Origin of the sequence: Massilia rhizosphaerae, assembly GCF_016093545.1 — a bacterium.
In the GTDB taxonomy this organism is placed as follows: Bacteria; Pseudomonadota; Gammaproteobacteria; order Burkholderiales; family Burkholderiaceae_D; genus Telluria; species Telluria rhizosphaerae.
Genome location: NZ_JADKYX010000018.1, coordinates 1 through 115,343, shown reverse-complemented (window position 1 = coordinate 115,343; position 115,343 = coordinate 1). Strand labels below are relative to the sequence as shown.

61 protein-coding genes and 1 pseudogene (1 of these 62 running past the window's edge) are annotated in these 115,343 nt (G+C 67.6%); 43 read left to right on the top strand and 19 right to left on the bottom strand.

Annotated features, from left to right (window positions below; genetic code table 11):
- Positions 1–98, top strand: partial view of a glycosyltransferase gene (locus ISF28_RS22910; protein WP_198119487.1) — the final stretch only. Its footprint begins 1,255 nt before the window's first position; only the last 98 of its 1,353 coding nucleotides appear in the window; its start codon lies off the left edge, out of view; it ends in the stop codon at positions 96–98.
- Between the two features lie 58 nt (positions 99–156).
- On the opposite strand, the gene ISF28_RS22905 is transcribed toward ISF28_RS22910, so the two are convergent.
- A complete protein-coding gene (locus ISF28_RS22905) occupies positions 157–660 on the bottom strand; it encodes a hypothetical protein (RefSeq protein WP_198119486.1) in 504 nt (167 codons plus the stop codon).
- 321 nt (positions 661–981) lie between these two features.
- On the opposite strand from ISF28_RS22905, the gene ISF28_RS22900 reads away from it, so the two are divergent.
- Entirely contained in the window at positions 982–1,434 is a 453-nt protein-coding gene (locus tag ISF28_RS22900; protein ID WP_198119485.1) for a DUF4426 domain-containing protein, read from the top strand.
- 48 nt (positions 1,435–1,482) lie between these two features.
- Positions 1,483–2,004, top strand: a complete 522-nt coding sequence (locus ISF28_RS22895; RefSeq protein WP_198119484.1) for a DUF421 domain-containing protein — start codon at positions 1,483–1,485, stop codon at positions 2,002–2,004.
- 12 nt (positions 2,005–2,016) lie between these two features.
- On the opposite strand, the gene ISF28_RS22890 is transcribed toward ISF28_RS22895, so the two are convergent.
- Together ISF28_RS22890 and cuyB are read right to left on the bottom strand one after the other, a co-directional pair.
- On the bottom strand, positions 2,017–3,273 hold the full coding sequence (locus tag ISF28_RS22890; RefSeq protein ID WP_198119483.1) for a DUF2254 domain-containing protein: 1,257 nt from the start codon (positions 3,271–3,273) through the stop codon (positions 2,017–2,019).
- Positions 3,274–3,398: 125 nt separating this feature from the next.
- Positions 3,399–4,844 (bottom strand): cysteate racemase, encoded by a 1,446-nt coding sequence (gene cuyB, locus ISF28_RS22885; protein ID WP_198119482.1) that lies wholly within the window; start codon positions 4,842–4,844, stop codon positions 3,399–3,401.
- 114 nt (positions 4,845–4,958) lie between these two features.
- On the opposite strand from cuyB, the gene ISF28_RS22880 reads away from it, so the two are divergent.
- A complete protein-coding gene (locus ISF28_RS22880; protein WP_198119481.1) occupies positions 4,959–5,846 on the top strand; it encodes a LysR family transcriptional regulator in 888 nt (295 codons plus the stop codon).
- Between the two features lie 60 nt (positions 5,847–5,906).
- Here the strand turns inward: ISF28_RS22880 and ISF28_RS22875 are convergent, their stop codons facing one another.
- The 5 genes from ISF28_RS22875 to ISF28_RS22855 are packed head-to-tail and all read right to left on the bottom strand — an operon-like array spanning position 5,907 to position 12,064.
- Positions 5,907–6,164 (bottom strand): PAAR domain-containing protein, encoded by a 258-nt coding sequence (locus ISF28_RS22875; protein ID WP_198119480.1) that lies wholly within the window; start codon positions 6,162–6,164, stop codon positions 5,907–5,909.
- Between the two features lie 20 nt (positions 6,165–6,184).
- Positions 6,185–7,864, bottom strand: coding sequence for a phospholipase effector Tle1 domain-containing protein (locus tag ISF28_RS22870; protein ID WP_198119479.1), 1,680 nt, complete (start codon positions 7,862–7,864; stop codon positions 6,185–6,187).
- Positions 7,861–8,496: a DUF3304 domain-containing protein gene (locus ISF28_RS22865; RefSeq protein ID WP_198119478.1), complete on the bottom strand. Its 636-nt coding sequence runs from the start codon at positions 8,494–8,496 to the stop codon at positions 7,861–7,863. Before ISF28_RS22865 ends, ISF28_RS22870 begins: the two co-directional genes overlap by 4 nt.
- Positions 8,493–9,395: a DUF4123 domain-containing protein gene (locus ISF28_RS22860; RefSeq protein WP_198119477.1), complete on the bottom strand. Its 903-nt coding sequence runs from the start codon at positions 9,393–9,395 to the stop codon at positions 8,493–8,495. The genes ISF28_RS22865 and ISF28_RS22860 overlap by 4 nt, the downstream gene beginning before the upstream one ends.
- Positions 9,392–12,064: a type VI secretion system Vgr family protein gene (locus tag ISF28_RS22855; protein ID WP_198119476.1), complete on the bottom strand. Its 2,673-nt coding sequence runs from the start codon at positions 12,062–12,064 to the stop codon at positions 9,392–9,394. The genes ISF28_RS22860 and ISF28_RS22855 overlap by 4 nt, the downstream gene beginning before the upstream one ends.
- A 551-nt stretch (positions 12,065–12,615) precedes the next feature.
- Between ISF28_RS22855 and ISF28_RS22850 the strand changes: the two genes are divergently transcribed.
- The 7 genes from ISF28_RS22850 to ISF28_RS22820 all read left to right on the top strand — a co-directional run bounded on the left by ISF28_RS22850 (position 12,616) and on the right by ISF28_RS22820 (position 19,198).
- Entirely contained in the window at positions 12,616–13,347 is a 732-nt protein-coding gene (locus ISF28_RS22850) for a helix-turn-helix transcriptional regulator (RefSeq protein WP_198119475.1), read from the top strand.
- A 196-nt stretch (positions 13,348–13,543) separates the two neighbouring features.
- Positions 13,544–14,050 carry a UpxY family transcription antiterminator gene (locus ISF28_RS22845; RefSeq protein WP_198119474.1) on the top strand — a complete coding sequence of 169 codons (507 nt, stop codon included), beginning with the start codon at positions 13,544–13,546 and terminating at the stop codon, positions 14,048–14,050.
- A gap of 197 nt (positions 14,051–14,247) precedes the next feature.
- Complete coding sequence (locus ISF28_RS22840; RefSeq protein ID WP_198119473.1) at positions 14,248–15,579, top strand: DUF1302 family protein; 1,332 nt, start codon at positions 14,248–14,250, stop codon at positions 15,577–15,579.
- Positions 15,580–15,604: 25 nt separating this feature from the next.
- Complete coding sequence (locus tag ISF28_RS22835; protein ID WP_198119472.1) at positions 15,605–15,844, top strand: acyl carrier protein; 240 nt, start codon at positions 15,605–15,607, stop codon at positions 15,842–15,844.
- Positions 15,831–17,075, top strand: coding sequence for a beta-ketoacyl synthase N-terminal-like domain-containing protein (locus tag ISF28_RS22830; RefSeq protein ID WP_198119471.1), 1,245 nt, complete (start codon positions 15,831–15,833; stop codon positions 17,073–17,075). Before ISF28_RS22835 ends, ISF28_RS22830 begins: the two co-directional genes overlap by 14 nt.
- A gap of 23 nt (positions 17,076–17,098) precedes the next feature.
- Entirely contained in the window at positions 17,099–18,232 is a 1,134-nt protein-coding gene (gene fabD, locus ISF28_RS22825) for an ACP S-malonyltransferase (protein ID WP_198119470.1), read from the top strand.
- A 24-nt stretch (positions 18,233–18,256) separates the two neighbouring features.
- The gene (locus ISF28_RS22820; RefSeq protein ID WP_198119469.1) at positions 18,257–19,198 is read left to right on the top strand and encodes an acyltransferase domain-containing protein; all 942 of its coding nucleotides are present in this window, start codon (positions 18,257–18,259) and stop codon (positions 19,196–19,198) included.
- A gap of 5 nt (positions 19,199–19,203) precedes the next feature.
- Here the strand turns inward: ISF28_RS22820 and ISF28_RS22815 are convergent, their stop codons facing one another.
- Positions 19,204–19,998, bottom strand: a complete 795-nt coding sequence (locus tag ISF28_RS22815) for a 4'-phosphopantetheinyl transferase family protein (protein ID WP_198119468.1) — start codon at positions 19,996–19,998, stop codon at positions 19,204–19,206.
- A gap of 259 nt (positions 19,999–20,257) precedes the next feature.
- Between ISF28_RS22815 and ISF28_RS22810 the strand changes: the two genes are divergently transcribed.
- The 20 genes from ISF28_RS22810 to ISF28_RS22715 all read left to right on the top strand — a co-directional run bounded on the left by ISF28_RS22810 (position 20,258) and on the right by ISF28_RS22715 (position 84,832).
- Positions 20,258–26,647 carry a thioester reductase domain-containing protein gene (locus ISF28_RS22810; RefSeq protein ID WP_198119467.1) on the top strand — a complete coding sequence of 2,130 codons (6,390 nt, stop codon included), beginning with the start codon at positions 20,258–20,260 and terminating at the stop codon, positions 26,645–26,647.
- Positions 26,637–27,590: an NAD-dependent epimerase/dehydratase family protein gene (locus ISF28_RS22805; protein ID WP_198119466.1), complete on the top strand. Its 954-nt coding sequence runs from the start codon at positions 26,637–26,639 to the stop codon at positions 27,588–27,590. The genes ISF28_RS22810 and ISF28_RS22805 overlap by 11 nt, the downstream gene beginning before the upstream one ends.
- Before the next feature lie 19 nt (positions 27,591–27,609).
- Entirely contained in the window at positions 27,610–28,914 is a 1,305-nt protein-coding gene (locus tag ISF28_RS22800) for an FAD-dependent oxidoreductase (protein ID WP_198119465.1), read from the top strand.
- 134 nt (positions 28,915–29,048) lie between these two features.
- The gene (locus ISF28_RS22795; RefSeq protein ID WP_198119464.1) at positions 29,049–29,750 is read left to right on the top strand and encodes an SRPBCC family protein; all 702 of its coding nucleotides are present in this window, start codon (positions 29,049–29,051) and stop codon (positions 29,748–29,750) included.
- A gap of 30 nt (positions 29,751–29,780) precedes the next feature.
- A complete protein-coding gene (locus ISF28_RS22790; protein ID WP_198119463.1) occupies positions 29,781–30,512 on the top strand; it encodes an SRPBCC family protein in 732 nt (243 codons plus the stop codon).
- 18 nt (positions 30,513–30,530) lie between these two features.
- Complete coding sequence (locus ISF28_RS22785) at positions 30,531–41,531, top strand: SDR family NAD(P)-dependent oxidoreductase (RefSeq protein WP_198119462.1); 11,001 nt, start codon at positions 30,531–30,533, stop codon at positions 41,529–41,531.
- Between the two features lie 47 nt (positions 41,532–41,578).
- Positions 41,579–42,244 (top strand): DUF2306 domain-containing protein, encoded by a 666-nt coding sequence (locus ISF28_RS22780; protein ID WP_198119461.1) that lies wholly within the window; start codon positions 41,579–41,581, stop codon positions 42,242–42,244.
- Between the two features lie 33 nt (positions 42,245–42,277).
- Positions 42,278–43,531: a hypothetical protein gene (locus ISF28_RS22775; protein ID WP_198119460.1), complete on the top strand. Its 1,254-nt coding sequence runs from the start codon at positions 42,278–42,280 to the stop codon at positions 43,529–43,531.
- A 9-nt stretch (positions 43,532–43,540) separates the two neighbouring features.
- Positions 43,541–52,045, top strand: a complete 8,505-nt coding sequence (locus tag ISF28_RS22770) for a beta-ketoacyl synthase N-terminal-like domain-containing protein (RefSeq protein ID WP_198119459.1) — start codon at positions 43,541–43,543, stop codon at positions 52,043–52,045.
- Between the two features lie 186 nt (positions 52,046–52,231).
- Entirely contained in the window at positions 52,232–61,033 is an 8,802-nt protein-coding gene (locus tag ISF28_RS22765) for a beta-ketoacyl synthase N-terminal-like domain-containing protein (RefSeq protein WP_198119458.1), read from the top strand.
- Positions 61,034–61,066: 33 nt separating this feature from the next.
- Positions 61,067–74,458 (top strand): SDR family NAD(P)-dependent oxidoreductase, encoded by a 13,392-nt coding sequence (locus tag ISF28_RS22760; protein WP_198119457.1) that lies wholly within the window; start codon positions 61,067–61,069, stop codon positions 74,456–74,458.
- An 8-nt stretch (positions 74,459–74,466) separates the two neighbouring features.
- Positions 74,467–77,034 (top strand): efflux RND transporter permease subunit, encoded by a 2,568-nt coding sequence (locus ISF28_RS22755; protein ID WP_198119456.1) that lies wholly within the window; start codon positions 74,467–74,469, stop codon positions 77,032–77,034.
- A gap of 17 nt (positions 77,035–77,051) precedes the next feature.
- Positions 77,052–77,942 carry an outer membrane lipoprotein-sorting protein gene (locus ISF28_RS22750; RefSeq protein ID WP_198119455.1) on the top strand — a complete coding sequence of 297 codons (891 nt, stop codon included), beginning with the start codon at positions 77,052–77,054 and terminating at the stop codon, positions 77,940–77,942.
- 16 nt (positions 77,943–77,958) lie between these two features.
- Positions 77,959–79,317, top strand: coding sequence for a type I polyketide synthase (locus tag ISF28_RS22745; protein WP_198119454.1), 1,359 nt, complete (start codon positions 77,959–77,961; stop codon positions 79,315–79,317).
- 29 nt (positions 79,318–79,346) lie between these two features.
- Entirely contained in the window at positions 79,347–80,603 is a 1,257-nt protein-coding gene (locus tag ISF28_RS22740) for a hypothetical protein (protein WP_198119453.1), read from the top strand.
- A 22-nt stretch (positions 80,604–80,625) separates the two neighbouring features.
- Complete coding sequence (locus ISF28_RS22735; RefSeq protein ID WP_198119452.1) at positions 80,626–81,636, top strand: hypothetical protein; 1,011 nt, start codon at positions 80,626–80,628, stop codon at positions 81,634–81,636.
- Positions 81,637–81,678: 42 nt separating this feature from the next.
- Positions 81,679–82,941, top strand: a complete 1,263-nt coding sequence (locus ISF28_RS22730) for a hydroxymethylglutaryl-CoA synthase family protein (RefSeq protein ID WP_198119451.1) — start codon at positions 81,679–81,681, stop codon at positions 82,939–82,941.
- Positions 82,929–83,720 (top strand): enoyl-CoA hydratase/isomerase, encoded by a 792-nt coding sequence (locus ISF28_RS22725; RefSeq protein ID WP_198119450.1) that lies wholly within the window; start codon positions 82,929–82,931, stop codon positions 83,718–83,720. Before ISF28_RS22730 ends, ISF28_RS22725 begins: the two co-directional genes overlap by 13 nt.
- Positions 83,717–84,472 (top strand): polyketide synthase, encoded by a 756-nt coding sequence (locus tag ISF28_RS22720; protein ID WP_370663487.1) that lies wholly within the window; start codon positions 83,717–83,719, stop codon positions 84,470–84,472. The genes ISF28_RS22725 and ISF28_RS22720 overlap by 4 nt, the downstream gene beginning before the upstream one ends.
- Positions 84,473–84,538: 66 nt before the next feature.
- Positions 84,539–84,832: a hypothetical protein gene (locus ISF28_RS22715; RefSeq protein ID WP_198119448.1), complete on the top strand. Its 294-nt coding sequence runs from the start codon at positions 84,539–84,541 to the stop codon at positions 84,830–84,832.
- Positions 84,833–84,877: 45 nt separating this feature from the next.
- On the opposite strand, the gene ISF28_RS22710 is transcribed toward ISF28_RS22715, so the two are convergent.
- Complete coding sequence (locus ISF28_RS22710; RefSeq protein ID WP_198119447.1) at positions 84,878–85,435, bottom strand: porin family protein; 558 nt, start codon at positions 85,433–85,435, stop codon at positions 84,878–84,880.
- A 206-nt stretch (positions 85,436–85,641) separates the two neighbouring features.
- Between ISF28_RS22710 and ISF28_RS22705 the strand changes: the two genes are divergently transcribed.
- From ISF28_RS22705 to ISF28_RS22690, 4 genes are all read left to right on the top strand, one after another.
- Positions 85,642–86,595, top strand: coding sequence for an IS1595 family transposase (locus ISF28_RS22705; protein ID WP_198119446.1), 954 nt, complete (start codon positions 85,642–85,644; stop codon positions 86,593–86,595).
- Between the two features lie 340 nt (positions 86,596–86,935).
- The gene (gene ggpS, locus ISF28_RS22700; protein ID WP_198119445.1) at positions 86,936–89,203 is read left to right on the top strand and encodes a glucosylglycerol-phosphate synthase; all 2,268 of its coding nucleotides are present in this window, start codon (positions 86,936–86,938) and stop codon (positions 89,201–89,203) included.
- Entirely contained in the window at positions 89,200–90,294 is a 1,095-nt protein-coding gene (locus ISF28_RS22695; RefSeq protein ID WP_198119444.1) for a mechanosensitive ion channel family protein, read from the top strand. The genes ggpS and ISF28_RS22695 overlap by 4 nt, the downstream gene beginning before the upstream one ends.
- A gap of 199 nt (positions 90,295–90,493) precedes the next feature.
- Positions 90,494–91,948: a TIGR00341 family protein gene (locus ISF28_RS22690; protein WP_198119443.1), complete on the top strand. Its 1,455-nt coding sequence runs from the start codon at positions 90,494–90,496 to the stop codon at positions 91,946–91,948.
- Positions 91,949–92,006: 58 nt separating this feature from the next.
- On the opposite strand, the gene ISF28_RS22685 is transcribed toward ISF28_RS22690, so the two are convergent.
- From ISF28_RS22685 to ISF28_RS22670, 4 genes are all read right to left on the bottom strand, one after another.
- Positions 92,007–92,612 carry an NF038129 family PEP-CTERM protein gene (locus ISF28_RS22685; protein ID WP_198119442.1) on the bottom strand — a complete coding sequence of 202 codons (606 nt, stop codon included), beginning with the start codon at positions 92,610–92,612 and terminating at the stop codon, positions 92,007–92,009.
- A gap of 11 nt (positions 92,613–92,623) precedes the next feature.
- On the bottom strand, positions 92,624–97,123 hold the full coding sequence (locus ISF28_RS22680; RefSeq protein WP_198119441.1) for a discoidin domain-containing protein: 4,500 nt from the start codon (positions 97,121–97,123) through the stop codon (positions 92,624–92,626).
- A 374-nt stretch (positions 97,124–97,497) separates the two neighbouring features.
- Positions 97,498–98,103 carry an NF038129 family PEP-CTERM protein gene (locus ISF28_RS22675; protein WP_198119440.1) on the bottom strand — a complete coding sequence of 202 codons (606 nt, stop codon included), beginning with the start codon at positions 98,101–98,103 and terminating at the stop codon, positions 97,498–97,500.
- A gap of 11 nt (positions 98,104–98,114) precedes the next feature.
- Entirely contained in the window at positions 98,115–101,831 is a 3,717-nt protein-coding gene (locus ISF28_RS22670; RefSeq protein WP_198119439.1) for a discoidin domain-containing protein, read from the bottom strand.
- A 377-nt stretch (positions 101,832–102,208) separates the two neighbouring features.
- On the opposite strand from ISF28_RS22670, the gene ISF28_RS22665 reads away from it, so the two are divergent.
- A complete protein-coding gene (locus tag ISF28_RS22665) occupies positions 102,209–103,873 on the top strand; it encodes a glycoside hydrolase family 43 protein (RefSeq protein ID WP_198119438.1) in 1,665 nt (554 codons plus the stop codon).
- A gap of 89 nt (positions 103,874–103,962) precedes the next feature.
- On the opposite strand, the gene ISF28_RS22660 is transcribed toward ISF28_RS22665, so the two are convergent.
- The 3 genes from ISF28_RS22660 to ISF28_RS22650 all read right to left on the bottom strand — a co-directional run bounded on the left by ISF28_RS22660 (position 103,963) and on the right by ISF28_RS22650 (position 105,279).
- Positions 103,963–104,418, bottom strand: coding sequence for a T6SS effector amidase Tae4 family protein (locus tag ISF28_RS22660; protein WP_198119437.1), 456 nt, complete (start codon positions 104,416–104,418; stop codon positions 103,963–103,965).
- 16 nt (positions 104,419–104,434) lie between these two features.
- Positions 104,435–104,713 carry a Rap1a/Tai family immunity protein gene (locus tag ISF28_RS31270; protein WP_370663488.1) on the bottom strand — a complete coding sequence of 93 codons (279 nt, stop codon included), beginning with the start codon at positions 104,711–104,713 and terminating at the stop codon, positions 104,435–104,437.
- Positions 104,714–104,787: 74 nt separating this feature from the next.
- A complete protein-coding gene (locus ISF28_RS22650; protein ID WP_198119435.1) occupies positions 104,788–105,279 on the bottom strand; it encodes an Hcp family type VI secretion system effector in 492 nt (163 codons plus the stop codon).
- A gap of 235 nt (positions 105,280–105,514) precedes the next feature.
- On the opposite strand from ISF28_RS22650, the gene ISF28_RS22645 reads away from it, so the two are divergent.
- The 6 genes from ISF28_RS22645 to ISF28_RS22620 all read left to right on the top strand — a co-directional run bounded on the left by ISF28_RS22645 (position 105,515) and on the right by ISF28_RS22620 (position 113,257).
- Positions 105,515–107,692: a galactocerebrosidase gene (locus ISF28_RS22645; protein WP_198119434.1), complete on the top strand. Its 2,178-nt coding sequence runs from the start codon at positions 105,515–105,517 to the stop codon at positions 107,690–107,692.
- 301 nt (positions 107,693–107,993) lie between these two features.
- Positions 107,994–109,610, top strand: coding sequence for a methyl-accepting chemotaxis protein (locus ISF28_RS31080; RefSeq protein WP_198119433.1), 1,617 nt, complete (start codon positions 107,994–107,996; stop codon positions 109,608–109,610).
- A gap of 105 nt (positions 109,611–109,715) precedes the next feature.
- Complete coding sequence (locus ISF28_RS22635; RefSeq protein ID WP_229519300.1) at positions 109,716–110,126, top strand: hypothetical protein; 411 nt, start codon at positions 109,716–109,718, stop codon at positions 110,124–110,126.
- Positions 110,127–110,138: 12 nt separating this feature from the next.
- Positions 110,139–111,233 (top strand): hypothetical protein, encoded by a 1,095-nt coding sequence (locus tag ISF28_RS22630; protein WP_198119432.1) that lies wholly within the window; start codon positions 110,139–110,141, stop codon positions 111,231–111,233.
- Between the two features lie 107 nt (positions 111,234–111,340).
- Positions 111,341–112,783, top strand: a complete 1,443-nt coding sequence (locus tag ISF28_RS22625; RefSeq protein WP_198119431.1) for a DUF3943 domain-containing protein — start codon at positions 111,341–111,343, stop codon at positions 112,781–112,783.
- A gap of 72 nt (positions 112,784–112,855) precedes the next feature.
- Complete coding sequence (locus ISF28_RS22620) at positions 112,856–113,257, top strand: VOC family protein (RefSeq protein WP_198119430.1); 402 nt, start codon at positions 112,856–112,858, stop codon at positions 113,255–113,257.
- 211 nt (positions 113,258–113,468) lie between these two features.
- Here ISF28_RS22620 and ISF28_RS22615 read toward each other — a convergent pair whose 3' ends face one another.
- Positions 113,469–114,002 (bottom strand): outer membrane beta-barrel protein, encoded by a 534-nt coding sequence (locus ISF28_RS22615; protein WP_198119429.1) that lies wholly within the window; start codon positions 114,000–114,002, stop codon positions 113,469–113,471.
- A gap of 477 nt (positions 114,003–114,479) precedes the next feature.
- On the opposite strand from ISF28_RS22615, the gene ISF28_RS22610 reads away from it, so the two are divergent.
- Complete coding sequence (locus ISF28_RS22610; RefSeq protein WP_198119428.1) at positions 114,480–115,055, top strand: hypothetical protein; 576 nt, start codon at positions 114,480–114,482, stop codon at positions 115,053–115,055.
- Between the two features lie 168 nt (positions 115,056–115,223).
- Here the strand turns inward: ISF28_RS22610 and ISF28_RS22605 are convergent.
- Positions 115,224–115,343 (bottom strand): annotated as a pseudogene (locus ISF28_RS22605) (IS5/IS1182 family transposase); the annotation flags it as partial.

Sequence of the window (115,343 nt, the reverse complement as noted above, 5' to 3'; positions counted from 1 at the left end):
CTCGCTCCGAGAACGTAGAAATACCGACGAGCGGCCAATCCGCGTTGGCGGTGGCGCGGTCGCTCCAACCCGGCGCCGGAGCTTGTCTCTACCGTTGATCGGTTCGAGCGGCCTGATGATGTTCGACGGGGCCGATCGGCCGGCCAATGGATGAAATTACGATTCGCTCGATTCCGCGTTTGGGCGCGCATCTTGACTCTGGAAATAGCCGCGCCACAGGGCGGCGATGGCGCGCTCGAGTTCGGTTCCAAACTGGCGGTCCAGGCCGCGCAACTCCGGTTCCCGCAGCAGGGATTGCAGCGCGGGGGGATAGGCGAGCGCCTGCCACAGCCCAAGCGTGAGTGCATACGTATGCAGCAGCAGCGTCTCGCCGGTGCCAGCGGGCGACAGGCCGGTATGGGCTTCCAGGCGCGCGCCCGCGGTCCCGATGCCGCCAGCCAGGATGCGCTTGAAGCGCCGCATGGGCTCCACGGGTAGATTCTGTTCGAGGATCGCGTTGGTCAGGGCCGCGAGCGGGAGCAGGTCGCCGCTGTCCGCGACGAGCCGGCCGAACCCCGCCGCGAACACGTCGGCGACGCCGGCGCCGCCACGGGGCAGGCCGTCGAGCAGCGGGCCGAGCGCGTGGAATAACTGCGTGAACGCGTCTTCGAGCAGGGCCACGAAGATCTCTTCCTTCGGCCCGCGTTGTTGATCAGCACGTCGATCGCGATGCCCGCCTGGTCCAGCCGGTGGCGCTGCGCCAGCAGATGCGCGAAATCCACGCCGAAGCCGCTCGACGCGCCCGTCACCAGCGCCCATTGCCCCTGCAGGTCTTGCATGTCTTCCTCCGTGTCGAATTTGAATGACCGATGATCATTCGTCAATGCGGATGCGTCGGACCGGCCTCGCGCCGCCGGCCGGGGGCAGGCGTGCGGCCGCGATGGCGGTTCCGCGGTACCATGGGGTGGTCGTGCCCAACCGGGTCATCGCCAGGAGCAGATCATGGGTATGCTCGCTGCCAGGTTCGCAGCCACGTGCGTCGCCGTCTCGCTGTCGGCGATCCCCGGCCTCGCACGGTCGCAGGCGTTCGAGGCGCACGCCGGTCCGTACACGCTCCGGGCCAGCACCGTCGGGTCCGAATCCATCTCGAAGGAAACGGCCGCCATCCACGGCATCGAGCGCTCGCCGTCGCGCGCCATCGTGAACGCGACGCTCATGCGCGACGGGAAAACCGTGCCGGCGCATATGGAAGTCGAGGCGCGCAACCTGGCGGGCATGCGCCGGCCCATCGACATGCGCGAGACCGAGAACAATGGCTATGTCTCGTACACGGGCACCTACGACATCGCGCGCGGGGAGGTGCTCGACTTTACCGTGAAGGCCCGGCCCGCGAGCGGCGCGCCGGCGCTCACGCTGCACTTCCGGGACCGCATGTGGGACGGCAAGCCGAAGTGACGCCGGCCCGTCTGTGCGCGCCGGCACCGTAGCCGGCGGGGAGGAAACATGTTTTTCGACGGATGGGACAGCATCGTTCGCGTCGCCGTGGTCGGCGTGCTCGCGTACGCCGGCCTCGTCGTGATGCTGCGGATGAGCGGCAACCGGACGCTGTCGAAGATGAATGCATTCGACCTCGTCGTCACGGTGGCGTTCGGCTCCACGCTGTCGACGATCCTCGTCAACCGGAACGTCAGCCTGGCGACCGGCCTGGCGGCGATCGCGCTGCTGGTGGCGCTGCAATTCGTGATCACGTGGACGGCCGTGCGCTGGCGCTTCGTCGGCGAGGCGATCAAGACGGCGCCCACGCTGGTCGTGCGGGACGGCCGCTTTCTCGACGACGCGATGACGCGGGTCCGCGTGACGGCCTCGGACGTCCGCAGCGCCGTGCGCAAGCATGGGATCGGCGCGATGGAACAGGTGGCCGCCGTCGTGCTGGAAAGCGATGGCAGCCTCTCGGTGATTTCGGTGCAACAGGTGGGCAGTCAGTCGGCGTGCACGGGCGTACGCGGCGCGGCGGGCTCCCGCTAGGTTGGCAGCCCGTCAGGCGCCGGGCCCGCTCCAGTATGCGGCGTGGCGCGCACGCACCCGCTCGATGTCGTCCGGGAAATCCAGCGCCCGCTCGGTGCGGCGCAACGCCAGGTCCGCGTGGCGCCGCGCGTCCGCGCGCAGCGGCGGATGCTCGCGACCGAGCTCGCCGAGGTGGCGCTGCAGGCGCAGCGCCACTTCCACGATGCCGGCGCCGTCGCGGGCGATGGCGTTGAAGGCATCGTCGAACAGGTCGTCCAGCGCCAGCGCGGCGACGGCCACGCGGTCGCACGTCGGCGGATCGGCCGCTTCCCCGCGCGCCAGGTCGGCGAACAGGCGGTGGAGCGATCCCAGCACGCCGATCGCGGTGCCCGGGTCGTTGATCCCGGGCGAGAGCGCGCGCCCGGCGATTTCCGCCAGCACGACCATGCCGAAGCGGGGATCGTCGTCGAACTGGCGCTGGTTGCCGATCGCGAACGCCTTGGCGAACGCCGCGCGCGCGCACGGCTCGTCGCGGGCATCCGCGCGGTGCAGGTGGCAGAGCGCACGCGCGGGGCTCACGTAGGTGCCGGGCAGCACGGCCACGGTGACGCGCACCGCGTGTTCGGCCGCCAGGCGCTGCAGACGCGCCATGTCGATGTGCTGGACGTAGCCGGTGCGGTCCCCATGCACCGCGACGCCCGCGGCACAAGGCTCGGGCGCCACCCCGCCCAGCCACGGCTGGCGCTGGCGGCGCGCCAGCGCCGCGGAGGTCGCCCGCTCCACCTTGTCGACGATCGCGCCGATGCGGCCCAGCCGGGCGATCCGGTCGACCCAGCGCACGAAGGTCAGGACCACGATCACGAGGACCACCACCGTCAGCACGAACAGCGTGAACCGGCCGGCCCGTCCGTAATAGCCGTTCATCGCGGCGCTGATGCCCACGACACTGAAGATGAAGGCGCCGACGAACGTCGACAGCGCGTTCTGGGACACGTCGTCGGCGACGATCAGCGGAAAGGCCCGCGCCGTGGCCACCTGGCCGGCCGACGCGTAGGCGGACACCATCGAGGCCACCGCGAACGTGGCGACCGCCAGCATGCCCGCCGCGATGATCTTCAGGAGTTCGATGACCGAGGCCTGGGTCACCTCGGGCACGGAGCCGTCGACGACCATGCGGTCGGCCAGATGGGCCAGCAGCACACCGGCGACCGACAGCGCGCACGCGATCAGCGGCTTGATCCACAGTCGTTCGCGCAGGCGGCTGAGCAGGAAGCGGAGTCGTTCTCGCATGGTGCGACGCAGTCGATGAGGCGCGGTGCGCCGGTCCCCGCAGCTTGGCGCGTGGCGCGGCGCCCGTCGGTTCGCTTCCGTACGCTGTGCGACCGATCGCGGCGCGCATCGCGCGCCGGCAATCGTCACGGGCGCGTCGCGAACCCCGCGCGCTCGATGCAGCGGCGGGCCAGCACGAGCGTCGGATCGACGAGGGCCACGCACAGGCCGCCGGCGTCGAACCCGGCCTGCTGCGGCAGGATCAGCGGCAGTTCCGTGCAGCCGAGGATGACGACCGTGGCGCCCCGCCGCGCCAGTTCGCCGATGGCCGCCGCCAGGTCGTCCCGGCAGGCGCCCGTCGTGTGGCCGGCTTTCACGCCGTGCTCGCCGTAGATGGCGCGCATCACGCGCTGCTGCCCGGCGTCGGACGGCACGATCAGGTCGAACGGCGCGCCGCTGGCTGCCGTGTGATACACGCCGCTCGCGATGGTGCCGCTGGTCGCGAGCACCCCCACGCGGCGGCAATCCGGATGCCGCCGCGCGATGTGGGCGACGGTTTCGTCCAGCATGTGCACGACGGGGACGGCGAGCCGCGGCTGGATGCGCGGCAGGTAGGCGTGCGCCGTATTGCAGGGCAGGGCGATCAAGGTGGCGCCGTTCGATTCCAGGCGGCGGCACGCGGCGTACAGCGCCAGCAGCGGGTCCGCGGCGCCGCCGACGAGGTGGGCCGTGCGGTCGGGAATGCACGGGTTGTGGTCGACGACGATCGGGACGTGATCCTGGTCGCGCCGCGCGCGGGTGTGCGCGACGACCTTGCCGAGGAAGTCGACGGTGGCGGCGGGCCCGATGCCGCCGACGACGCCCAGCCGCGCCGCCCGGCCGCCATGCGCGGCGGTGCCGTGCGTGCGCGCGGCGTAATCGATGTACACCTGCAGCGTGTCCACCACCGCGAAGCCGGATTGCCGCAAGGCGCCGGCCGCCAGCGCGAATTCGCCGGCGCCGGCCAGGATCACGTCGGCGCCGCGCGCCACGAGGTCGGCGCAGGCCACGCGCAGCAGCTCGACGGCGCCGGCGCCGAGTCCCCGGCACTGCAGCCCGGCGGCGCCGTACAGCGCGGGCATCACGCATCCGGCCTGGATGGCGGCGCCGGGATACAGGATCGTGAAGCCGTCGGGCGCGAGCGCCGCGTCGAACAGGCCAGCGCGCCGCACGTGGTCACTGGCGAGCACGCCGATGCGCGTGCCGGGACCGTAGCTTTCGTTGCAGTGCGCGCGCAGCGCGTCCATCAGGACGATGAACGGGCGCTCGGTCTCGGCCTGCAGTTCGGGCAGGAAGGTCTGGCTGATGAAGCAGGGCAGCAGGATGGCCGCGGCGCCGCGCCGGCACAGCTGCTGCGCCATGTCGTGCACGTACAGCTTGCGTTGGTCCGGTTCCGCGTGGATGTTTCGGTCGTGCGGCGCCTGTTCGAACAGTACCGTCCGCGCCCGCGCGGGACCGCTGCCGAGCCGCCGCGCCAGGCCGGCCCGCAGGTCCGCGCCCTCGATGCGGCCGAGGCCACCGATGATGCCGAGGGGGCCGGTCGTTGCATGCATTGTCGTTCCTTGTGATTTTGTTTGTAGAATCTCGAGCTTGGGGGGCCGGCGGCGGCGCCGCATGACGATTGCGACTGGCGCCATGCCCGCGCGGACTGGATGATGGAGGACATTGTGGACATCAGGTGGATCGAGGACTTTCTGAGCCTGGCGCAGACGCGCAGCTTTTCGCGCTCGGCGGAAGAGCGCGGGATCACGCAATCGGCGCTCAGCAAGCGGATCCGGGCGCTCGAGCAGTGGGTCGGCGCGGATCTGATCGACCGGCGCGGCTTTCCGATGGGGTTGACGCCGTCCGGCGTGTTGTTCGCGCATGCGGCGCGCGACGGCGTGAAGGCGTTGACGGATGCGCGCGCCGCGCTGCGCAAGGAAACGCGCGGCCGGCGGCTGCTGCGCATCGCGGCGGGACATACGCTGGCGCAGGGATTCGTCCCGCAGTGGCTGCGCGCGGCGGGGGCGCCGGGGGCGAGCATCCAGGCCGCCAACGTGCACGACGCCGTGCTCGCGCTGATGGAAGGCGAGTGCGATCTGCTCGTGTGCTATGACCATCCCGACCTGCCGCTGGTCGTCGACCGCGCGCAGTTCGAACAGGTCGCGGCCGGCACGGAGTCGCTGGTGCCCGTGTCCGTGCCGGCGCGCTCCGGCGCGCCGCTGTTCGCGCTGCCCGCAAGCGCGGACCGTCCGATCCCGCTGCTCGCCTATGGCAAGGATTCGTATTTCGGCCGCGTCGTCGACGTCCTCACGGCCCGCGCGTCGCCGGGCGCCCTCGCGCGCGCCTGCGAATCCGACATGGCCGACGTGCTGAAGGCGCTCGCGCTGACGGGGCAGGGTCTCGCCTGGCTGCCCGCCAGTTCTGTCGGCGCGGAGCTGGCGCAAGGGCGGCTTGTGCATGCGGGCGGCGCCGCGTGGCGCTTCGAGCTGGACATCGTGTTCGTGTTCGCCAGGCCGAATGACCACGTGCGCGCGCTGGTGGCCGCGTCGCATGCGGGCATGCGGCCAGGCTGAACGGCGTCGCATCTCCGGAAAGGCCCGCTTCGGCGAGCCATTTTTGCGATGTATGGCAAGTTATATTGACGAGATCAACTTCGCGCCGCAGGCCGTGAGATCCTGGTCGTATGCGACCCATTTTCCTTGGTGCTTACGCGTACCGCCACCGGGGCATATCGAAAATCTACCCTTACACCGAGGGCAATATGTAGAGTCGCCTTCGACAGCGACCCGCTTGCCGAGCACAGTAAAATCCTGCGCCGCCGAAATGACTTTTCCGCCGTGGGTGGTTTTATCGCCGAGGCGGATGACACCGCGTCCTTGCTGGTCCTTCATGCGTCCCCCGTTCGAAGATGTCACGCCGTGCTGCGCGCCGTATCGCTGTCCTGGTTCGCTGCTATGGTGTCGTCGTCACTGCCCAAAAAGATTCGTCGATAACGCCAATAGCCGGCCATTTCGCATTCCGGCGAATTGAAGCCGGCGAGTGAGTCATGTACGTAACCGTCGAATAGCGCCGCAAAGGAGGGCGGCGTCGGCTTGGCGCGCTGAGCAAGCGCAAACACGTTCCGGGCTTCGGGTTCCAGAACGGAGGTTGTCAGAAAATCTCTTCTTGCGCCTGTATAAAGGACGTCTTTGATGGCTGCGAATGTTCTCTTGCTTAAGCTCATCGCGGCGGATCGCGTCATGGCCGCGGCATCATTAATGAGGCGATTGTTCCACGCAACAAGGACGTCTCTTTCAGATCGTTCCGCCCGCTTGACCTGGTTACTTGTGTCGAAACGGTCGTGTATTTGCCACCGCCAATTGAGATACGGCTGAAGCCACTCGTATATCGGCCTTGGCGCCAGCGTGGCTTGCGAAACGAAATCGGCGAAGGCTTTCTCCAGGGCTGGGTGGATGGAAAACGGATTGTGGTCGGCTGCATTCGGACGAGGTTTTTGCAGCGGAACCCCGGCCGCTACGGCGCAATCGAACATGTGGTTCAGCGGTATCTGAGACAGTTTCATGGAATCGTCGCCTACCGATATACCGAGTTCGCCGGGCCGATAGCCACCCCCGACATCGCTGTGCGCGCCAGGATATGCGTACTGGAGCCATCCCGGTTTCAGTTTGCCTCCAACGCCGATCTCGTCGAGGGGGAAATTTCGCCGAAGTTCATGCATCGCAACCATATGGACGCAGTTCTGAACTGAGCCGGGTATGCGTAGTGCCTCAGCACTCGCCCATGCGCCATGCCCGCCGGTCGAGTTGGTCACCAATGCCGATACGCCGGACCAGAACCCCGCGGATGCGACCGTATCGAAAATCCCGAGAAAACGAAAATGCAAAGGTACACCCGCCAGCCGGCCGCCGACGAGCAGTTCGTCCAGCCAATTGCAGAATACGCGCGCCTCGGCGGCCCCTCTGGAAAAACCGAATACGTCGAGGAAGCACTCGACGACATGAGGCTTGCCTTGCTTGAGTTTTGCTTCCAGATGTCCCGCTTGCTGCGCCAGAAATTCGCGGCGAATGTTGTTGCTGCCCACCTTCGTTTGTAAAAGGCCGCTATGGGCGCCGATTTTGGCGAGGTTTTCGCGATCATCGCTGTCGGGTACATTCAGGCTGTTGCGGCATAATGCAAGAACGACATTGTCGCTTAGTAAATTATTATTAAAGCAACGATAATGCAATATATTAATGACCGATAATATGCCAAAAATTACCCGTCCTTCACAGCCGAATGCGCATCCGGCACCTAATTTGCTGTCCTCGGCTTCTCCAATTTCTTGGAATTTCGTCCCTACACCCGGGACATATACAGCATTGTAGCCGCTAAGCGGATCGTCGTGATAAGCACTGTGCAGCCGTGCGATGTTAGTGTCGGCAAGATGTGGCCGATCGCGATCTTTGTTGTTATTCGTTCCATCAAAAAAGATCCCGATATGAGCCGCTACCTGGCATTTCTTAAAGTCTGGGTCGTGTTCCGGTAAGACACGCATTATTCCGTTCGTCGGAGCCGTTTTTGTCGTCGACAAAATTACGTCTGCGCGTTTCATCGCCAGTCTCCGTATTTTTTTCTGTCACGCGCCGCTTCACGCTCCAATGCGGCGAGTTCTTCTGTCGTGAATAAGGTCTTTATGGCCGATCCAGTGGTCGCCCTCTGCACTGCTTGCGTATCCTCGAATTGAATCGGATGCTCCTTCCCATAAGGTCCGGTATCGCTCACTACAATCCGCACACGGCCTTGAGAAAAAAAATGTACCCAAAAATGAGCAGCTTCAACGTACGCCTCTACCGGCACCTGCGCACGGTATAATCCCGCCACTTCTTCTGTTTCGGGCAGAGCGGGATCGGATGGTCTTATGATGTGACGCACCTCCCACCGAACCTCCGCTTTTAATCCCGGATACCATTTCTTGGGCAGCATGAGGCAACATACGATACTTCCTCCCCCACCGCTCTCGCCGACGGTGCCGCCGCTATACTTGTCGACATAAAAATCGGAGATTCGATAGTCGCTCCCCAAATGTTGGACGCCCGTCAAGGATACAGGAATATGGGTTTCCACCCTGAAGTAGTTTATTTCGAAGTAATGATATAAGAACGTGACGAGTGCAAGCAGCACTCCTGTCAATACGAGTGACATGACAGGATACCAGCGTATGAAATTTGGGATGGGTAGTTTCATGGATTCACGCTGTAAAATAAAAGGTCCACATTTGATTCTTCGTCACTCGTCGTTGTTTGCGAAATCCAGCGTTTTCGCTCATGAATATCACGGGCGACTTCTCGTAATTTATTTCGAAACGCTCCAACCTCGACCATTGCGAGATGGTCTTTAATCTCCTGCCTGCGCAAAATCTCACCTTTAGTCAGGAGCGCAGCCTCGGTGAGGAACAGCAAAAACAGAGGACTTGAATTATCTGCAGCACGCCAGACCTGTCGGGCAGCATGAGCCCATGCATGTTGTTCCGCCGCGTTGCCCGGCAGTGCGGCGCCGTTGCGCATCATGTTCACTTTGGCGATGCAGTGATCAGGTTCACTGGCCTCGTCAAGCGCGGCCAACTGGTCATGGTCAAGGCAAAGCGGTGTCGGAGTGTCTGCAGTCGGTGCAACCGGCGGCAGTTGAGTAACCGCTCCCGATCGGTCATGAATTGCCCAACGTGTGATCGGTCCCCTCATCGTCGCCCACTGCTCGGCCGTCAGCAGCGACGACAGCGGGGCGAGTACCGCGCAATCCGCAAACCTCAACGTGAATTGCTTGCCTTGAGAATCGAGGATAAATATAAAGCGGCGTAGGTGTCGGGCGATCTGTTCAAGTTCCAACTCCGTCTCGACGATCGACGCGTGCAATGCCGGTCTGCGTGCGTTCAGGTAGCGCATGATCCGGTCGAGATCGCCCGCGCGATATGCGGCTTCGACGTCGACCAGGAATGGGCTGACCGCAAGGGCATGGTCGGCGTAGAGGGGGGCCAGCCATGGCGGACGGGCTTGCGAGTCCGCTTCAGTGTACTGTGCCGATACGGCATGCAGCAAACCGTTGTCGACCAGCAGGTACACAAATAAGTTGCGATCGGCGTCGTTCATTTCGCCTCCACCAGTGGACTGTGCGCCCGTGCCGCCATCAGCATGCAAGGGATGCAAATGTCGTGGTGCGGCATTTCGTCAGGGAATTTCACTTCCGGCGCCTGCTTGGCGAAAGTCTGGTGATCCGCAGCGTAGATATGGTTGTTGCCTGTCGTTCTGCCGATGATTCCGTCCGCGCTGACCGTCAATTCGCTGCCACCGCCATAGATGCAAACACCCTTCCTGGCTTTGATATTGATCCAATCCGTCGTACTGATCAGATCCATCACCTTTTTCGCCAGCAGTTCGATGGCGCCGTCCTGCGCTTCGGCCAGTACGTTTCCGCGAGCGGCAATATGCTTCATGCCGCCGTCGTTCGTAAAAACGCTGACGCCTTCCACCGCTCGCATGGACGTTTTGCGGCCGGCGGCGAAATGCATATCCGCAGCCGTAACGAGATCCACATCTTTTTCGGCGCCGACAACAACATTTTCCTTGCTCGCCATGACGATCCCGGCCGGACCGCTGATCGCGACGATAGGGGCGCCACCTGGGCCGCAGCCAACCTCGGCGACATTGGTGCCGCTGTCGAGATGTCGGAGCTTTGCGACGAGTTGTGTCAACAGCGGTCCATTGGCAGGGTCTTTTGCATGGGCTTCCGCGAGTTTCGCGAGCTGGTCGGCAATATTGCGTAATCCTTCGGCAAGGCCGAGCAGTTCGACCCTGTCCAACTGATTGCCTTCGGCTTGATTGCTGGGCTCTGCGGTAATCAATACGCCCTTGCCGCCGCGAATCGCCACGGCCTTGTCGCTCCGCAGCTCCGCACCCTCGCCGCGGGGCTGGCGGCGGGTATCCCGCGGATGAGTTAGCCAGCCCAGGTTCAGTTGCGAAGCGCCGTCGTCGCTCGCGAGCTGGGCGCTGATTTCGCTGGGCGTATCGTCGAAGCGGAGTTGGTTTGCGCGCGAGCCGCGGATTTCCTGACTACGCATACCCGACAAAAAGCGTGTCAATGGCAGGTTGGCGCGTACGCTCAAAGGCGGAGGCAGGGCTTGGCCATTGAAAAGTTGACTGATAATGATGGGTTTGTCCGGGTCGCCGCCGAGAAATGCTACCAACACTTCGGTTCCCACCCTCGGCAGCGTCAAGGCGCCGCAACGAGAATCGCCGCTGCCAGCCCAATTGGTTGCCACTCGCACCCAGGCCGAATCCGTTTCTACCGGTGCCGAGGCGGCGTTTCGTGCGTCCTGCGAGTCTGCGGCGCGCGTGGCCGGGAACCGAATCTTCACACGGCCATATTCATCGCAATGTACGACGTCGTTTGCGTCGCCAACCACGATCGCAGACTGTAACCCGGGGTCACGCAGGTCGGTACGCGGGTCGAACGCAGGCACGATCGGGATTGTGCGCCGTACTGCTTCGAAGCGCATTTGATAGGGAGTTACTTCGTTGGCGGGAGCGGCGAGCGTATTGGAGGCGCCGTACCAGGCGTCGCCCGCGCGCAGACGATGTGCCCGTTCTTCCAGACTTTTCGGCAGGTTGTTTCGCGCCCTGACTTCGACCGACATGATGATGAAATCGCGCTCGGCGTGGGGATGGCAGCCGATTTCCGGGTGACCCTCGATGGTGAAGTATTCGCCCGCACAGAAATCGCGTACGCTTCCTTCGCCGGTGAAGCGCTTCGCATCGAGTTCCTTGCGCTGTACGCGCAGCAAGCCGAGACGATAAAGATCTTCGTTGGTCGCACCGACATGCGGCGATTCGACAAGGAACTCTTGCAATCCGCCCGCGAGCACGTTGCCCGATCGGCCTTGCTCAGCCCTTGATCGTACGTCGATCGACATCCACGGTATGCTGCGCGGCTGCTTGTAGTCCCAACTAAAGAGTCTGGCGCTACCCGCTTGAAACCTGCGAACAGCGCGCCAGCGCGTCACGGAATCGCGCTGCTCGGTGGCGTCGTCGCGGTGATAGCGGACCTTGCCGGCCGCGTTCCGCTTCAATCCTAGTTGATCGTCAAACAGCACCAGGGTATGAGCCGGCGAGAATTCCGGTGCCCGAGTCGCTTTTTGCCACGCACGGTGGCGCCCCGGACGGAAGTGCCAGGCAATTCCGGAGCGCGTCAACAGGCGACGTACGAATGCCGCATCCGATTCGTTGAACTGGATGGTCTGTTCACGCTCGGGATATTTGTCCAGTCTGAAGCCGAACGCGAATTCGTAGTCGAAGACACCAGTCAACGCACCGTTCAGCTGCGACCATTCCTTTAATACGATCTCTACAATCTGCGGCCAACTTAATCTTCTGAAAACGCGCGTGTTGACACGTTGCTCCATGAACGTCATGGCGTCGCGGATGATGAGTTGGTAGCTCGTAATCGTCCCGTCGGAATCGCCTGAAGTTGCCTGTGCAATCAAACCATTGACCCTTCGCAACTGTCCTGTATCCGTGACAAACTCGAGAGTGGCGGGCACACCAATGAATTCCTTCAACGGCAGGCTGTCTGAGGTAGCAATGCAATTGATCTCGTATTCAAACCCACCGCAAACGGACTCCGCGCCTTTGACAAGCTGAGGAAGCAGGATGTCGTCGCTGGTTGTGTTTCGATGGAAAAGCTTCAGCCGGATAAGCCGATTGTGGGAGGTAAGCCACTTGTTCCCCAGCATGAGGTTGCCGAGTTCATCGCGGTTCTGCACAGCGTTCTCCCATAGTCTTCCTGTCGAAACCAGCGTGCATTCTGGCACTTTGCTGCGGACTTAAAATTGAGAACCTGCAAGGTTTATCGGCCAGGCGCAGTTGCCAAGGCTGTTAGCACCCATCTCGGCAACCGATGTACGACGCGTCGGCCGTGTTCGCCGCCCGAAGCGGGGAATCACAAAACTCCCTCACCCGATGGGGGGCTTTTTTTCTTGTCATCCGTGGCAAGATTTCGGCTTGAAATGTGACATCCGATGCGGCCTTGGCAGACCGATCGGGATCCGGCGCTCGCCGGCCGGCAACCCGGCGAGTAAAGACGTCGATACCGCCGCGGCCGTTCGCGCCCGGGCGTAGGCAGGATGTCACGTGACGTTCCTCCGCAGGAAGCACTATTAAATCAGGTGAATCATTGAATCAGGAAATATGCCAGATAGCTATATTGATCAAAAACAAATTTCGTCGCTGTAACTTACGTTAAATATCAAAGTTGTACATTAATTCTCGTTCTGGTTTGACAGAGCGCATAACGCGGCAAACAGGAGATTGTTACATGGGTATTGATGATGTCCATCAGCAGCTCATCGGCAGAATCATGCGGATCAGCGAGCGCGCCAGTTTCAGCCAGGTCAACGAGGAAGTCGACGAGATCAGCCATCTGCTCGGCTTCGACGGCTTTTACTACTACGGCAGGTTCTACACGGGCAGCACCCGCTATATCGAGCAGATCGAGTCCAACTACGGCACCGCGTGGCATGAGCGGTACGACAAACAGCACTATGCGGAGATCGACCCCATCGTCGACCACGCCCAGCACTCGCTCTGTCCGCTGATCTGGAGCGACGACCTGTACAAGACCGAATGCCAGCGCCGGTTCCGGGCCGAGGCACGCATCCATGGCCTGGCGGAGGGGATCACCTTGCCGGTCCACGGCAGGAACGGCGACGTGGCGTTTCTCAGCCTTGCCGTGTCCCGCTCCGACGAAGAAGCGCGGCGCCACGTGCGCGACATGTTGAACTGGGGTTCGCTGCTGGCCACGTTCACGCACGAAGCGATGCGCCGCATCGTCAAGACGCAGCGCATGGCGCCCGCGCCCAGGCTGACGAACCGCGAAGCCGAAGTCCTGAACCTGGTCGCGGGCGGGAAAAGCACGTGGGAGATTTCGCGACTGCTGAACATCTCCGAGCACGGCGTGAGCCATCACGTGCGCAACGTCCTCTTCAAGTTCGATGTCGGGAGCCGCCACCAGGCCGTCGCGAAGGCGGTCGCGTTCGGACTGCTGTAACGACACCGCACCGGCCGGTATCCGCCCCGCGCGCGACCACCTGCATGTTCAAGTACTACATGTTTGCGTAGTTCTGCGGCGGTCCGGGACCGCGCTACATTGGTCGACGCAATAGTCACCGCCGCATATCGATGCGGTGTTTCTTGAGCCTCGGCGCGCATGACGTGCCGAGGCCAGACATCCCGAGGAGCGTCAAATGTTCGAGAGCGAGTGTCGGAATCCCTGGCTGGTTCTGCGTACCAAGAACCGTCATGAAAACGTCGTCGAAAGCGTCCTGCTGGAGAAGCAGGTGCCGACCTATCTGCCGAAGCGCGCCGTCGTGAGCAGTTGCCAGGGCCGCAAACGCAAGGTCGAAGTGCCGCTGTTTCCCGGCTATGTGTTCGTGCGCCCGAGCGCGAGCCAGTACGAAGGCATGCGCTACATCCGCGGGTCGTGCGGGTTCGTGCTGGCCAGCGGCAGGCCGGCCGCGTTGCCCGAGCGGGACCTGGACGCGGTCAAGATGCTGGTGGACAGCGGCGCCGAGTTCACCGTCGATCCCGAACTCGTCGCCGGCACCAGGGTGAGGATCGTGTCCGGCGCCCTGGCGGGCGTGCACGGTGAACTCGTGCGGATCAAGAACCAGCAGATCCTCGTCGTCAACGTCGACGTCGTCGGCAGCAGCGTCCGCGTGGAACTGGACCGCAGCGCGATCGAGGCGCTTTGACTGCGCGTGCGGACGGGGCGTCCCGTCCGCACCGACTACATGTTCGTGTAGTTCTCCGCGCCGCGGGTGCAGGCTACATTTGCCACGCTGTACGCCCAGGCGCGCATTGCCTTGTCCCTTCAGCCGTAACGCACCGCGCCGCGACGTTACGCGGCGGAGCCTGTCCGCCCCAACCATCTTCGAGCATGTTTCCGATTATGACATCCCCGTCCGCGCTGCCGGCCCACCATCGTCTTCTTCTCGCGGCGTCGCTCGGATTGCTGCTGGATGGTTGCGCGGCGCAGGCGCTGGCGCAGGAAGTCGGCGGCCTTGAAGTCGGCGGCCTGGACGTCGGGGGACTGGAAGTCGACCAGGCCGGCGCGGCGGACAGCGCGGGCACGGCGGCCGCGCCCGAGTCCCCGCTGCGCGTGACGCTCGCGCACGAGCTGGCGTACAAGGCGGAACAGCCGGACCGGCTGATCAAGAACCGCACGTCGCTGCGGCTCGAATATTCGCAATTCTTCCTGGATCATTTCGTCGTCCAGTTCAGCGGCAAGACGACCGCATTCCTGGACAAGGACCACCGCCACGATGCGGAAGGACGGGATACCACGGTGTCCCAGGCCTATCTGCAGACGAGCACCGGCCAGACCAGCCTGCGCGTGGGCGTCCAGGCGCTGGCGTGGGGCGAATCGCTGCTGGCGCCGATCACCGACGTGGTCAGCCCGCGCGACAACCGGGAGCTGTTCAACTTCAACCTCGAGGAGCTGAGGATCGGCCAGCCGATGGTCGCCGTCGACCAGTATTCGAAGGTCGGGCGCTGGAGCATGTTCTGGATTCCCAAGCCGTCCTTCAACAAGAATCCCGGCCCGGGGACGGCCTATTCGTTCGACCCGTTCAAGTACCGCGCGCGGATCGAAGGCGATAACGGCGCCGAATACGGCGCGAGCTGGAAAAAAAATTTCGAGAGCTCGGACGTCACGCTGATGGCCGCCAGCCTGGTCGACAACGACTACGGCCTGGCGATGAACGCCGACGGCACCGTGACCCGGGTGAAGGAGCGGTACACGCTCGCCGGCATGTCGTTCAACTACGCGTTCAAGAGCTTCGTCCTGCGGGGCGAAGCGGCGCTGAAGTCGGCGAAGGCCTTCGACAACGGCGCGCTGCAGATCGTCAGGAAGCGCGCGTTCGACAGCTACCTGGGACTGGACTACCGCTACAGCGCGTCGCTGACCGTGGGCGTGGAACTGGTCAACCAGCACATCGCCGGCTGGACGGACGACATCCTGGGATATGCGCGCGACAACCGGTCGCTGTTGCTCAACGTGAGCAAGTCCATGCTGCACGACGACCTGACCGTCAACCTGCTGCATTTCCAGAACGGGCCGTACCGCGCGAGCGTTACGGTGCTCGAGTCCACGTACAAGTGGAACGACCACGTCACGCTGGGATGGAACGCCAGCGTGCCCGATACGAACGACCGCAGGAGCCCCCTGTGGAACGTCCGCGACCAGAAGCAGGTCGGTTTCAAGATCCAGTACCAGTTCTAGCTCATGACACGACAAGGAGAGAAAAATGACCCAGCAAGACATCTTCGGATTGATCGCCCGCCACGCGGGGGAAGTGCTGCCGCGCCTGCAAAGCCACGCGTTCCAGCGCACCGATTCGCTGAAAGAACTCGGCGCCAATTCGGTCGACCGGTCGGAAATCATCATGATGACGCTCGAATCGCTGTCGGTGCGCATCCCGCTGATCGAGATGGCGAAAGCGAAGAACATCGGCGAGCTGGCGGACATCATCCATGCAAAATGCTGATGCCGGCAGGATCGTCGTCAGCGGCCTGGGCGTAACAGCGGCCATCGGACAGGGGCAGGCCGCGTTCACGCGCGCCCTGCTGGAAGGGCGCCACCGCTTCGACGTGTTGCGCCGGCCGGGCCGGCAACTGCCGGACGCGGACTACGGCCCACCCTTCATCGGCGCGGAAATCGACGGCCTGACGATGCCGGAATCGATCGCACCGGGCCTGCTGCGCACGGCGTCGTGGTCGGCGCAGGTGGCCGTCGCGACCCTGCACGAAGCGTGGCACGACGCCGCGCTGGACCGCGTCGCGCCGGAGCGCGTCGGCCTGATCGTCGGCGGTTCCAACGTCCAGCAACGGGACCTGGTGCTCGCCCACGACGCGTACCGCGGACGCGCGGACTTCCTGCGGCCGACCTATGGCCTGTCGTTCATGGACAGCGACTTGTGCGGCCTGTGCACGCAGCAGTTCGGCATCCGCGGCCTGGCGTTCACGGTCGGCGGCGCGTCGGCCAGCGGCCAGGTGGCCGTGATCGAAGCCATCCACGCCGTCGCGTCGGGCAGGGTCGACGCGTGCATCGCGCTCGGGGCGCTGATGGATTTGTCGTACTGGGAATGCCAGGGCCTGCGCGCGCTCGGCGCCATGGGATCGGATCGGCATGCGATCAACCCTGCTGGCGCCTGCCGCCCGTTCGACCGCGATCGCGACGGCTTCATCTTCGGCGAAGCGTGCGGCGCCATCGTGGTCGAGAAGCTGGATACGGCCGTGCGGCGCGAGCGTGCGCCGTATGCGCGGCTGGCCGGATGGGCGATGCGCCTGGACGCCAACCGCAATCCGAATCCGTCCGCAGACGGGGAGATCGCCGCGATCGAGGGCGCCCTTGCCGGCGCCGGCGTCACGCCGCGCGACATCGACTACGTCAACCCGCACGGCACCGGCGCGCCGCTCGGCGACACGACCGAACTCGATGCCCTGCGCCGCTGCGGCTTGCAGCACGCCCGGATCAACACCACCAAGTCCATCGTCGGCCACGGCTTGTCCGCCGCGGGTGCCGTGGAATTGATCGCCGTGATGCTGCAGATGAAAGCGGGCCGGCTGCACCCGACGCGCAACCTCGACACGCCGATCGACCCCGGAATGCGCTGGGTCGGGGCCGAGGTCGTGCCGCACCGGATCGACAACGCCATCAATCTCAGCATGGGGTTCGGCGGGGTCAACACGGCCATCTGCCTGCAACGCCATTCCTGAACCAGACCTTTCGAGGAGTACTCATGAAGATCACCATGTTTCCCGGCCAGGGTTCGCAGTCCAAGGGGATGGGCGCCGACCTGTTCGACCGCTTCCCGCAGCTCACCGCGCAGGCCGACGACATCCTCGGCTATTCGATCAAGACGCTTTGTCTCGACGACCCGCGCGACGAGCTGGGACAGACCCGGTTCACCCAGCCCGCGCTGTACGTCGTCAATGCGCTGTCGTACTACCGCACGCTGGAGGACACCGGCCGCGCGCCGGACGTCGTGGCGGGGCACAGCCTGGGCGAATTCAATGCGCTGCTCGCGGCCGGATGCTTCGATTTCGCGACCGGCCTCAAACTGGTCGGAAAGCGCGGCGAGTTGATGGGGCAGGTGTCCGGCGGCGCCATGGCGGCGGTGATGAACGCGACCAAGGACGAGATCGAAACGAAGCTGCGCGACGCCGGCCTGCACAATGTGTACCTCGCCAACTACAACACGCCGTCGCAGATCGTCATCTCGGGGGCGTACGACGAGATCGCCAAGGCCGAGGAGCTGTTCCAGGAAGGGAAGATGCGCTACTACCCGCTGGCCACGAGCGGCGCGTTCCACTCCGCGTTCATGGCCGACGCGATGGCGCAGTTCCAGGCATTCCTGGCGGACTTCGCATTCGCCGCGCCGGCCATTCCCGTGATCGCCAACGTCACCGCGCGGCCGTACGACGTCGCGGCCATGCAGGGCACGCTGGCGAGCCAGATCGCCAGCACCGTCCGCTGGTCGGAAAGCATGCAGTACCTGATGGCGCTGGCCCTCGCGCAAGGCGAGGAAGCCGAGTTCGAGGAAGTGGGCAACGGCGACGTCCTGACCCGGATGGCTTTCACGATCAAGGGGCAGACGCCGGAAGCCCTGCTGCGCGACATCCTCGCCGCCGAAAACGTGGAAGCGCGCACGGTCGCACCGGCAGCACCGGCCGCACCCGCCGCCTCCGTGCACGACAAGGTCGCCGCATGGAACCGGGCGCACCGCATCGGCAGCCGGGTCAAATCGACGGCCGCCGGCTACGACGCGCTGGAGACGCGCACGGAGGCGATGGTCCTGTTCGGGCATCGGGCGGCCGTGTACATGCAGGGCTATAACGGCTATTTCGACCTGGACGAACTGGTCCCGGCCTGACGCACGACACCGGAGCGATCAACGATGTCCCCCAAGACCGTCTTCATGTTTTCCGGCCAGGGATCGCAGTATTACCAGATGGCCAGGCAGTTGTACGACGCGAACAGCGCGTTTCGCGGCTGGATGACCCGGCTCGACACCCTCGCTTACGACATCTCCGGCCGGCGCGTCGTGGCGGAGATCTATGCGCGGCCGAAGTCGGAGCCGTTCGACCGCCTGGCGTTCACGCATCCGGCGATCTTCATGGTCGAGTATTCGCTTGCGCAATGCCTGATCCGCGACGGCATCGAGCCAGACATCGTGCTCGGCGCCAGCCTCGGTGCGTTCGCCGCCGCGGCCATCGGGGGCTATGTGGCCGTCGAGCATGCCATCGAGGCCGTGCTGAAACAGGCGGAGATCTTCGAGCGCTGCTGCGAGGCGGGCGGCATGATCGCGATCATGGGCGATCCCGCGCTGTACGGCGAGCGCTTCCTGGCCGAGCGCAGCGAACTGGCGGGCGTCAATTTCGGCGGCCATTTCGCCGTGTCGGCCAGGCGCGCCGATCTCGAACCGATCGAAGCCGCCCTGGCGGAACGTGGCATCATGTTCCAGCGGCTGCCGCTCGGCGTCGCGTTCCATTCGCGCTGGATCGACAGCGCGCGCGAACCGTTCGCTACTCTCATGCGCACGCTGCCCACGATGCGGGGCTGCGTGCCGCTGGCCTGCTGCGAACGCGCATCCATGCTGGCCGGACTGGGCGACGGCTATTTCTGGAACGTCGCGCGCCGGCCGATCCGCTTCCTGGACACGCTGCTCATGCTCGAGCGCGGGGGACCGCACCGTTACATCGACGTCGGGCCTTCCGGCACCCTGGCGACCTTCGCGAAATACGGCATGCCGGGCACGTCGACGTCGACCGTGCACCCCATCCTCACGCCCTACGGCCAGGACACGCGGCATCTGAACGCCTTGCTCGCGCCGGCCTGACCCGGTCAAGCGTCCGAGGTCCTTTCCACGACGCCGGCGAACGCCTGGAAGCCGGCGGTCGGGACGACTTCGCGCAGCGTGACGGCCGCCGGTCCGCCCGCCGTCTTTTGCGCGCACAGTGCGAGCAGGTAGTCCGCGCCGGGACGGTATTGCCAGAAGGTCCAGCGTTCGCCATGGTCGTCCAGCGCGGGGTCGACGTCGAGCCGGACCGCGCGCGCATGCGGAAAGTGGAACGTGAACTTGTCGAGCGGGAGCGACAGGCCCATGCCGCGCGCCTTGATGTAAGCCTCCTTGAACGTCCAGTACTCGAGCAGCCGGTCGTGCACGCGCGCGGCCGGCGTGGCCGCGACGTCGGCCGCTTCGCGCGCCGAAAAGAACGCGGCGGCGATGTCCGGCGAGACGCGCCGCGCCGCCACGTTCTCCACGTCGACGCCCAGTTCGCGGTCCCGGCCCACGGCCAGCACGACGAGACCCCGCGTGTGCGACAGGTTGAAGCGCAGGCCCTGCCCATCCGGGTGACGATTGCCGATCGCGGGGCGGCCGTACTCGTTGGCGACGAATACCCAGTCACGCGCATCGACGGCCGCGTAGTGCGACAGCACGCTGCGCACGAGCGCGCGCGTCACCAGATAGCGCTTGCGGTCGTCGGCGAAATGAAAGCGTGCCTGCTGGCGGCGCTCGGCGTCGGACAGCAGCGCGCCCATGTCCGCAAGCGTGCCGGCGTCCTCGATCCCGTCGTAGAACGCCAGCCAGAGGTCGATGTCGTCTGCGCCGATTCGCAGCGCCGGAGAGATTGACATGATGTGTGCGTGCCGTCCGTGCCGGCATTCCTTGTGTGAACGGGAGCATTATGCGTCATCGCGGCGCGCTTGCCGCAAGCAACTACACGTTCGTGTAGTTCTCCATGGCCCGATGCCGCGCTAAAGTGGCGACGCTGCATGAACCACCGCCAGCACTGAGTTTCGAGTCCAGTTTGACGCACCGCCCGGTGACGTCACACGGCGGAGCCTGTCCGCATCACGGCAGCAGGCCTTCCACACCTCCCAGGAAAACCCAAGAATGGACGCGGCTGCGGCCGCCCATCCGTTCCAGCGAGAGCACATCATGATCGATCAGGACCGACTGACCGCGTGCGCGGAAAACCACCTCAAGTCCCTGATAGCCGAAGCGACGGGTGCCGCGGGCGCCGAGTTCGATGCCTTCGCGCCGTTCGGCGAGCTGGGGATCGATTCGTTCCGCGTGCTGAAGATCGTCAAGGCGCTGGAAGCGGATTTCGGCACGCTGCCCAAGACGCTGCTGTTCGAGCACTTCAACATCAACGACCTGGCCCGCTATTTCGTCGAGCACCATGCGGCGACGCTGTCGGGCAAGCTGGCGGGCGAGGGCGCCGGAGCGCCGGCCGCCGCGCCCCGCGCCGTCGCGCGGCCGGCACCTGTCGCGGCCACGCCGGCGCAGCCCGTCCTCCTGCCCGAAGCCGACGCGCATGCCGATCCCGAACTGGGCCCGCTCGTCAAGGACCTGTTCGACCGTTACAAGAACGACGGCTCGGTGTCGCGCGGCACCCGCAACATCGCGCCCAACCTGTTCATCGGCAGCGCGCGCAAGGGCTATTTTCATTATGCGCGCAGCCGCAACATCATCCTCGCCTACGGCTATACCGGACCCGCCGATTATTTCGAGGCCGTGGCGCGGGAGCTGTACGAGCACTGCGACCGCCACGGCCTGCAACTGAACATGCTCGCCGCCGAGGAACTGGCGTCGATCGGCGGCGCGGCGTTTTCGTCCACGCCGTTCGGGGTCCTGCAGCGCGTCGTCGACCTGCCGAACTTCACGCTCGACGGCAATGCGATGCGCCGGCTGCGCTACCAGGTCTCGAAATTCCAGAAGGCGGGCAGCGGCCGCACCGAGGAATTCCGCTGTGGCGCCAGCGCGGAAACGAGCCGGCTCATCGCCGACATGATCGACCGCTGGTGCGCCGGGCGCACGATGGTCAACCCGCTGATCCACATCGTCAAGGACGAGATCCTTACCGGCACGCTGAACCCGGAGCACCGGATCTTCCTCACCTACCTGGACGACGTGCTGCAGAACGTCATCCTGGTCTCGCCGCTGTGCGCGGACCTGAACGGCTACCTGATGGACCTCGAGTTCTATCACAAGGAGATGCCGCTCGGCGGCCTCGAATTCGCGATCGTGAACATCGTGCGCGCGCTGGTCGCGGAAGGCTGCCACGTCCTGAGCCTGGGCGGCACCTACGGCTGCAAGCTGGAGAATTCGGCGAACGCCGATCCGGAGGTCGACAAGATCCTGGACGAACTGCGGATGCAGAACATCTTCAACGACGAAGGCAACCTGCAATTCAAGAACAAGTTCCGCCCCGAGACCCGGACGATCTACCTGTGCCGGCCCGTCGGCAAGTGCGACCCGCACAACGTCATCGACATCATCATGATGATCGCCGATCCGGTGAAGATGCAGACGTCGGACGAGGAACACCAGCGCGCCCATGTGCCCTTGGCGCCGGTGTCGCCGGCCGTCGCGGCGGATGCGCCAACGGACGGCGCGATCGTCGGCATCGAGCACGAAGACCGCTCGTTCGTGCTGGCGCGGCACGGCTTCAACCCGCTCAACCTGCCGCACGCGGCCGTCGAATTCGACCTCAAGACGGATTCGTGGGCGCAGCTGCAGATGCCGGCCATCGACAAGCAGCTGCGGCACCTGAACGCGCAGCTGCACCAGGCGCCGGCCCTCGACCGCACGCTGCGCGAGATGGTCCCGTTCGCGCACGTCGTGCTCACCACGTCCGGCCGCAGCGCGGAGCGCGTGTTCTATCGCGCCTGGCCGAAGAAAGGCCAGGTACCGCAGAACCTGCTGTTCCCGACCACGCTGTTCCACCAGATCGACCAGGGCTTCACGCCGCTGGAACTGCCGGATCCGGCCGTGTTCCACCTCGATGCGCCGGCGGCGTTCAAGGGCGGGCTCGATCTCGACGCGCTGGCGCAATGCCTCGAGCGCGACGCCGCGCAGGTCGCCATGGTGTGCATCGAATTGAGCAATAACGCGGCCGGCGGCAGTCCGGTCGCGCTCGGCCACCTCGTGCAGGTCAGGACGCTGCTCGGCAAATATGCGATTCCCCTCGTCCTCGACGCGACGCGCGTGCTGGAAAACGCGCACTGCATCGTCGCCGACGAGCCGGATTGCGCGGACCGGTCGCTGTGGCAGGTCGTGCGCGAGATCCTGGCCCAGGCGGATGCTGTCGTCGCCAGCCTGCCCAAGGATTTCTGCGTCGACCGCGGCGGGCTGATCGCGACCAACGATGCGGCGCTGTTCGCCAGGCTGCAGGAGGTCGCGCAGGAAGAGGGCTACAGCCTGCCCGCGCTCGAACGCAAGCGCCTGGCGCTGGCGCTGGCCGATCGGGACTTCCTCGAGGCGCAGTCGCGGCGCAGGCGGGACGTCGCACGGCATCTGCGGACGGCGCTGCAGGCGCACGGCGTCCCCGTCGCCCAGCCGGCCGGCACGCACTGCGTGTTGATCGACGTGAAGCGCATCGCCGAATTCCAGGCCTTGCCGCATCCGGCCGCCTCCTTCCTCGCGTGGCTGTACGTGGCGACCGGCATCCGCGCGGCCGGGCACAACGCCGGCATGCAAAAGAACAGCGCCGTCAACGGCCTGGTGCGGCTCGCGATTCCCGTCGGGTTCAAACGCGAGCAGGCGGACGAGATCGCGCAACGTATCGGCGCGGCGTTCGCCGCAAAACGGAATATCCCCGACGTCGATGCGGCAGGCAGCGCCGGCGACATCCACGCGAACTTCAAGCTGAACGGCTATCGGGCGGCCACCAGCGCGCTCGTGACGCCGCCTGCGCTGCCGGTTGCAGTCCGCACGGCCGAACCGCCACCGTCGCAGAAGCAGCCAGCGCCGTCGCGCGACATCGCCATCGTCGGCATGGCCGGCCGCTATCCGAAAGCGGACAATCTCGCCCGGTTGTGGGACAACCTGCTGGGCGGCGCCGATTGCGTCGAAGCGATCCCGGAACAGCGCTTCGCGCAGCGGACCCATAACGCGTTCACCCGGCCCTACCGGGGCGGGTTCATCGCCGACGTCGACTGCTTCGATCCATCCTTCTTCGGCATCTCGGCAAGGGATGCCGACATCATGGATCCGCACGAGCGCCAGTTCCTGGAAGTGGCGTACGAGGCCGTCGAGGATGCCGGCTACTATCCCGAGATCCTGTGCGGCCCGGATGGTACGCGCGACGTCGGCGTGTTCGTCGGCGCCGTGTGGTCGTCCTACCAGATGATCGGGCAGGAAGAAAAGGCGGCGGGCCGCAACGTCAACCCGAGCTCCTTCCAGTGGAGTATCGCCAACCGCGTGTCGTACTGCATGAACCTGTCCGGTCCCAGCCTGACCCTCGACACCGCGTGCGCGGCCAGCCTCACCGCGATCAAGCTGGCGTGCGACGCCATCGTCAGCGGCGAATGCGTCGCCGCCATCGCGGGCGGCGTCAACCTCGACCTCCACCAGAGCAAATTCGACATCAACGCCAGCGGCGGATCGCTGTCGCCGGACGGCGTGTGCCGCTCGTTCGGCAAGGGCGCGAACGGCTATGTGTCGGGCGAAGGCGTCGGCGCGGTCCTCCTGAAGCCGCTGGCGCAGGCCATCGCCGACGGCGACCGGATCCACGGCGTGATCAAGAGCGCCGTCGTGACGCACAGCGGCCGGACCAGCGCCTACACCGTGCCGAACCCGCGCCCGCAGGCGGCCCTCGTCGCCAAGGCGCTCGAGCAGGGCCGGATCGACGCGCGCACGATCGGCTACGTCGAAGGCCATGCGACCGGCACGGACCTCGGCGATTCGATCGAGATGGCGGCGCTGGCCGACGCGTTCGGGCGCCACGGCGCGGGTGGGCAGGCGTGCGCGATCGGCTCGGTCAAGACCAATATCGGCCACCTGGAAGCGGCGTCCGGCATCGCGGGGCTGCACAAGATCCTGCTGCAGATGAAGCACCGCAAGCTGGTGCCGTCGCTGCATTCGGCGGAACTGAACGACAACATCGACTTCGCGAACTCGCCGTTCCACGTCCCGCAGCGGGTGGCCGACTGGCAGCCGAAGGAAGTCGACGGCATCCTGTATCCGCTGCGCGCGGGGATCAGCACCATCGGCATCGGCGGCACCAATGCGCACGCGATCCTGGAAGCGTACGACGCGCCGCCGCGCGCGGCGCACACGCAGGGCGACGTGGTGTTTCCGCTGTCGGCAAGGACCGCGGAGCAGCTCAGGCTCGTCGCGCAGCGCCTGCACGCCTGCCTGGCGCGGGACGACGCGCCGGACGCGCACGACATCGCCTACACGCTGCTGTATGGCCGGAAGAGCTTCGACCACCGGCTGGCGATCGTCGCGGGCTCGACACAGGCGCTGGCCGACAAGCTCGCGGCCTTCCTCGCGGGCGCGGCCGACGACGACGTCATGGCCGGCCACGTGAAGAATGCGAGCGCCGTCACGGGCCTGCTCAACGCGCGCGAGAAGCAGGAGTTCGTCAACCTGCTGGTCCAGGGGCGCGATCCGCGGCGCCTGGCGAAACTGTGGAGCGACGGCGTGATCGCCGACTGGCAGGGCGTGGACATCGGCGTGACGGGCCGGCGCGTGTCGCTGCCGACGTATCCGTTCGCGCGCGAGCGCTACTGGATCGGTGCCCCACGGGCGGCCGAGGTTCCTGCGGCAGCGCCGGTGCAGGCGATCGCGGCCCCGCCGGTGGAGGACTACCACTTCGCGGCGGCCGGCGACGCGCCGGCATCCGGCGGTCGGCGCCTGGAGCTGGACGCCGGTCGGAAGGCGCTGCTGTTCGTGCGCCACGCGTTCGCCGCCCAGCTCGGGGTGCCGGTCGCGCAGGTCGACGCCGAGGCGCACCCGATGGAGACCGGCGTCACGTCGCTGGACATGGCGCAGATGACGCAAGCGTTCAAGCAGCGCTTCGACCCGGCGTTCTCGCCCACCGCCTTTTTCGAGTGCACGACCTTGGCGACCCTGGCCGCGCTGCTGTGCCGCCGATACGCGGCCGTGTTCGACGCGATGACCGTGACGCGGCTGGAAGCGGCGCAGGGCGTGGTACCCGCCACTCAGGCACCGCGCGGCGCGGAGTCGGCAACGTCGACCGTATCGCATGTCGACGACGGCGCGTCCGAGCTGTCGCGCCCCGGCGCCGGCGTCGCGCCGGTCACCGCGGACGCGCCGCGCGTCGTGCTGCTGACCGGCGCCACCGGTTTCCTCGGCATCCACGTGCTGTCCGAGTGGCTGGCCCGCAGCGAGACGGTGCGCGTGGTCTGCCTGGTGCGCGCGCAGGACCGGGACCACGGCCTCGCGCGCCTCCGCCTGCAAGCGGAACAATACGAGCTGCCGCTCGACGAGAGCCGCATCGACGTGCTGTGCGGCGACATCAACCGGCCCGCGCTGGGCCTGGCCCCGGCCGAATGGGACCGCTGCGCGCGGGACGTCGACCAGATCGTCCATGCGTCCGCCCACGTCAACCACATCGAGGGCTACGCGACGTTCCGCGAATCGACGCAGGGCATGAAGGAGATCGTGCGGCTGGCGTTCAGCGCCCGCCTCAAGCTCGTGCAGTTCGTCTCGAGCACCGCGGCCTGCTTCCACAAGGCCGGCGACGAGTTCTCCGTGTTCGAGCAGGAGGCGTTCATCGCGGATGGCGGCGCGGTCTACGGCGGCTACGGCCAGTCGAAATGGGTGCAGGAGACCTTTCTCGCGCGTGCCGCTGCCGACGGCCTGCCGTACGTGATCTACCGTTTCGGCGAGCTGTCCGGTTCGAGCCGCACCGGCATCGGGCAGACGGACGACATGCTGCACCGGCTGCTGCAGATGCGGCTCGCCATCGGCTGCCGCGAAAAGATTTCGAGCGACGTGCTGGACATGGTGCCGGTCGACGTCGCGGCCCGCCTCATCGTCGGCGCCGGCCACGCGCCGGCACTGTGGAACCGCATCGTCCACGCCACCCACCTCAAGCCGTACAGCTTCGCCAACCTGTACCGGCGCGCCCAGGCCAGCGGCCTGCAGTTCGCCCCGGTCACGCGCGAGCAGTACCTGTGCCGCTGCTACGACTTCGTCCGCTACGTCTACTCGGTCAGCCCGGTGCACGGCTTCGTCCTCGAATGCGTGCTGCGCGACGCGGAGGGGTCTGTCCGCAAGCGCAAGATCATGGACGGCTATTTCGCCGTGCTGTTCCCGTTCGCACAGGACAACTTCAAGCACGCGCTGCAGGTCCTCGACGTGGCCCTGCCCGACTGGCCGTCGCTGCTGGACCGCTACTTCAGCTGGTGGAACCGCGACGGCTGCGGCTTCCTGAAGCGCATCTACGACTACCAGAAATGGACCCAGGCGGCAGCGGCCGTGCTGGACATCGATACCGAAACGACAGTGGAGGACGTCAGTGAAGCGTAACAAGGTTCTGGTCACCGGCGGCAACGGCCACGTCGGCAATACCCTCGCCAAGCGCCTGTGCGACCGGGGATACGAGGTCCGCGTCACCGTGCGCAATCCCGAGGAGGCCGCCGGCTTCGGCATCTTCGACGGCTATCCGGTCGACGTCCACCAGGCCGACATCCGCGACGAGGCGGCCGTGCGCCGCGCGATGACGGGCATGGACGGCGTATTCCAGGTCGCCGCGCTGTACCACTACGACGAGCAGGGACATGGCCATGGCATCGTGGCCAACAATACGGAAGGCAGCCAGACCGTGTTGCGGCTCGCGGCCGAACTCGGGGTGGGGCGCGTCGTCATGACGAGCAGCATCGCCGCCGTCGGCTTCGGCGGCAGCCCGCAGCAGCCGCTGACCGAAGAGGACTGGGCCGATCCGGCCGATCCCTATTGCCGCTCGAAGCTGGAGAGCGAGCTGGCGGCGTGGACCTATGCCGAGGAGCGCGGCCTGGACCTCGTCGCGCTGTGCCCCAGCATCATCCTCGGGCCGAACTTCTACAAGCACACGCCGAGCACCGTCAACATCGGCGCGCTGGTCAACAACCAGGTGCCGTTCCGCGTGCCCGTGCAACTCAGCGCGGTGGACGTGCGCGACGTGGCCGACGCCCACATCCTCGCCTACGAAAACGCGGCGGCGCGCGGGCGCTACCTGGTGACGGGCACGCACGTGCCGGACCTGGTCGACTCCGTGGCCGCGCTCGACCCCGACATGCTGGTCCCGCAACGCACGCTCACGCTCGACGAGGCGCGCGCGCTCGCCGACAAGGCCGGCATGCCGGTCGAACTGGTCGGGCAGCCTTACCGCTATTCGGACAGCCGGATCCGGACCGAACTGGGTTGGCAACCGCGGCCGGTCGAGGAAACGCTGCACGACACGATCGCCTGGATCAAGTCCAGGGAACTGTAGACCACGGGGACGGCTTGCCATGGACAATAACGAATTCGACGTCATCATCGTGGGCACGGGCGCCAGCGGCGCCACGCTGGCCCGGGACTTGAGCCGGCGCGGCGTGAAGGTGCTGCTGCTGGAGCGCGGGGCGCAGCGGCCGCTGTCGGAGAAGCTGTCCGCCATCGCCGCCATCGCCCGGGAGTTCCCGGTGGCCGCGGGCATGAAAGCGACGACCGCATACACCGTCGGCGGCGCGACCAGCATCTACTTCGGCGTCTGCAAGCTGCCGACGGCCGAGACCTTCGACAAGCTGGGCATCGACCTCACGCGCGAGCTGGACGAGGCGCGCCGTCGACTACCGATCGCCGAGGTGTCGGACGACTTCCTGCCGCCGCAGTCGCTCGTCGTGCGCGACAGCGCGCGTGCGCTGGGCTATCCGATGAAGACGCATCCGATGCTGATCGACCCGTCGCAGTGCCCGCAGGGGCGTTATGCGTACGAGGCCAAGTGGAAGGCCGCGACGTTCGTCGACGAGGCGGTGGCGGGCGGCGCCATGCTGGCCACCCGGGCCAGGGTGGCCAGGGTCATCGTCGAGGACGGGCGCGCCGTCGGCGTCGAATATTTCCACAAGCAGGGCGGCGGCATGCGCAAGGCCTACGGCAAGAAGATCGTGCTGTGCGCGGGTTCGCCGGCCACGCCGAAGCTGTTGATCGACGCCGGCATCGACGACGTCGGCAGCCGCGGCTTCTTCTGCAAGCCGGCGTTCATGGTGTTCGGCAGCGTGCCGGGCCTGGCGGGCCGCGACGCCTTCCTCGGGATGACGGAGTGCGACCTCGGGAACGGCGTCACCCTGGGCGACGGCGCGATGACGGCGTCGCTGTTCAAGCTCTTCATGCTGTCCAACCTGAAGCCGACCCGCCTGTTCGCGCACGCGAGCACCGTGTCCGTGGCAGTCGCCTTGAACGACACGCTGGGCGGGCGCATCGACGCGAACGGCAATTACAGCAAGCGTCTGTTGCCGGCCGAATTGGACAAGCTGGCGGCGGCCGAAGGGATCGCCCGCAAGATCCTGGAGTACGCGGGCGCCCGCCGCCTGTTCCGTTCCAAGTACGTGGCCGGCACGCCGGGCGGCGTGCTGTGGATCGGCGAACACCTCGACCGCGACCTGCAGACCCGCATCCCGAATCTGTACGTGTGCGACCAGTCGCTGGTGCCCGACGTGACGATCACGCCGCTGGTCCTGCTGGTGTGCCTGGCCGGCCGGCTGGCGAACCATCTGGCGGACGCGCTGCAGCCACGTGTCGCTGCCGCGGTGGCGCCATCCGACACCGTCACGGCCTAAGAACCTGTCCCGGTAGGGTGGGCACCCTGTGCCCACCGTGCGTTACTGCGACGCATACGTTTGGTGGGCACAGGGGTGCCCACCCTACTGGATTCCAGGCCCGGCTAACCAGTACATCAGGAGAACGAAAGCAGATGAAAAAAATATTGCGAAAATTGTTCGGCGCAGTGCGCCGGTGGTTCGTGCCCGGCACGCTGGCGCTGCTGGTACTCGGCGGCGTCGCGCACCTGGCGTGGAAGGCGTCCGGCTCGGGGCAATGGCAGAAGGTCCGCGACGAGGACGGCGTCCAGGTCTACACGCTGAAGGAACCCGGCGCCACCTTGCTCAAGTTCCGCGCCACGACGCGCGTGAAAACGAGCCTGGCGAGTTCCGTGTTCCTGTTCCGCGGCGACGAATCGACGAACGACGACTTCGGCGGCCAGCACTTCCGCATCTTCGACCGCATCGAAAACCCGTCCGTGTACCGCGCCTACTTCAAGGTCGAGCAGCCGATGCCGCCGCCGTTCGGCACCAAGGAACTCGTGTGCCTGCTCAACTACGCGCAGGACCCGAAGACGAAGGAGGTGCTGATCAACGTGCAGGCGGCGCCCAGCAAGATTCCGCCGACACCCGGCACCACGCGCGTCACCCACTTGAACAATATGTTCCGCCTGACGCCGCTGCCTGGCGGCGAGGTGCAGTGGGAAGTGACGGGCGACGTGGACATGGGCCTGTTCTATCCGCTGGCGAATCTCGCGATGCCGGCGTTCATGTTCCAGGGCATCCGCGACCAGCGCAAGCTCGTCTTGAAGGACAAATACCAGAAAGTCAGCCTGGTCTCGGTGCGTGAACTGTAAGCCGCGGCCCATTCGGAAGGGAACGATGAAATGAACGATGCAAGCGTCAAGGAACAGGGGCGATTCCGGCGATTCGCCAGGCGTGGGGGCAAATGGGTGCTCGGCCTGGTCGCCGTGCTGGTCGTGGCCCACGTCGCGTGGGTCGGCTCGGGATCGAGCCGGTGGCGGCTGGTCAGCGACAAGGACGGCATCCGCGTGTGGAGCATGAAGACGCCGGGCTACAGCCTGTTGAAATACAAGGTCGAGATGCACCTGGACGCCAGGCTGTCCGACATCGTGTACTACATGAGCAACCTGAATACCGGCTACGACGTCGGCGCGTCCGACATCCGGCGGCTGGAGCAGGTCACGGCCGATCCGATGTTCTATGCGTACGACACCTACAAGCTGGACCTGAAGCCGTTCGGCAAGCTGGACGTCATGATCGTGAACGAATACGTGCAGGACCCGGTCACGAAGAAGGTCGACATCAACGTCTACGCGGCGCCCAACAAGCGCGCCCCCGATCCGGGCATCCCGCGCGTGGTGCACCTCAGCGACAATTTCACGCTCACGCCGCTGGAGACGGGCGGCGTCGACCTGCAACTGCTGTCCGAAATGGACCTGGGGCTGCCGTACGTCGTGCAGAACCTCGTGATGCCTGGTGTGGCGCATGACGAGTCGGCAAAGATGCGCGCCATGCTCAAGAAGGACAAGTACCGGAACGGCAAGCCGCTGTTCATCACGGAGCTGCACGAACAACGCCAGCTCGCCCGCAACTGACTTCGCAAGGACAGACGCATGAGTGTCTCGATGAACGACGATGACGTGGCGCGCCAGGCCACCGATGACGATGTGCCCCGGCTGGTCGAGCTGGAGACGGCGTGCGCGCCGGCCGGCCGGGCCACGCGCCAGCAGATCCGCGCCCGCCTGAAAAAATACGCGGCCGGCCAGCTCGTCGTCGAACACGACGGCCGGGTGATGGGGGTCCTCTACACCCAGCGCATCGCGGGCACGGACGCGCTGGCGGGCCGCGGCGCGGCCGACGTCCAGCGGCCGCACGATCCCGCGGGGCCGGTGGTGCAACTGCTGGCGCTGCACGTCGACCCGCAGGCGCCGGCCGGTACCGCCGACGCGCTGCTTGCGCGGGTGCTGGACATCTGTTTGCGCGCGCCGGACGTGGAACGTGTCGTCGGCATCGTCCGGGAAGACGACGTCGCGTGGCACGTGGCGCACGGCGCCGTCGTCCTCGACCCGGCGTCCTCCGGCCGGCCGGCGGACGCCGGTCCCGGCGTGCTGGTCGCCTACGCCACCCGCAGCCACCTGTTCGTGCTGTCCGCGGCCAGCGCGGAACGTCTCGACGCCTATGCGGCGAAGGTCGCGCAATGGCTCGCGTCGCCGCCGCCCGGGATCACGCTGGCGGACGCCATCCACACCTGGCAGGCGGCGCGCACGCCGATGAAGGCGCGCCTGGCCATCGTCGTGACCGGGCTGGACGACCTGCGGTACAAGTTGCAGCGCTGGCTCGTGCGCGACGCCGCCGCCGGCACGTGGTCGGGCGTGGCCAGGCTCGCCGCAGGCGAGGCCGCGGCCGCGCAGGCGCGGGTCGCCCAGGCCTCTGCCAACGCGGACTGGGCGCAGCTGGGCGCGTTGTGGGCGTCCGGCTGCGACGTCGATTGGCGCGCCGTGCGCGCCGCGGATACGGCGCCGCCGCGCCGCGTCAGCCTGCCGACCTATCCGTTCGCGCGCGAACGCCACTGGATCGACGAGGCGGCGGAGGAGACTGTCGCGGCTCCGGAAACGAGCGCGCCCGATGCCGCGCCGGCGCCCGTCGACGCGGCCGCGCACCTGTTCGTCAGCCCCGTCTGGGAACCGGCGCCGGCGTCCAGCTGCGGCGACGCCGGACCGGTGCCGCCGCTCGGCGCGCATCACGTGGCGCTGTGCGAGATGGCCGACGTCAACGCCGGGCAGCTCGCGGCGCTGCTGGACGGCGCCCACTGCGCGCACCTGCTGCAGGCGCCGCCGGCGGGAATCGGCGAACGCTATGCCGCCTACGCGCTGGCATGTTTCGAGAAGGTGAAGGCAATCCTCGCCGCGCAGCCGCGCGAACGCGTGCTGCTGCAGCTGCTGGTGTCCAACCAGCCGGAACCCGCGCTGCTGGCTGGCCTGTCCGGCCTGCTCAAGAGCGCGTCCGACGAGAATCCGCATTTCGTCGGCCAGATCGTACTCACCAACGGACGGGCGCCGGCCACGCTCGCCGAGCGGCTGCGCTTCGAGCGCGAACGGCTCGACAACGCGGTGGTCCTGTACGTGCGCGGCGCGCGGCATGTGTTGCGGTGGCGTCCCGCCGCCGGCGCCGCGGCGGATGCGGGTGTCGCGTTCAAGGACGGCGGCGTGTACCTGATCACCGGAGGGCTCGGCGGCCTGGGCGTCCTGTTCGCCCGCGAGATTCTCTCTCTCGCGCGCCGGGCCAGGATCGTCCTGACGGGCCGCGCGGAACTGGCAGGCGCCAAGGCGCAGGCGTTCGAGCGGCTCGCGCAGCAGGCGGCCCGGGACGAGGATGCCGTCGTCGAGTACCGCCGGCTGGATCTCGACGACCATGACCAGGTGGCGCGGCTCGTGGCCGGCATCGTCGAGCGGCATGGACAGCTGGACGGCGTGCTGCACTGCGCCGGCATGGCCAGCGACAGCCTGGTCGTGAACAAGACCTCCGACGAATTCATGCAGGTGCTGGCGCCGAAGGTGCGCGGCACGCTCAACCTGGACGACGCCACGCGCGACGCGGCACTCGATTGGTTCGTGCTGTTCGCGTCGGCCGCAGGGGTGTTCGGCAACGCGGGGCAGGCCGATTACGCCGCGGCCAACGGTTTCCTGGACCAGTTCGCGGTGTACCGCAACCGGCTGGTGGACGGCAAGGAGCGCCGGGGCCACACGCTCGCGCTGGACTGGCCCCTCTGGCAGGACGGCGGCATGGCGATCGCCGCCCCGGTGCTGGCGAGCCTGCACCGCACCACGGGCCTCACGCCGCTGTCGACCGCGACGGGACTGCGCATCTTCCATGCGAGCCTGGCGGCCAGGTGCGGCCAGGCGATGGTGCTGGAAGGCGACGGCGACAGGATCCGGGCGATGGTCGCCAACGCGCCGCTGACGGCACGCGTGCATGCGGCGCGCCGCGCGCAACCGGCGGTGGACGCGGGCCGGCTCAAGGACGCGACGCTGCAGCAGATGCGCCGGCTGTTCGCCGACACGACCAAGCGCGCCGCCGCGAAGATCGATGCCGACGAGGAGCTGGCGGTGTACGGCATCGACTCCATCATCATCGGCAACCTCAATCTCGCGCTGGCCAAGGTGTTCGGCGAGATCCCCAAGACGCTGTTCTTCGAATTCAAGACGCTGGCCGAGGTCGCGGACTATTTCGTGCGCGCGTGCCCGGCCGAATGCGCCGCCTGGACGGGGCTGGACGGGCAGGAGGCCGCACCGGCTATCGAGCCCGCCGCGCCGCAGCCCGCCGCGCCGGCCATCCGCGCGTCCGCGCCCGCCGGCCGCGCGCTCGCGCCCGGCGCCGCCGAGCAGGAGCCGATCGCGATCATCGGCATCAGCGGCATCTACCCGCAGGCGGCGGACCTCGACGCGTTCTGGGCCAACCTGCAGGCGGGACGCGACTGCATCGGCGAGATCCCCGCCGACCGCTGGGCGCTGGACGGCTTCTACGAACCCGACGTGGAGCGTGCGGTCGAGCAGGGCAAGAGTTACAGCAAGTGGGGCGGCTTCATCGAGCAGTTTGCCGACTTCGACCCGCTGTTCTTCAACATCTCGCCGCGCGAGGCCATGAACATGGACCCGCAGGAGCGCCTGTTTCTGCAGGAATGCTGGCGCGCGCTGGAGGACGCGGGCTATACCCGCGCCGACCTGAAACATAAATACGGCCGCCGCGTGGGCGTCTTCGCCGGCATCACCAAGCCGGGCTACAACCTCTATGCGCTGCACGCCCCGCAAGCGGGCGAGCCGTTCCTGCCTTACACGTCGTTCAGCTCCGCCGCCAACCGCATCTCCTACTTCTTCGACATCACCGGGCCGAGCATGCCGGTGGATACCATGTGCTCGTCCTCGCTCGTCGCGATCCACGAAGCCTGCGAGCATATCCGGCGCGGCGACTGCGAGCTGGCGTTCGCCGGCGGCGTGAACCTGTACCTGCATCCGTACACGTACAAGTGGTTGTGCTCGCACCGCATGCTGTCGCGCGACGGCGCCTGCCGCAGCTTCGGCGTCGGCAGCAACGGCTTCGTGCCGGGCGAGGGCGTGGGCACCGTGCTGCTCAAGCCTCTTTCGCGCGCACTCGCGGACCGGGATCACATCCACGGCGTGATCCTGGCCACGCACGTGAACCACGGCGGCAGGACCAACGGCTACACGGTGCCGAGTCCCAAGGCGCAGGCGGACCTGATCCGCGCGGCGATCGACAAGGCCGGCATCAAGGCGGCCGACGTCGGCTACGTCGAGGCGCACGGCACCGGCACGGCGCTGGGCGATCCGATCGAAATCGCGGGTCTGCAGCAGGCGTTCGCGGCGGACGGCGTCGCGCCGGGCGCGTGCCGGATCGGCTCCGCCAAATCGAATATCGGCCACCTGGAAGCCGCCGCCGGCATCGCGGGCCTGACCAAGGTGCTGCTGCAGATGAAGCACCAGCAACTGGCGCCCAGCCTGCACGCGGACGTGCTCAACCCGAACATCGCGTTCGACCGCACCCCGTTCCGCGTCAACACGCGCCTCGCCGCCTGGGACGCGCCGGCGGGCGGCCACCGCGTCGCCGGCATCTCGTCGTTCGGCGCCGCGGGCGCGAACGCGCACGTGCTGGTGCAGGAAGCGCCCGCGACCGGCCCGGCGTGCGATGCGCCGGTCGCCGAACCCGCCGTCGTCGTGCTGTCCGCCCGCAGCGCCGACCAGCTCGGGCAGCGCGCCCGCGACCTGCTGCGCTTCATCCGCGGCGCCGACCGGCCCCTCGACCTGGCCGCGCTGGCCTACACGCTGCAGGTGGGCCGGGAAGCCATGGCGCACCGCCTGTGCATGCTGGCCGGCTCGGTCGGCGAGGTGGCGGACAAGCTCCAGGCCTGGCTCGACGGCGCCACGGACGTCGCAGAGCTGTACCAGGGCCAGGCGGCGGACGGCGACGACGGCCTGCAGTTGTTCGGCGGCGACGAGGACTTCCGCGAGACGCTGGATAAATGGCTCGCGCGCCGCAAGTTCGCGAACCTGGCCGACGTGTGGGCGCGCGGCATCGACGTCGACTGGGACAAGCTGTACGGCCCGATCCACCCGCCGCGCCTCGCGCTGCCCACGTATCCGTTCGAGAAGACCCGGCTGTGGGTCGACGCCGTCGTCGCGACGGGCCATGCGCGCACGGCCGGCGCCGCCGTGCTGCACCCGCTGGTGCACGCGAACGTCTCCGATTTCGCCGGCCAGCGCTACCGGTCGGTCCTCGAAGGCGACGAGGCCTTCCTGCGCGACCACCGGGTGCGCGGCGCGAAGATCCTGCCGGCTGTGGCCTATCTCGAAATGGCGAGAATGGCGATGACGCTGGCGGCGGGCGAACCGGCGCCGGGCACGGTGCTGGAGCTGCGCAACACGGCGTGGCCGGCGCCGCTGGCGGTGGACGGACCGACCGAGGTCGGCATCGCCCTGCATCCGGGGCCGGACGGGCAGGCGGACTTCGAGATCCGCGCCGGCGCGTCCGCGCAGGTGCTGCATTGCCAGGGCCAGGCCGCGTTCGTGCGCGCCACACCCGCTGCACGCCTCGACCTGGACGCGCTCAAGGCCGCGCTGAACGGCGGCCGCGAAGACGGCGCCGCCATCTACGACGACTTCCGCGCCATGGGCGTGGACTTCGGCGCCGCCCACCGCGCGGTCGAAACGGTGTGGCTCGGGCGCGGCGAGCTGCTGGCCAAGCTGGCGCTGCCGGATGCCGTGCGCCACGACGCGGGCCGCTACGGCCTGCATCCGAGCCTGATGGACGGGGCGCTGCAGGCGTCCATGAGCCTGATGGACGATGCGATACGCCTGTCGCGCCAGCCGTTCCTGCCGTTCGCGCTGGACGTGTTGCGCGTGTTCGCGCCGTGCACCGGCGAGATGTATGCGTGGCTGCGGCGCGCGCCCGGCGCGGCGGACGGCGCGGGCCTGGTCAGGTTCGACGTCGACCTGGTCGACCGCGACGGCGCACTCTGCGCGCAGATGCACGGGTTCACGTCGCGCGTCCTGGACGAAGAGGGCGCGCGGCCCGAGCCCGGCGCGCGGGCCCAATTGCACAGCCTCGCGCCGGTCTGGACCCGCGTGACGCCGCCCGCACCGGCCGCACCGGCGCGGGTGCTGCTGGCGGGCGGCGACGATGCCACGCTCGCCTGGCTGCGCGCGGCGTACCCGGATGCGCGCCGGATCGATCTGGCGGAGCAGACCGGCGTCGCGGCGCTCGCCGCCCGGCTGGACGAGCAGCCGTTCGACCACCTCCTGTGGGTCGCCCCCGCGCTCGAACCGGGCGCGGACGGCATCGCGGCGGCGCAGGAGGCTGGCGTGCTCGCCGTGTTCCGGCTCGCCAAGGCCCTGCTCGCGCTGGATTACGCGCACCAAGCGCTGCGCTGGACGCTGGTGGCGCGGGGCACGGAGGCGGTGACGCCGGGCGACGCCGTCGCGCCGGCACACGCGGGCATCGTCGGCCTGGCCGGAAGCCTCGGTAACGAATATCCGGACTGGGAGATCGGCGTGCTCGACGTCGACGACCTCGCCGCGGTTGCGCCCGGCCGCTGCCTGGCCTGGGCCGGCAACGGCCGCGAAGGCGTGCTGGCACTGCGCGGCGGCGAGTGGTTCCGGCGCGACCTGGCGCGCGTCGCCGCGATGCCCGAGCCGGCGGCGCCTTACCGCCAGCGCGGCGTGTACGTGGTGGTCGGCGGCGCGGGCGGCATCGGCCAGGCGTGGAGCCGCTTCATGATCGAGCAGTACGACGCGCGGCTGGTCTGGATCGGCCGCCGTCCGCTCGACGCGGACATCCAGGCGGCCATCGAGACGCTCGGCCGCTGCGGCACCGCGCCGCTCTATATTGCCGCCGACGCCGCGGACCTCGCCGCGCTCGCTGCCGCGCGCGACCGCATCCTGCAGACGTACCCGGCGATCCACGGCATCGTGCATTCGGCCATCGACCTGCAGGACCAGAGTGTCGCGCTGATGGACGAAGCGATGTTCCGCGCGAGCCTGGCGGCCAAGCTGGACGTGAGCGTCAACCTCGACGCCGTCTTCGGCGGCCTGGATCTCGACTGCATGCTGTTCTTCTCGTCGCTCATTTCGTTCACGACCGGCGCCGGGCAATCGAACTACGCGGCCGGCTGCACGTTCAAGGACAGCTTCGCGCGCGCCATCGAAGCGCGGCGTCCTTACCCGGTCAAGGTGATGAACTGGGGCTACTGGGGCAACGTCGGAGTCGTCGCCGACGACTTCCACAACGAACGCATGGCGCGGATGGGGATCGCATCGATCGAGGCCCCTGAGGCGATGGAGGCGCTGCAGCGCTTCGCCGGCTCCGCCTGGCCGCAGATGGCCGTCGTCAAGACGCTGGACCCTGCCGTGATCGATGCCCTCGCGCCGGCGGACACCGTCGCCTGCCATCCCGCGCATGGCCCGGCCCTGCTGCCGCGGGTGGCGGACGCGGTGCGCGCCGCGTGCGCGGCGCGTCCGGCCGCGCAACTGCGGCAGGACCTGCTCGGCGAGCGGACGCGCGCGATGGCCGGGGACATCCTCGCCTCGACGCTCGCGAGCCTCGGCGCGCAAGGGGCGTCCGGGGTGGACGCCCGCTGGCTCGCGGCGAGCGAACGCCATGTGCGCGAGCACGCATGCCGCGTGATGCCGCTGGCCGAAGCGTGGGCGGCATGGGAGGTCGGCAAGCGGGGCTGGCTGGTCAACCCGAACCTGAACGCGCAGATCGCGCTGCTGGAAACCTGCCTGCGCGCGCTGCCGGACATCCTGGCGGGCCGGCGCCGCGCCACCGACGTCATGTTCCCCGATTCGTCGATGGCCCTCGTGGAAGGCGTGTACAAGGGCCATGCGCTGGCCGACCACGCCAACGACGTGCTGGGCGCCGCGCTGTGCGCCGGCATCGAACGCCGCCTGGCGGCCGACCAGGGCGCGCGCATCCGGATCCTGGAGATCGGCGCGGGCACCGGCGGCACGACCGCGCGCATCCTGCCGGCCCTCCAGCGCTTTGCCGGCGCGATCGACGAATACTGCTATACCGACCTGTCGAAGGCGTTCCTGATGCACGCGGAGGAGCACTACCGGCCGCGGCTCGCGAGCCTGCGCACGGCGCTGTTCGACGTGTCGCAGCCGCTGGCGGCGCAGGGCATGGCGCCGGACCGCTACGACTTCGTGCTCGCCACGAACGTGCTGCACGCGACGCGCGACATCCGCGAGACGCTGCGCAACGCGAAGGCGCTGCTGCACCGCCACGGCGTCCTGTTCGTCAACGAAATGTGCGGCTGGTCGCTGTTCAGTCACCTGACCTTCGGCCTGCTGGAAGGCTGGTGGCTGTACGAGGACGAGGCGCTGCGCCTGGCGGGCAGCCCGGGACTGGCGCCGGCAAGCTGGCAAGCGGCGCTGGAGCAGGAAGGGTTCGAGGCCGTGTCGTTCCTCGCGGACGATGTGCACGAACTGGGCCAGCAGGTCATCGCGGCGAGCAGCGACGGGCAGGTGCGGCAGCGCATCGCGGCCTCGCCGGCGCAGGATGCCGGGGCCGTGGCTGCGGCCGTGCCGGCACCGGCGGCGGGCGGCGACGTGCGTCCCGCCGCGTCGCTGCGCGAGCAATGCATCGCCTACCTGCAGGGCGTCGTGGCGTCCACCCTGAAGATGGAGGTCGCACAGGTCGCGCCCGGCCGTCCCCTGACGGATTTCGGTCTGGATTCCATTCTCGTCGTCGGCCTGACCAACCAGTTGCGCAAGGTCTTCCCCGGCGTCGCCAGCACGCTGTTCTTCGAAGTGCGCAACGTGGCGGCCCTGGCCGACCATCTGCTGGAACACAAGCGAGAGCACGTGGAGGCGCTGTTCGGCGCGGCGAGCGCGCGGGCGCCGGCGCCCGCGCAGGCGCCCGTCCGTCCGATCCGCACGGCGCCCGCGGCCGCCGGCGGCATCTTTGATGTGGCGATCATCGGCGTCAGCGGGCGCTATCCGGAGGCGCCCGACCTCGATGCGTTCTGGCGCAACCTCGCGGACGGGCGCAATTGCGTGACCGAGATCCCGTCCGACCGCTGGGACTGGAAAGCCTGGTTCGATCCGGAGAAGGGCAAGCACGGCAAGACCTACACGCGGTGGGGCGGCTTCCTGCGCGACATCGATTGCTTCGATCCGCTGTTCTTCCGGATCTCGCCGAAGGAAGCGAAGCTGATGGACCCGCAGGAGCGGCTGTTCCTGGAGACGTGCTATCACGCGATCGAGGACGCCGGCTACACGCCGGACACGCTGGGCGCGCCGGACCGGATCGGCGTGTTCGCCGGCGTGATGAACGCCCGCTACAACCCGCAGCCGCTGTACTACTCGATCGCGAACCGGGTGTCGTTCGTGCTGAACTTCCAGGGCCCGTCGATGGCGGTCGACACCGCATGCTCGTCGTCGCTGACGGCGATCCACCTGGCGCTCGAGAGCCTGTACAGCGGCCTGTCCGAATGCGCGATCGCCGGCGGCGTGAACCTGATCGTCGATCCGGTCCACTACCTGGAACTGTCGTCCCTCACGATGCTGTCGGAGGGCCGCGAGTGCAAATCGTTCGGCGCCGGCGCCGACGGCTTCGTCGACGCGGAAGGCGTGGGCGCCGTCATCCTCAAGCCGCTCGCCGCGGCGGAACGGGACGGCGACCATATCTACGGCGTCATCAAGGCCAGCGCCGTCAACGCGGGCGGCCGGACCAACGGCTACACGGTGCCCAATCCGGTGGCCCAGGCGGCAGTCGTCGCCAAGGCGCTGGAGCGCGCAAGGGTGGACGCGGCGGACATCGGCTACATCGAGGCGCACGGCACCGGCACGGCGCTGGGCGATCCGATCGAGATCGCCGGCCTCACGCGCGCGTTCGAGCGCTTTACGCGCGAGCGCCAGTTCTGCGCGATCGGCTCGCTCAAGTCGAACATCGGCCACTGCGAATCGGCCGCCGGCATCGCCGCGCTGACCAAGGTGCTGCTGCAGATGAAGCACGGGAAGCTGGTGCCGTCGCTGCATGCGGACGTCGGCAACCCGGAGATCGACTTCGCCGCCACGCCGTTCCGGCTCCAGCGCAGCCTGCAGGACTGGCCGCGCCCGCGCCGCGCCGCCGGCGGCGCGCACGGCGCGCACGGTGAGATGCCGCGCATGGCCGGCATCTCCTCGTTCGGGGCGGGCGGCGCCAACGCGCACCTGGTCGTGCAGGAATACGTCGGCACGGCGCCGCAACGGATGGCGCCCGGTCCCGTCGTCGTGCCGCTTTCCGCCCGCACGGCGGAGCAGCTGGCGCTCAAGGCGCGCAGCCTGCTCGACTTCGTGCGCCGCACCGGCCCCGATCTCGCCGACGTGGCGTACACGCTCCAGGTGGGCCGCGAAGCGCTGGAAGAGCGCATGGCCGTGGTGGCCGCGACGCCCGCGGAGCTGGAGGAGCGCATCCACGCCTGCCTGCGCGGCGACGCGGCGGGCGGCGGTGCGTGGCGCGGCCGGGTCAAGCGCGGGCACGAGGCGGCGGGGCCAGTGGCCGACGCGAGCGCCGCCGGCCTCGCCGAGGCCTGGACCCGCGGCGCCGCGGTGGACTGGCAGCGGCTCCACGAGGGCGGCCGGCCACGCCGCATCAGCCTTCCCGTCTATCCGTTCGCGCGCGAGCGCTACTGGCGCGCGCGGACGGACCTCGCGCAGCCTCGGGCGACGCGCGACGTGCTGCATCCGCTCCTGCACCGCAACGTGTCGGACATCCGCCAGCAGCGCTACCGCTCCGACTTTACCGGCGGCGAGTTCTTCGTGACGCAGCTCGGCGACGCGCGGGTGGTGCCGCCGCTGGCGTACCTCGAGATGGCGCGCGCCGCCGTGGATGACGCGCGCAGGAGCGTGCCCGCGGCGATCCGCGCGCGGCAGGCGCTGGAACTGTCCGGCGTCGCCTGGGCCGAGCCGATGACCATCGAACCCGGCCGCCAGCTCCACGTCGCCCTGTTCGCGCAGGACGACGACCGGCTGGGTGTCGAAATCTACAGCGCTGGCGACGGGTTGGACGAGATCATCCATTGCCAGGGCCAGGCGTGCTTTGCCGCCGTGCCGGCGCCCGCACCGGTCGACCTGGCGCGGCTGTCGGCACGGATGCGCGCCGGGTCCGGCGGCCTGTATCGCGGCGACGGCGAACTGCTGGCCGAGCTGGCCCTGCCCGCCGCGCTTGCGGCCGACCCGGAGGCGGCAAGCGCGGACCTGGTCCTGCATCCGGCCGTGCTGGACGCTGCGCTGCGGGCTGCCGCCGGGCTGCTCGATCCCGGCGTCGAAGCCGTGCTTCCGTGGTCGCTCGAATCGCTGAACGTCCTGGGGACTTGCACCACCGGCATGTTTGCCTGGGTGCGCCGCGCCGGCGCGAGGCTGGACATCGACCTGTGCGACCGGCACGGCACGGTCTGCGTGCAACTGCGCGGCCTTGCCCACGGATGCGAAACGCCGGCACCCGCGCCGGCACCGGCGGCCGCGGCGGACGGCGCCATCGTGCTGGCGGCACCGGCCGCGCCCGGATTCGCGCCGGCGGCGCCGGCCGGGGTCCCGCGGATCTCGCTCTCGATGGACTGATCCGCGGCGTTCCCGCTGCTTCCACCTCAAGCGCGAAGGACAGGTCGATGAAAAACAAAGCTGACTGGCTGCTCCCGGCGGCGCTGCTCGTCCTCAACGCCATTCCGTTCGCGGCCAGCGTGCGGCGGCTGCTGGAACTCGGCATGGGGGCCGCGGTCACGCCGGACAACGCGCGCTTCCTGGCCGCGCCGACGCCGACCGTGCTGCACCTGCTGTGCGCGAGCGCGTTCGGCATCGTGGGCGCGTTCCAGTTCGTGCCGCAGTTTCGGCGGCGCCGGCCCGGCTGGCACCGGGCGGCGGGACGCGTGCTCACGGCGTTCGGCCTCGTGGCCGCGCTGTCCGGCCTGTGGATGACGGTGTTCTTCCCCCGCGTCGCGGGCGACGGCGCGCTGCTCGACGTGTTCCGGCTGGTGTTCGGCTGCGCGATGGCGCTGTGCATGGTCCTGGGGTTCGTGGCGATCCGGCGCCGGGACGTCGCGAACCACCGCGCCTGGATGGCCCGCGGCTACGCGATCGGCATCGGCGCGGGCACCCAGGTCGTCGTGCACATCCCGTGGCTCCTGTTGGGCGGCAAGCCCGGCACGCTCGCCCGCGCGCTGCTGCTGGGCGCCGGCTGGGCGATCAATCTCGCCGTCGCCGAATGGTTCATCCGCCGCCACCGCGCGCCCGTCGCGCGGCGCGCGGCCGTCCCCGAAACACAACGCATCCAATAACGATATCCCGCGTCCACGAAAGAGCACACCGACATGAAACCAGAAGCCGATCCGGCCCGCTTCCATAAACTGTATGGGGAAAAGACATCGCGGCTCGTGTACCGCGGCGACGACTTCCCGGACTATCTCCTGATGACCGCCCTGGTCTGGCTGGTCGCCGCGCTCGCGTTCGGTGCGCGCCATCCGCTGGCCTGGATCACGCTGGGCCTGTGCGCCTGGATGGTCTGGGCGTTCGGGATCCGGCACGGCTGGGAACTGGCCGTGCCGAAGATCGCCAAGCGCCCGCAAGACATGCTGTACATGGTCGCCTACAAGCTGCAGAACATGCGGCTCGCGTGGTTCGTCGCGGCGGCCGCGCTGCTGGTCGAGAACTACGTGATCTGGCGCACGCCCGGCCTGCCGCACCACACGGCGCTGATGCGCCGGATCGCGTTCGGCCTGTTCTACGCGCACCTCGCCGTGCTGACCGTCTACCGCACGGCGATCCTCGTGGCCCACCTGCGCGAGAAGGAACACGTGCGCGCGTTCCTGATGGAGACCAGCTGGCGGGCCGCGCTGACGCGCCAGCCGAGCATCGCCATCGAGATCGTCCACGCCTACTGCACGGGCCTCTTGACGCACATCCTGCTGCTCGCGCCGTGGTACGTGGCGATCACGTATTTCAACTTCTCGCTCGTCCTGCTGCCGCTGACGGTGCCGCTGGGCTTCGCCATCCATGGGCGCTTCCTGAAGGTCGTCAACCTGTGGTTCTACCGCGACCACTGGGTCGCGCATCACTCGGAACTGGAATTCCTGTACCTGCACGGCCCGCACCACGACGCGATCCCCAGCGGCTTGATCGGCGTATCCGGCAACGGCTACCTGGAAGGCGTGCTGCGCCACACGATGGGTGGGCCGGGCATCTTCTACAACCCGCTGACGACGTTCCTGATCCACTGCTTCGACGTCAAGGTCGACATCGACGGCCACCAGTTCATCCCGGGCGTCTACCCGCACGTCCCGACCAGCGTCCAGCTGATCAACCAGCATTCCACGCACCACTTCGGCAAGCTCGAGCCGTATGGCCTCGGGCTGAAGCTGGACCAGCCGGGCGTGCCCGAGGAATTGCTGCGCCGGGCGCGGGTCTTCACGAAGGAGCAGCAGGATTCGGCGGCGCTGGACGAGCGGCTCACCGGGTTCAAGTGGGACAACCCGCGCTACCGGCAATACATCGACCTGTACGAAAAATACCTGGCCCTGAAATCGCGCGAAGCGATCGCCGACCAGCCGGCATCCCTCGAACCGTAGAGGCCCGCCATGACACCGATCGAGCTGTCTCCCGCCGTCCGCGTCCACGATCGCGGCAACGGCGTCGTCGCGATCCGCATCGGCGCCGACGATGCCGCCAACGTCCTCACTGCCGGCCTGGCCGCCGCGCTCGTGGACGCCCTCGGCCAGGCCGCGCGCGCCGACACCGCCAAGGTGCTGGTCCTCGAAGGCGGCGCCAACGTGTTCCTCGACGGCGGCCGGACCCATTTCAACGACGCCGTCGCCGCGGGGCTGTTCGCCGCCATCGCCGCGTGTCCCGTCCCGGTGATCGCCGCCATGGCCGGCGCCGCCGGCGGGCCGGGCTTCCTCGTCGGCGCGCTGTGCGACGTCATGGTCTGCAACCGCGATGCCGCGTACCGCTACACGACGCCGGACGCCGGCCTGTATCCCAGCCCCGCCGAGGACGGCCTGCTGGCCGAGCGCTTCGGCCGGGCGTGCGCGACGGACTTCCTGTACGTCGACACCAGCGCAACGGGCGCGCAGCTGCACGCCAAGGGCTGGACCTGCGCCTTCCTCGCACGGGACGACGTCGAGCCGCACGCGCACGCACTGGCGCGGCAGTTGGCGGACAAGTCGCGCGACAGCCTGGCGCTGCTCAAGCAACACCTGGCGCAGCCGCTGCGCGTGCTGGCGGACGCGCTGGCCGCCGTCCCGGTGCCGGCGCACACGTCCGCTTGCGCGGGCGAGAGCTTCGACTTCCCGGCCCGCCACGTGCGGCTCGACATGCCGGCGGACGGCGTGCTGCGCGTCGCGATCGGCGACGACGGGGACGGCGCGGCCGTGCTGGACGAGCTGGCCGCGCTGTTCGGCCAATTGGATGCCGCCGCCGCGCGCGGATGCACGCCCGTGCGCGCGCTCGTGCTGGACAGCGCCTGCGCCGACTTCCTGCCGGCATCCGGCGCCGGCCTGAAGCTCGACGCCGCGCTGCGGCTGACCGACCTGCTGCGCGCGTCGGCGCTGCCCGTGGTCGCGGTGCCGCGAGCGAACGCCGGCGCCGGCGCGAAGGCGTGGCTGCTCGGCCAGTTTTGCGACGCCGCCGTGTGCGCGCGGGACGGCATCCACGACCTGTCCGGCCTGGCGCAGGATGCCGCGTGGGCCGCGCTGGCCGCGCACGTGTTGTGCGCCCGGTTCGGCGCCCAGGCGGGCCGCGATCTGGTCATGGCGGGCAGCGCGGCTACGGGCGCCGAACTGGCGCGGGACGTGGGCCCGATGCCGCTCGCGGACGGCGACCAGGCCGCCGCGCAGGCGATCGCATTGGCCGCGCGCTGGGCCGCGTGGCCGCCGGGGACCGTGCGGCTGCGGTGCCTGGCGCCTGCGGCCGATGTTCCCGAACCGGCTGCAAGCGCGCCGGCCGTGCCGCGGGCCGGCCCGCTGCCGGCCGGCTCCTCCGTCATCCGCGCCACGGTGGACGAGGACGGCATCGTCGTCGTGCGCATGGAAGACCGCGCCGCGAAAAACCTGTTCTCTCCCGAGTTCGTGCGCGGCATGGACGAGGTGTTCCGCCACATCGGCCAATGCCCGGATTACAAGGCCGTCGTGCTGGTCGGTTACGACCAGTACTTCGCCTGCGGCGGCACCCGCGAGGCCCTGCAGGCGATCCAGCAGGGCAGCGCGCGGTTCACCGACCAGCAGACGTATTTGCTGGCGCTGGCCTGCGAGATCCCGGTCATCGCGGCGCTGCAGGGCCACGGCATCGGCGGCGGCCTGTCGCTGGGCCTGTTCGCGGACTTCGCCGTGCTCGCGGAAGAAAGCAAGTATCTCAATCCGTACATGGGGTACGGCTTCACGCCGGGCGCGGGCGCGACGCTCGTCGTCCCCGACAAGCTGGGACGCGACATCGGCCTCGAAAGCCTGTTCACGGCGCGCGAAAGCTCGGGCAGCGAGTGGAAGGCGCGGGGCCTGCGCCTGCCCGTGCTCCCGCGCGCCGCCGTGTTCGACGCCGCGCTGGCGCTGGCGCGCGGCGTGGCCCGGCATCCGCGCGCGAGCCTCGTCGCGCTCAAGCGCCGCCTGAACCGCTCCATCGTGGAACGCATGGAGCCCAACACCCGGCAAGAGATTGCCATGCACGAGCGGACCTTCGTCGGCCAGGCCGGCGCGCTCCAACAGATCCAAGCGAACTTCAATCCCATGGCTACTTCCACGCATTCCCACGCCGCCCCGTCCACGGGCGACATCGGCGCCACCATCAAGCAACTGCTGGCGCAGGAGCTGCACATGCAGGCCGCGGACATCGATCCGGACACGGCGTTCGTCGACCTCGGCCTCGATTCGATCACCGGCGTCACCTGGATGCGCAAGATTAACGAGACGTACAAGACGGCGATCCAGGCGACCAAGGTCTACAGCCATCCGACGCTGAACCAGCTCGCGGCCTATGTCGCCGACGAAATCGCGCAGGCGGGTGCACCGATGCCGCAGCCGGCGCCGGTCCAGCTGCAGCTGCCGGAACCGCCGGCGCCGCGCCCGTTGCCGCCGCTGCCCGCGCCGGCGCCGCCGCCGCGCGGGGCCCGTCCCAAGCTCGTGTCGTGGCGCGACACCAGGCCCGCGCGCCCCGGCGGCGCCGCGCGCGCGGAACGCGAGCCGGTCGCCGTGATCGGCATGGCCGGCATGTTCCCGCAAGCGAAGAACCTCGACGAATACTGGGACAACATCGCCCACGGCCGCAACTGCGTCGGCGAGATTCCCAAGCACCGCTGGGACATCGACGCCTGCTACCAGGCGGGCGATCCGGCGCCCGGCAAGACCAACTCGCGCTGGATGGGGCATCTCGAGGAATACGATCTGTTCGATCCGCAGTTCTTCGACATCTCGCCCAAGGAGGCGATGAGCATGGACCCGCAGCAGCGTGTCTATCTGCAGACGGCCTGGCATGCGATCGAACACGCGGGCTACGATCCGCGGTCGTTGTCGGGCAGCCGGTGCGGAGTGTTCGTCGGCTGCGGACCGGGCGACTACCACCTGCTGTCGCGCGACCTGCAGACGAGCGCCCTCGGCTTCACCGGCGGCGACACGGCCATCCTCGCCGCGCGCGTGTCCTACTTCCTCAACCTGCAGGGACCGTGCCTGTCGATCGAGACCGCGTGCTCGTCGTCGCTGGTCGCCATCGCCACGGCCTGCGACAGCCTCGTTTCCGGCGCCAGCGATCTCGCACTGGCGGGCGGCGTGGGCGTGATGAGCGGGCCGGAGCTGCACATCAAGATGGCGCAGACCGGCATGATGTCGCCGGACGGCCGGTGCTTCACGTTCGACCAGCGCGCGAACGGCTTCGCGCCGGCGGAAGGCGTCGGGGCCGTACTGCTCAAGCGGCTGTCCGACGCCGAGCGCGACGGGGACCATATCGTGGCCGTGATCCACGGCTGGGGCGTGAACCAGGACGGCAAGACCAACGGCATCACCGCGCCGAACCCGGACGCGCAGACGCGCCTGCAACAGGAGGTCTACGACAAGTTCGGCATCGACCCCGCCGCCATCCAGATGGTCGAGGCGCACGGCACCGGCACCAAGTTGGGGGACCCGATCGAAGTCGACGCGCTGAAGGCGTCCTTCCGCAAATACACGGACAAGACGGACTACTGCGCGCTCGGTTCGGTCAAGAGCAATATCGGCCACTGCTTCACGGCGGCAGGCGTGGCGAGCGTCATCAAGACCGTGCTGGCGCTGCGCCACAAGCAGCTGCCGCCGACGATCAACTACGAACGGATGAACGAGCACATCGACCTGGCGGGCAGCCCGTTCTACGTGAACGACCGCCTGCGCGACTGGGAGACTGGCGGATCGGCGCGGCGCATGGCGGCCGTCAGCGGCTTCGGCTTCGGCGGCACCAACGCGCACCTCGTGATCGGCGACCATGCGGCGCCCGCCGCCCGAAGCGCGCCGTCGTTCCTGGCGGAGAACGGCCGGATCGTCTTTCCGTTGTCCGCGCGGACGGCGGAGCAGCTGCGCGAGCAGGCCGCCAACCTGCTGGACTTTGTCACGCGGCACGGCCGCGCGCTCGATCCCCTCGACGTCGCGTACACGCTGCAGGCCGGCCGGGATGCGATGGACGAGCGGCTCGGCATCCTGGCCGCCTCGCTCGACGAGCTGGCGGCCCGGCTGCGGACGTGGCTCGGCGGCGGCCACGGCGACGGCATCCTGCACGGCCGCGCGAGCGAGGGCAGGGAAGCCACCAGCCTGCTGCGGCGCGACCCCGACATGCGCGAGACCGTCGTCGACCGGCTGGTTGGCCAGCGGCAGCTCACGAAATTGCTCGACCTGTGGATCAAGGGCCTCGATATCGGCTGGCACCGGCTGTACGGCGACGCCAGGCCGCGCCGCATCCCGCTGCCGGGCTATCCGTTCGCGAAAGTCCGCTACTGGATCGACGGCGTCCGTCCCGGACCGGCGTCGACGCCGGCGGTCGTGGCGGCGGCGATCCACCCGCTGCTGCACCGGAACACGTCGAACCTGCGCCAGGTCGCGTTCAGCACCGTGTTGCGCGGCGACGAAGCGTGCGTCGAACGGCTGCCGGACGGCTCGACGGTCCTTTCCGGCTCCGCTTGCCTGGAGATGATCCGTGCGGCCGTCGTGCAGGCCGCGGGGGCCGAACCGTCCGCGGCGATCACCGTCGACGACCTGGCGTGGGGCCGTCCGTTCGTCGCCGGCGGCGGCCGCGAGTTGACGGTCGCGCTGTGCGGGGATGCGGGCGGCGGCGTCGACGTCGAGATCTACAGCCGCGACGAGGCGGCGGAAACCGTCCATTGCCGGGGACGGGCGACGGTCGGCGGCTCTGCCGCGCGGGGCGCGGTGCACGGCGGCTGGCGGGTCGAGCTGCCCAAGCCGGCCGGCGACGGCTACGGAATCGATCCGCGGCTCGTCGAGACGGTCCTGAAGACGTGGATGGACGAGCAGGGCGGCGGACCGGCGGCCCGCGCGTGGCTGTTCGCGGGCGCGCAGCGCGTGCGCATCCTCGGTTCATGCGTTGGCGCGGCCTCGGCGTGCGTCCGTCCGCGCGCCGGGCAGGATGCGCTGTTCGATCTCGAGGTGGGTGACGCGCACGGCAACCTGTGCGTGGAGATCGCGGGCCTGGCGCTGCACGCGCTCGACGTCCAGGCGAGCCGGCCGGCCGCGCCGGCGCCGCAGCCGCAACCGGGGATCACGCAAGCCGGGCTGCTGCAGGACCTCAAGCAGAGCCTTGCCGACGCCCTGTTCATGGACGCCGCGGCCATCCGCGTGGACAAGCCGTTCATCGAACTGGGCCTGGATTCGATCGTCGGCGTGGAATGGGTGAATGCGCTGAACAAGGCCTACGGCATCAAGCTTCCGGCGGCCCGACTGTACGACTACCCGAACCTGGCCGAGCTGGCGGCCTATCTGCACGGCGAGATCGGCGGCGCAGCGCCCGCCGCGCCGGCCGCGGCGCCAGCGCGCGCGGACGGTCCGGCGCTGCCCGCGCTGCAGCAGGCGTTGATCGCCAGCCTGGCCGGCGCGCTGTACATGGACGCGTCCCAGATCCAGGTCGACAAGCCGTTCATCGAGCTGGGCCTGGATTCGATCGTCGGCGTCGAATGGATCAACGACATCAACAAGGCATACGGCATCAAGCTGGCCGCCACCCGGCTGTACGACTATCCGACCATCGCGGCGCTGGCCGCGTTCCTGGCGCCGCAAGTGGCGCCGCAGCCCGGGGCCGTCCCGCTCGCGGATGCGACGTCTGCGACTGCCGTCATCGAACCGGACGCGTTCCCGGTGCTGGCGCGGACGGCGCAAACCGCGCCGCGCGCGCGCGCCCGGCCGAGCGGCAAGATCGCCGTGGTCGGCATGTCGGGCCGCTACCCGCAGGCGAACAATCTCGACCAGTTCTGGCACAACCTCCTGCAGGGCCGGAACGCGGTCACCGAGATCCCGCCGTCGCGCTGGGACGTGGACCGCTACTACGATCCGGACCCGAAACGGGACGACAAGATCTACTGCAAGTGGATGGGCGTCCTCGACGACATCGACTGCTTCGATCCGCTGTTCTTCCGCGTGTCCCCGGCGGAGGCGGAGAACATGGACCCGCAACACCGGCTGTTCCTGGAAGAGGGCTACCGCGCCTTCGAGCACGCCGGCTATTCGGGCAAGGCGCTGAGCAACAGGAAGTGCGGCGTGTACGTGGGCATCATCGGCACCGAGTACGCGGACCTGGTGTCGACGTCGGTGGACATCACCGGCAACAACCCGGCCATCGGCGCGGCGCGCATCGCCTACTTCCTCAACCTGAAGGGGCCGGCGATTTCGATCGACACCGCGTGTTCCGCGTCGCTGGTCGCGATCCACCTGGCGTGCCAGGGCCTGCTGAACCACGAGACCGACATGGCGCTGGCCGGCGGCGTGAGCGTGTGGCTGCGTCCCGAAACGTATATGGGGATGTGCAAGGCGGGCATGCTGTCGCCGGAAGGCCGCTGCAAGACCTTCGACAACTCGGCCGACGGCTTCGTGCCCGGCGAGGGCGTGGGCGCGGTGGTGCTCAAGCGGCTGGAGGACGCCGAGCGCGATCACGACGTCATCTACGGCGTCATCGCGGGATCGGCCATCAACCAGGACGGCAAGACCAACGGCATCACGGCGCCGAGCGTCAACAGCCAGATCGAGCTGGAGCGCGACCTGTACGAGCGCTGCGGCATCGATCCCGCGACCATCGGCTGCGTGGAGGCGCACGGCACCGGCACCCGCCTCGGCGACCCCATCGAGCTGGAGGCGTTGGCCACGGTGTTCAAGGAGAAGACGGCGAAGAAGCGGTTCTGCGCCCTGGGTTCCGTGAAGAGCAATATCGGCCACACGTCGGGCGCGGCGGGCGTCGCCAGCCTGCACAAGGTCCTGCTCTCCATGCGGCACCGCACGCTGGTGCCCACGCTGCACGTGCAGAAGGAGAATGCGCTGTTCGACTTCGCCGATTCGCCGTTCTATGTGTCGAAGCAGGCGCACGCGTGGGAAGCGGATGGCGCCGTGCCGCGCCGCGCGGCGGTCAGCTCGTTCGGATTCAGCGGCACCAATGCCCACCTGGTGGTCGAGGAATACATGCCGCGCCCGCGCGCACCGGCCGCAGGCGGCGTCCACCTCATTCCGCTGTCGGCGCGCACCGGCGAACAACTGCGCCAGCGCGCGCGCGACCTGCGCGATTTCATCCAGGCGGCGGACGGCGCGCAGGCGCCCGACCTTGCCGCGATGGCCGCCACGCTGCTCGCGGGCCGCGACGCGATGGACGAGCGCCTGTGCCTCGTGGCCGGTTCGGTCGACGAGGTGGCGGCGGCGCTCGACGCGTGGCTCGACGGCGGCAAGGACGTGGCGCACGTCTTTCGCGGCAAGGTGGAACGCAGCGCGGACGGCATCGTGCTCATCTCCCAGCGCGACGGCACCGACGCGCTGGTGCGCGATTGCGTGGCGCGCGGCGACCTGGCGCAGGTGGCGCAGCTGTGGGTGCGCGGGCTGGACGTGGAATGGCGCCAGTTGCACGGCGCCGCGCAGCCCGCGCGCATCGCGTTGCCGACGTATCCGTTCGCGAAGAAGCGTTGCTGGGCGCAGCCTGCCTCCGCGCCGCAGCCGGCCGCCGTCCCGGCCGCGATCCCCGCCGCGCTCCCCGCAGACTGCCCGCAACTGCAGCGCAACGGGGCGGCGCCCGGCCAGCCCGGCTACAGCTGCATGATCGACGCCGATGCGGGCTATCTGGTCGAACACACGGGACGGAAAGTCGTGCCCGCCGCGGCCTGCATCGAGATGGTCCGCCGCGCGCTGATGGACTCGGCGTCTGCGCCCGGCGCGCCGCTGCGCCTGGCGAACCTGGCCTGGGGCCGGCCGATGGCGGCGGGCGACAGGCAGGTCGACGTCGCGCTGCTGCGGCAGAGCGACGGCCGGGTGGATTTCGAGATCTACAGCCTGGGGGCGCAGGCGGACGACGAGATCGTCCATTGCCAGGGCCAGGCCCGCTTCGCGTCCGGCGCGGCGGGCACGATCGCGCTCGACGACCTGCGGCGCCGCATGGCTCGGGACGCCGGGGCCGACGGAACGTACCGCGCGGACGGCGACATGCTCGCGCCAGTCGGTCCGCTCGCCGGCGCCGCGGCGCTCGTGAGCGCATTGTTCGGCGCCGCCGCACGGTTCAGCGAAGGCGCGGCGCGCCGTCCGGCGCATCCCGCGCTGCCGTTCGCGCTGGACCTGCTCTGCATCGGACCGGACGCCATCCGCGCCGCGTTCGCGTGGGTGCGCCATGCGGACGGCGCGCCGGCACCGGACGGCGTCATCCGGCTCGACGTCGACCTGTGCGACGCGCAGGGAGCGGTGATCGCCCAGGTGCACGGCCTGGCGTTCGACGCCGTGCGCGCGACGACGGCCGCGCCGCCGCTCGTCGACCTTGCCCCGGCCGCGGCTCCGGCTCCGGCTCCGGCTCCGGCGCTCCCGGCGATCGTGCTCGACGATCCCGCTAGCCACGGCGGCACCGCCCCCGCCGCGCGCACGCCCGTGCAGATCACGCTCCACTGATCCATTCCCCACCGACCCCGAGGAAACTACATGTTCGTGTAGTTCTCCTCGGGCACCGCGCGCGATACAGTTTTCGCGTCGCAGTGCTTCCCATGGCTGCATTCCCGATTTTCCCGAGTGACGCACGCGAACGTGACGTTACGCGGCGGAGCCTGCCCGGCTTCCGACTCCTCTCCCATTTCACACATGACTCCTGACGATCTGCAGCACGGAAACGGTGCGCCGTCCGCCATCGCGCTCGAGCGCCACGCCGACGGGATCCTGTCGATCCGCCTGGCCGGCCGCGACGTGTTCGACGCCGGCCTGGCCGCACAACTGGCGGCGGCGCTCGACACGGCGCGCGACGACCCGGCGGCCAAGGTATTGGTGTTGCGCGCCGACGGCGGCAGCCTGGCGGGCGGCGGACGCGCGGCCGTCGACGACGCACCGGTCCTGGACCTGTTCCGGGCCATCGCCGCCTTTCCGTATCCGCTCGTCGCCGCCGTGCGCGGCGACGCCACGGGCGCGGGATTCCTGCTCGCGGCCCTGTGCGATTTCGTCGTGTGCAGCGCCACCGCCGGCTATGGCTATGCTTGTGCCGATGGCGCCGCGTTCCAGACCGCGGCGGAAGGGCGGCTGCTGGCCGAGCGCTTCGGCCCGGTCCTTGCCGCCTGCCTGCTGCAACGGCGCACCGGCGCGGCGCTGAAGGCGCTGGGCTGGTCCTGCCCCGTGGTGGCGGACGGCGAAGTGGACGGCCACGCGGCCAAGCTGGCCGCGCACCTGGCCGGCAAGACGCCGGCAAGCCTGCGTCTGCTGAAGCGGCACCTGGCGCGTGGCCTGGTGGCGCTGGTGGATGGGCTGGCGCCCGCGCCGGCACATTCGGACGCGGAACCGCAATCGGACGCCGCGATCGCCGCGCCGGGCAAGCATCTCCAGCTCGACACCGGCAACGGCGCGACCCTCGTCATCCGCGTCCGCACGAGGAAAAAATACGACGGCCGCGCGCTCGCCGCCGACCTGGACGCCGTGTTCGCCCAGTTGCGGACGGCGTCGCGCTACCGCGCCGTGGTGATCGCCAGCGACTATCCCGGCTTCCTGCCCGGCGCGGACGCCGATGTCGGCGCCGACGCGGTGGCGGCGCTGCGCGACGTGCTGCTGGCGGCACCCCTGCCGGTCGTCGCCGTGCTGAATGCCGCCGCCGAGGGCAGGGCGTGGCTCGTGGCGCAGTTGTGCGATCGCGTCGTGTACCGGGACGATGGCCGCTACGATGCCGCGAGCCTGCTGCACGGCGGCGACCTGTCCGGGCTCGCCGCCGGCGTGTTCGCGTGGCGCCTGGGCGCGGACGCGGCACGGAACATCCTGCTCCCCGGCGTGGCCTTCGCGGGCGGCGATTTGCGGCAGCACGTGGGACCGCTGGCCGTCGCACCCGCACACGAGATGCCGGCGCGCGCGCTGGCGCTGGCGGGCAACTGGTCGGCATGGCCATGGTCGGCCGTCAGGGCATGGAAGGACGGGACGAACGCGCTGCTGCGCGCGCACGTCGACGCCATCCCGCAGGAGACCGCGGCGTCCGGCGGCGGCGATGCCGTCGCGGTCGAAGGCCCGGTCGCGCTGGCATCCCCCGTCGTCTCCGCCGTTGTCCACGCCGGCGGCATCGTGGAAGTGACGATGCACGACCGCGAGTCGAAGAACATGTTTACCGAGGCGTTCGTGCAGGGGATGGCCGAGGCGTTCGCGCACATCGACGCGAGCGACGCGTACAAGGTCGTCGTGCTGACGGGCTACGACAAGGTGTTCGCGTCCGGCGGCACGAAGGAAGCGCTCGAGGCGATCCAGCAGGGCAAGCTGAAATTCACCGACGACCGCACGTTCCGGCTGGCGCTCGCCTGCAGGGTCCCGGTGATCGCCGCGATGCAGGGACACGCCATCGGCGCCGGCCTGTCGATGGGCCTGTTCGCCGATTTTCCGCTGCTGTGCGAGGAGGGCAAGTACGTCAGCCCATACATGGCGTACGGGTTCACGCCCGGTGTCGGCGCCACACTCGTCCTGCCCGCGCGCATGGGGCACGACCTCGCCCGCGCCAGCCTGTTCACCGCTTGCGAATACGATGGCGCCGAGCTGCGCGACCGGGGCCTGGCGCTGCCCGTCCATCCGCGCAGCCGGGTGCGCGACGCCGCCATGGCGCTGGCCGACATGCTGGCGCGGAACCCGCGCGCGAGCCTGGTCCGCATGAAGGATCACCTGAGCCGGCAGATGCGCGACGCGCTGGACGACACGTGCGAGCGCGAGCTGGCGATGCACGAACACACCTTCGTCGGCCAGGCCGACACCCTGGGCCGCATCCACGTGGCCTTCGGCGCAGGGTCCAAGGTGCCGGCCGGGCCGGCGCAACCGGCGGACAACACGGGCGCGCACGGCGCGGATGCGGTGCGCACGCTCAAGCTGCTGCTGGCGCGCGAACTGCACCTGGAACAGGACGAACTCGACGAACACACCCAGTTCACCGACCTGGGTCTGGACTCCATCACCGGCGTCACGTGGATCCGCAAGGTGAACCAGCACTACGGCCTCGCGCTCGACGCGACCATCGTGTATGCCTTTCCCACGCTGGCCAGGTTCGGCGCACACGTGGCCGAGCAGGTGGCGACGCGCACCACGTCCGCGAGCGCGCCCGATTTCGCGGAGCGCGAGGCGGACAAGCTGGGACGCCGCACCGCCGCCGAGGACAAGCCCGTGACGGTGTCGCTCGCCCCGATCGCGCCGGCGTCCGGTGACGCGGCGGCCGCCGTCGCGACCATCCGGCGCCTGCTGGCACGCGAACTGCACCTGGACGAGGCGGAACTCGACGAACACACGCAGTTGTCCGATCTCGGCCTGGATTCCATCACCGGCGTCACGTGGATCCGCAAGGTCAACGAGCACTTCGGCCTGGCCCTCGACGCGACGATCGTCTACAGTCACCCCACGCTGGCGAAGCTGGGCCGCCACGTGCGCGACGTCGCCGCGGATCGCGCGGCGGCCGGCGGCATGCCGGATTTCGCGGAGCTGGAGACGCGCAAGCTGCGCTCCCTGCGATCCGTGGCCGACGAAGCCGACGAGCCGATCGCGCCCATCGCCGCGCCGGAACAGCCGGCGCCCGTGCGCGAACTCGTCTCCTGGCGCCACCGTGCGCCTGCCGCCGCGGCCGCCCCGGCATCCGCCACACCCGCGCCGCGCGCGGACGGCGCGCCGGAACCGATCGCCGTCATCGGCATGGCCGGCCAGTTCCCGATGGCGCGCAACGTCGACGAATTCTGGCGCAATATTGCGGCGGGCCGCGACTGCATCAGCGAGATTTCGCCGCAGCGCTGGGACGTGGCCACATGGTTTCAGGCGGGCGAACCGGCGGAGGGCAAGACCAACTCGAAGTGGCTCGGCCAACTTGAAGACTTCGACCGGTTCGATCCGCTGTTCTTCAATATCTCGCCGGTCGAAGCCAAGGCGATGGACCCGCAGCAGCGCCTGTTCCTGCAGACGTGCTGGCAGGGCATCGAGCATGCCGGCTACAACCCGAAGGCGCTGGCCGGCAGCCGCTGCGGCGTGTTCGTCGGCGCGGCGGGGAACGACTACGGCCTGCTGTCGCGCAAGAGCCAGTTGAGCGCGCACGGCTTCACGGGCAACGCCAGTTCGATCCTGTCCGCCCGCATCGCCTATTTCCTCGACCTGCAAGGTCCCTGCATCGCCATCGACACCGCGTGTTCGTCCTCGCTGGTGGCGATCGCGACGGCCTGCGACAGCCTCGTGTCCGGCGCCAGCGACCTGGCGCTGGCCGGCGGCGTGTACGTCGGCGCCGGCCCGGCCATGCACATCATGACGGCGCAGTCGGGCATGCTGTCGCACGACGGCAAATGCCATTCCTTCGACCACTGCGCGAACGGCTTCGTGCCGGGCGAAGCGGTCGGCGTCGTGCTGCTCAAGCGCCTTGCCGATGCCCAGCGCGACGGCGACGTGATCCACGCCGTGATCCAGGGCTGGGGCGTCAACCAGGACGGCAGGACCAACGGCATCACGGCGCCCAATCCCCTGTCCCAGGCGCGGCTGATGGAGGACGTCTACCGCCGCCACGGCATCGATCCGGCCGGCATCGGCCTGGTCGAAGCGCACGGCACGGGCACGCCGCTGGGCGATCCGATCGAGGTCGAGGGCCTGAAGCAGGCGTTCCGCGCGCACACGCGCAAGACCGGTTACTGCGCCCTCGGTTCGGTGAAATCGAATATCGGCCACTGCCTGACGGCCGCCGGCGTGACGTCGTTCATCAAGACCGTGCTGGCGTTGCGGCACAAGCAGCTGCCGCCCACGATTCATTTCGAACGTCTCAATCCGCACATCCGGCTCGAGGACAGCCCGTTCCACGTGAACGACAGCCTGCGCGACTGGACCGTCGACGGTGCCGCGCGCCGCCGGGCGGCCGTCAGCTCGTTCGGCTACAGCGGGACCAACGCGCACCTGGTGCTGGCGGAGTATGCGCCGCCTCCCCGCGCGCATGCGGTGCCGGCACCGCCGGTGGCCCTGGTGCCGCTGTCGGCCAAGACCGAGGCGCAGTTGCGGCAGCGTGCGCGCGACCTGCTGGACTTCATCCGCGCCGACGGCGAGGCGTGCGCGTTGGCGGACATCGCCTACACGCTGCAGGTGGGCCGCGAGGCGATGGACGAGCGACTCGGCTTTCTGGCGGCGTCGACGGCGCAACTGGCCGGGCAGCTGCAGGCGTGGCTGGACGGCCGCGAGGACGACGCGCACGCCTGCCGCGGCAGCGTGCGGGACAACAAGGCGGCCCTAGGCCTCATCGGCGACGACGCCGAGCTGAAACAGACCATCGTCGCGAACTGGATCGCCCAGCACAAATTCGCCAAGCTGCTGGCGCTGTGGACCAAGGGCCTGGAACTGGACTGGAACCTGTTTCATCGCGACGCCGCGCCGCGCCGCATCGTCCTGCCCACGTATCCGTTCGCCCGCGAACGCTACTGGATCGACGCGGCCGACGCCGAACAGGCGCTGCTGCACCCGCTCGTCCACCGCAACACGTCGACGTTGAGCCGGCAGCGCTATGCCTCCTTCCTGTCCGCCGCGCTGACGCGGGACGACCTGCAGGACATGGCGCGCGCCGCCGTCGCGCTGGCGGCACCGGCACGGGACGGGCAGGCCGTCGAACTGACCGACGTCGAGTGGGGCGTGCCGTTCGCCCCGACGGGCAGCACGGAGATCGCCATCGAGCTGGTCCCGGGCGCGGCGGACGTCGTCGATTTCGACATCGCGAGTGCAGCGGGCGTGCATTGCCGGGGCCGGGCGCGGTTCGCGGACGTGGCGGCCGCGTCCGAAGCGGCGGACACGCTGTACTTCGAGGAATACTGGCGCGACGAAGCGCCGGCCCCCGGCGCCGTGCACGCCGGCCGTACCGTGATCTTCGGCGACGCCGGTGCGGCCACCGTGCCCGGCGCGACGCTGGTCGTGGACCGGTCGGCAGACATCGAAGCCGCCATCCGCGCGGCGGCAAGCGGACAGCCGGTCGCCGTCGTTTTCGGATGGGCCAAGGGACGCGGGCGGGACGGCGTGCATCTGCTGTTCGACCTGTTCCGCACCGTGAAAGCGTGCGGCGGCCTCGTGTCGGACGTGGTCCTCGTCGGGGAGTACGACCCGGCACGGCGCGACACGGCATGGGATGTCGCGTGGATCGGCTTCGAGCGCTCGCTGAAGCTCGTGCTGCCGGACGTGCAGCTCGCACTGCTGTACACGGACGGGCCGGCGGCGACGCAAGCGCAGATGGAAGACGCGCTGCGCACGGGCGGCGCGACGTGGTATCGGCACGGGCAGCGCAAGGTCCTCGCGTTCCGCCCCGTGCCGGCCGCCGTGCGGCAGCCGCCGCTGCTCAAGCAGGGCGGCGCCTACCTGATCACGGGCGGCTGCGGCGCGCTGGGCATGAAGTTCGCCCATCACCTGGCGCGCGAGTACAACGCGACGCTGGTGCTGCTCGGCCGGCGCGCGCCGTCGCCGGACATCGACGCGCAGCTCGACAGCCTGCGCCGGGCCGGCGCGGCGCACGTGGAATACGCGGCCGTCGACATCGGCGATGCCGCGCAGGTCGAGCGCTGGGCGGGCGCGCTGCGCGTCCCGCTGTCCGGCGTCTTCCACGCCGCGGGCGTCGAGGCCGCGCGGCCGTTCTGCGACAAGGCGCGCGCCGAGATTGATGCCGTGCTGCTGCCCAAGACGACCGGCACCCTGCTGCTGGACGAGGCATTGCGCGGCCAGCCGCTCGACGTCGTATGCTACTTCTCGTCGTCCGCCGCGATCCTGGGCGACTTCGGCGCCTGCGACTACGCGATCGCGAACCGCTTCCTGATGGCGTACGGCGACTGGCGCAGCGCCCAGCCGGGGCTTCCCGGGAAGACGGTCGTCGTCAACTGGCCGTTCTGGGACAAGGAAGCCGGCCAGCAGGGCGGCATGGGCGCCGACGATCCGGCGCAGGTGGCCTTCTACCTCAAGAGCAGCGGCCAGCAGGCGCTGGCGGCGCACGACGGCATCCGCATTTGCGAAGACTTGCTGCACGCCGCGCGCACCCAGACCCTCGTCATGGCGGGCCAGCCGGAACGCATCCGGCAGTTCCTCGACCGCGCGTACGGCGCCGCGGCGCCCCAGCGCCCGCAGCCGGCCGCGCTGCCGACGCCGGCGCCGGCGCCCGTCGCGGGCGGCGGCTCGATCCGCGAGCGCCTGCGCGCCGAGCTGCGGCGGCTGGTGTGCGCCACCGCGGGCATCGCTGCGGACCGCCTCGACGACCGGACCAATCTGGCCGACGTCGGCTTCGATTCGATCAGCCTGGCGGGCTTCGCCAAGCGGCTGTCCGCCCAGTTCGGGCTGGAGGTGACGCCGGCGCTGTTCTTCAACCATGCGACGGTCGAGCAGCTCGCCGATCATTTCGCGCTCGACCACCTGGCGCACTTCGAGGCCCTGTACGGTCGCGCGCCGGCCGCGCCGGCCCCCGCGCCCGCGCCGGTGGCCGCAGTCCGGCCGGCCGCGTCGCACCGGTTCGCGCCGCCGCGGACGGACCCGCGCCAGGAGCCGATCGCGATCGTCGGCATGTCCGGCCGCTTCCCGCAGGCGGACGACGCGGACGCGCTGTGGGACCTGCTGGCCGAGGGCAGGAGCGGCGTGACCGAGGTGCCGGCCGCGCGCTGGGACTGGCGCGACTACTTCACGGCACCCGGCCACGTCGGCAACGTCATCAGCACCAACAAGGGCGGCTTCATCGACGGCGTCGACGCGTTCGACCCGCTGTTCTTCGAGATCTCGCCGGCCGAAGCGGAGGAGATGGACCCGTCGGAGCGGCTGCTGCTGATGGAAGCCTACCGCGCCATCGAGGATGCCCGGACGTCGCCGGGCGCGCTGCGCGGCACCAATGTCGGCGTGTTCGTCGGCATGGAGGAGAGCCAATACGGCCTCCTCACGGACGTGCAGGGCGTGACGACGGCCGGCGCCGCGATGATCTCGTCGCGCCTGTCCTATTTCCTCGACCTGCACGGTCCGGCGATCGCCACCAACACCGCCTGTTCGTCGGGCCTCGTCGCGCTGCACCAGGCGGCGCAGAGCCTGCGCAACGGCGAATGCGACGTCGCGCTGGCGGCGGCCGTCGCGCTTAACCTGTCGCCCAAGGCGTGGATCCGGATGAGCGAGGCGCGCATGCTGTCGCCGCACGGGCAGTGCCGCAGCTTCTCGAAGGATGCGGACGGCATCGGCGTCGGCGACGCGGTGGTGGTCCTGGTGCTCAAGCCGCTGTCGGCCGCCGTCGAGGCCGGCGACCACGTCTACGGCACCATCAAGGCCAGCGGCATCAATTTCGACGGCAAGACGAACGGCGTCACCGCGCCGAACGGCCGCGCCCAGGCCAGCCTGCTTGAGCGGGTGTATGCCGGCGGCGGCATCGACGTGCGCGACGTCTCCCACGTCGTCGCGCACGGCACCGGCACGCGGCTCGGCGACCCGGTCGAGATCAATGCGCTGAACGATGCCTTCCGCAAGCTGGCCAAGGGGCCGCGCGCGGCCAAGTGCGCCATCACCAGCTGCAAGTCGAACGTCGGCCACACGATGGCCGCGTCGGGCCTCGTCAGCGTGGTGGCGCTGTTGAAGGGACTGGAACACGGCCGGATTCCCGCCAGCCTGCATTGCGAGCAGGAGAACGACTACATCGACTGGGCGCACAGCGACTTCTACGTGAACAAGGCGACCAGCGCCTGGCCCGGCGTGGCCGGCAAGCCGCGCCTGGGCGCCGTCAGCGCGTTCGGCCGCAGCGGCACCAATGCGCACGTCGTCATCGAGGAGTACGTGCGGCCGGCGCCGGGGCGACGCGATGGCGGCGGGGAGAACGCGACGGTGATCGTTCCGCTGTCGGCGCGCGGACCTGAGCCGCTGCGGCAGAAGGTGCGCGACCTGCTGGATGCGATCCGTACCCGCGACCTGCGGCTGGACGACGTCGCGTACACGCTCCAGGTGGCGCGCGAACCGATGGAAGAGCGTGCGACGTTCGTGGCCGGCTCGCTCGACGAGCTGGCGCGCTTGCTCGCCGCTTTCCTGGACGGGAACGTGGATGGGACATCCGTGTTCCAGGGCCGGGCGGACCGGGGGAACGAGGGCCTGCAGGTGATCCAGCACGACGAGGACATGCGGGCCGCGATCCTGTCCTGGGTGAGCGGCAACAAGCTGCACAAGCTCGCCGCGCTGTGGGTCCGTGGCCTTGAGCTGGATTGGCGCGCGTTGTACGCGGGCCGCGCGGCGTTGCCGGAGCGCGTCGGCCTGCCGGTCTATCCGTTCGCGCGGGAGCGCTACCGGATCGACGGCGCCGTGCCGTCCGGCGAGCGTCCGCGTCCCGCGGCCGCCGTGGCGCGGCACGGACTCGAGTCGATCGCCGGCATCCTCGACAAGGTCGACCAGGGCGCGCTGGCGGCGGACCAGGCCAGCGCCGTGCTGAAGAAGATCGCCGTCTAGGCCATCCAGAATCAACGATTGAGCGAGAATCCGATGATCGATTTTGTGGAATATGTGGTTGGGGAGTTGGCGGGCAAGCGCTTGTCGAAGGCCGACGCGCTGGCGCTGATTGCCCAGTTTCGCGGCCAGGCCGGCACCGAAGTCCTGCACCCGCTGCTGCACCGGAACACCTCCGACCTGACCCGGCACAGCTACGGCACGACGTTCGACGCCGGCGCGTTCTATCTGCGCGATCACGTCGTCGACGGACGCAAGGTGCTGCCCGGCGTCGCGTATCTCGAAATGGTCCGCGCCGCGGTCGCGGCGGCGCTGCCGGACGAGGAAGGCGCCATCGGCCTCGCCAACGTCGTGTGGGCCCAGCCCATCGTCGTGGACGACGCGGCGCACGTCACGCTCGCGCTGTATCCGGGCGATGGACCGATCGACTACGAAGTCTGCGGCGACGTGGCCGCCGCCGACGGCGCCGCGCAGGCGCCGATCCATTCGCAGGGCCAGGCCGTCGTGCTGGCGCGCGCGGAGGCGCCCATGCTCGACCTCGCGCGCCTGGAAGCGGAGACGGCGGACGGGCAGTTGGACGCGGCGCAGGTCTATGCGGCCTACGGCAGGATGGGGATCGTCTATGGCCCGGCGCACCGCGCCGTGACCGCACTGCGCCGGGGCAGAGAGCAAGTGTTGGCGCGCCTGGCGTTGCCGCACGCGGTCGCGGACACGCTGGACGACTACGTGCTGCATCCCAGCCTGCTGGACGGCGCGGTGCAATCGGCCATCGGCTTCATCGAGGATTTCGAACGGCTGCCGGCGCGTCCGAACCTGCCGTTCGCCGTGGAATCGGTGCGGATCTTCGCGCCGTGCACGCGCGAGATGGTCGCGTGGCTGCGCCTCGCGCCGGGCAGCTCGGCCGGCGACCGGGTGACGAAGCTCGACATCGACCTGTGCGATCCGCAGGGGCAGGTCTGCGTGCAGCTGCACGGCTTCACGTCGCGCACATTGAACGAGGACGCCGGACCGGGCCTGATGTACGCGGCGCCGCAATGGGAAGTGGCCGCGATCGGACAGGGTGGGACACAGGCATGGGCAGCGCGCCACGTCCTCGTGAGCGCGGCGGCCGGCGGTGACATGACGGCGCTGCGGGCCGCCATCGGCGACGCGCGCTGCGTGCGCCTGTCCGGCGACGCGGACGGCGACCCGGCGGCGTACTACCGCGACGCGGCGACCGACTGCTTCCTGCACATCAAGGAACTGCTGGCCGCAAGACCGCAGGGGCGCACGCTCGTGCAGCTCGTCGTTGCGCACACGCCCGCCGACGGGCTGCTCCTGGGCCTGGCGGGCCTGCTCAAGACGGCCGCGCTGGAAAATCCCCTGCTGGCCGCGCAGATCGTCGTGACCAGCGCGGCGGACGACGCGCAAGCGCTGGCGCGCCAGCTCGCGGCGGAGGCCGCGGATGCGCAGTCGGGCGTCGTCCGCTATGTGCGGGATGAACGGCAGGTGCTCGCATGGCGCGAGCTGGACGCGCCCGCCGAGGCGCCCGCCTCCGCATTCAAGGACGGCGGCGTCTACCTCGTCACCGGCGGCCTGGGCGCGCTGGGCCGGCTGTTCGCGCGCGCCATCCTCGAACGGACGCACGGCGCCACGGTCGTTCTCACCGGCCGGGCACCGGCATCCGCGCAGACTGCCGCCGTCCTGGCCACGTTGCCCGCGCAAGGAGGGTATGTCGACTATCGCCAGCTCGACGTCTGCGATGCGGGACAGGTGCGCGCCGTCGTCGCTGCCGTCCTCGCGCAGCACGGCCGGCTCGACGGCATCCTCCACGCCGCGGGCATGACGGACGACGGCTTCATCCTCAACAAGACGGAGGAAGCGTTCGCGCGGGTGCTCGCGCCCAAGGTCGCCGGCACGGTCAACCTGGACGAAGCGACGCGCGACGTCGCGCTCGATTTCCTCGTGCTGTTCTCGGGCGGCGCGGCGGTGACGGGCAACGTCGGGCAGGCCGACTACGCGGCCGCCAACGGCTTCATGGACCGCTATGCCGCCTACCGTAACGCCCTGGTGCTGCAGGGCCGGCGCCGGGGCTGCACGCGTGCCGTCGATTGGCCGCTGTGGGAAGAGGGCGGCATGGGCGCGGACGCCGCGACGCAGGAGCGGCTGAAGCGCGTCGCCGGGCTGGTGCCCATGCGCACCCGCACCGGCCTGTGCGCGTTCGACGCGAGCCTGGCGCTGCCGCACGACCAGGTGCAGGTGGTGGAGGGCGATTTGCGCCTCGTGCGCGCGGCGCTGTTTGCGCAGCCGAGCGCCGTCGAGCCCGAGCCGGAGCCGATCCAGGCCGGGCCCGCGGCCGGCGCCGATCTGCAGGAAAGCACGGAAGCCTTCCTGAAGAAGCGCTTGTCGGCGCTGCTCAAGCTGCCCGCGCACCGGATCGATGCCGCCGCGTCGTTCGAGAAGTACGGCATCAATTCGATCATGACGATGAACCTGACGGCGGAGCTGGAGAAGCTGTTCGGTTCGCTGCCGAAGACGCTGTTCTTCGAATACCAGACGCTGTCCGAGCTGGCCGCGTACGTCGTCCGCCAGCATCGCGTCAGGCTGGAAGCGCTGTTCGGCGCGCCGGCCGCCGCGCCGATGCCGGCGGTGCCGTCGACGCCTGCGCCGGCGCTGCCGGCACGCGTCCGCGCTCCCGTCCGCCGCGCCGCCCTGCGCAGCGCGGCCGGTGACGGCGACGCAATCGCCATCGTCGGCCTGAGCGGACGCTATCCGGGCGCCGAGGACGTCGAACAGTTCTGGCGCAACCTGCGCGACGGAAAGGACAGCATCGTCGAGGTGCCGCCCGAGCGCTGGAACTGGCGCGACTACTTCAGCGAGGACCGCTCCGTCGCCGGCCGCCACTACAGCAAATGGGGCGGCTTCATCGACGGCGTCGACGAGTTCGACGCGCTGTTCTTCAATATTCCGCCCGTCGACGCCGAACGCATCGACCCGCAGGAGCGCCTGTTCCTGCAGCATGCGTGGATGGCGCTGGAGGACGCGGGCTACACGCGCGCCAGCCTGCAGATCCCGCGTGCGCAGGACCAGGCCGGCCAGGTCGGCGTGTACGTCGGCGTGATGTACGGCGAGTACCAGATGTTCGGCGCGGAGAGCAGCCTGCTCGGCGAGCGCATGGTGACGCCGGCCAGCTATGCGAGCATCGCCAACCGCGTGTCCTACTTCCTGAACCTGCACGGGCCGAGCATGGCCGTGGACACCATGTGCTCGTCGTCGCTGACGGCCATCCACCTGGCTTGCCAGGACCTGCGCCTGGGCCGCACCGACGCGGCGATCGCCGGCGGCGTCAACGTGACCATCCATCCGAACAAATACCTGCTGCTGAGCGCCGGCCAGTTCATCGCGAGCGACGGCCGCTGCCAGAGCTTCGGCGTCGGCGGCGATGGCTATATTCCGGCCGAAGGCGTGGGCGCCGTGATCCTGAAGCGGCTGTCGGATGCCCGGCGGGACGGCAATCACATCTACGGCGTGATCCGGGGCGGCGCCCTGAACCACGGCGGCAAGACCCATGGCTATTCGGTCCCGAACCCCCAGGCCCAGGCCAGCGTCATCGCGCGGGCGTTCCAGGAATGCGGCGTCGATCCGCGCCACGTCGGCTATATCGAAGCGCACGGCACCGGCACGAAGCTGGGCGACCCGATCGAGATCGCGGCACTTTCCCAGGTCTTCCGGCGCAGCACGGGGGACAACGGGTTCTGCCTGATCGGTTCCGCCAAGTCGAATATCGGCCACGCCGAATCGGCGGCGGGCATCGCCGGCCTCACCAAGGTGCTGCTGCAGATGCGGCACCGGCAGATCGTGCCGTCGCTGCATTCGGCCGCGCTCAATCCCAACATCGACTTCGACGATTCGCCGTTCGTCGTCAACCAGGCACTGTGCGACTGGGAGGCGCCGCAGGTCGATGGACGGGCGCTGCCGCGCATCGCCGGCATCTCGTCGTTCGGCGCCGGCGGCTCCAATGCCCACCTCGTCGTGCAGGAATACGTGCCGGCCGCGCCGGCGGTGGTGATGGACGGCCGGCCGGCCGCCATCGTGCTGTCCGCGCGCACGCCCGAGCAGCTGACGCAAAAGATGCAGGACCTGCTGGCGTTTGTCCGGCGCGACCCGGCGCGCGTCGACCTGCACGCCGTGGCCCGCACGTTGCAGGCCGGCCGGGAGGCGATGGAGGAACGCTTCGCCCTGGTCGTGGACTCGGTCGGGCAGCTGGAGCAGGATCTGCAGGCCTGCCTGGATGGCGCCGACCAGCCCGACAATTGCTATCGCGGGCAGGCCGCCCAGGGCGTCGACGCGGTGGCGCTGTTCAAGGCCGACGCCGACCTGCAGGCCACGGTCGCCAAGTGGATCGCGGCGCGCAGGCTGCCGCGTCTTCTCGAGCTGTGGACCCGGGGGCTGGAGCTCGACTGGGACCAGTTGTACGGCGACCGCAAGCCGCGTTTCGTGAGCCTGCCCACGTACCCGTTCGCGCGCGAGCGCTGCTGGATCGCGCGGCCGGCCGGCACGCCGGCGGGACAGGGCGCCGTGCTGCACCCGCTGCTGCACCGGAACACGTCCGACTTCACACAGCAGTCCTATCGCACGACCTTGACCGGCGCCGAGTTCTTCCTGGCCGACCACCGCGTGACCATCGCCGGCGCCGCGGGACGGAAAGTGCTGCCGGGCGTCGCCTACCTCGAGATGGCGCGGGCCGCGGTGGCGCAGGCGCTGCGCGCCGGAGACGACGCTCCGGCGCTGGAATTGCGCAATGTCGCGTGGACCCGGCCGCTCGTCGTGGATGGCCACGTGGACGCGGAGATTACGCTGGCGCCGGACGACGGCGGCCAGGTCGATTTCGAAGTCCACACGGCGGCCGGGGACGAAAGCGTCGTGCATTGCCAGGGCCGGGTGGCCGTGGTCGCGCCGGCCGCCGGGCAGCGGATCGACGTCGCACAAGTCAGGCAGTCGATGGGCCGCGGCCGGCTGGACGCGCAGCAGGTCTATGCCGCCTATGCGCGCATGGGCCTCCATTACGGCCCCGCGCATCGCTCCATCGCAGCGATCGCGCTGGGCGACGGGCAGGCGCTGGCCGAATTGCGCCTGCCCGCGTCGATCGAGGCCGATGCGCCGGACTACCTGCTGCATCCGAGCCTGATGGATGGCGCGCTGCAGGCCGCCATCGGTCTGCTGGACTGGCGCGAGGATCCGGCGGGACCGGCGCGCCTGCCGTTCGCGCTCGGCGCGCTGCAGGTGCAGGCGCCCTGCGCGAGCGAGATGCTGGCGTGGGTCCGGTATGCGGAGGGCAGCGGGCCGGCCGACGCCGTCGTCAAGCTCGACATCGATTTGTGCGACGCGGAGGGTCGTATCTGCGTGCGGATGCGGGACCTGTGCGCGCGCGCCCTGGATGCGCAGGCCGCGGACGATGGTGCCGTCAGCCTGGTTGCCGTGCCGGCGTGGGAAACCGCGGCGCCGGCGGCGACGATGGACGAACCGGCGACGCATCATGTCCTCCTGTGCGACATGCAGAACGTCGACGCCGACGCGCTGGCGCACCTGCTGCCCGGCGCCCGGTGCGCAAGGTCGGACGCTCCTGCCGGCAGCTCGCTGGCCGCGCGCTACGCGCACCACGCGCACGCGCTCCTCGCCCAGTTGCGCGCACGCCTGCAGCGCGGGGAGGGCGGCGCCAACCTCCTGCAGGTCGTCGTGCCGGGAGACGACGACGGCCAGGTGCTGGCCGGGCTGGCCGGCATGCTCAGGACCGCGCGCCTGGAAAACCCCGGTTTCATCGGCCAGTTGATCGTTGCCGCCCCGGACACGACGGCCGCCGCGCTGGCGGACCAGCTGCGCCAGGACGGCCGGTCGGGCGATGTGCTCGTCCGGTACGCACAAGGCCAGCGCCAGGCCTTGCGCTGGCGCGAACTGCCGTTCCAGGACGGCGCCGCCGACGTGGTCTTCAAGGACTGCGGCGTGTACCTGATCACCGGCGGGCTCGGTGGCCTCGGCCTGCTGTTCGCGGGCGAGATCCTCAAACAGGCGTCGCGGGCCACGGTGGTCCTGACCGGCCGCGCGCCGCTGGACGCGCATAAACGGGCGGCGCTCGACAGGCTGCCCGCGCGCGCGGGCCGGGTCGAATACCGCCAGCTCGACCTTGCCGATGCCGCGCAGGCCGGGCAACTGGTCGCCGCCATCGTCGGCGAGCACGGGCGGCTGGACGGCATCGTGCACAGCGCGGGCATGACGGCGGACAGCTTCATCCTGAAGAAATCGGATGACGAGCTGGCCGCGGTGCTGGCGCCCAAGGTGACGGGCACGCTGCACCTGGACCAGGCCACGGCGGACGTCGACCTCGACTTCTTCGTGCTGTTTTCATCGGTCAGCAGCGCCCTGGGCAATGTGGGCCAGGCCGATTACGCGGCGGCCAACGGCTTCATGGACCACTTCGCGGCCTGGCGCAACGGCAAGTCTGCGCGCGGACAGCGGCACGGCCGCACCGTGGCGATCAACTGGCCGCTGTGGCAGGAAGGCGGCATGCGGATCGACGCGGCGAGCCGGGAACTGCTGTTCCAGGCGAGCGGCGCGCGCCCGCTGCGCACCGTGACCGGCATCGCCGCATTCCACCGCAGCCTGGCATCGAGCCACGGCCAGGTGCTCGTGCTGGAAGGCGATGTGGCGCGGCTGCGGCGCATGATCGCGGGCGAGACGCGGCGCGCCGTCGTGGCGGCCGCGCCGGCGCCGGCAGCCGTGGTGCCGGCGGCGGGCGCCGACGATGCGCGCCTGCTGGAGCGGACCACGGACCACCTGCGCAAGCAATTCTCGGACGTGCTGAAGGTGCCCGCGCAAAGAATCGACGCGCGCGCGCCGCTGGAGCACTACGGCATCGATTCGGTCGTGGCCATGAAGCTGACCAATGTGCTGGAACAGACCTTCGGCTCCCTGCCCAAGACGCTGTTCTTCGAATACCAGACCATCGCCGGCCTGGCGGGCTATCTCGTCAAGTCGTTCCCGGCCGTGGCGCGCCAGTTGCTCGACCCGGCCAGCGCGCCCGCGGCGCAGCCGGCGGCCCCCGTGGCCGCGCCGGCGCTGCCCGCGCTGCGCCGCACGGGCCGCTTCCCGTCGGCGTCCGCGCCGCGCGAGCGCGCCGTGGCGATCGTCGGCGTGAGCGGCCGCTATCCGATGGCGGAGAACCTGGACCGGTTCTGGGACAACCTGAAGGCCGGCCGCGACTGCATCTCGGAAGTGCCGCCGGAGCGTTGGGACCATGAGCGGTACTACGATCCGGACCGCAGCAAGGCCGGCAAGACCTATGCCAAATGGGGCGGCTTCCTGACCGACGTCGACAAGTTCGACCCTCTGTTCTTCAATATCTCGCCCAGGGAGGCGGAGATCATGGACCCGCAGGAGCGCCTGTTCCTGCAGACGGCCTGGCAGACCATCGAGGACGCCGGCTACAGCCGCGCAAGCCTGGCGGGACGGCGGGTCGGCGTCTACGTGGGCGCCATGTGGGGGCATTACGAGTTGTTCGGGGCGGATGCCGCGTCGGGCGCGATCCCCACGTCGTCGCACGCGTCGATCGCGAACCGGGTGTCCTATTTCTTCGACCTGCGCGGCCCCAGCATGGCGCTCGACACGATGTGCTCGTCGTCGCTGACGGCGATCCACCTGGCGTGCGAGGAGATCCGGCGCGGGAATATCGACGCGGCGCTGGCCGGCGGCGTGAACCTGTCCATCCATCCGCAGAAATACCTGAACCTGAGCCAGGGTAACTTCGCCGCGAGCGACGGCCGTTGCCGCAGCTTCGGCGCGGGCGGGGACGGCTACGTGCCGGGCGAAGGCGTGGGCGCGGTGCTGCTCAAGCCCCTCGAGGATGCGCTGCGCGACGGCGACCAGGTCTATGCCGTCGTCCGCGCCAGTGCACTGAACCACGGCGGCAAGACCAATGGCTACACGGTGCCGAATCCGAATGCGCAGGGTGACCTGATTCACGACGCCATGAAGCGGGCCGGCGTCGAACCGGACACGCTCGGTTACGTGGAAACGCACGGCACCGGCACGGCGCTGGGCGACCCGATCGAGATCGCCGGCCTGCAGCAGGCGTTCGGCGCTTCAAAGGGCCGCAACGGCCGGCTGCCGATCGGCTCCGTCAAGTCGAACATCGGCCACCTCGAAGCGGCGGCCGGCATCGCCGCCGTGACCAAGGCACTGCTGCAACTCAAGCATGGACAGCTGGTGCCGTCGCTGCATGCCGAGCCGCCCAATCCCAACATCGATTTCGAGCACTCGCCGTTCCGCGTGCAGACTTCGCTCGCCGACTGGACGCGCAGCGGAACGAATCCGCGCCGTGTCGCGGTGAGCTCGTTCGGCGCGGGCGGCGCCAACGCGCACCTGATCCTGGAAGAGCATGTCGATACGCGCCCCGTGCGCGCCGGCGCCGATGGCACGCCGCACGTCATCCTGCTGTCGGCGCGCGACGCGGCCGCACTCGATCGTCACGCCGCCGGCATGGCCGCCTTCCTCGAGGATTGCGCGGACCTGCCGTTGGCCGACATCGCGTACACGTCGCAGGCGGGCCGCACGCACATGGCGGCGCGCCTGGCCGTGATCGCGTCCAGCGTCGCCGGCCTGAAGGACAAGCTGGCGCGCTGGATCGCGGCGCGCGAGGCCGACGACGTGTTCCACGCGAACACGCATGACCGGGCCTACGACGCCGGACAACTGATCCAGGGCGAAGCTGGCCAGGCGTTCCTGCGTGGCCTGCTGGCGGGCGGGGACCTGGCGAAAGCGGCCACGCTGTGGACCATGGGCGCCGACATCGACTGGTCGCCGCTTCATGCCGGCGCCGCGCCGCGCAGGGTGAGCCTGCCCGCCTATCCGTTCGCCCGGGAGCGGTACTGGATCCAGGCCGCGGCGCAGCCGGCAGAACCCGCCGCACCGGCCGCCGTCGAAGAACGGCGCAGGTTGTACTACCGCCCGCAGTGGACGGCGACACCGCTGGCCGGCACCAATCCGCCGGCCGGCCCGATGCTGGTCCTCGACGATTCGGACGCCTTCTTCGCCGCGTTGAACGCGCGGGTCGACGGCGGCGGCATCAACCTCGCGCTGCCCGGCGGCGCATTCGCGGAGATCGCGCCGGGCGTGTTCACGCTCGATCCGGCCAGCGAAGCGCAGTTCGGCCAGCTCGTGGCCGTGCTCGAGGCGCGGGGCCAGGTGCCGCGCGTCGTCCTCCATCGTCATGCGCCGGCTGACGCCGCCGCGGCGCTGCGCCTCGGCGTGGGCGCCCTGCAGAACGCATGCAAGGCGCTGATCGGGCGGAAAGCCGGACGGGTGCGTTTCCTGTCGATGTTCGACGGCGGCGACGAAGCGGCCATGCCGTTCGGCGCCGCGCTCGCCGGCTTTTACCTGAGCCTGAACCTCGAACACCCGGGCTACGAAGCGAAGGTCGTGGACATCCGTTCGGCGCCGGCCGGCGTGGACGAGCAAGTCCGTATCGCACTGGCGGAGCTGGGCGCGACCGATAGTGCGATGGCCGAGATCCGTTACGACGGCGCGGGCGTGCGTCATGTACGCTCGTTCGTCGCTCATGACGCCAAGCCGGCCGCGCCCGTGCCGCTCAAGCAGGGCGGCGTGTACCTGGTGACGGGCGGCCTGGGGGGCCTGGGCGGGATCGTCGCCGACTATCTGGCGAAGCAAGTGGGCGCGCGGCTGGTGCTGGTCGGCCGTTCGGTCCCGTCGGCCGCGCAGGCGCGGCGGATCGCGTCCCTCGCGGCCGTGTACCTTCAGGCCGACGTGGCGCGCCTGGCCGACGTCGAGGCCGTGGTGCGCGAGGCGAAGGCGCGCTTCGGCCGCATCGACGGCGTGTTCCACAGCGCCGGCGTCACGCGCGACGCCTTCCTCCTCAAGAAGACGGCCGACGAGTTGACCGCCGTGCTGGCGCCGAAGGTCGACGGCACGCTCAATCTCGAGCGCGCGACCCGCGGCGAGGCGCTCGACCTGTTCGTGCTGTTCGCGTCCGTCGCCGGCGCGTTCGGCAACGTCGGCCAGTGCGACTACGCCTACGCCAACCGCTTCCTCGACGCGTTCGCCGAGCAGCGCGAAGCCTTGCGGCTGGCGGGCCGGCGCAGCGGCAGGACGCTGTCCATCGACTGGCCGTTCTGGGAAGAAGGCGGCATGGCGATCCCCGCCGACGCGCTCGCGTTCTCCGCCGAGCACATGGGGATGGCGCCGCTGCCGACCAGCGAAGGCATCCGCTGCCTCGAGGACCTGCTGGGGGCCGGGCTGGCGCAGGCGGTCGCCCTGTACGGCGTGCCCTCGAAAATCAAGGCGCACATGGCGCGGCGCGCGGCACCGGCCGCCGCGGCCGTACGTACTGGCGGCGCGGCGGCCGATCCGGCGCTGCGCCTGGCGCAGACGCAGGACTACCTCAAGACCCTCGTCGGCGCCGAGATCAAGCTCGCTCCGGAACGGATCGATGCGCGCGAGCGGTTCGACGCGTTCGGCATCGATTCGATCGCCGTCGGTCGCCTGAACGAGGCGCTGGCGCGCGCATTCGGCGCGCTGCCGAAGACGCTGTTCTACGAATACGAGAGCATCGCCGACCTGGCGCGCTATCTGGTGCGCGAGCACGCGGACGCGCTGGCGGCCCTGTTCGGCGCGGATGCCGGCGCCCAGCCGGTGGACGACGCGCCGGCCGCGGAGCCGGTCGCGCCGCCGGTGGCCGCGCGGCCGATGGACGCCGCGGAACCGATCGCCATCATCGGCGTGCACGGCTACTATCCGCAAGCGCGCGACCTGGACGATTATTGGGCGCACCTGCGCGATGGACGCGACGTGGTCGGCGCCGTCCCGGCCGACCGTTGGGACGCGCAGCAGTTCTACGACCCCGATCCGAGCCGCGCCGCGGACGGCAAGATCTACTGCAAATGGGGCGCGTTCCTGGACGGCGTCGACCGGTTCGACGCGCCGTTCTTCAACATCGAGCCCGACGAGGCGCGCGCCATGGACCCGCAGGAGCGGCTGTTCCTGCAATCGGTGTGGTCCGCGCTGGAAGACGCCGGCTACACCCGCGACAGTCTCAAACGCCGCTTCCCGAAAGCGCGCAGCGCCGGCGTCGGCGTGTTCGTGGGCGTGACGACGCAGTCGTACCAGCTGCTGGCGGGCGAAGGCGCGGCGGCGAGCGCGCTGCCGTGGTCGATCGCGAACCGCGTGTCGTACTTCTTCGATTTCCAGGGGCCGAGCATGCCCGTGGACACGGCCTGCTCGTCGTCGTCGGTCGCGATCCACCTGGCGTGCGAAAGCCTGAGGCGCAACGAATGCCAGGTCGCGGTGGCCGGCGGCGTGAACCTTTACCTGCACCCGTCCAAGTACCAGGGACTGTGCCGCAAGCGCATGCTGGCGCGGGAAGGCAAGTGCCGCAGCTATGGCGCCGGCGACGACGGCTTCGTGCCGGGCGAGGGTGTGGGCACGCTAATCCTCAAGCCGCTGGCGCGGGCGATCGAGGACGGCGACACGATCCACGCGGTGATCCGCGCCAGCGCGGTTGACCACAGCGGCCGCTCGAACGGCTACGCCGCGCCGAATCCGAATGCGCAGGCGGCGCTCATCGGCCGCGCGCTGGACGCGGCGGGCATTCCGGCGGAGTCGATCGGCTACGTCGAAGGCCACGGCACCGGCACCCAGCTGGGAGACAGCCTGGAAGTGGCCGCGCTCGCGCAGGCGTTCGGCCAGCGGACGGACAAGCGCCAGTTCTGCGCGCTCGGCTCGGTGAAGGCCAACATCGGCCATGCCGAGTCGGCGGCGGGCGTCGCGGCCGTGACCAAGGTCCTGCTGCAGATGAAGCACCGCCAGCTGGCGCCGTCGCTCCACGCCGACGTCGCGAACCCGAACATCGAGTTCGAGCGTTCGCCGTTCCGCCTGCAGCGGCGGTTGTCCGACTGGACGGCCGCGCCGTCGCATCCGCGCCGCGCGCTCGTCAATTCGTTCGGCGCCGGCGGCGTGAACGCGTGCGTGGTGCTCGAGGAATACGTGCCGGTGCATGCGGCGCGGCCCGTGGCGACCGGCCCCCGGCTCATCGTGCTGTCCGCCAGGACCCCGGCGGGCCTGCGCGACCAGGCGCTGCGGCTGCTCGCCCACATACGCAAGACGCCCACGCTCGACCTGGCGGACGTGGCGCACACCCTGCAGGTCGCCCGCGAACCCATGCCCGAGCGCCTCGCATTCGTGGCGCATGACCTGGCCGACCTGGCCGCGACGCTGGAACGGTGGATGGACGACGAGTCCTGTGCCGGCGTCGCGCGCGGTAGCCTCGATCCGCGCAGCGCCGCCAAGCGGCTCGACGAGCGGATCGCGGCGCGCGACCTGGACGCGCTGGCACGAGCCTGGACCGCCGGATACGCGATCGCCTGGGACGAACTCGATCCGGACGGGACGGCGCGGCGCATCCCGCTGCCGACGTATCCGTTCGCGCAGCAGCGCCACTGGGTGAACGAGACGCCACGGCCCGCCGCGCGCATGCCGGCCCAGTTGCACCCGCTGATTTCCCATAACTCGTCGACACTGCGCGAAGTCGCCTTCACGTCGATGCTGTCGGGCGACGCCTTCTACGCACGCGACCACCAGGTGAACGGACGGCGCGTCTTTCCCGGAGCCGGCCTGATCGAGCTGGCCTGCGCGTCCGGGACCTTGGCGGCCGGCCGGAGCGTGCGCAGGATCCAGAGCATCGTGTTCGTCCAACCGCTCGTCTTCGGCACCGGGCAGCAGCCGGTCCAGGTGTCGTTGCGGCCGGCGGACGACGACGCGGAATACATCGTCACGTCGTACGACGCGGACCGCGAAAAGGTGGTGCATGCCGAGGGCGTGCTCCGGTTCCAGGACGGCACGGACGAACCCCGCGCCGACACCTTCCTGCCGCTCGCGGACCTCATCCGCGCCTCGTCGCGCGTGGTGGACGGCAGCGAGTATTACCGCCGGTTCGCGCAAGCGGGCATCGTCTACGGGCCCGCGTTCCGCACGATGCGGAAGCTGCACATCGGCGCGTCGTTCGCGCTGTCCACGTTGTCGCTTGCGGACGGGCAGGGCGAGGGCGTCGAGGATTTCATCCTCCATCCGAGCCTCGTAGACGGCGCCCTGCAGACCGTGGCCGGCATGGCGGGCGGAGGGGAAGCGTCCGTGCCTTACCTGCCTTTCGCCATCGACGAGATCGAGATCCTGCACCCGCTGTCGCGCACCTGCCACGTCCACGTGGAAGAGGCGGAACCGCGGGCGGCGGGTCGGGCGGACGTCAGGAAATTCAATATCAGGATCGCCAACGAACGGGGCCTGGTGCTGGTCGCCCTGAACAAGTTCTGCGTGCGGGCCTTGCCGCCCGCGCCGAAGAATCCACCGCCATGCCCGGAGCGTGACACGGGTGCCAACTTAGCCTAGAGAATGCCATGAAGAGAATATTGAGCTGGACGTCGCATTACCTCACCGGTATCCCCGACTGGGTCCGGAAACGCAAGGCGCTCGTGTTGTTGATGCTTGCCGTCGCCACCGCCTTCTTCGTCGCCGGGATGTCGAAGCTGCAGTTCGACTTCACGATCGAACGGTGGCTCAAGCAGGACGACGCGGCGTTCGTCGCGTACAACGAGTTCCACGACCAGTTCGGCAGCGACGACGGCGTCGTGATCGTGTACCGCCCGAAGGACGGCAACGTCTTTTCCGCCGCGTCCCTCGCGGCCGTCAAGGGCATTCGCGACGAGCTGCTGAATTACCACGCGAAGGTCAAGGCGGGCGAGGGTTCGGCGCTCGACCACGTCGTCAAGGTCGACACCCTGGTCAACGCCCCGGTGCTGACGGTCAGGCGCGACGCGATGGTGTCGCACTGGCTCGTCGGGGACACGGTTCCGCGCGGCCAACAGGCGCTGGCCGCAATCCGCAAGACCGCCTGGTCTGAACGGGACTTCCCGTTGAAGTATTTTTCGAAGGACGAGAAGTACGGCGCCATCTACATCAAGACCGATTTCGGCGCGATCCCGGTGAACGCGGGCGATGCGACGGCCGCCGGCGGGACCGTCAACATGACGGTGGCCGCGCCGCGGGAAAAAGCGGGCGGCGCGGAGGAACCGCTGCGCTTCAAGCCCACCGACATGGCCGATTACGTGGCCCTGAACGCCGCGCTGAACACGATCCTGGCCAAGCCGGAATATGCGTCGCACCTTGACTTCTACAAGGTCGGCAATACGATCGACTCGGAAAACCAGGTCAAGATGGGCAAGGAAATGGGACTGCTGTACATGGTCGGCATGCTGATCATGCTGGCGACCCTGTTCATGATTTTCCGCTCGTTCGCCGGGGCGTTGTGGCCGGCGGTGATCATCGTCCTATCCACCGTCTGGACGTTCGGCATTGCCGGCTGGCTGGGCCTGTCGATCTCGCCATTCGTGATCCTGACCATCCTCCTGATCCTGACGATCGGCATGGCCGACGTCACCCACATGACGTCCAGCTATCTCTACTTCCGCACGCACGGCCACGAGCCGGCCGCGGCGATCCGCGAGGCGTACGAAAAGGCCGGCCTGGCGTGCTTCCTGACGACGATCACGACGATCGCCGGCATGCTGTCGCTGTTGTCGGGCAGCCTGGTCCCGGTGATTAATTTTTCGCTGATGTCGGCCATCGGCGTGGGCGTCGTGTTCTTCCTCACGATGCACCTGCTGCCGGTGCTGCTCGAGATCTGGTCGCCGGCGCCCGATCCGCGGCGCAACCGGGGCCTGGCCGGATGGATCGCCCGGTTGATGCCGAACTTCGTGCCCGCCCTCCAGCGCGCGCTGGACAAGATCGTGCCGGCGGTGGAACAGCGGCCGTGGACCTTCATCGCGCCGTTCCTGCTGTTGTTCGTCGCATCGGTCTGGGGCGCGCTGCACGTCAAGGTCGACTACAGCGTGTACGACCAGTATTCGAAGCAGTCGAACTTCTACCAGGCCATCAAGCTGCTGGACCAGAAGATGGCGGGTTCGTCGCAAATGTCCCTGTACGTCGACCTGGGCGAGGACAACGGCTTCCAGGACCCGGCCGTGCTGCGCGTCGTCGACGACCTGCAGCACAAGTTCGAACAGGACTACGCCAGGTACGTCGTGAGCACGGGGTCGATCGTCAACGTCGTGAAGGACGCCTACCAGAAGCAGAACGACGGGCGTCCGGACATGTACGTCATCCCGTCGAAGCGCGAGGTGCTGTCGCAGACGCTGTTCACCTTCAACGTGGCGAACCCGGAGGAGCGGGAGAAGCTGGTCAGCGAGACCTACCGCAAGGCGAACATCACGGTGACCCTGCGTGGCTACGGCTCGTCCGAATACACCAGGGTGTTCGAGCGCATGAAGCAGGACATCCATGCGTCGCTCGACTTGATCAAGAAGGATTACCCGAACGCCAAGGTCTCGATCACCGGCCTGTTCGCGATGGGGATGAAGGCGGCCGACTATCTCGTCATGAACGAGCTGCAAAGCTTCGGACTCAGCCTGCTCGTCATCTCCGGCATGCTGCTGGTGATCTTCAATTCGTTCAAGGCCGGCGTGGTGTCGCTGATTCCGAACATCGTGCCGTCGTTCCTCGTGCTGGGCGTGCTCGGCTGGCTGCGCATCCCGCTCGATTTCTACACGATGATGCTGGCGCCGATCGCGGTGGGCATCGCGGTCGACGACACCATCCACTTCGTCTCCGTGTACCGGACCGAGGTCCTGCACGACGGCGACGTCAGGCGGGCGCTGGTCGATACGGTGAAGGAGTGCGGACAGTCGACCGTGTTCGCCTCGATGATCCTCGGCTTCGGGTTCGGCATCATGTCCGTCGCCACCACGCCGGGCCTGGCCAGCCTCGGCAAGCTCGGTTTCCTCGCCATCTTCTCCGGCCTCGTATGCGAATTGTTCCTGACGCCGGCCCTGATCCTCGTGTTCAAGCTGCGGTTCCAGGGAAAACAGGGCGGCCTGGCTGCACAGCTGGCCGCCGCGCACTCAACGTGACATCGAAAGGACCAGCCATGAAGTTTGCAATTGGCGCGCACCTGCGCACCGCCGCGACGGGAGCCATGCTGGCCATGCCGGCCATCTCCTACGCGATGACGGCCACCGACATCATGAAATCGTCGGACGACATGTACCGCAAGGCCTTCACCACCGCCGTCATCAAAGTGAAGCTGTCGACCTGCCGCTACGTGGTCGCGCACGGCGGCATGAACTGCAAGGAGTCGCCGCGCGTGACGGTGCTGGAGGTGGGCGAGAAAAAATGGGGCGCCGACAAAAAGGATTCGCGCGCGATTTCCCTCGTCCTGCAGCCCGTGACCGACAAGGGCATCGGCATGCTCACCTACGAATATGCCGACTCGGACCGGGAGAACGACGTGCTGCTGTACCTGCCGGCGCTGGAAAAAGTGCGGCGGGTGGTGTCGGGCGGCGACGGCAACGAGGACGGCGGCAGCTTCTTCGGCACCGAGTTCTTCGTCGACGACACCCAGCTGAAGAAGGTCGACGACTACACCTACACGCTGATCGGCGACGACGTGCAGGACGGCCGGCCGGTATGGGTCGTCGAGTCGACGCCGACCGAGAAGCGGGCCAGGAAGACGCAGTACGGCAAGTCGCGGCTGTGGGTCGACAAGGAACGCAAGCTGATCCTGCGCGAGGACATCTACAACCGCGCCGGCAAGATGTACCGCCAGCGCCTGAACAAGGACTTCGCCCTGATCGACAACGTGTGGATCGCGCGCCAGCAGACGATGAACAACCTGTCGACAAACCGCATCACGTTGATCCAGAACCTCTCCGCCGCGTACAACAAGGACGTGCCGGACGAGCTGATGTCGGAACGCAGCCTGACCGATTTCACCTTCAAGGAAAAAATCCTGGCCACGCTGCGCAGCCATTACAAGTAAGCCGCAAAGGACGATCATGACGACTACCAGGAATACGGAGCGCGGCGCGGGGGCGGAGGGCGACATCGCGGTGATCGGCATCGATTGCCGCTTTCCCGGCGCCGGCGACGCGGCGCAGTTCTGGGACAACCTCGCGGGCGGCGTGAACAGCATCCGCGAGGTGCCTGCCGGGCGTTTCGACTGGCGCCGCTATTTCGGCGACCCGCGCGAACCGAACAAGACCAACAGCAAGTGGGGCGGCTTCATCGACGACGTCGACAAGTTCGACAACGACTTTTTCCACGTGTCGCCCACCGAAGCGCAGCTCATGGACCCGCAGCAGCGGCTGATGCTGGAACTGTGCTGGGGATGCCTGGAGGATGCCGGCTATCTGCCGGGCAGCCTGGCCGGCAGCGACACCGGGGTCTTCGTCGGCGTGGCGGGGCTGGATTACCGCGAGCTGCTGGAGGCGAAACTGTCGTCCGTGGAAGCGCACCGGTCGACCGGCAACTACCTGTCGCTCGTCGCCAACCGCGTCTCGTATTTCCTCGACCTGCGCGGCCCCAGCGTCCCGTACGACACCGCCTGTTCGAGCGCGCTGTTCGCCCTGCATTACGCGGCGCAGTCGATCAACAGCGGCGAGTCGGGCATGGCGCTCGTCGCGGGCATCAACATCATCCTCACGCCGACCACCTTCATTTCCTTCGCCAAGACCGGCATGCTGTCGCCCACGGGGCAATGCCGCACGTTCGACGCGAGCGCGGACGGCTACGTGCGCGGCGAGGGCGGGGGCGTCATCCTGCTTAAGCGGCTCTCCAAGGCGATCGAGGACGGCGACCATATCTACGGCGTGATCAAGGGCTCCGCCATCAACCACGGCGGGCGCTCGCAGACGCTGACGTCGCCGAACGCGTTCGCGCAATCGCAGGTCATCCAGGACGCGTACAAGCGGGCCGGCATTGCGCCCGACCGCGTCAGCTATATCGAGGCGCACGGCACCGCCACGCCGAAGGGCGATCCGCTCGAAATCACGGGCCTGAAACGGGCGTGGCGCTACCTGGAGCGGCATTTCAAGGTCAAGGCGGGCGAGGCCACGTGCGCCCTCGGCGCGCTCAAGACCAATATCGGCCACCTGGAAACGGCGTCCGGCATCGCGGGGGTCATCAAGGTCCTGCTCGCGTTCCAGCACCGCCGGTTGCCGCCGCTGGTCAACTTCGACCGGCTCAATCCGAACATCGAACTGGGCGGCTCGCCGTTCTACCTCGTGACGGAACTCCAGGACTGGCCCGCGTCCGGGCACGAGGGAGACGAGGCGCTGGTCGCCGGCGTCAGTTCGTTCGGTTTCGGCGGCACCAACGCGCACGTCGTGCTGCAGTCGTACGAACCGGTTCAATAACCCGGCTTTACAGATACCGAGAGACAGGCATGAAAACAGTCAATGCGGAAAAATTCCACCGCTTGTACGGCGTGGAAAAGAAGAGGATCAACTACCAGGACAAGGACTTCGCCGACTACGCGCTGATGGTCGCCGTCTGCGCGGCGCTCATCGGGTTCGCGTACGGGCCGCTGCATCCGATGACCCTCGTCGGCCTGCCGCTGTGCGCGTTCATGCTGGTCACGTTCCCGGCCCGGCACGGCGTGAAGTGGAAGGTGCCGATCGTGCTGCGGCGCCCGCAGGAGATCGTGTATTCGCTCGTGCACAAGGTGCAGAACATCAAGCCGCAGTATTTCATCGCGCTCGCGCTGCTGGTCGCCGAAAACGCGCTCATCGCCGTCACGCCGAACCTGCCGCACCACGTGGCGTGGATGCATACGATGGCGGTGGGGCTGTTCTGGGCGCACTTCATCTTCATCGCGTGCTTCCGCACCGTGATCCTCGCGGCCCACCTGATGAAGAAGGAGCACGTGCGCAACGTGTTGATGGAGTCGGTGTGGAAGTCCAACGTCGAGCGCGAGTCGCGGGTGGTGCCGGAAATCTTCCACGCGTATTGCACCGGGATGCTGACGCATATCGTTTACCTGATCCCGTGGTACCTGGTCATCCGCTACGCGAATTTTTCGCTCGTGTTCATGCCGGCGACGTGCGTCATCGCCTTCGTCCTGCAGAAGTACAGCGTGAAAAACCTGAACGACTGGTTCTATCGCGACCACTGGCTCGGCCACAACTCGGAATTCGACTTCGTCTACCTGCACGGCACGCACCACGACGCGCTGCCGTGCGCCCTGATCGGCGTGGCCGGCAACGGCTACCTGGAGGGCTTCTTCCGCAGCGCGCTGGCGTTTCCGATCCCGTTCTTCAACCCGCTGGCGGCCGCTTTTTTCTACACGGGGGACGTGAAGGTGGACATGGAACTGCACCAGTACATTCCGGGCGTCTATCCGAAGCTGAGCCGGGAATTCCTGTCGGTGATCCAGCATTCGCTCCACCATTACGGCCGGCTGGAGCCGTACGGGTTCGCCATCAACCTGGACCAGCCGATTTCCGCCGAACTGAAAAAGCGCACCAGCGTGCTGCCCGATGAGCTCAAGTATTCGATTCGGCTCGACGAGCAGTTGAACGGCTACGAGTGGGACAGCGCGCGCTTCCGCTGGTTCCTCGACCTCGTGAACAAATACCACGATACCCCGGACGTGCCGCCGCAGGAACAGGCGGGCGAGCTCGATGCGCGGGCCCGGGGTTGAAGCGGCACCGATCGGAGGCGACATGACAATCGACTGGGTAGCGGAGATGTTCGCCGCGCTGCGCGACTGCGGCGAGAACATCGCGATCGTATTCGGGGAAGAGGGGCCGCGCGCGGCGGACGGCAAGCCGCGCTGGTGCGAATTGCCGCACGACCGCTACGACGGCGTCAGCGGCCTGGCGCAGTTGCTGGCCGACGGCGGCGCGCAGGCCGGCCGGCTTCCCGAATGGCGCGGCGATCGCTTCACGTTGTTCACCGGCCTGCGCGGCCTGCTGTCGGTCCTGCATGCGCTGCCGGTCCGGCGGCAGCAGTGGAAGAGCGCTTTCCACTGGACCCGCGCGGTGGCGTTCCTGCCGGCGGAACAGCGCGTGGCGTGGCGGTTTTTCACGCAGGAGGAGACGGCCCGGATCGTCGCCGCGGCGAAGGCGGCCGGCGCGACGGTCAACAGCTACCTGCTGTGCCACCTGGACCGCGCGGTGTCGGCCGAGCTGGTGGCGCCCGGCGCTCCCCGCCGCTGGATGGTGCCCGTGAACCTGCGCGGCGCGGTGACGCGGCCGTCGCCGCAGGCGCCGCACATGTCGTTCTTCGGCGTCGACCTGGAAGGCGACGTGGCGCCGCGCGCGGTCCAGCAGCGCGTCGACCGCCTCAGGCGGCGCCGCTATCACTGGGGCATGTGGATGCTGCTGCACCTGGGTCGCCTGCTGGGCAAGGAAGGCATGCGCAACGACATCCGCAAGCGCGAACGCCAGAAGCATGGCGTGACCGGGATGTTTTCGAACCTGGGCAGCTGGACCGTCGACGGGGCCGGCAGCTGGCTGTTCTGCCCCGCGATCACCCGCGTCTATCCGATCGGCGCCGGCTGCGTGACGATGAACGGCCGGATGGCCCTCGCGCTCCAGTTGCACGAAGCGCTCGGCCGCGACGTGCACTGCACCTGGTCGTTGCTGAACGCATGGAGCGGCGCCTGCTTGCCGCACGCCGCCGCCGACGCGCCCTCAGGTCCCGTCGAAGCACGTCTGCACCTGGTCTCCTGAGTTTTTTTCACCCCAACATAACCACCCATCGAGGCACCAGACATGGTCAAAGCAGGAATCGAAGCAATGAATGTATTTGCCGGCACGGCGTTTCTCGACGTCGAAAAACTGGCCGCGCACCGGGACCTGGACCGCACCAGGTTCGACAACCTGATGATGAAGCAGAAGAGCGTCGCGCTGCCGTACGAGGATCCGATCACGTTCGCGGTCAATGCCGCGAAGCCGATCGTCGACGCCCTCACGCCCGAGGAAAAGAACCGGATCGAGATGCTCGTCACGTGCACGGAATCGGCGTTCGACTTCGGCAAGTCGATGAGCACGTATTGCCACGACCTGCTGGGACTGAACCGCAACTGCCGGCTGTTCGAGGTGAAGAATGCCTGCTTCTCGGGCGTCGCGGGCCTGCAGAACGCGATCAACTTCATCCTGGCCCAGGTGTCGCCGGGCGCCAAGGCGCTGGTGATCGCGACCGATATCTCGCGGTTCATGCTGGAGGAGGGCGGCAGCGCGTTCAAGATGGAGTGGGCGTTCGCGGAGCCGAGCGGCGGCGCGGGCGCGGTCGCGATGCTGGTGAGCGAAACGCCGCACGTGTTCCAGGTCGACGCCGGCGCGAACGGGTCGTACGGCTACGAGGTGATGGACACCTGCCGTCCGTCGACGGATTCGGAAGCGGGCGACTCGGACCTGTCGCTGCTGTCCTACCTGGACTGCGCCGAAAACGCCTTCCTCGAATACCAGAAACGCGTGCGCGGCGCCGATTATGCCGCCACGTTCGGCTACCTGGCCTATCACACGCCGTTCGGCGGCATGGTCAAGGGCGCGCACCGCAACATGATGCGCAAGTTTGCGCGCGGCTTCTCGCCGGCCGACATCGAGGGCGACTTCAAGCGCCGCTTCGGTCCCGGCATCGCGCATTGCCAGCGCGTGGGCAACATCATGGGCGCGACCGCGATGATGGCGCTCGCGAGCACCATCGACAACGGCGATTTCGAGCGCCCGCAGCGGATCGGCGTGTTTTCGTACGGGTCGGGCTGCTGCTCGGAGTTTTTCAGCGGCGTCGTCGGCAAGGAGGGCCAGGAACGGATCCGCCGGATGCGGATCGGGCAGCACCTGGACAACCGCTACGAACTGACGATGGACGAATACGAGGCCCTGCTGCGCGGCAGCCAGGCGGTGCGCTTCGGCACCCGCAACGTCGTGCTGGACACGGATTTCGTCCCCCAGGCCAGGAAGGCACAAGGCAAGCCGGTGCTGTTCCTGAAAGAGATCAAGGAATATCGCAGGATCTACGAATGGATCTCGTGAGCGAAGACGCGTCGTACGACACGCTGGTGGTCAGGTTCGAGGACGACATCTGCTTCGTCCAGATCCACCGGCCCGGCGCCAACAACACGATCGACGATTTGCTGGTGCGCGAGTTCGGCGCGGTGCTGGACCGGTGCGAGGCGCGCGTGAAGATCGTCGTGCTGGAAGGCTCGCCCGAGGTGTTCTGCTTCGGCGCGGATTTCAAGGCCATCCAGCGGCGCGTGGACAGCGGCCAGCCGGGCCAGGTGTTCGACCCTGGCCCCATGTACGACTTGTGGCTGCGGCTGGCGACGGGACCGTACGTCACGATCGCGCACGTGCGCGGCCAGGCCAACGCGGGCGGCATCGGCTTCGTGGCCGCCTGCGACATCGTGCTGTGCGACGAGGGCGCGACGTTCGGCCTGTCGGAGCTGCTGTTCGGCCTGATGCCGGCCTGCGTGCTGCCGTTCCTGGCGCGCCGGATGGGTTTTGCGAAGGCCAATTACATGACCCTGATGACCGAGCCCCTGTCCGCGCGCTGCGCGCACGAGTGGGGCCTGGTCGACGAGGTCGCGACCGACAGCCGCAACCTGCTGCGCAAGAAGCTGCTGCGCCTGCGCCGGCTGTCGAAGCCGGGCATCCAACGCTACAAGCGCTACATGAACGCGCTGGACGATTCGCTGGCGGCGTCCAAGGCGCAAGCGCTGGCGGCCAACGTCGAGGTGTTCGGCGACCCGGACAACCTGCACAAGATCGCCCGCTACATGAAGACCGGGCGGTTTCCCTGGGAAGGAGATTGACCATGCCGGATAGCGCGGTAACGACGCAGGAGATCGAACCGGGCGTCGTGCGGATCACGATGCAGGACCGGGTGAACAAGAACACCTTTTCGCGCGAGCTGGCCGAAGGGCTGATCGACGCGTTCGCCGAGGTGGGTGCGAACGCGCGCTGGCGGGTCGCGATCCTGACCGGCTACGACAGTTATTTCGCCAGCGGCGGCACCAAGGAGGGCTTGCTGTTCCTGTCCGAGGGCAAGGGGCGCTTCTCGGACACGGATTTTTACAGCCTGGCGCTGAATTGCCCCATTCCCGTGATCGCGGCGATGCAGGGACATGGCGTGGGAGGCGGCTTCGTGCTCGGGCTCTTCGCCGATTTTCCGATCCTGAGCCGCGAGAGCGTGTACACGGCCAACTTCATGAAGTATGGCTTCACGCCGGGCATGGGCTCGACCTTCGTGCTGCCCGAGAAGCTGGGGATCGGCCTGGCGGAGGAGATGATGATCACGGCCAGGACCTACCGCGGCGAAGAGCTGCACAGGCGTGGCGTCCCGTTCCCGGTGCTGCCGCGGGCCGAGGTCATGGCGTATGCGCTCGACTTGGCGCGGACCGTCGCGGACAAGCCGCGGGTGTCCCTGGTCACTTTGAAGGATCACCTGGTCGCGCCGCTGCGCGCGGGCCTGGCGCCCGTGATCGACCGGGAACTGGCGATGCACGCGGCGACGTTCGGCCAGCCGGAAGTCAGGGAGCGCATCGAGGCGTTGTTCGGTAATTAAAGGGGGGCATCCAGAGACGAGGGCGGTTTTTTTGTGCGACGTACTGTTCATTCACGAGGTGATCACATGGACACTGGGAATTACTATGTTTTTGGCGTGGGCTCGGGCGCCGACGACCTTCAGTATATCGGCTGGACCGAGAAGTCTCCCGGCCAGGAGCCGCAGCAGATTTATTCCGACCTGGCCGGCAGCGGCCGGGACGACGTCGCGCGCTGGGTCGCGCAGGCGCTCGACAGCGGCGCCATCGACATCTTCGAGATCGAGACGGCACGCTCGGCGGAGGATGCGCGGGAATCCGCGCAATTCTGGGGGGATTATTACCGCTGGCTGGGGCTGGACGTGAAGGCGGTGCTGTCCTGAGCGCGGGCCGGGCGCCCACGGCGGCGCCCGGCGCGGCACACGTCTTCAAAAATGCAGGGCGACGCCAACGGTGAGCGCCTCGATCTTGTAGCCGACGCCGGCGCTGTCCGTGCCCTTGAGCACGCGCACCCACTCGGCGTTGGCCGTCACCGAATCCGTGATGGGAACGTCCACGCCGATCCCGAACGACACGCCATGGTCGGCCGCCGACATGGCGAGGCCGAGCGCCTTGACGCTCGCCGTTTCCTTGCCTTTCGAGTAGCCGAGCAGCACGTACGGCGACGCGGCCGCCAGCGGCAGTTTGCCTTTCGCGTACAGGCCGTAGACGTAGTCGAGCTTGAGGTCGAGGTTCATGCCGTTGAACATCGTGTCGTCGGATTTGACGCCTTGTCCGTAACGGGCCTCGATCGAGACATTCGGCGTCAGGTCGATGCCGCCCTTGACGGCGAGGGCAAGCGGATGGATGGCCGAAGCCTGGTCGCCCTTGTCCGTCATCCGCGAGAAATCCGCGCCGACGTAGAAGTTGTTTGCCGCCTGGGCGGCGGGGGCGGCGGCCAGGACGGCGGTGCCGGCCGCGATGGCGCTGATGATCTGTTTTAACATGAGACTTATTCCTTCGCTGTTGGTGAACAGGCGGAATATAGCCCGCGGGATTTGCCCGGGATACTACACAAGAATGTAGTGATGACGAGACCTCTTCGAGCCCCTGCCCAGGGGCTTTTTTGTCGGCTGTGTTCGCGTTAGTTCTGCGAACTGAAACTGGTTGCAGCGGTCATACGTATCGCCGAGTTAACTCATGGGGAGCGACGATGCGCAGCCTGACGTTCGACGAACTGTTTGCCATGTTGTCGGCGGAACAGTTATCGGCAGCTGACCTGGCCCGGCTGCGGGAATGGATCGCGAGCATCGCGGATCCGACGGAGTGCATCGCGCTGATCGAGACCGCCGCCAGCGGTCGGCCCTGTCCGCGCTGCGGTTGCGGCCACGTCCACCGCTGCGGCCAGGCCAGCGGCTTGCAACGTTTTCGCTGTCTCGGCTGCGGACGCAGCTACAACGCCTTGACGGGCACGCCGCTCGCGCGGCTGCGCAAAAAGGAATGCTGGCTGACGTATCTCCAATGCATTCTGGAATCGCGCACGGTCCGCGAGGCGGCGCGCGTCGTCGGCGTGCACCGCACGACCAGTTTCCGGTGGCGCCATCGCTTCGTGCCCGGCGCGATGCGCGACCGGCCAGCGACGTTGTCGGCCATCGTCGAGGCGGACGAAACGTATCGCCTCGAATCGCAAAAGGGCTCGCGCCGCTTGACGCGCAAGCCGAGGAAGCGCGGCGGCGTGGCGAAACGGCGTGGCATCAATCGAGAACACGATTGCCTGCTCGTCGCGCGCGACCGTGGCGGTCAAACGCTCGACTTTCACACCGGACGAGGGCAAGTGACGACAGAGCAACTACGACATTGCCTCGAGCCGGTGTTACCGGCCGATGTGTTACTCATCAGCGACGGTGCCGTCGCTTATCGACATTTCGCCGCGCAAGCGGGCATCACGCACGAGTGGGTGAACGTGAAGGCTGGCATCCGGGCGCGCGGCGCGATCCACATCCAGAACGTCAACAGCTGGCACAGCCGATTCAAGAGTTGGCTGGTCCGGTTCCGCGGCGTCGCGAGCCGCTACCTGATCAATTACTCGGGATGGCAGCGCATGCTGGATACGCGGCATCTGACGACGCCTGGCCATCTGCTCCGCGCCGCGGTCCAGCTCGGCTAGCCCATTGCAGTCGGACTACTGAAGTAACGCGAACACAGCCTTTTTGTCGCCCTCCCAAAACAACATTTGTGCAAATTCAATTAATTTGTTACAATTCAGGCCTCCCGATCGAGGGCCGAACTTTGCCCTCCGGCGCAGCGCACTCCACACGCTCGCTTCCAATTTCCTGGCAACCGTGCGCGCCACCGGCGCGCTCAGGTTGTGTTCGCCTTGTGCCGGTCTTCCCGGCACACCCACCAGGCCGGCGCAGCAGCGCCGGGCGCATCGCTCTGAAAGGACGAAGACGATGACTCATGCGGTAACACGACTCCGGGCTGCGCGCCCCCAACCCAATAATTTCGTGCTGGCCACCGACTTGGACGGCACCCTGCTTGCCGGCGACGTCGACGCGCGGCGGCGCGTGCGCGAGCTGTTCGCGGCCGCCGAGGCCGCGCGCGCGGGCCAGGGCGGCCCCAAGCTCGTGTTCGTGACGGGACGCGCGCTCGAATCGATCCTGCCGCTGCTGAGCGATTCGACGATCCCCACGCCGGACTACATCATCGCCGACGTCGGCGCCACCGTCGTCAACGGCGACCTGCGCCCGGTCGACGCGATCCAGCAGGACATCGCGGCGCGCTGGCCCGGCTCGCAGGCCGTCATCCGCGCGCTGGCGGGCTTCCCCGGCCTCAAGCGGCAGAGCGTGCCGCAGGAGCGCCGCTGTTCGTTCCTGGTCGGCGAGCACGACGTCACGCCGGCGCTGCGCGCCGCCGTCGACGCGCTCGGATGCGACCTGCTGCTGTCGGCCGGCTGCTATCTCGACGTGCTGCCGCGCGGCGTCGGCAAGGGACCGGCCCTGCTGCGCCTGGCCGAAGCGGCCGGTTTCGATCCGGCGACGATCGTCGTCGCGGGCGACACGCTGAACGACCTGTCGATGTTCGAGACGGGGCTGCGCGGGATCGTCGTCGGCGGCGCCGAGCCGGAACTGGTGGAGCGGGTGCGCAAGCGGCCGCTCGTCCACATCGCGGCCGGCGAGGGTTGCGACGGCATCCTGGAAGGCCTCGCGCACCACGGCGCGATCGCGCGCGACGAGCCCGCGGCGGCGGAGGGCGCGCGCGGCCGGGCGGAACTCGTGATGGTGTACCACCGCCTGCCGTACGACGAGGTGGTGGAGGACGGCGTCCTGCGCCACCGCCGCCCGCGCAGCCCGAACGGCATCATCCCGACCCTGCTGCGCTTCTTCGCCGGCGCGCGCGCCGGTTCCTGGGTCGCGTGGTCGCAGCAGCCCAGCCGCGCGCCCGAAGGCTTCGCGACGCACGTCGACGTCGATCCGGAACGCTACCCGCAGCTGCAGGCCGCGCGCATCGCGCTGACGGCGGACGACGTGGACGTCTTCTACAAGAAGTTTTCGAAGGAAGCTTTCTGGCCCATCATCTTCTCGTTCCCGGACAAGGCCGAGTTCAGGCAGGACCACTGGGAACGCTTCCTGGAGGTCAACCGCCTGTTCGCCGAACGCACCGCGCGCGAGGCGGCCGAGGGCGCGATCGTCTGGGTGCACGACTACAACCTGTGGATGGTGCCGGCGTTCCTGCGGGCGCTGCGGCCCGACCTGCGCATCGCGTTCTTCCACCACACGGCATTCCCGTCCAGCGACGTGTTCAACATCCTGCCGTGGCGCCGCGAGATCATCGGCAGCCTGCTCCAGTGCGACTATGTGGGGTTCCACATCCCGCGCTACGTCGAGAATTTCGTCGACGCGGTGCGCTCGTTCGCGCCGGTCGACCTGTGCGGCAGCACGCCGTGCGCGCCGCAGTTCCTCACCTACGGCTGCGCGCTCGGCGTGGACACGATGACGACGGCCATCGAAGCGGGCGGCCGCCGCGTGAGCCTGGGCGCGCACCCGGTCGGCACGGACGTCGCGCTGATCGAGCGCATCGTGGCCAAGCCCGAGGTCGCCCTGCAGGCGGAGGCGATCCGCGCCTACCTGGGCGGCGCGGCCGGCATCGTGTCGATCGAACGGCTCGACTACGTCAAGGGTACGCTCGAGAAGCTGCAGGCGTTCGAGCGGCTGCTGGAAGCGCATCCCGAGCACATCGGCAAGGTCACGCTGCTGAACATCATCACGCCCGCCGCGCAGGGCATGGAGATCTACGAAAGCCTGCGCGTCGAGGTCGACCGCACGGTGGGCCGCATCAACGGCCGCTTCTCGACGCTGGACTGGGTGCCGGTGCGCTACTTCTACCGCTCGCTGCCGTTCGAGGAAGTCATCGCCCACTACGCGGCGTGCGACATCGCGTGGATCACGCCGCTGCGCGACGGCTTGAACCTGGTGGCGAAGGAATTCATCGCCGCCAAGAAGGCCTGCGGCCGGTCCGGCGTGCTGGTGTTGTCGGAATTTGCCGGCGCGGCCGTCGAGCTGCACGGCGCGCTGCTGACCAACCCGTACGAGGCGCACGCCATGACGCATGCGCTGCACCAGGCGCTGACGATGCGCGAGGACGAGCGCGCCTATCGCACGGCGCGCATGGCGATGATCGTCGCCGAGCACGACGTCGCGCGCTGGGGCGGCGATTTCCTCGCCGCCGTCGAGCGTGCCGGGGCACTGGCCGCGACCGAGGCGAAAGCGGCATGAACGAGGTCGTGCTGAACAACGACCTGACGGCGTGGGCGCTCGCGCTGGCGACCGCCGCCATCGTGTGCGCGCTGCTGCACGTCGCCCGCCGGATCGTCGTCGTGCGCCTGCAGGCGTATGCGCAGGGGACGTCCACCTACCTCGACGACGTCGGCATCCGGGTCCTGTGGGCGACCCATCCGCTGTTCGTCGTGCTGATGGGGATGTACGCCGGCGCGCAATGGCTGGTCCTGCCGGGGAACGGCGCCGCCGTGCTGGCGCGCCTTGCGGTCGCGGCGGCGCTGCTGCAGGTGGCGCGCTGGGGCGACGTCGGCGTGCGCGACTGGCTGCACCACTACCGCGTCCAGCGCAGCGCGCAGGACGTGGCCAGCACCACGTCCACGGCGGCGCTGGGATTCGTCGCGCGCACCGTGCTGTGGCTCGTGATCGTCCTGATGATCCTGGAAAACTTCGGCGTCAACATCACGACGCTGGTCGCCAGCCTCGGCATCGGCGGCATCGCCGTGGCGCTGGCCATCCAGAACATCCTGGGCGACCTGTTCTCGTCGCTGTCGATCGTGCTCGACAAGCCGTTCGTCGTGGGCGACTTCATCACCGTGGACGACATCGCGGGCACCGTGGAATACGTGGGACTCAAGACGACCCGCATCCGCGGCCTGGGCGGCGAGCAGGTGGTGTTCTCGAACAGCGACCTGCTCAAGAGCCGGATCCGCAACTACAAGCGCATGGAGACGCGCCGCGTCGTCTTCACGGTCGGGGTCACCTACGAGATCGGCAAGCGCCAGCTGCTGGCCATTCCGGACATCCTGCGCGAGGCCGTGCAGGCCCAGCCGCAAGCGCAGTTCGACCGGGCGCATTTCAAGAGCTTCGGCGCCTCGTCGCTCGACTTCGAGACCGTCTACATCGTGCAGACGCCGGACTACGCGGTGTACATGGACATCCAGCAGGCGATCAACGTCGCGCTGTTCGACCGGTTCGCGCGCGAAGGCATCTCGTTCGCGTACCCGACCCAGACCGTGTACGTGACGCGGGCGGGCGCGCCGGCCAGGCACGACGGCGGCGTGGAGGAGGCGGCACTGGCATGTAAATGATGTTCGCCGCGGGGGGCGTCGTCGGCGCCATCGGCCGCCCCGGTCGTTGCCGAAGCGGCATGGACGCGCTTGCCGCAACGGCAAGCGGTCGGCGTCCGCGCAACGCATCGGGCCCGCGCACGCAAGAAAAGTTTGGTCAAATATTGCGGGTCGGCGAAAATTGATGCCCGGATTTAACTTTCTGCCGCCACGCCCGCCGATGACCACCAACCCGCCCGACACGCCGCCCGATACCCCGCACCCGCCGCCCTCATTGCGCGCCGCCATCGCTCACCGGTTCAGCCTGAATGACGACAAGGCGGAGGCCGCCGAGATCGATCGGAGCATCCGGGCCGGCGTCGAGTTGCAGGGCGCCACATTGTGGATCCTGATGCTGGCGATCCTGATCGCGTCGATCGGCCTGAACACCAATTCGACCGCCGTGATCATCGGCGCGATGCTGGTATCGCCGCTGATGGGCCCGATCGTCGGCTTCGGCTACGGCATCGGCATCCTCGATTTCGCGCTGATCCGCCGCTCGCTGGTCAACCTGGCCATCGCGGCCGCGATCAGCCTGGCGACGTCCACGCTGTATTTCATGGTGACGCCCCTGGCGGAGGCGCAGTCCGAACTGCTGGCGCGCACGACGCCGTCGCTGTGGGACGTGCTGATCGCCTTGGCCGGCGGCCTGGCCGGCATCATCGGCCTGACGCGGCGCGAGAAATCGAACGTGATCCCCGGCGTGGCCATCGCGACGGCGCTGATGCCGCCGCTGTGCACGGCCGGCTACGGCCTCGCGAACGCCAATTGGTCGGTGTTCGGCGGCGCTTTCTACCTGTTCTCGATCAATTGCGTGTTCATCGCGTTCGCGGCGGTGGTCGTCATCGATTTCCTGCGCCTGCCGCATCGGAAATTCGTCGATCCGGTCAAGGAACGGCGCGTCAAGCGGGCGCTGCTGGCCGTCGTCCTGCTCACGGCGCTGCCGAGCATCTGGCTGGCCGCGCGCCTGGTCGACAACGAAGTCTTCGGCAGCCGCGCGCGCGAGTTCGTGCGCAAGGAATTCAAGGCGGCCACGGTGCACGTGATCGAGACCCGCGTGGCGCCCGGCACGCACGACATCGAGGTCACCCTGATCGGCACGCCGCTGCCGGCGGCGGCGATCAAGGCCATCGAGCAGCGCATGGCGAGCGCCGGGCTGAAGGACGCGCGCCTGTTCGTGCACCAGGGCGAGGTGCCGCAGGTGGAAAGCCAGAAGATCGACGTGGGCAGCCTCAAGGCCGACATCCTGGCCGAGATCGTGCGCAACAACCAGGACGCGCTGCAGGACAAGGACGCCGCGATCCAGGCGCTGCGCCGCCAGCTGGCGGACGAGCAGGCGGCCCGGCAGGCGTGGATGACGCAGGCCGCTACGGTGACGCGCGAATTCGCGGCCCAGTATCCGGAATGCGGCGACATCCTCGTCGGCAAGGCCGCCCCGGACGCGGGCGACGCGGACGCTGCGGCGGCGCCGGTGCCGTTCCTCAGCGCCACCTGCCGGCGCATGCCGCGCAACGACGCGGTCAAGCGCATCGCCGAATGGCTGAAGGTGCGGAGCGGGAATCCGGATGCCAGGCTGATCCTGGTCGCGGGGAAAGGAAAAACCGCCCGTCGGCCTGTGCGGCGGACGGGCGGTTGAACGGCGCCCCGAAGGCCGGACGCCGGCTTTCGGGAGCGTGTTACGACTGCAGGACGGCTCAGGCGCGGCGTGCGCCCCGCGCGCGCAGTGCCGACAGCGCCAGCAGCGCGACCAGCATCAGCGCCGCCGTCGACGGTTCCGGGACCGCGGTCAGGCGGTTGACCTGGGTGGTCGGCGCCGCCACGAGGACTTGGCCGCCGGGGGCTGCATCCGGCTGCAGGAACAGGTCGCCCAGGTCGCCGTCCGCGCCGAGGTAGTGCGTCGTGTCGAACAGCGCCCAGCCGAAGGTCGTGCCGGTATCTCCGGGTGCCATCATGAAGCTGACGTCGAAACTGAACTTGCCGCCGAGCTGGATGGCCTGGAGCAGGTCGCCGCCGCCGCCGGCATTGCCGAACACGAACGGATCGGGCGCGCCGCCGGTGACGGCGCCCGTCAGGTCCGGCGCGCCGTCGAATGCGCCGGTCAGGTGGTCCACGGTAGCGGTCGCGGCGGTGGCGCCGTCCAGTCCCAGGAAGTACAGGTCCAGGAAGGCCGGGCCCGTGCCAAGCGTCGCGGTGTCGATGTCGACGTGATAGCCAAGCGGCGTCGCCGCCGCCTGCCCGCAGGCGCCGACCATGGCGGCCGCCAACGTGACGTTGGCAAGGAAGTGCTTGAAGTTGAGCATGAGGACGTCCTTTACTGAATGCTGAAGAGGGCCGGCGTATAAGCGATGCCGACTTTGTTCGGGTTGGAGAAGGTGGTCGTCAGCGTGACGCTCTGGCCCGGTGCCAGGCTGGCGACGGGCAGCGTCAGGTACGGCACGCCGTCCTTGATGCCGCTCTGGTTGTCCAGCGTGACGCCGGCCGTCAAGCCTTGCAGGCGGAACTGGAGCGGACCCGCCAGGGCCTGGCCGCCCGGATTGGTGATGGTCACCGTGCCCGTGTACTTGTTGGTGAACCGGTTCATCGTCAGGCCCGAGCGCGCGATCGTGACCGAGGACGTCACGTCGACCGGCGCCGCATGCAGCGAGCCGTGCAGGCGCACTTCGTTCATGTTGCCGAACCACGCGTTCGGATCATAGACACGGATATAGCGGTAAGGCACCAGGCTGGCGACCGGCAGGGTTTGCCATTCCATGGTCGACTTCGCGGCCGGCGTGAGCGTGGTCCAATTGGTCCCGTCGTTCGAGCCCTGGAACACGGCGCCGTTGATGCGGCCGTAGTAGCCGTCCTGCCGGCTGATGATCTCGGTGCTGGTCAGGGTGACCTGGTGGCCTTCCTTGAAGTCGAACGCAATCCACGAGCCCGAGCCCGAGCCGCCGGAGCCGTTGCGGAAGTCCGAACCCGTGCCCAGGTTGCCGTCGAACAGGGCATTCACGTTCGTCTGCGTCAGGGCGGCCGTACGGTTCGTCGTCGAATCGATCAGCGTCGCGATGGTCGGCACGTTTTGGATGAGATCACTTTCGTCGACGAGGTTCAGCGCCGTGCCGTCCGTCGTCTCCGTGACTTCATAGCCGGGCTTGCCGTCCTGGCCGACGTAGTCGATGGCGAATTTCACGGGGCCCGGTTGCGTGCCCTGCGGCAGGGTGGCGGTGGCCGTGTAGCTGATGTTGTCCGTGGTGCTGATCGCCGCGGGCAGGCCGTCGATCGTCGCCGACACGTTACTGAGCGCTTCCTTGCCCGTGAAACTCAGCTTCACGGTATTGCCGGGCACGATGCGGTTGCGCAGCGCTTGCAGCGACGTCAGCGACGCAGAGGCGATCCGGTTGGTCGACGTCGCGACGCCATACAGGCGCAGTTCGGTCATGTTGCCGAACCAGGCGTTGGCGTCGGTCATCCGGACGTAACGGTAGGGCGTGGTGTCGGTGATCTTCAGGGTCTGCCAAGTGTCCGTGTTCGCGGCATAGGTCGAGATGTTGGTCCACGTCGTGTTGTCATTGGAACCCTGGGCGACGGTGCCGTTGATACGGCCCGAGTACTTGCCCTGCGGGCCGATGACGTCGACCCGCGACAGGGCCACGGTGCCGCCGCCCCGGAAATCGAACATGACCCAGCCGTTGTTGCCGCTGCCGTTGAGACGGTAATCGGTCGCCGTCGACAGGTTGTTGTCGAACAGGTAGCCAACTACAGTCAGCGCGTTGGCCCCGGTGCGGCCGTTGGAATCGGTGACGGTCGAGATGTCGAGCAGGTTGGCGAGGTAATCCTTCTGGTCCGCGATGAACAGCGTCGAAGAATCGGTCGGGAACAGCACCGGTTCGGCGTCCGTGCCGTCGGCGGTCTTGTAGTTGACGAGGAACTTCACCGGTCCCGGTGCCGTGCTGGCCGTGACGACTGCCGTCGCCGTCCAGTTCAGGTTATCGGTGGTGGTGACGGTCGCGGGCTCGCCCTGGATCGTCGCGGTCACGTTGTTGACCGGTTCGGACGACTGGAACGACACCTTGATCGTATTGCCGGGCACGATACGGTTCTTCAGCGCCTGGTCGGAACCCAGCGAGACGTTGGTCAGCTTGTTGACCGTCTCATAGCGGGTGCCGAAGATCCGGAATTCGCTCATCTCGAGGATGTTGTACGACCACAGCAGGTCGATCATCGAGATCTTGAAGAAGCGATAGCGCTGGGTGCGGAATTCGTCCGCCACGTTCAGCGTCTGCATCTCCTCGACCATGCGCGTCTCGTCGGGCGTGATCCGCGTCCAGTGCTCGTTGTCGTTGGAAGCGAAGACGGTCACGCCGCCGATGCGCTCCGGGAAGCTGCCGGGCGGCTGGAACTGGAACGCGGTCGCCGCCACCTTGAAGCTGGGGCCGAAGTCGATCGTCTGCGTGCGATTGCTCTCTATGGCGGTGCCGAACGGGATGTTGGTGCCGTTATTGTTGTCGATCCCGTTGGCGGCAAAGGTGCTGAAGTTCGTCGCCAGGTTCGACTTGAAGAACAGATTGGGGTAGTTGATGCTGCCGTCCGGGAGCCGCGGGGTCAGTTCCTGCAGGCCGGAGACCGTGTTGCGCAACGTGGCCAGCTTGTCGAAGTAGGTGGCGTCGGTGCTCGACCCGATCGTGTTCTGCATGTCCGCGTAGGCGGCCTGGTACGTGTTCAGCGTCGACGTGACATACAGCGTGTCCGGCTTGAACGGTGCGGTCACGGCACTCACCACCGCCTGCCGGTCCGCGCCCACTGCGACGATGACCCGCTTGGTGGTCACCGTGGTCCCGTCCGAGGCCTCGACGATGAGCGTGTACGTGCCGGCTTGCGTCGGCGTCCACGACAATGCGCCGGTGCTGGTGTCGAACGACGCGCCCTGCGGCAGGTTGTCGATGTTGTAAGTCACCACGTCGCCCGCGGCCGAGTCGGTCGCGGACAGGTCGAGCGTCACCGGGATGGTGGCGCCGGCATAGGTGTACGCGGTCGTGTCGCCGTTGCCGGACTTGAAGACCGGCGGGCTCAGCAGAGTGCTGGACTGGATATTGATGTGGTCGACGTCGACCGTGGTACCGTTGCCGGTGATGGTGAGCGTCAGGAAGTCGGGCATATTGAACGGCACCACCATGTAGCGCCACTGGCCCCGCGTGTTCGGCAAGTAGACCGTCGTGCCGTTGAGGTCCATCGTCGCCTGGCCATCGGTCCGCACGCGCAACCCGATCGACGAGGTGGGCCAGCCGTACGTGTACACGGCATACCGCGTGCCTTCTGGCGTGGCCGTGCTGCGCACGAAGCCGGTCGAGCCTTCGGTCTGGGCGACCGATTCGCCGGCGAGCGGCGTGAACCGGTCTTCCACTTCGCGATACGGATCGACGATGGGGATGCCCAGGTATTTGCTGCCTTCCGCTTCGGCCGCCTTGGGAATCGTCAGCCAGAAGTCGCCGCCGCCGTCGGTGCCGTCCCAGTTGTAGGCCTTGCGCTTGGCGTAGATCGTCGTGTAGTTCGGAAGGAGGTGTTCCACGTCGAGGCCGCGCACGTATTTGTAGTAATAGAAGGCTTCCCAGGTGTTCTGGGAAAGCCGGCCGCGATACGCCCACGACACGCCCGTGTACAGCGCGCGGATGCTGCCGTCGGGATTGACGCTCATGGCGACGGGCACCCACGGGATGTCGTGGCCGACCATGAATTTGGCCCACAGTTCGTGGACGGCCAGCAGGCGGTCGTCGAGGAATTCGTACGGTCCGACGGCGTTCGCCTCGGTCGACGGCGTGCCCGTCACCGGATCCACCTTGGTACCTTGCGCCATCATCAGGCGCGCCAGGATCTCCGAGTTGGTGAGGTCGCCGGCGCCGTGGGCCTGGTCGCGGCCCATCTCCACGTGCTGGATCTGCGGCGTGATGGCTTCACCCGTGGCGTCGTTATGCGTCACCATCCGGAACAACTGCTTGATCGAGCCGGTCCACGCCGGGTCCGGCGCGTCCTTGTTGACCATGAACCACTCGACGGCCTGGTTGTACCCGTCGCGGTCGCCCATGAAGATCGAACCGGACATCTTGGCGATGGTCGTGTACAACTGCTGGTTCATGAACCGGCAATTGCAGTTGTCGAAGGTCTGGATCACCGGCGTGATCAGGTTGGCCGAGAACTTCTGCGTGTCGTCGTCCGTCCACGCGAGCTCGGGCGTCTGCGTGCTCGTGGCGCGCAGGATTTCCGCCGCGGTCACCATCCGCTGCATCGGAATGCCGGTATGGATGTGCGAGTCCGTGTAATACGCGTATTGGGTCGGATCCATCTGCGAGTACAGACGGATGACGTGCATGGCGTTGCTGCGATAGGTGTCGTCGCCGGTCACGAGATACAGGACGGCCTGGGTATAAGCGATACCCGCGTCCACGATGAAGTTGCCTTCCTGACCTTGCGACGTCAGGCCGTAGAAGGCCGGCTTGCTGTTGTCGGTGCCGTTCATGTTGCGGATCCGCGGGGTACGCGAGGCGGAGGCCGAATTCAGCATCATGTTGAAATGCGTGTACCAAGGCTCCTTCTTCGCCAGGATCTCGGCCCGCGCGTTTTCCAGCATTTCCTTCGTGAGCCCGACCCCGGGATGCTTGAAGCCGTTCACGTCGATCGTCTCGGTGATCGTCGGCTGGTACGCGGTCACCATCGTGTCGATCGGATCGGCCAGCGCGACCTGGCCCGGTAACGGTACCAGCGTCGTCGCGATGCCGACCGATATTGCCATGCAGACGATGCGTCTTAACGCATGGTCGAATTTGATTGTTCTCATGTCTGCCCCCCCATTTTTAACCTCGTCGTATTTAGGTTACCGATAACATTCTTGACCGGAGACGGACCGGAAAGGCAGGGCGCGGCAGCGCCGAATGCATACCCGAGCCGGGCTCCAGGGGTTTTTAATATATGAAGTGCGTTTTATTTACTGCCGTATCGAAGGTTTGACGTTCCTGTCCGGCGCCAAATGGCGGTCGCGCCGCCACTTGCACCGAGCAGAATTGTACGTTATCGATACCATACAATTGTAGACCTAATTTCAACAGATGCGTACATATTTTTGTCGCGCCGGCGAATGAAAAAAACCCGAAGGCCGGACTGCGGCCTTCGGGGTTCGCTGACGACGTCGGGACGTCAGGACGTCAGGACGGATCAGGCGCGGCGTGCTCCCCGCGCGCGCAATGCCGACAGCGCCAGCAGCGCGACCAGCATCAGCGCCGCCGTCGACGGTTCCGGGACCGCGGTCAGGCGGTTGACCCGGGTCGTCGGCGCCGCCACGAGGACTTGGCCGCCGGGGGCTGCATCCGGCTGCAGGAACAGGTCGCCAAGGTCGCCGTCCGCGCCGAGGTAGTGCGTCGTGTCGAACAGCGCCCAGCCGAAGGTCGTGCCGGTATCTCCGGGTGCCATCATGAAGCTGACGTCGAAACTGAACTTGCCGCCGAGCTGGATGGCCTGGAGCAGGTCGCCGCCGCCGCCGGCATTGCCGAACACGAACGGATCGGGCGCGCCGCCGGTGACGGCGCCCGTCAGGTCCGGCGCGCCGTCGAATGCGCCGGTCAGGTGGTCCACGGTAGCGGTCGCGGCGGTGGCGCCGTCCAGTCCCAGGAAGTACAGGTCCAGGAAGGCCGGGCCCGTGCCAAGCGTCGCGGTGTCGATGTCGACGTGATAGCCAAGCGGCGTCGCCGCCGCCTGCCCGCAGGCGCCGACCATGGCGGCCGCCAACGTGACGTTGGCAAGGAAGTGCTTGAAGTTGAGCATGAGGACGTCCTTTACTGAATGCTGAAGAGGGCCGGCGTATAAGCGATGCCGACTTTGTTCGGGTTGGAGAAGGTGGTCGTCAGCGTGACGCTCTGGCCCGGTGCCAGGCTGGCGACGGGCAGCGTCAGGTACGGCACGCCGTCCTTGATGCCGCTCTGGTTGTCCAGCGTGACGCCGGCCGTCAAGCCTTGCAGGCGGAACTGGAGCGGACCCGCCAGGGCCTGGCCGCCCGGATTGGTGATGGTTACCGTGCCCGTGTACTTGTTGGTGAACCGGTTCACCGTCAGGCCCGAGCGGGCGATCGTGACCTGCGCCGTCACGTCGACCGGCGCCGCCTGCAGCGAGCCGTGCAGGCGCACCTCGTTCATGTTGCCGTACCACGCGTTCGGGTTGTAGATGCGAATATAGCGATAAGGAGCCTGGCTTGCGACCGGCAGCATCTGCCAGTCGGATGTCGACTTCGCGGCCGGGGTCAGGGTGGTCCAGGTGGCATTGTCGTTCGAGCCCTGGAACACGGTGCCGTTGATGCGGCCGTAGTACCCGTCCTGCCGGGAGATGATTTCGGTGCTGGTCAGGGTGACCTGGTTGCCGTCCTTGAAGTCGAAGACGACCCAGGCGCCCGAGCCCGAGCCGCTGGAGCCGTTACGGAAATCCGAACCCGTGGCCAGGTTCGCGTCGAACAGGGCCTGCACGTTCTGCAGGGTCGTGGCCGCGCTGCGGTTCGTCGTCGAATCGATCAGGGTGGCGATGCCGGGGACGTTCTGGATGACGTCACTCTCCTGGGCGACCATCAGGGACGTCGAATCGGTCGGGAACAGGACGGGTTCGGCGTCTTTTCCGTCCGCGGTTTTGTAGTTGAGGAGCAACTTCACCGGTCCCGGTGTCGTGGTGGACTTGACGACCAGCGTCGCCGTCCAGTTCAGGTTGTCCGTGGTGGTGACGGTCGCCGGTTCGCCCTGGATCGTCGCGGTTACGTCGTTGATCGGCTCGGACGACTGGAACGACAGCTTGATCGTATTGCCGGGTACGACCCGGCCCTTCAGCGCCTGGTCGGAACCCAGCGACACGCTGGTCAGCTTGTTGACCGTTTCATAGCGGGTGCCGAAGATCCTGAATTCGCCCAGCTCGAGGATGTTGTACGACCAGAGCAGATCGATCATCGAGAGCTTGAAGAAGCGATAGCGCTGGCTGCGCAGGTCGTCCCGCACGTTCAGCGTCTGCACGCCCTCGATCCCGAGCGTCTCGTCGGGCGAAAGCCGCGTCCAGTTCTCGTTGTCGTTGGAACCGAAGATGGTCACGCCGCCGACGCGTTCCGGGAAGCTGGTGCGGGGCTGGAGCTGGAACGCGGTCGCCGCCACCTTGAAGCTGGGACCGAAGTCCAGCGTGAACGTGCGATTGTCGTCCGTGGCGATGGTGAACGCGATGAAGCTGTCGGTACTGTTGTCGATACCGTTGGCGGCATAGTCGCCGAAGTTCGTCACCAGTTTCGACTTGAAGAACAGATTGGGGTAGTTCAGGCTGCCGTCCTTCAGCAGCGGGGTCAGTTCCTGCAGTCCGGAGACCGCGGTGCGCAATGCCGCCAGCTTCTGGAAGTAGGTATCGTCGGTGCTCGAGCCTATCGTGTTCTGCATGTCCGCGTACGCGCCGTCGTAAGCCGTCTTCGTCGACGTGACGTACAGCGTGTCCGGTTTGACCGGCGCCGTCACGGCACTCACCACCTCCTGCCGGTCCGCACCCACGACGATGGTGACCCGCTTGGTGGTCACCGTGGTGCCGTCCGAGGCCTCGGCGATGAACGTGTAGGTGCCGGCCTGCGTCGGCTTCCACGAGAACGCGCCGGTGCCGGTGTCGAACGTGGCGCCCTGCGGCAGGTTGTCCATGTTGTAGGTCACCACGTCGCCCGCGGCCGGGTCGGTGGCCGAGAGATCGAGCGTCGTCGCGATGGTGGCGCCCGCGTACGTGTACGCCGTCGTGTCGCTATTGCCGGACTTGAAGACCGGTGGGCTCAGCAAGGTGCTGGACTTGACGTTGATGTGGTCGATGTCGACCGTCGTCCCGGCGCCGGTGATGGTGAGCGGCAGGAAATCGCCCAGGTTCATCGGCACCACGAAGTAACGCCATTGGCCTCGCGTATTCGGCAAGTAGACCGGCGTGCCGTTGACGTCCATCGTCGCCTGGCCATTGGTCCGGATGCGGAAGCCGATGCTCGTGACGGCGGCCCCGTTGTAGCTGTACACGGCAATGCGCGTGCCTTCTGGCGTGGCCGTGCTGCTCACATACCCGGTCGTGCCGTCGTTCTGCGCGACCGAATTGGCGTCGTACGCCGTGAACCGGTCTTCCACTTCGCGATACGGATCGACGATGGGAATGCCCAGGTACTTGCTGCCCTCGGCCTCGGCCGCCTTGGGGATCGCCAGCCAGAAATCGCCGCCGCCGTCGGCGCCGTCCCAGTTGTAGGCCTTGCGCTTGGCGTAGATCGTCGTGTAGTTCGGCGCGACTTTTTCCATGTCGATGCCGCGCACGTATTTGTAGTAATAGAAGGCTTCCCAGGAGTTCTGGGTCAGCCGGCCCCGATACGACCACGACACATTGGTGTACATCGCGCGGATGCTGCCGTCCGGATTGACGCTCATCGCGACGGGCACCCACGGGATGTCGTAGCCGACCATCCATTTGCCGAACAGCTCGTGGACAGCCAGCAGGCGGTCGTCCATGAACTCGTAGGGGCCGACGGCGTCCGCCGCGGTCGACGGCGTGCCCGCCACCGGATCGACCTTGGTGCCTTGCGCCATCATCATGCGCGCCAGGAGCTCCGAGTTGGTGAGGTCGCCGGCGCCGTGCGCCTGGTCGCGGCCCATCTCGACGTGCTGGATCTGCGGCGGAATGGCTTCGCCGGTTGCGTCGTTTCGCGTCACCGTCCGGAACAATTGTTTGATCGATCCGGTCCACGCGGGGTCGGGCGCATCCTTGTTGACCATGAACCATTCGACGGCCTGGTTGTACCCGTCGCGGTCGCCCATGAAGATGGAGCCGGACATCTTGGCGATGGTCGTGTACAGGTGCTGGTTCATGAAGCGGCAGTTGCAGTTGTCGAACGTCTGGATCACCGGGGTGACCAGGTTGGTCGAGAATTTCTGCGTATCGTCATCCGTCCACGCGAGCGCCGGGTCCTGGCTGCTGGTGTAGCGGAGGATTTCCGCCGCGCCCGTCATCCGCTGCAGGGGAATGCCGGTATGGATGTGCGAGTCGGTGTAATACACGTACTTGGACGGATCCATCTGCTCGTACAGGCGGATGATCCGCATGGCGTTGGCGCGATAGACCGAATCGCCCGTCACGTAGTACAGGATCGCCTGCGTGTAGGCGGTCAGGGCGTCCGCGATGAAGATCCCTTCGGCGCCTTGCGAATCCAGGCCGTAGATCCGCGGCAGCGAAGGATCCGTGCCGTTGACGTTCGAGATCCGCGGGGTCTTCGACGCCTTGGCCGACAGCAGCATCATGTTGAAATGGGTATTCCAGGGTTCCTTCTTCGCCAGAACCTCGGCCCGCATGGTCTCCAGGTTGTCCTTGGTGAGCCCGACCCCGGGATGTTTGAAACCGCTTGCGTCGACGGACTCGCTGAGGACCGGCTGGTAGCTGGTCAACAAGGTGTCGATCGAATCCGCGGCCCGCGCGACCTGGGCCGGGAACGGCACCAGCGTGGCCGCGATGCCGATTGAAATTGCCATGCCGGCGAGGCGCCTCATTGCATGGTCGAACCTGAATGCTCTCATGTCTGTCTCCTCATTTTTCGACCTCTTCGTGCGTCTGGGTTAACGATAACAATTCTGGCCGGAGTCGGCTCCAGAGGTATTTAATCTATGAAGTACGTTTGAATCCAAGTCATATCGACAGCGTCCGGCACCGTTTCGTCGGGCGTAAACTGGAATGGGCGCCGGAACTATCTCGTGCTGCGCAGCAACTGCGGACGCCGGTTGCACTGGACAGTATTGTACGTTATCGATATCATACAATTGTAGACTTAATTTATTCTGGCGGACACAATTTTTTAACGAACGAGCGGATGACCGCCGGCACGCGCATCCACTCATCGGCAACCACGGACATGTCGACCATCCACCAACGAACCCGACCGATTCTCTCCCGCCGGTACGCCGCCGCGCTGTCCGCCTTGCTGGCCGTTGCCGCCCTGGCGCTCCCGTGCCGGGCCGGCCCGGACCCGGCCTGGGGACAATGGACGCAGTGGGGCGATCTCGGCAACGGCCGCTACCGCAATCCCGTCCTGCCGGCCGATTACAGCGACCTGGACGTGACCCGCGTCGGCGACGACTACTATGCGATTTCGTCGACGTTCCAGTTTTCCCCCGGGATGGCGGTGCTGCATTCGCGCGACCTGGTCAACTGGCGCACCGTCGGCCACGCGGTGTCCGACCTGACGGCGATTTCGCCGGAGCTGAACTGGGACCGGATGAACCGCTACGGCCGGGGCATCTGGGCCGGCGCGATCCGCCATCACGCCGGCCGGTTCTGGATCTATTTCGGCACGCCGGACGAAGGCTATTTCGTGACCAGCGCAGCGCGGCCGGAAGGTCCGTGGACGCCGTTGCACGCAGTGCTGCGCGCGCCGGGATGGGACGACTGCGCGCCGTTCTGGGACGACGACGGCAAGGGCTATTTGATCGGCACGAACTTCCGCGACGGCTACCGGATCCACCTGTGGGAAATGAGTCCGGACAACCTCGGCCTGGTGCCGGGGACGGACCGGGTGATCTACCAGTCCAAGGGCAGCGAAGCCAACAAGCTGTACAAGTTCAATGGCACCTACTACCACTTTTTCAGCGAAGTGCAGGGCGACCTGCGCGTGATGATGATGCGGCGCGCGCCGTCCATCCGCGGCCCCTGGTCCGGGAAGCGCCAGCTCATGCGGGGCGACGGCGCCGCCATGCAGCCGAACCAGGGCGGCATCGTCCAGGGCCCGGACGGCAACTGGTATTTTTTCACCCATCACGGCAGCGGCGACTGGGCGGGACGGGCCGCGAGCCTGCTGCCCGTCCACTGGATCGACGGCTGGCCGGTGATCGGCCAGCCCGACCGGGACGGCGTCGGCACCATGGTGTGGGAAGGCGCGATGCCGGCCAAGGGGTCTCACCGTCAATTCCCGCAAGGCGGCGACGACTTCGGTGCCAGGACGCTCGCACCGGTGTGGGAATGGAATTACCAGCCGCGCATGGACGAGTGGTCGCTGGCGGCGCGTCCCGGCTATCTGCGCATGCACGCGTTTCCCGGCCTGGACGGCGGCAACCTGCTCAAGGTGGGCAATGTGCTGACCCAGCGGGTCGTCCGCGCGGCCCGGCCTTCGTTGGTCGCGCGCCTCGAACTGGCGGGGATGGCCGACGGCCAGCACGCGGGCCTCGTGCAATTCACGGCGCAGCCCCGGGCCGCCAATCCGGCCGAATCCACGGCGTCGGCGGGGATCGTGATGGTGGACGGCAAGCGCTATCTGGAAGTGTCGCGCGATGGCGCCTACACCCGCCTGCGGACGTGGGCGCACGACGCGGTCTGGCTGCGCGCGGCGTGGGGACTGGACGGCAAGAGCACCCTGGCCGTCAGCGCCGACGGGAAGCGCTTCGAGCCGCTGCTGTCCGATTTTCCGTTGACCTGGGGCGCGTATCGCGGCAGCCGCGTGGGCGTGTTCACGTTCAATCCGGCGGGAGAGCGCGGGTATGTGGATGTCGACCGGGTCGATTATGACGTCGGTAATGGTCCGTGATCGTCGCTGCCACCCTGGGTGAACCGATACACGATGCCGCATCTCCATTGCGTCGGGTTGCCCCAGCGTGATCCGAGGTGTCCTACGGGCTACTTTAGTGGCCAAAACCATACCTGCGTCGACGACCAGTAGCAGTCCTCCTCACACGCCAACATATCGATACCATAGGGCGCCACCATGTCGATGTGACCTTGTCGGTCGGTGCCGCCCCACAGATGAAAGAAGCTGATCACGCCATGTCGTTTGTCGATCGCCTTCCGCGCCTCCGGGCCTCCTTCGTATTTCTCGGGTGAGCCCCAGAGCCGAATCAAGATGTTGGACAAGTTGCGCTGACCCGGCTCGATCATCTTCCCCTTGCATTCTCCGGCTAGCACGCGCATTCGAGCAGGCGATATCGGGATACCGCAGCGCACGAGCGCGAGACTCATGCGGATCGCGCAGGTGTTCGCGTAACGCGGATCATTCGCGTACTCCGGTGGGTAGCCAATCCAACGATACAGATCTTCGGCGTGGACTGAATGACGATCAATGTATTTGCTACGCAAGACGGCATATGGCGGCCTACCCATGGCAGCACGCCTTTGCCGAGCAAGGCCATCTTTCGGCCCATGCTTGCACCGCCAACACACCTGCACTTTGCCGGGCCTGCGCTGGCGTGAGCGTGCGCAGCTTATCCGTCAATGCTGGTTGCAGAAGGTTGGTCCCCGGCTTGGTCGCGCTGTAGCACCATTGCTGATCGGCGGTCGCGTCCATGACGCCCTGCAGGTATGCCACTGCCTCCGCCGACTCCGCCTCGTTGGCAGGCTGTTCGAGCTGGCGCAACAGGCGTGCCCCATTCATCCAGGGGAATGGATGCGTCACTGGAGGACTGGCGTAGGCCGGCAGCGCGAGCGCGAGAAGAATTAGAGCTCGCATCATGCAATCCTATTGGACGCCAAATCCCAACCGCCAGCCGTGTTGCCGCTGGCGCCGCCGCTGATCTTCTGCCGGGTGTACCTCCATTTCACCTTCGAGAACTTTAGGCCGATGCTCTCGCACGCCATATCGATGCCGTCGAACGCCGGGGCAATGTGGGCGATCAGGACGTTTTCCAGCTCAACCTCGAAATATTTCACCGGCTCGCCATTGCCGTCGGCTCGCAGCATCTCCAACTTAGCCTTTGGGATGGTTTTCCCGCACGCGCACGTCTGGGCGAGTATGGGTGACGCTAGGTCGACCAACTTACTGAGGGTGATTTCACTCACTTCGGCTCGTTCCGCCGTGTGTCCGCCACTGGTTGACGCCGTAGCGCTTTTGGGCTGGTGGATGTTCCAACTGATCGATTTGCATTCGATCCAGCCGGGGTGGCGCGAATCGGCCGACTCGCCCTTGATTCCGTCCAGTTGAAGATAATAGTCCGCTGCCATTGATGCCTCCGTGGGTGTGTGAGGTATGGTTGCAAAATTATATTTACGACAACTTGCGTGGTGTCAACCCATACGGTGGAGTGCGCTCAACGCCGGCAGATGTGCTGGGCGGCGTTGGAAGATGTGATCGATATCGCCATTGGCGGTTACAATCGACGCTGACGCCAATTTCCTGTCCGAAACTCCATCCATGAAACGTCGACACTTCCCGACAACCGCCGCATCGGCAAACCCCATGCATAAGCAGTTGCCACGACTGCTGAAGGCCGCATTGGCCGGCCTGTCCGTCGCAACCGCGGCGCACGCCGCCGCTCCAGCGCCCGCAGCCCAAGCCGCCCAAACCATCCAGACCATCCACCTCCGCGGCGACGCCGGCGGCAAGCGCTTCGAAGGCTTCGGCGTCGTCGACGGCGGCGGCGGCACGTCCGTGCTGCTGAAGGACTATCCCGAGCCGCAACGCAGCCAGATCCTCGACTTGATCTACAAGCCGAACGTCGGCGCGTCCGTCAGCGCGCTGTACGTGGAGATTCCGGGCGACGGCAATTCGACCCAGGGCTCCATGCCCAGCCACATGCACACGCGCGGCGACTTGAACTACGACCGCGGCTATACCTGGTGGGTCATGTCCGAAGCGCACAAGCGCAATCCGGGCCTCGTCCTGGACGGCACCATCTGGAGCGCGCCGGGCTGGATCGGCGACCGGGGAGGACTGTTCGCGGGCAGCGGCGACGCCCGCTTCTTTTCGCAGGACACGGCCGATTATTACGTGGCGTGGCTGCGCGGCCTGCGCGACGTCTACGGCCTTCAGATGGATGCGCTCGGCATGCGCAACGAAAAGGGCGTCAGTTACGGCCTCGTCAAGGCCATGCGCAAGACGCTGAACGCCAGCGGCTTCGGCAAGGTCAGGCTGCATGCCTTCGACAACTGGCCGGACGATACCAAGTTCGACTTCGTCAAGGACCTGGATGCCGATCCGGAGCTGGCTGCGGCGATCGACGTGATCAGCGCGCACGTCAACACGGACACGTCGACCGTCCCCGCGAGCGTGCGCGCCACGGCGGACCGGCTGGGCAAGCCGATCTGGAACACGGAGGCGCATGTCTACAAGGCCGGCTACGATGGCCTGATCGGGAACGTGGAGTCGTTCAACGCGAACTACGTGCACAACGGGATGACGCGGTTCGTCAACTGGTACGGCATCGCGGGCCTGTACACGATGGAATCGTATTCCGGCGCGAAGGAAGCGGCGCTGCGCGCCAACTGGCCGTGGAGCGGCCATTACGAGCCGAATCCGAGCCTGTGGGGCTATGCGCACTATGGCCAGTTCACGCGGGTCGGCTGGACGTACATTGACGGCGGCAGCGGCGACCTGCGCGCGGGCGGCACCTTCGTCACCCTGAAATCGCCCGGCAAGGACTATAGCGTCATCATCGAAACCCACAAGGCGGCGGCGTCGCAGCGGGTGCGCTTCGAGATCGGGCGGGGCCTGGCGCGCGGCAGCCTGGCGGTCTGGCGCAGCGACGCGCAGGCGTATTTCACGCGCCAGGCGGACCTCGTGCCCGTCCACGGGGCGGTCGAGCTGACCCTGGAGCCGGACGCCGTGTACTCGATCACCACGACGCGCGGCCAGCGCAAGGGCGCTTTCGCCGACGTGCCGCCGCTGCGGCCGTTCCCGTTCCCGTACCGCGACACGTTCGACACGTACGCGCATCCGCGCCAATGGGGTTACCTGCCGCGCTATTTCGCGGACATCTCCGGCGCGTTCGAACTGGCCGGCTGTCCGGCGCGGCCGGGCCTGTGCCTGCACCAGGCCGTCCCCGTGCCGACGCTGTCCTGGGGGCCGGACTGGAAGCCTTACACGATCATCGGCGACGACGGGTGGACCGATTACGAGGTCAGCGCGGACGTCCATCCGGGGCCCGGCGAGTCGGCCGCCGTGATGGGACGGGTGAACGACGTCGGCACCGGCTACGGCATCATCCCCAAGGGCTATTTCCTGCAACTGGAGGAGGGCGGACGCGTGAGCCTCGTCGTCGTGCGCGGCAAGGCCGACAAGAAGGCGCTCGTCGGCGACGGCGAGCAGCAGGCCCTGATCAAGGCGCAGCACGACGGCGGCGAAGGCGGCGAAAAGGTGCTGGCGACGGGACAGGTCGCCGGCGGCGCCGGTTGGCACACGCTCAAGCTGCGCTTCGCGGGGACGACGATCGTCGGCTTCGTCGACGGCAAGCAGGTCGTGCGGGCCGACGACGCGTTGTACGGGCACGGCATGGCCGGCCTGATGGCGGGCCCGACGGCGCACGGTTTCAGCATGCCGTATTTCGATAACGTCGTGCTCAACCGGGTCGACGCTCCGCTGCCGGAAGCCACGCAGGCGCTGCCGGGGCAGGCGCCGATCTATCCGGACAAGGATTGAGCGGGGCGCGCAGCCAAAAAAATAGCCCGCTCGGTGGCGGGCTGAATCTATTTTCTTGGAGGAGAATAGAGGAGACGGGTTAATGATGCTGCATCGCACAATCGCTGTCCAATGATGAGTGGTGATGACTGCGATTCGCTTCGTGTATTTCTGTCGTCCCAGCCGGCGTGAGCGACGATTTCACATAGTTCACACATATTGTCTTTGTGGAATATTTTGTTGCCACAAACAATTAGCCCGAGCTAGTATTTGCTACTAGTCAACTTTGAGTAATTAGCAATCACTCGCTCGCTCACGCCCTATGAAGATGCTAAGCCGCTTGCCCGTCCTGTGGAAAGTTTTGCTGGCGCCCGCCATTGCCATGTTGTGCATGGCCGCTTGCCTGACTTTTACCGCCGTCGTCTTCAAGCAAAATAACGTCCGTCTCGCCGACGTGCGCGACGTACAGTATCCGGTGCTCGACGCGATGACCGAGAACGTGGGGGCGCTGGACAAGATCATCGACGTGCTGAATTCGGCCGCGTCCGCGGGGGAGCCCGACCAGATCGCTGCCGCCGACACGCTCGCCGCCAAGGTCGCGGACAACTACCGCCGCCTGCGCGCCATCGACACCGGACACGCGGCAGACTTGGACCGGCTCTCGGCCGAGTTCGACGCGTATTTCAAGACGGCGCGCGTCATTTCCGACGCCATGGCCAACCACAGCGGCTTGCCGCCCAAGGACAAGCTGCAGGCCATGGCCGCCGACCTGGCGACCTATCGCAAGGACGTGGCGGGCTTCCGGACCGCGGCCCGCGACCGCTTCGTCGGCACCGTCGGCGCCGCGACCGACCTGTCGAACCGCGCCGTGCTCGGCGGGGCCCTGATCGGCGCGCTGGGCGTGGGCCTCACGCTTGCGTTCGCGGTGCTGGTGGCGCGCACGCTGGTGCGCCAGGTGAACGAGGCCGTGCGGGTCGCCGAGACCGTCGCCGCCGGCGACCTGACGAGCACGATCGTCATCGATGCCCTCGACGAGACCGGCAAGCTGCTGCAGGCGCTCAAGCACATGAACAGCAGCCTCGTGCGGATCGTCAGCGAGGCGCGCAGCGCCACCGACAACATCGCCGCGACGTCGGTCCGCATCGCCGAGGGGAATGGCGACCTGGCGCTGCGCACGGAGCACCAGGCGAATACGCTGATGCAGACGGCGTCGTCGATGGGCGCGCTGACCGGCACGGCCAAGCAGAATGCGGCGAACGCGGCGCAGGCGAACGAACTGGCCGGTTTCGCCGCGGGTGTCGCCACGCAGGGCGGCGCCGTGGTGGGGCAGGTGATCGCGACGATGGAGGCGATCCACGCGTCCTCGCGCGAGATCGCCGACATCGTCGGCGTCATCGAAGGGATCGCTTTCCAGACCAACCTGCTCGCGCTGAACGCCGCCGTGGAGGCGGCGCGCGCCGGCGAGCATGGGCGCGGCTTCGCCGTCGTCGCGAGCGAGGTGCGCAGCCTGGCACAGCGCTCGGCCGCGGCGGCCAAGGAGATCACCGGCCTGATCGGGCGTTCGGTCGCGCAGGTCGAGCTGGGCACGAAGCTGGCCGACCGGACCGGCAGCACGATGGACGAGATCGTGAGCAGCGTGCGGCGCGTCACCGACATCATGGCCGCGATCGCCGCGGCGAGCAGCGCCCAGACCGGCGGTATCGAGCACATCAACGATGCGGTCGCGCAGATGGACCAGGACACCCAGCAGAACGCCGGCCTCGTCGACGAGACCGCCGGTTACGCGGACGCCCTGCGCGAGCAGGCCGCCAGCCTGGCCGCGGTCGTGAGCGTGTTCACGCTGGCGCGCCCGGATGCGTTGCAGCACGTCGAACCGGTTCCGGCCGAGAGGCTGGCCCTGCCGGCTTCGAATGCGGCGGCGGCGCGGCGCCGCGCTTGAGCGGGGCCGCTTCCCTTTCCACTTTTCTCCGCCGCGGCCCGCGTCGCGGCGGCAAGCTCACCCCGGCGCACCGCGCCGGGTTTCTGTCAACACCACCACATCATCATGAAGAGAGTCCTCCCAGCAACGGCAATGGCCGTGGCGGTCGCGGCGTTCGCCGTCGCGCCCGCGCATGCCGAGATCAGCATCATCGTGTCTTCCCATTCCTCACTGGCGCCGCCCGTGACGCAGGTCTGCCAGGCCTTCCTCGGCAAGATCAAGTCACCCACGCCGATCAATTTCACCGAGAAGAATCCCTTGCGCGACGAATTCTTCGCCAAGGCGTGCAAGAAGGATCCGGTCCAGGTCCAGGCCATGTGGGGCAAGCTGATCTTCACCGGCACGGGCACGCCGCCGGCCGAAGTCGACTCGGGCGCCGCGATGCGCAAGGCCGTCGCGGCCGATCCGAACGCCGTCGGCTACATCGACAAGAAGGACGTTGACGCCACCGTCAAAGTCATCGCCACCGCCAACTAACCACGCATGAGCATGAAGAAACTGATGATCGCCGCGCTGTTGTCCAGCGCCGGCATGGCGCACGCCAACGACTTGACCATTTCGGGATTCGCCACCGTCACCGCGGGCAAGGCCTATGGCGGTTCGGACGGGGAATTCATGGGGCAACCGTGCCCCTGCTTCATCGGCAACTACGAACACGGCACCGTCTACCACGGCAACGAATGGAGCCTCGCGCGCGAATCGCTCGTGGGCCTGCAGGCCAAGTACCAGTTCACGAGCCGCCTTTCCGGCACCGTGCAGGCCGTGTCGCGCGCGTCCGAACACGGCAAGCCGGAAGTCGACTGGGCCTATCTGTCCTACGACATCGCGCCCGACACGACGATCCAGGTCGGCCGCCGCCGCCTGCCGATCTATGCGTATTCGGACAGCGTCTACATCGGCTACACGCTGCCGTGGGCGCGGGTGCCGCAGGATATCTATGGCTGGGAAGTCGGGGCCTACAACGGCGTGAACGTGCGCCACTCGCGCAGCTTCGGCGACTGGGCCGTCACCGGCAACGTGTTCGCCGGCCAGGAAACGACGCAGAACAATACCGAGCAGCGCAAGATCTACTACGGCTACCGCGTCGACGACGACTGGAAGCACATCCTCGGCGGCTACCTGGACGTGTCCAGCGAGGTGTTCGGCGCGCGCCTGATCTACATGCAGAACTCGATCGACCTGTCGCAATACCCGCCGGACGACGTGCCGACCTTCAGCAAGGGCACGCGCCAGCGCATCATCGGCCTGTCCGGCAGCATCGACTATGGCAACTGGATGGTGCGCGCGGAAGCCAACCGCTTCATGCGTCCTGCGCTGGACTACAAGTCGTCGAGCTGGACGGCGACGGTCGGCTACCGCATGGGGCAATTCATGCCGCTGGCCGGTTTTTCCTCGTACAAGGAAAAGTTGACGGCGACCTATACGGCCCCGCAGAACGACAACACGCGCTTCGTGGGCATGCGCTGGGATTTCCGCAAGAACATGGATCTGAAATTCCAGTGGGATTCCGTCAAGGATTCCAGTGCCTACGACTTCACCAAGAACGCCAAGATGGTGACCGCCACCTGGGACGTGCTGTTCTGACCCGTGCCGGCGGCGGCCGGCAGTGCGGGAACCGATTCCGTGCGACATCGATCGTGAGCATTCGTTATATTTAATTTAACAATGCTTCGATGGATATCGAGAGGACCATGACGGAATCGAGTCACGCAGTCATGCGGCGCGGGTGCGTCCACGCCGTGCTGCTGGCGCTGGCCGCGAGCGCCGCCCACGCCACGCCGGCGGATGCGGCCGGGCCGGCCGTCGACGATCCGCTGCGCGAGACGGTGCCGGCGCCGGCGGACGACGACCGCCCGTACAAGAGTTACGGCGCGGCCGCGCTGGAAATCGTCGCGTTCCAGGCCGCGTTGAACCGGGTCGACCATGCGTTCGTCCATCCCGACGATTACGGCGTGAGCGTGGGGTCGGTCCGCCGCAACCTGCGCAGCAGCTGGGAGGTCGACCGGGATCCGTTCGAGATCAACCAGCTGGGCCACCCGTACCAGGGTTCCGTGTACTTCGGCCTGGCGCGCAGCAACGGGCTGACGTTCTGGGAATCGCTGGGCGCCGCGTTTGCGGGCAGCGCCGTGTGGGAGATCGGCGGCGAGACGACGCCGCCGTCGCGCAACGACCAGATCACGACCAGCTTCGGCGGCAGCTTCCTGGGCGAATCGTTGTACCGCATGGCGAATCTCGTGCTGGAGCAGGGTTATGGCTTGACGCCGCAATGGCGCGAGGCCGCGGCGGCCGTGGTGTCGCCGCCGCTGGGGTTCAACCGCTACGTCCGCCCCGGCCGTGGCGCCCCGATCTGGCACAGCAACAGTCCGGCCGTCTACGCGCGGCTGCAACTGGGCGTCGGCGGCATCTCGCGCAGCAACGTGGGGCCGTCGCTGGCCGCCCGCCACAACGAGGTCGCGGCCGACTTCGCGCTCGACTACGGCCTGCCCGGCAAGCCCGGCTACACCTATCATCGGCCTTTCGATTACTTCATGTTCCGCATCCGGCTGTCGAACATCCAGGGCATCGAAAGCCTCGCGTCGCGCGGCATGCTGGCCGGCGCACCGTATGCGGCGGGCCGCAACCTGCGCGGCATCGTCGGCTTGTACGGCAGTTACGACTACCTGGCGCCGCAGGTGTTCCGCGTGGCCAGCACCGGACTATCGCTGGGCAGCAATGCGCAGCTGTCGCTGGGCGACGGCATCGCGCTGCTGGGGCATCTGTCGGGCGGGGTCGGCTATACGTCGACGGGCACCGTCCGCGCCAGTACGAGCGGCCAATACAATTACGGCTTCGCGCCGCAGGCGATGGCGACGTTGCGCCTGGTCGGCGGCGACAAGGTCGCGCTGGACCTGACCGCGCGCGAATTCTTCGACGGCAAGCTGACCAGCCCGGAAACGGCCGGCACCGACCGCGTGTTCCGGGGCGACGCCTCGCTGACCTATCGGCTGGCGCCGCACCACGCGGTCACGGTCAAGTACCTCACGTCGCGCCGGACGTTTTCGTTCGCCAACGTGCCGGAGCGGCAGCAGCGGCGCGACACGATCGGCCTCTACTATACTTACCAGCCGGCCAGAGGGTTCGGCGCCGTGGACTGATGAGTGCCTGTGGCGATCTACACGGTTTTAAGGACTATGTCGTTTTCGTGAGGAATGAAAGCACAATAGACGATGAGCTTGTCATTTCACATTGACTACAATGGTGAGTGCGAAGAGGCCTTCAACTTTTACGCAGCGCACCTCGGAGGGAAGATCGGTACCATGCTCAAGGTCGCAGATGCACCGATCCCAGCCTCGGCGATGCGTCCGGGACGCCACATTGTTCATGCAAATATCTGCATCGATGGGGTCGAATTGGCCGGCGCCGATGTCGAAGTGCATCACTACAAAAGACCGGCAGGCTTCTATGTGTTGCTCGGTGTTGATTCGGAAGAAAAAGTCGATTCTTACTTCAGCGCACTACAAACCAATGGGCAGGTGATCCTGGCGCCGCAGCAGACTTTCTGGTCGCCCCGCTATGCCATTGTGATCGATAGATTTGGCGTACCTTGGAAGATCAATCGCGGAACGTGACAAGGTCCGCTTCGGGTCGACAGTTGCCATACACTGAACGGCCGAGAACGGCTACAAACGGACATACGCTGAGAGAACAATAACCTTGTGGCCGGCCTGTACAAGAACACCTACCTGCCCAATAGAGAAACTAGTCGAGCTATCCGTTTCCCCAGATGCACAGTTGGATCAATAACCGAAGGCATCAATTTATGCCATATCCAGCCTCAGCTCAAAACTTGTACGCAAGACCCAGCGAGACCTTTTGCTGGGTTCCGAGTTTTGTGCTGCCGAAGTAGTCGAATCCGAGCCGCGCTGATACGTGTTCCGTCAGCCCGTAGCTACCGCCGAATCCCACCATCGGATGCACGCTGGTGCGTGTATAAGCGCCGAAGCTCTCGTGGTTACCAGCCAACCCGGCTTTACCGTATAAGGAAAAATGTTCGCCCAGCGCCATGCTGCTGGTCGCTGCCGCGTACGTCACGCGTGTACTTAGGCTGCCGTGGAGCGCGCTGCCGGGTGTTGGGTCAGTTCCCGTCCATGTCCCAAAGTGTCCGTAGCCGAGTTCCAGCCCCAGGCTATCGGACCAGTTGTAGCCTCCAGTGAAAATATACGCCGCAGGGCTATTGTCGTTACGGACATGCTCCGCCGTCGGGAAGTCGAAGTATGCTTCACCCGGTGTCGCGCGGGCCATGCCGACAAAATAGTCGCCCGCGAAAGCGTTACAGGATGCCAGCAGTGCGGCAATGACCAAAGTATATTTCACATTGTTTCCCTATGAAGTAATGGACACGCCAGCGTATTGAATGGATGGAAAAGTTTCGCTGTTTGTAACAAATACTTACGTACATACGTTTAAAAAGTGCCGTCGGGGTCAACTGGGCGGCATGTCGGCATGTCGGCATATCGGTCGGCAGAACTTGCAGTGCGATATTCGCAAGTTGGAATCATCTTGATGCCACCATCGAGTTGTACGACTTCCATTGAGAAAGTCGGCAGTGACCTCAACGGCCGCTTTGGGTCGACAGTTGCCGTATGCTGAACGGAGAGAACGGTCAGTAGAGGTGCGTCGACCTTGGCCTTGGCTTGCCTGTGCGTGTAGGTTGCGAAGCGCCGCTCATCGTCGCCGGACCGGGTTCCAGATATTCGATTCGTGCCGGTCCCTGCGCGCATCCTGCTGAGGTACTATCGCAAGCAACTCCATCGGCATGCAGCCTCACTCCGGACCAAGCCAGCACCGACCATGAAACCAACATCCATTGCGCTCTTGATGTCTGCAGTCCTGGTGTTCTCGCAGTCAAGTGCGGTCGGGCCGGACAACCCGGCCCCGAGGGCATCTGCCGCGCCGCATAACGGGCAGCACGATTTCGACTGGGAGATCGGCACCTGGGATACCCACCTGAAACGCTTGCGTGAACCACTCAGCGGCAAGACCGAGTGGGTCGAGTATGCGGGCACGTCGGTCGTCAAGGCAATTATGGGCGGGCGTGCCAACCTCGTCGAGTTAGATGTGCGCGGCAGCTCCGGCCGGATCGCGGGCGTGTCGCTGCGCCTGTACCAGCCCGCGAGCGGCCAGTGGACCCTGCATTTCGCAAACCTGGCGAATGGGATGTTGACCGACCCAATGCAGGGTTCCTTCAAGGATGGCCAAGGCAGCTTCTACGGCAAGGACACGGTGAACGGCCGCGCGGTGCTGGTGCGGTTCCTGATCGTGCCGATGGGTGCCGGCCAGTGGCGCTTTGAGCAGGCATACTCGGCAGATGGCGGGCAGCGTTGGGAAACCAACTGGATCGCCATCGATAGCCGCCGCAAGGCATAGGACGAATTCTTGGTCATCGAACGTCCCAATGGGCCGGATTAGGTTGTTCGCGGCTGTTCGTGATTTTTTTTTCGTTTCGGCAACATGCTATGCTGAGCCAAACTTCATGAGTTTGCGAAGTTCGGTGAGAACGTTGAGGTCATGCCCGACTGAGTACCTTTTTAGAGGCTATCCCAGTAGACCTGCTGAGCGCCAGGCGATGATTCCGCATACCAGATGAAGAAAGGCAAGGTAATTGCTCGCTTTCTTCGGCCAACGGATCAGCAAACCCCGAAACCGGTTCATCCA

Bases quoted from the DNA above. Each gene is read 5' to 3' on its own strand.
- ISF28_RS22900 (WP_198119485.1), top strand. From the start codon at position 982: ATGGGTATGCTCGCTGCCAGGTTCGCAGCCACGTGCGTCGCCGTCTCG.
- ISF28_RS22895 (WP_198119484.1), top strand. From the start codon at position 1,483: ATGTTTTTCGACGGATGGGACAGCATCGTTCGCGTCGCCGTGGTCGGC.
- ISF28_RS22890 (WP_198119483.1), bottom strand. From the start codon at position 3,273: ATGCGAGAACGACTCCGCTTCCTGCTCAGCCGCCTGCGCGAACGACTG.
- cuyB (WP_198119482.1), bottom strand. From the start codon at position 4,844: ATGCATGCAACGACCGGCCCCCTCGGCATCATCGGTGGCCTCGGCCGC.
- ISF28_RS22875 (WP_198119480.1), bottom strand. From the start codon at position 6,164: ATGAAGGACCAGCAAGGACGCGGTGTCATCCGCCTCGGCGATAAAACC.
- ISF28_RS22870 (WP_198119479.1), bottom strand. From the start codon at position 7,864: ATGAAACGCGCAGACGTAATTTTGTCGACGACAAAAACGGCTCCGACG.
- ISF28_RS22865 (WP_198119478.1), bottom strand. From the start codon at position 8,496: ATGAAACTACCCATCCCAAATTTCATACGCTGGTATCCTGTCATGTCA.
- ISF28_RS22860 (WP_198119477.1), bottom strand. From the start codon at position 9,395: ATGAACGACGCCGATCGCAACTTATTTGTGTACCTGCTGGTCGACAAC.
- ISF28_RS22850 (WP_198119475.1), top strand. From the start codon at position 12,616: ATGGGTATTGATGATGTCCATCAGCAGCTCATCGGCAGAATCATGCGG.
- ISF28_RS22845 (WP_198119474.1), top strand. From the start codon at position 13,544: ATGTTCGAGAGCGAGTGTCGGAATCCCTGGCTGGTTCTGCGTACCAAG.
- ISF28_RS22840 (WP_198119473.1), top strand. From the start codon at position 14,248: ATGACATCCCCGTCCGCGCTGCCGGCCCACCATCGTCTTCTTCTCGCG.
- ISF28_RS22835 (WP_198119472.1), top strand. From the start codon at position 15,605: ATGACCCAGCAAGACATCTTCGGATTGATCGCCCGCCACGCGGGGGAA.
- ISF28_RS22830 (WP_198119471.1), top strand. From the start codon at position 15,831: ATGCAAAATGCTGATGCCGGCAGGATCGTCGTCAGCGGCCTGGGCGTA.
- fabD (WP_198119470.1), top strand. From the start codon at position 17,099: ATGAAGATCACCATGTTTCCCGGCCAGGGTTCGCAGTCCAAGGGGATG.
- ISF28_RS22820 (WP_198119469.1), top strand. From the start codon at position 18,257: ATGTCCCCCAAGACCGTCTTCATGTTTTCCGGCCAGGGATCGCAGTAT.
- ISF28_RS22815 (WP_198119468.1), bottom strand. From the start codon at position 19,998: ATGTCAATCTCTCCGGCGCTGCGAATCGGCGCAGACGACATCGACCTC.
- ISF28_RS22810 (WP_198119467.1), top strand. From the start codon at position 20,258: ATGGACGCGGCTGCGGCCGCCCATCCGTTCCAGCGAGAGCACATCATG.
- ISF28_RS22800 (WP_198119465.1), top strand. From the start codon at position 27,610: ATGGACAATAACGAATTCGACGTCATCATCGTGGGCACGGGCGCCAGC.
- ISF28_RS22795 (WP_198119464.1), top strand. From the start codon at position 29,049: ATGAAAAAAATATTGCGAAAATTGTTCGGCGCAGTGCGCCGGTGGTTC.
- ISF28_RS22790 (WP_198119463.1), top strand. From the start codon at position 29,781: ATGAACGATGCAAGCGTCAAGGAACAGGGGCGATTCCGGCGATTCGCC.
- ISF28_RS22785 (WP_198119462.1), top strand. From the start codon at position 30,531: ATGAGTGTCTCGATGAACGACGATGACGTGGCGCGCCAGGCCACCGAT.
- ISF28_RS22780 (WP_198119461.1), top strand. From the start codon at position 41,579: ATGAAAAACAAAGCTGACTGGCTGCTCCCGGCGGCGCTGCTCGTCCTC.
- ISF28_RS22775 (WP_198119460.1), top strand. From the start codon at position 42,278: ATGAAACCAGAAGCCGATCCGGCCCGCTTCCATAAACTGTATGGGGAA.
- ISF28_RS22770 (WP_198119459.1), top strand. From the start codon at position 43,541: ATGACACCGATCGAGCTGTCTCCCGCCGTCCGCGTCCACGATCGCGGC.
- ISF28_RS22765 (WP_198119458.1), top strand. From the start codon at position 52,232: ATGACTCCTGACGATCTGCAGCACGGAAACGGTGCGCCGTCCGCCATC.
- ISF28_RS22760 (WP_198119457.1), top strand. From the start codon at position 61,067: ATGATCGATTTTGTGGAATATGTGGTTGGGGAGTTGGCGGGCAAGCGC.
- ISF28_RS22755 (WP_198119456.1), top strand. From the start codon at position 74,467: ATGAAGAGAATATTGAGCTGGACGTCGCATTACCTCACCGGTATCCCC.
- ISF28_RS22750 (WP_198119455.1), top strand. From the start codon at position 77,052: ATGAAGTTTGCAATTGGCGCGCACCTGCGCACCGCCGCGACGGGAGCC.
- ISF28_RS22745 (WP_198119454.1), top strand. From the start codon at position 77,959: ATGACGACTACCAGGAATACGGAGCGCGGCGCGGGGGCGGAGGGCGAC.
- ISF28_RS22740 (WP_198119453.1), top strand. From the start codon at position 79,347: ATGAAAACAGTCAATGCGGAAAAATTCCACCGCTTGTACGGCGTGGAA.
- ISF28_RS22735 (WP_198119452.1), top strand. From the start codon at position 80,626: ATGACAATCGACTGGGTAGCGGAGATGTTCGCCGCGCTGCGCGACTGC.
- ISF28_RS22730 (WP_198119451.1), top strand. From the start codon at position 81,679: ATGGTCAAAGCAGGAATCGAAGCAATGAATGTATTTGCCGGCACGGCG.
- ISF28_RS22725 (WP_198119450.1), top strand. From the start codon at position 82,929: ATGGATCTCGTGAGCGAAGACGCGTCGTACGACACGCTGGTGGTCAGG.
- ISF28_RS22715 (WP_198119448.1), top strand. From the start codon at position 84,539: ATGGACACTGGGAATTACTATGTTTTTGGCGTGGGCTCGGGCGCCGAC.
- ISF28_RS22710 (WP_198119447.1), bottom strand. From the start codon at position 85,435: ATGTTAAAACAGATCATCAGCGCCATCGCGGCCGGCACCGCCGTCCTG.
- ISF28_RS22705 (WP_198119446.1), top strand. From the start codon at position 85,642: ATGCGCAGCCTGACGTTCGACGAACTGTTTGCCATGTTGTCGGCGGAA.
- ISF28_RS22695 (WP_198119444.1), top strand. From the start codon at position 89,200: ATGAACGAGGTCGTGCTGAACAACGACCTGACGGCGTGGGCGCTCGCG.
- ISF28_RS22690 (WP_198119443.1), top strand. From the start codon at position 90,494: ATGACCACCAACCCGCCCGACACGCCGCCCGATACCCCGCACCCGCCG.
- ISF28_RS22685 (WP_198119442.1), bottom strand. From the start codon at position 92,612: ATGCTCAACTTCAAGCACTTCCTTGCCAACGTCACGTTGGCGGCCGCC.
- ISF28_RS22680 (WP_198119441.1), bottom strand. From the start codon at position 97,123: ATGAGAACAATCAAATTCGACCATGCGTTAAGACGCATCGTCTGCATG.
- ISF28_RS22675 (WP_198119440.1), bottom strand. From the start codon at position 98,103: ATGCTCAACTTCAAGCACTTCCTTGCCAACGTCACGTTGGCGGCCGCC.
- ISF28_RS22670 (WP_198119439.1), bottom strand. From the start codon at position 101,831: ATGGCAATTTCAATCGGCATCGCGGCCACGCTGGTGCCGTTCCCGGCC.
- ISF28_RS22665 (WP_198119438.1), top strand. From the start codon at position 102,209: ATGTCGACCATCCACCAACGAACCCGACCGATTCTCTCCCGCCGGTAC.
- ISF28_RS31270 (WP_370663488.1), bottom strand. From the start codon at position 104,713: ATGAATGGGGCACGCCTGTTGCGCCAGCTCGAACAGCCTGCCAACGAG.
- ISF28_RS22650 (WP_198119435.1), bottom strand. From the start codon at position 105,279: ATGGCAGCGGACTATTATCTTCAACTGGACGGAATCAAGGGCGAGTCG.
- ISF28_RS22645 (WP_198119434.1), top strand. From the start codon at position 105,515: ATGCATAAGCAGTTGCCACGACTGCTGAAGGCCGCATTGGCCGGCCTG.
- ISF28_RS31080 (WP_198119433.1), top strand. From the start codon at position 107,994: ATGAAGATGCTAAGCCGCTTGCCCGTCCTGTGGAAAGTTTTGCTGGCG.
- ISF28_RS22635 (WP_229519300.1), top strand. From the start codon at position 109,716: ATGAAGAGAGTCCTCCCAGCAACGGCAATGGCCGTGGCGGTCGCGGCG.
- ISF28_RS22630 (WP_198119432.1), top strand. From the start codon at position 110,139: ATGAAGAAACTGATGATCGCCGCGCTGTTGTCCAGCGCCGGCATGGCG.
- ISF28_RS22625 (WP_198119431.1), top strand. From the start codon at position 111,341: ATGACGGAATCGAGTCACGCAGTCATGCGGCGCGGGTGCGTCCACGCC.
- ISF28_RS22620 (WP_198119430.1), top strand. From the start codon at position 112,856: ATGAGCTTGTCATTTCACATTGACTACAATGGTGAGTGCGAAGAGGCC.
- ISF28_RS22610 (WP_198119428.1), top strand. From the start codon at position 114,480: ATGAAACCAACATCCATTGCGCTCTTGATGTCTGCAGTCCTGGTGTTC.